The following is a 115,343-nucleotide window of genomic DNA, read 5'->3' as shown; positions in this document are numbered from 1 at the left end:
GAAGCGGCAGACAATTGTGTAGCGTTGTCCTGAACATTTTTAAGTAGTACAGATAAATTCTGTTTTAACGCATTTACTGCTGTGGCAAGTGTACCAATTTCATCTTTTGAGTCATGTTCAAGATGAGCAATCGTTAAGTCACCGGATGCTAATGTATCTGCTGCGTCTATCACTTTAAGAAGCGGTTGAGTGATGGAGCGTTTTACAAAATACATAAAATATAAGCCAACAATTGCACTTAAAACAAGTAAGACAATGGAAATTGTAATGGCTCGTGCAACTGTTTGGACAACACTGCTTTTAACCTTTCCAAGCTGTTCATCATGATAATCTAATAAATCACTAGTTAGAAAGTAGATTTTATCACTGATTTTCGAAACTTCTCCATTCATGTATGATAATGCCAAATCCGTATTTCCATTATTGAATGCTTGTATAGTTTTATCAGAGCTTGTTAGTAAATCTTTCTGTAATTCAGTTACTTCCTTCATAATATTTTTTGTGTAATCGGAACGAACAATGCCTGAAAGTTCCTTAATCGTTTCGGGCAATAATTTTTCATAATAATCTAATGTTTCTTTTGTCTCTTTATCCTTATTACTTAGAATATATGAGTTTAAAAATAGCCCTTGTGAGGCAAGCTGCTGTTGTATTTTCTCTGTTAATCGGATTTGCACGATTCTGTGATCAAGTACCTCTATTGTATCTCCCTCAACTGACTTAAATTGAAAAAATGCAATAATACTTGATAATAAGAGTAAACAAGTGAGTGTAATAAAGCCTATATTTAGTTTTTTTCGGACGGACATGTTCGTTCCTACCTTCTTTTATGTATTAGAGAATCAATGGTCTGAATTTACTATAACTTGATATTTTTACAAGGTCAATACTTGATAAATACTCAAAAGTAGGTAGTTTGTTTTCCTTTTCCTGGTATATGCAGAGGGCCATTTTTCCTTTTGATATAATTTCGAAATTTCTTACAACATGTTTCTTTTTCTCTGAATTGATTGACAATTATCGGGGTTTGGCATAGAATAAGGCTAACTTTTTTGTTCGGTACAAGGTAGGTGATCTCGGGAGCGAGGTCAGCCTTAGAACAGATGAGCTGAGTTTAGTTGAGAATAGCTGAGAAATTGTTGAATAAGAGTAGTAGCATAGGTGTGCAATTTAGAGAGTCAGTGGATGGTGCAAACTGATTTGTAGCTTATGTGAATGGACTTATGAGAGTCGCTAATTATCTTCATTACGCCAAGGCGAAATGGATAAAAGCGAACGGATTCCCCACGTTATAGGGGGTGCTTTGACTTAGTCGTATTTTACTGACGAGGGCACATAAGGGAGAGCAAATATGCTCTAATATGAGGTGGCAACGCGGTCATGATCGTCCTCTGCAATTAGGAAAAATCCTTTTTGCAGAGGACTTTTTTTGTTGTTTTTAATTTGCAAGGGGATGAATGCTTCGCTTATGCATAGAAAGCAATTGCCACTGACCCTTCGCTTTCGTGTAAATAACATCTGCCGCTACGTGGCACTGCGCTTTGCAACTAAACCTTTATAAGAGTCTTACTGGAGAAATTTAAAAAAGGAGCTTGGTCATTATGCTATCAACGAGTTCAAGAACAAAAATGAAAACCATTAATGCTGATTCTTTAACACCGATTTTAATTTTTAGACGCCTACAAGGAAATCATAAATTTTTACTTGAGAGTTCAGCACAGCATGAGGGAGCAGGACGTTTTTCTTTTATCGGCGCTAATCCAAGGAAAACGTATAAAGGCTTTGGAGATGAGATTCAGGAATATTCATATAAGACCGGAAACACATATACACATAAGGGCGACATGTTTGTTTTATTGAAAAGATTAATGCCACGTATATCCAATACGACACAATTCCCGTTTTCAGGTGGAGCTGTTGGCTATGTTGGTCATGGTGCCACAACGATATTATCAACTGCTCAGGATAAAGTGCAACTACCAGATGTGCACTTCCATGTGTATGAGACAGTCATTGTGTTTGATCATGTAACAGATGAGGTTACTTTGATTCATACGAATATTGATGCAGAAAAAAAAGAACCAAATTTAGAAGAGTTAGCAGAGCAACTTCTAAAAGGCAGAGAGGAAGAGGATACAACTTGTAACTATGAGCCTTTTGAATCGACTACGAATGAACAATTTGCAGATTCTCTTACATCCATCAAAGCTACTTTAGATGAAGATATTACAAAAGTCGTTTTATCAAAGTGTTTTTTAGCAAATTTACAAGGGGATGCTTTCGCTTTATATCGTCAATTGCGTAAAAAGCATCCTGCTCCTTATATGTATTATGTAGAGTTTGAGGATCATGTTGTTTTAGGAACATCTCCTGAAAGCCTAATTCGAGTAAAAGGTGACCGTGTGATTGCGACACCAATAGAGGGGACGTTGCCTAGAGGTTCCACAAAAAGTGAAGATTTAGAACATGAACGAAAGCTATATGAAAACACAAATATTAGAAAGTCACATGCTGTACTTGTTTCTGCCTTGCAACAAGAGCTACAGTCTGTATGTTTCCGAGATTCCATTCAAGTCATTGAGGCGATGAGAATTGAGCGCTCGAAGTACGCGTTACACATGACATCGAGAGTCGAGGGGCAAATATTACCGATGCTTCATGCACTTGATGTATTAGCTGCGACGTTACCACCTTTTGCATCAACTGATATTCCAAAGAATCAGGCAAAGGACTATTTAGAAAAAGCTAGTCAAACTGCTGGGATATTTGGAGGAGCCCTTGGATTTATCGGTTTTAACGGTCATCTTGATTTTGCTTTAACAGGGAAATCCATTGTCATAGAAAATGAAACGATGCATATGCAATCAACTGTAACGGTAACGAAATACACAAACGTCAAAGAAGTATTCAAACAAGTAGAAGAGGACGAACAGGAATTTTGGCTGCTACTTGAAAAAGAAGGAGGTCAACACTAATGGAAGGTATTCGTCAAAAAGTACAACAACGAGAGCATTTAATGTATGAGGAAATGCTACAGGCAGCAATATGGATGTTCCAAGATGACACACCAAAGGAAGAAATCGCAAGCTTTTTAACGGCACTATCTGTCAAAGGTGAAACAGCACATGAAGTAGCGGCACTAGCTACCATTATGCGTTCGTTTGCGCTAAACGTGCCAGCAAAAGAAGGAATCTATATGGATAATTGCGGTACTGGTGGCGATGGTCTTAATACATTTAATATAAGTACGGCTTGCGCCTTTGTATTAGCGGGGGCAGGTGTCAAAATGGCGAAGCACGGCAATCGCAAAATTTCTTCGGCATCAGGAAGCTCTGATGTTTTGGAAGCACTCGGTATTCATACGAATATTTCCATTGAACAAACTGTTGAGCTGTTAGAGAAAGAAGGAATAGCCTTTTTATATGCTCCAAATGTCCATCCAAAATTAAAGCGAATCGGCGAAGTACGTCGGGCACTAGGTAAGCCAACTATATTTAATCTTGTCGGTCCACTTACGAATCCAGTGCCTTTATCGACGCAATTTACAGGCATTAATCGTCCTAATTTTGTCATGGAGTATGCTTCCGTATTACAAATGCTTGGGCGTGAACGTGCAATGGTCGTTTCTGGGCCACTAGGATTAGATGAGGCGTCATTAGCTGGCCAAAATACTTTTGTCTTAGTAGATAAAGGAGACTTAATTCCTTTTTCTTTAACTCCAGAGGATGCGGGTCTTAGTTATGCACCAATAGAGGCCATTCGTGGAGGCAATGCAGATGAAAATGCTGCTATTATGCGAAATTTATTAGCTGGTAAACAAGGTGCTTACTTTGACACAGTTTTATTGAATGCTGGTATTGGATTGTTCAGTTATGGAATTGCTGAAACAGTAAAAGAAGGTGTAGAAATAGCGAAGGATAGTATTTTTAGCGGGCGTGCCCTTCAAAAATTAGAGGCAGTCGTTACTTTTAGTGAGCATATTAAAGGAGTGGAAATCCAACAATGAATATCTTAAATAAAATTCTCGAACAAAAAAAGATAGAAGTTAGTGCTTTACTGGAACAGCCCGACCCATTAGCGAATTTTACAGAAAAACCGCGTCCTTCATTATTTGAGCAATTACGAAAAGCTGAAACATTACAGGTAATTTCAGAAATGAAGCGTGCATCTCCCTCAAAGGGGCTAATCGCAGAAGGGGCAAATCCAGTGGCACAAGCAAAAAGTTACGCAGAAGCAGGAGCAACAGCCATTTCTGTTTTAACGGATAAAGAGTTTTTTAAAGGCTCCTTTGATGATTTATCCGCAGTTGCAAATGCTGTTCAGACGCCACTTCTTTGTAAGGATTTTATGATTGATCGTGTGCAAATCCGATTTGCAAAGGCATCAGGTGCATCTATCATTTTGCTAATTGTAGCCGCGTTAACAGATGAAGCATTACGTGACCTGTATAGCTATGCAACAGGCTTGAATTTAGAGGTATTAGTTGAGGTGCATGATCTTGAGGAGCTTGAACGAGCTATTGCAGTTGGTGCCAAGCTGATTGGCGTCAATAACCGTGATTTACGTACCTTTGAGGTGAGCCTAGAACGCACACGTGAAATTGCTGAAGTTTTTCCGTTCGAAGAAGAGAAAGTATTAATAAGTGAAAGTGGGATTTGGACACAAGAAGACGCTAAAGTGGTAGCAGCCATGGGAGCTAGTGGTGTTCTTGTAGGTGAGTCATTAATGCGTAGTGGTGATATAGGTACTGCTCTAAAAAGTCTACAGGTCAATAAGGTGGGGGCATCTGTATGACGAAAGTGAAAATTTGTGGACTGAAGGAACAACAGCATGTGCAGGCAGCGGTAAAGGCAGGAGCGGATGCAATTGGTTTTGTCTTTGCACCAAGTAAACGACGAGTGACGATTGAACAGGCACAGCAATTAGCCAAGCATGTGCCAGAGAGCGTTTTGAAAATTGGTGTTTTTGTCAATCCAAGCGCAACGGAATTACGCACAGCGGTAGAAAGCGTGCCATTAGATTATGTGCAATACCACGGGGAAGAATCTCCGGAGTTTATTCGTCAGCAAGGTTATCCAGCCATTAAAGCTTTGTCCGTAAGAGGTATTGAAGATGTTCAGGTTGCTGCTAACTATGATGTGGACTATTACTTATTTGATGCACCAGGGACTGATTTTAAAGGTGGCAGTGGTCACACGTTTGATTGGACCCTCCTAGAGATGGTGGGGATTCCGCGAGAAAAGTTAATTTTAGCAGGTGGTTTGCAAGCTGAAAATATTGAAGGAGCAGTATCACTTGTGTCGCCGTTTATGGTAGATGTATCGAGTGGTGTAGAGACAAACGGTGTAAAAGATATAGCAAAAATAAACGTATTTTTACATGCAGTGAAGAAGGGGAGAGAATAATGGCGAATTCAATTGCAAATAGTGTACCGACAAAGGAAGGGCGTTATGGGAAATTTGGTGGACAATTTGTTCCGGAAACATTAATGACAGCTTTGTTGGAATTAGAGACGGCCTATGATGGGGCAATGAATGATCAAACATTTACTGAGGAACTGGAATATTATTTACAACAATATGTAGGTCGCGAGACGCCATTATATTACGCAGAAAATTTAACAAAAGAGCTAGGCGGCGCGAAGATTTATTTAAAGCGTGAAGATTTAAATCACACTGGAGCCCATAAGATTAATAATGCGATTGGTCAAGCGCTTCTTGCAAAACGAATGGGTAAAAAGAAAATTGTGGCTGAAACAGGTGCAGGGCAGCATGGGGTGGCAACGGCAACGGCATGCGCATTATTGAATCTTGAATGTGTTGTATTTATGGGTGCAGAGGACATAAAACGCCAACAGTTGAATGTCTTTCGCATGGAGCTACTCGGGACAAAAGTAGAGTCTGTAGAAACAGGTTCAAAAACATTAAAGGATGCTGTCAATGCAGCACTGCGCTACTGGGTGACAAATGTTGAAGATACTCATTATATTTTAGGCTCAGCTTTAGGACCACATCCATTTCCGAAAATCGTAAGGGATTTCCAGCGTGTAATTGGTGTTGAAACTAGAGAACAGATTTTAGCTAAGGAAGGACGTTTACCAGATGCAGTCGTTGCTTGCATAGGCGGTGGTAGTAATGCAATCGGTATGTTTCATCCTTTTGTCGACGACGAAACTGTGGCGCTATACGGAGTAGAGGCTGCAGGCAGTGGCATTGAGACAGGAAAGCATGCGGCAGCAATTGCTGGTGGACAGCTAGGAGTGTTACACGGTGCATACATGTATTTATTACAAGATGAAAATGGCTTTGTGCAAGAGGCGCATTCTATTTCAGCTGGTCTAGATTATCCAGGGAAGGGTCCGGAGCATTGTTATTTACATGATATTGGGCGTGTTACATTTGATTCGATTACAGATAGTGAAGCACTTGAGGGCTTGCAGTTACTGTGTAGAACGGAAGGTATACTACCTGCACTAGAAAGCTCTCATGCCATTGCTTATACAGCAAAACTTGCAAAAACAATGTCTACAGATGACATCATTGTTGTGTGTTTATCCGGCCGAGGGGATAAAGATGTTCATACTGTACGTAAAGCATTAGGAGGAGATATGTAATGACAACACTACAGCAGGCAATTGAAGAAACGAAAATCGCTGGTAATAAAGCATTTATACCATATATTATGGCTGGCGATGGGGGTCTGGAAACTTTGAAGCCAACGATTTTCAAGCTGCAGCAAATGGGTGTAACGGCCATTGAAGTTGGTATACCATTCACGGATCCTGTAGCGGATGGGCCTACGATAGAGCAAGCAGGTGAACGGGCTTTAGCAGAAGGTGTGACATTACGTAAAGTGCTAGAAGCATTAGCTTCATTTAAAGAAGAAATTCAAGTTCCGTTAGTTGTCATGACGTATTTGAATCCTGTGTTGGCCTTTGGATTAGAAGCTTTTGCGAAGGCTTGTGAGGCGGGGGGCGTTAAAGGGTTAATCGTTCCCGATGTACCACTTGAGGAAAGTGGCGTCTTACGTGACACATTAAATTCTCATGGTATCGACATCGTCCAGCTAGTATCGTTAACAAGTCCTCCAGAGCGAATTGCACGTATCGCGACTGCCAGTCAAGGCTTTGTCTATGCTGTAACAGTCAATGGAATCACAGGGGCCCGTACAAGCTTTGCAAATGACTTAAATGATCATTTTGCTCGCTTACGTGAAGCAAGCGAAATACCAGTATTAGCTGGCTTTGGAATTTCAACGCCCGAGCAAGTGGTAAGCATGGGGGCACTTAGTGATGGTGTAATCGTTGGCAGTGCGATAGTGACAGCATTGCATGAAGGGAATTTGGAGAAAATTGAGGCATTAGTGTCTGCTTCAAAAGGTGAGTTTCAGAAGTCTACTCTTTAATGGAGTAGGCTTTTTTCTTTTGAGACTGGTATCCGAGGATTTGACGGTACTATCCACGACTTTGGCTGTTCTATCCAGGATTTCGGCTGTACTATCCATGAATCTGCCGGTACTATCCACGATTTCGGCTGTACTATCCATGACTTTGACGGTACTATCCACGATTTCGGCTGTTCTATCCATGAATCTGCCGGTACTATCCACGATTTCGGCTGTACTATCCATGACTTTGCCGGTACTATCCATGATTTCGGCTGTACTATCCATGACTTTGCCGGTACTATCCATGATTTCGGCTGTTTTATCCATGAATCTGCCAGTACTATCCACGATTTCGGCTGTTCTATCCATGAATCTGCCGGTACTATCCACGACTTTGGCTGTTCTATCCATGATTTCGGCTGTTCTATCCACGACTTTGGCTGTTCTATCCATGATTTCGGCTGTTCTATCCATGAATCTGCCGGTACTATCCACGATTTCGGCTGTTCTATCCATGAATCTGCCGGTACTATCCACGATTTCGGCTGTACTATCTATGACTTTGCCGGTACTATCCATGATTTCGGCTGTTTTATCCATGAATCTGCCAGTACTATCCACGATTTCGGCTGTTCTATCCATGAATCTGCCGGTACTATCCACGACTTTGGCTGTTCTATCCATGAATCTGCCGGTACTATCCACGACTTCGGCTGTTCTATCCATGAATCTGCCGGTACTATCCACGATTTTGGCTGTTCTATCCATGAATCTGCCGGTACTATCCACGAATTTGACTTTTCTATCCGTCACTCTGATTTCTTTCCATCACTTGGCTGGTTCTATCCTACGGGTACTTTAGCAAAACCGAAGGATTGAATTGACGATTTGATGGATAAAACTATCATTCTGATGGATAGTGCGGATAGGCTAGATTTTCGGTATAATAGCTTTCGTGAGGAAGTGAAAAGATGATTCTATCGAAAAAGAGATGGCAGGTAGAGCGCCCAGACGCTAAACTTGTCCAAACATTACAAAATGACCTACAACTTTCTGCAATTGCGGCGAAAATTTTAGCAGCACGAGGCTGCGAAACAACTGCTGATGCAGAGAGCTTATTAAATATGACAGAAGCAAGTATTCATGACCCGTTTTTAATGCATGGTATGGCAGAAGCTGTAGCACGTATTGAGCAAGCGCTTGAAAACGGAGAGAAAATCCTAGTATATGGCGATTACGACGCGGATGGTGTCACTAGCACGACAGTAATGCTTAATGTGTTGTTTGATCTCGGTGCCGATGTATCGTTTAAAATACCGAATCGTTTTATTCATGGCTATGGGCCGAATGAAGCACTATTTCGTGAAGCACATGACGAGGGCGTTCAGCTAATTATTACAGTTGATAATGGTATTTCAGGCATTGAACCGATTCGTATCGCGAAGGAACTAGGTATGGATGTTATCGTTACAGATCACCATGAACCGGGCGATGAATTACCGGCAGCAGATATTATTTTACATCCACGTATACCAGAAGGACATTATCCATTTGGCGAGCTTGCGGGTGTGGGTGTAGCCTTTAAGCTAGCTCATGCTCTATATGGAGAACTGCCAACGCATCTAATTGAATATGTTGCTGTTGGAACGGTAGCGGATTTAGTACCCTTAGTAGATGAAAACCGCTACCTAGTAAAACGAGGAATAGAAGAAATGCGCCGTTCACTCAGCCCTTGGGTACAAGCAATGTGTGAAGTAGCCAGTGCAGAGCAAACTAAAATTAACGAAGAAACAATCGGTTTTTACTTTGGACCGCGCTTAAACGCAGTTGGTCGTCTAGGAGAAGCGGCGCCAGGTGTAGAGCTATTAATGGCTGAAGATAATGCTAAGGCAATAGCATTAGCGAAACAGCTTAATACGTGTAATAGTGAGCGCAAAGATATTGTAAAGAGTATTACAGATGAGGCGATTGCTCTCATTGAATCAGATAAAAAGGTCGGAGAGTCACTCGTTTTAGTTATTACTGGTGAAGGCTGGAATGCTGGAGTAGTAGGAATTGTCGCATCTCGTCTTGTGGAGCTTTATTATCGTCCAACAATTGTACTTTCATTAGACCATGAAAAAGGAACAGCTAAAGGCTCAGCTCGTAGTATTGAGGGCTTCCATTTATATAATGAACTAGCTAAGAATAGAGATATATTACCCCATTTTGGTGGGCATCCTATGGCAGCGGGGATGACATTATCTATTGAGCATGTGGATGAATTAAGATCACGCTTAGATGCTCAAGCAAAAGCATGTTTATCAGAAGAACAATTAACACCTGTACTCAATATTGATATCCCATTAAAAATGGATGAAATTTCAGCAGATGCGATTGAAGAAATTTCAACGCTTGGTCCATATGGTACGGATTTTCCGAAGCCTGTTTATGTGCTCGAAGATGTAGAAATATCCTCCATGCGAAAAATTGGAGCAGCAGAAAACCATATAAAAATGGAATTGACGGATGGCTATGAAAAATTGGATAGTGTCGGTTTCAATAAAGGACATTTACACGACGAGTTAACATATGGAATAAAAGTATCATTTACTGGGGATTTACAAATTAACGAATGGCAAGGGCGTAAAAAAGCACAATTTATGATAGAGGATGTCCAAACGACAGAATGGCAATTATTTGATATTCGTGGTATTCGCCAAACATCACGCTGGTTAAATACGGTCCCAAAAGAGGAGGCAACATTCATCGCCTTCCGTCCCGAGACGATTACCTATTACGAGTCGCTAATTGGTGTACCAATTCTAGCAGTGGACCCTACGCTTTCGAATGTAGAACAAAGCAATTATATCGTGCTACTGGATTTGCCACAAAATGTTCAAATGTTAGAAAATGTCTTACAAAAAACAGCGCCTTCTCGTATATATGCACACTTTTATATGCCTGATTCTCAGTATTTCAATGGATTGCCTACACGTGAGCAATTCTCCTGGTATTATAAGTTTTTGAAAAATCGTCCTGCTTTCCCATTAAATATGCATTTAGCTGAATTAGCTAAGCATACAGGTTGGCCGTTAGATGCATTAAAATTTATGACACAGGTGTTTTTTGAGCTTGATTTTGTTAAAATGGAGAGTGGACTGACGACTGTCAACGTGAATGCACCGAAAAAGGCACTTACAGAGGCACCGTCTTACAAACAGCGTTCAGAACAGATTGAAATGGAGCAGAAGCTAGTATATGCCCCTTATATAGAATTAAAACAATGGTTTGATGAACGATTAAATTAATATACGAATAAGTTTCGTAGGAGGAACAATAATATGGATTTAAAGCAATACGTAACAACGGTTGAAAACTGGCCGAAAGAGGGCATCAGCTTCAAAGATATTACAACAATTATGGATAACGGTCCTGCATACAAATATGCAACAGATCAAATCGTAAGTTACGCAAAAGAATTAGGTGCTGAAATTATAGTAGGTCCTGAGGCTCGAGGCTTCATTATCGGATGTCCAGTTGCTTATGCGCTTGAAATTGGTTTTGCGCCTGTTCGTAAACCAGGAAAATTACCACGTGAAGTTATTAGTGCTGACTACGGTCTTGAGTACGGTAAAGATACGCTAACAATGCACAAAGATGCGATTAAACCAGGTCAAAAAGTATTAATCTGTGATGATTTACTTGCGACTGGCGGTACAGTTGAAGCGACAGTACGTTTAATTGAACAATTAGGTGGTCAAGTTGTTGGCTGTGCATTCCTTATCGAGTTAACAGAGCTAAACGGACGTGCAAAACTTGGCGACATTAACATAAAAACACTTATTCAATATTAATAAATGATGGATTCTTGCTAAATGAATTGCTTGATTGGAATTCATTGGCATAATAGTTCTTCAACAGAATGAAAAGCGTCACATTTTTGTGGCGTTTTTTTATTTATAAAGATATGAGGAAATATCGAATAAAGATATTTTAAATTCATTATTAAGGGAGAGTTAGCTTTGTCATATTATGTAATTGATGCTTTTACAAAAACACAATTTGGCGGTAATCCAGCAGGTGTAGTTTGATTCATGAAAATTTAGACGAAGAGTTTATGCAGAAATTTGCTGCAGAAGTTAGATTTTCAGAAACAGCATTTATTAAAAAATAGACAATAAAAATTTTGACATAAAGTTTTTTACACCGACTGCACAGGTTGAACTCTGTGGACATGCTACAATTGCATCCTTCAAGGCATTATTAGACAGTGGTGCTATTGAAGATAATGATACATAAATTATGAAAACACTCGCCGGCACACTTGTTGTTGAAGTGAATCAATCATTTATCATGATGGAGCAAGCTAAATCTCAGTTAGGAAAAATATTCGATGATTATGATAGTTTTCTAACCTTTTCAAAATTGATAAAAGCCAAATAGGAGATATAAATGTCAATCTAGTGCCTCAAGCTGCAAGTACGGGTCTTTGGGATATAATGCTTCCAATAAAAACAAAGGATGATTTGTATGCTTTAAATCCTGATTTTAAAGCACTTGCTGAATATACAAAGATTAATAAAGTGGTGGGCGTTCATGCATTTACGCTCGACACAGAAGAAGGGATAGCAGAGAGTAGGAACTTTTGCCCACTCTACGGTATTGATGAGGAAGCCGCAACAGGTACTTCAAATGGGGCATTAACTTATTATCTTTTTCATAACGACATACTAAATGAATTTGATCAAGAGTACTCGTTCCTTCAAGGGCATAGTATGGGCAGACCTTCTAATATTCTTACAAAATTAATAAATAAAAATAATCCAAGAGTTATGGTAGGAGGGCAAGCAATTATCTTGTCAAAAGGGGAATTATGCTAGGAATGACTTCTCATCATATAAACGAACAGAATAGATTTATAACATCGCAGCGATTGTATATTTGCAATTACTGTCGCGGTTTTTTACATATTTGCACTATAAATTCAAATAACATAGCAGAAGATGTATTCTATGTGAATAAGTTGATTGGAGTGAAGGCTAGGCGACTCCTCGGGGATCAACGTCACAGATGAGACCCTGGAGCGAGCAACGCGAGTGAAGCGGCTCATCGGACGCCCCCAGGAAAGCGCCTAGCCGGAACGGAAATCAACCCTTCGTTTTTCCGAAGAGCTGTACTTAATTGACACCTTGATTTAATTGACATAATCAACATGCAGAATCCATTCTGATCAATCATTTCAAAATGGATTCTTTTGTTTAGGTCCGTTTATTTATTCTTCATCATAAGATTGAATTATTTTTTGCATAGTTTTCAATGTTTCATAAAAATCATTGTATTTTTCTAAGCCAATATCATTGATAATTCTTTCTTGGATATCTTGCCAAATGGGAGCTGCATCGTTTAATTTTTCAACCCCTTTATCAGTTAGTGTAATGACCTTTGCTCGAGCATCTTGCGGATCTCTTGTTAAATCTACATAGCCATTTTGCTTTAACAAGTTAATATTGCGTGTAATGGTTGTTTGATCGAGCAGCAAAATTTCACCTAGTCGACTGATGGAAACTGATTGGTGATGATCGATATTTGCTAGCATTGAGTATTGTGTAACTTTTAAGCCAGTGGGCTGTAATAATTTATCATACAATTGTGTCACGACTCTTGTTTTTTTTCGAAGGTTTGCACATACACATATTTGTGTGTAATCTATATTCTTCATTGCTCCTTACTCCTTTTCTAGTTGGTTCAATATTATAGTAGCCTTATTGATTTATTTCGTTAAGTTGGAAAATGTTTCTTGACAGTAATAAAGGCGATTACTAAGATTATATATGTATATACATGTTTTTAAAAGGCATTTACCCCAGAAATATATGCATATACATATATTGAGATCTTTTTCATTAAAGAGTATTTAAAAAAATCTTTCAAGAAATGAAGGTGTCAAGATGAAGCGTATTCATTATAGCTGGTTTATTTTAGTCGTAACCTTTTTCTCAATTATTGTTGCAGGGATTACAATGTCATCATCAGGGGTATTTATAGACTCCTTTGAAAAAGAATTTAATTGGGATCGATCTTTAATTGCTTTAGCTTTTGCAGTGAGTCTATTTATATATGGTTTTTCGGGACCGTTTATGGCGGCATTACTAGAAATAGTGGGTTTAAAGAAAATGATGCTAGGTGCGATGGCTACATTATTCATAGGCATGTTGCTTACGCTTTTCATGACTCAATCATGGCAGTTGATCATTGTATGGGGCGGTATTATTGGTTTAGGAGCAAGTCTTTTTTTAACGGTGTTAAGTCCTTATGTAGCGAATCATTGGTTTGTGAAAAGTAGAGGGTTGGCAGTAGGGATTTTAACGGCGAGTACTGCAACAGGGCAGTTAATTCTCCTCCCAATATTGGCGATTATTATTGAGCATTATTCTTGGCGATGGGCGATTGGATTAATTCTCATTCTAAGTATTATTATGTTCATCACTATTTCTATATTTATTAAAAATAAACCACAGGATATTGGAATTTTTCCTTATGGAATGGAAGAAGATTTAGATGTGCAACAAGAGAATCATAAAAAAAATCCGATTAGTATTGCTTTTAATGGTTTATTTGAGGCAATAAAGAAGAAAGAATTTTGGTTATTAGCGGGAAGTTTTTTTATTTGTGGACTTTCAACTAGTGGGTTAGTTGGTACTCATTTTGTTTCATACTGTATTAGCTTTGGAGTCCCTTTAGTAACCGCTGCATCCTTTCTTTCTTTTATGGGAGTGTTTAATCTTGTAGGCACTACTTTATCAGGGTGGCTGTCTGATCGTTTTGATAATCGATGGTTATTGTTTTGGTATTATCTTTTAAGAGGAACGTCTCTGCTTTTACTCCCGTATGCATTAATGCAAGAGTCGCTCACTTTACTGACAATCTTTACAATATTTTATGGATTAGATTGGATTGCTACAGTACCTCCAACGATTAGTATTTCTAGACAAATTTTTGGTGCAAATAAAAGTGGCATTATTTATGGGTGGATTTTCGCATCACATCAAGCAGGAGCAGCAGTTGCTGCTTATGGTGGAGGCCTCATCTATAAGTTTTTCAATTCATATACTTGGGCCTTTTTCATTGCAGGAATGTTCTGTGCATTGGCAGGTTTATTTGTCATCATCGTGAAAAAGCAAACACCTCATCATGCCAATACTTAATAACTAGCTACTCGCTTTGCTTATAGCGCGATTTTTGTGACATCGAGCCGTCTCTTTCGCTTTTGTTGTCGCTGTCGCTACGTTACACTACGCTTTCGCGCAAAAAACACTTGTCGCTGCCGCTACGCTTTCGCGCAAAAAAGTCTGTTGCTGGAGTTTTGTTTTATCACGATAAATTAGAGTGACATGGCAGATAATACATACTAAGTGAAATGGTTGATTTGCAGCAGAAGAGCCATATTTTATTCAATAGGACATTTTAGTTTCATTGAAGCAATAGTGTAAACAACGACAAAGTTGAAGCCAATAACATAAGGCTTCAACTTTTTTGTTTAAATTTTTTTTGACATCAATCAAACAAAAGTTTATAATGTAAACAAATATAACAAAAGGTGATGCTATGAATGAAAGAGAACAGGCGGTCCTTGCATTAATTCGCCAGAATCCGTTTATGTCTCAACAAGAGATGGCCGATAAGATGAATCTATCTCGACCAGTCCTTGCTAATTTAGTGTCGAGCTTAACGAAGCAGGGAAAAATTGTAGGTCGTGCGTATATTTTGCCTGAGGAAAATGAAATCATTTGTATCGGTGGAGCCAATCTTGACCGAAAATTTCATGTAAAGGGGAATGTCCAGTTCGGTACATCCAATCCTGCAAGCTCTTCATTTAGTGTAGGTGGTGTTGGACGAAACATTGCTGAAAACTTAGGCAGATTAAATCATCAAGTTACATTGCTAACTACTGCCGGCAAAGATGCTGATTGGCAAGTTATCCAAGAAGCTTCAGAGCCATTTATGAATTTACGTTATGTGGAACAGTTACCTGATGCTTCGACTGGTTCCTATACTGCGGTTATGGATGAGCAGGGCGAGCTAGCATTAGCGGTAGCAAATATGGAAGTATATGATCTTTTATTGCCGAGTTTGCTAAAAAAACATGAGGCAATGCTGATGAATGCGGGCTGCTTTATTATGGACTTAAACTGTCCAAAGGAAACAGTGGCTTACATACAGCAGGTTGCAATTGCCCGTGACATTCCGTTTGTCATCGTACCGGTATCTTCGCCAAAAATGAATCGATTACCCGATACGTTGCAAGGTGTAACATGGTTTATTTGTAACACTGATGAAGCAGAGACGATTGTTGGTCATAAAATCGAAAACTCTGCTCATTATGAAAAGGCTTTACAGCAACTTCTTAAATTAGGTGCTGAACAGGTAATTATTACTGCGGGTAGCAAGGGTGTGTATGCAGCTTCCACTACAACGAAGCCAAGTCATTACGCAGCTAAAGCTATAGAAAAAATTGAAGATGTAACAGGTGCAGGAGACGCCTTTGTCAGTGCTGTAATTCATAGTTGGCTTACAGGGCAATCCTTTGCAACATGTATTGATGCAGGCTTAACGAATGCCAAAAATACACTTGCATCCCCATATACAGTAAGACCTGAGCTATCAGTTGATTTGTTAAACAGTGAAATGGAGGAATAACACATGAAAGAATTCATCGTATTATCAGAAGAAGTAAAAGCAGGACAAGCAAAAGGTTTACCAATCGTAGCATTAGAATCAACAATTATTTCTCACGGAATGCCATATCCACAAAATGTACAAACAGCACGTGAAGTGGAACAAATTGTTCGTGATAATGGTGGAGTACCAGCAACTATTGCATTAATCGATGGTAAAATTAAAATTGGTTTATCAGATGAAGAACTTGAAATGTTCGGTAATGCACAAGGTGTAGCAAAAGCATCTCGTCGTGACTTAGGCTATCTTTTAGCAACAAAAAAATTAGGAGCGACAACTGTAGCTGCAACAATGATTTGTGCGGAGCTAGCTGGTATTGAAATTTTTGTAACTGGCGGTATCGGCGGGGTACACCGTGGTGCTGAAACAACAATGGATATTTCAGCAGATTTAGAAGAATTAGCACAAACAAATGTTGCGGTAATTTGTGCGGGTGCTAAGTCTATTTTAGATATTGGTTTAACTTTAGAATATCTAGAAACAAAAGGTGTACCAGTTGTTGGATATGGTACAGATGAGCTACCAGCATTCTATACACGTCAAAGCGGTTTTGATGTAAACTTCAAGATTGATACACCAGAGGAAGTGGCAGAAATGCTACGTGCAAAATGGCAATTAGGTTTAAAAGGCGGAGCTGTCATTGCTAACCCAATTCCAGAGTCTGAAGCGCTTGAGCATTCATTCATAACAGAAATCATTGAAAAAGCTCTAGTAGAAGCAGAAGAAAACGGTATTCAAGGTAAAAACGTGACACCATTCTTACTTGGAAAAGTTAAAGAATTAACAGAAGGCAAAAGCCTTGATGCCAATATTGCATTAGTAAAAAATAATGCAGTAGTTGGTACAAAAATTGCTGTAGCGTATAATAAATAAGCTAACAACTATGATACGAGAAGAGAGACTCTTTGCGAATATTACTTTCGCAAAGAGTCTTTTTATTCATTTCAGAGAATATTTTTTCCATTTTTCACATTGTTCACGAGAATAACTAAACAAAATGACACAGTTACTTTACAATAGCCCATAATATTTTATACAATTAAGTTTATATCTAATCTGAAAAATTTGACGAGCAAGGTGGACATGTTATGGCGAAAGAGCAAATTTTGACTCCCGAGGACGTTTTTGAGTTAGTCAAATCCTACATGAATGATGAAAATGTAGCATTCGTGAAAAAAGCATATGAATTAGCAAGGGATGCCCATATTGAGCAATTCCGAAGCTCGGGTGAACCGTATATTATTCACCCTGTGCAAGTAGCTGGTATTTTAGCTGAGTTACAAATGGATCCTGAAACAGTTGCGGCTGGTTTTTTACATGATGTTGTCGAGGATACGGATTTTACGCGTGACGATTTAGTTCGTGAATTCGGCGAAGAGGTTGCGATGCTTGTAGACGGTGTAACAAAGCTAGGGAAAATTAAATATTTATCTAAAGAAGCGCAACAAGCAGAAAACCATCGAAAAATGTTTGTAGCTATGGCGCAGGATATTCGTGTCATTTTAATTAAACTGGCAGACCGCCTACATAATATGCGCACGTTAAAGCATTTACCAGCAGAAAAACAACGCCGTATTTCTAAAGAAACGCTTGAAATTTTTGCACCACTTGCGCATCGTCTTGGGATTTCGACTGTTAAATGGGAGCTTGAGGATACAGCACTTCGTTATTTAAATCCACAGCAATATTATCGCATTGTCAGTCTTATGAAGAAAAAACGTGATGAGCGTGAGGCATATTTAGACAATGTAATGGCTGAGATGAAGTCACAGCTTACAGATGTTGAAATTGAAGCGGATGTTTATGGTCGCCCAAAACATATTTACAGTATTTATCGTAAGATGGTGTTCCAAAAGAAACAGTTCAACGAGATTTATGATTTATTAGCCATTCGTGTACTTGTCGATAGTATTAAAGATTGCTATGCCGTACTTGGGATTGTGCATACATTATGGAAGCCAATGCCTGGACGTTTTAAAGATTATATTGCGATGCCAAAACAAAACCTATATCAATCACTGCATACAACAGTAATTGGTCCTTATGGTGACCCATTAGAAGTTCAAATTCGTACGAAGGAAATGCATAAAATTGCCGAGTACGGGATTGCAGCACATTGGGCATATAAGGAAGGTAAAAAAGTTGATAATGTAAAACAAAATGTCGACCAAAAATTAACGTGGTTCCGAGAAATTTTGGAATTCCAAAACGAATCTTCTAATGCTGAAGAATTTATGGAATCTTTAAAATTTGATTTGTTTTCTGATATGGTTTATGTATTTACACCAGAAGGAGATGTCATTGAATTACCAGCAGGCTCTGTACCTATCGACTTCGCATATCGTGTGCATTCAGAAGTTGGGAATCGTACAATTGGCGCGAAAATTAATGGCAAAATGGTACCACTTGATACACCTTTGAAAACGGGAGATATTATTGAAATTTTAACTTCTAAGCAATCATTTGGTCCGAGTCGTGATTGGTTGAAAATAGCCCAATCCTCACAGGCGAAAAATAAAATAAAGCAATTTTTCAAACGTCATCTTCGTGAAGAAAATATCATCAAAGGTAAAGAGATGATAGAAAAGGAAATCCGTGCACAAGGTTTTGACGTAAAAGAAACAATGTCAGCGGAAAATTTGAAGCGTGTATGTGAAAAATTCAACTATACAAATGAAGACGATTTATATGCAGCTGTCGGCATGAATGGAATTACAGCTCAGCAAGTTGTTAATCGTCTAGCGGAAAAACGTCGCAAAGAGCGTGAACAGGAAGAAGCGCTTGAGAAAATTGAACAAAAAATGAAAAACCCTATTCCACAAAAACGTACAGAATCGGGTGTTATTGTAAAAGATATAGACAATATGCTTATTCGACTTTCACGTTGCTGTACGCCAGTTCCTGGAGATGAAATTGTAGGCTTCATAACGAAAGGAAGAGGTGTTTCAGTGCACCGTGCAGACTGTCCAAATATTCAAGTTGATGATGAGCAGGAGCGCTTAATAGAAGTTGAATGGGAACATGGACTTACTCCAGAGAAAAAAGAATACCCTGTTGATATTGAAGTTTCAGCCTTCGATAGACCAGGAATTTTAAATGAAATCATGCAAATTGTTAGCGAAACAAAAACGAATATTTTAGCAGTGAGTGGTCGTGCAGATCGTGATAAAATGGCAACGATTCATTTAACGATTTCGATTTCAAATATTTCTCATTTGCATAAAGTAGTGGAACGTATTAAGCAAACACCTGATATATATTCAGTGCAACGTGTGATTAACTAAGTGGGATGGTTGGGAAGTAGCCACTTTATTATGTACTGGAAGTGGATCTTCTGATGCATTTAAAGCGAGAATTGAGGTTTTAAAGAATGAAAGTAGTTTTACAACGTAGTAAAGCAGCCTCTGTTACGGTTGACGGAAAAGTAACGGGAGCTATTGATAGCGGGTATGTTCTTCTGGTTGGTATTACACACGGGGATACACAAGAGGATGTTGAATATTTAGCGAAAAAAGTAGCAAATCTCCGCCTTTGGGAAGATGCTGACGGAAAAATGAATCATTCCATTTTAGAGCATGGAGGGGCTATTCTATCCGTCTCACAATTTACATTGTATGGGGATGCAAAAAAGGGGAATCGTCCAAGTTTTACAAGTGCAGCAAGGCCAGAAGTTGCGGAACCGTTATGGGAGGCTTTTAATAATGCCTTACGTGAACACGGTTTACATGTGGAAACAGGAATATTTGGTGCAATGATGGATGTTGCACTGACAAATGATGGCCCTATTACAATACTTCTTGAGTCCAAATAAATGGTACATTTCCTATGATTCCTTCATACATTAATTAGTATGTTTAGTTTTGTAGGAAGGAAGTGTATTAAAGATGACGCAGGTAGGCAGCATATCAAATCCATATTTATACGAAACTCTTAACATGATGATTGGCCAGGCAATTGTAGTGCAAACTAAGAAAAATATTCAGCAAGGAAAATTAATCTCTGTATTACCCGACGATATTGTTTTAGAGGTTAGCAGTACGCCGTTTTTTATTAGTATGAAGGAAATTGTATGGGTTACGCTAGCGACAATGAAAAAATAAGAACATAAAGGACCTCTATACTTATGTAATGTAAGTTGGAGACCTTTTACGTTTTAGCGTGGTAAAACAGCGAGTACTGAAATCTAAGATCTGTTTGTATGAATATGTATCGTTTGTAACATAGACTGTAAACATCATAACTTTCCATCGATTTAGGACTACTATAATGAAAGAGTTATTTATAACAGTCTCATAATTGATTGATAATAATAAAAAAGCTGCAAGGGAAGTATAATGCTTATTTCCTTTGCAGCTTATTTATGTATGTATCCCACATTAACGCTCGATTGGTGAAGACTATTAATAAGTGGGGGTGAAGAAAGTGCCTGCTGATTCAAATTTAACTTCTTTCAGCAAGTGCCCAAACATCTGTACCTGTCGCTTACGCTTTCGGTACATAAAACATCCGCTGAAATAGAGGAACTCAGTCTAAGAACGCCACGTCCTGTGGCAATTTATCTGTGCGAAAGCGAAGCGACAGCAACACGGTTTTATCTGTGCGAAAGCGAAGCGACAGCAACACGGTTTTATCTGTGCGAAAGCGAAGCGACAGCAACAACACACGACTGAGTGACCAACATCATGCTGCTGACGCTGCGTTAGCACTATGCTTTCGCACAAAAAACATTTGTTGGCCCAAAGCTTCCGGCGGATGTCACGGAATCGGAAAAGAGTTCTTAAAGGATATTAGGCTAACTGACCTGCACCGTGCATGCCTAAGCACAAATCCGATTCCGGACGCAATTATGTCGAGGCATAATTGATCTTTATTGATTTTCGTTAAAGTAATTTAAAATGCCTTGGTAGATGCCGAGAGTAGCTTGTTCACGGAATTTAGCGGTTGTAATAGCACGTTCCTCACTACCATTACTTAAGTAGCCCAGTTCAATGAGGGCAGCTTGTTGACGATTTTCTCGTAGAACTAAATAATTTCCTTGTTGGGTACCACGATTCTTTAAATCGATTTTATTTGACAGTCCATTATTTATTGCCTCTGCAAGACCTTGTTGATTACTGTTCATATAATATGAGGTGAAGCCATTAACGGAGCTATCGTCTGTTGCATCATAATGAATACTGATAAAAGCATCTGCCTCATACTGGTGCGCAATTGATACGCGTTTACGGAGTGCAACATATTCATCTGATTCTCTTGTCATGACAACATTTGCTCCAGCAGCACTCAACTTTGAAGCAAGAAGAGATGCTGTTTTCAATGTAACTTCCTTCTCATTTGTTCCACGTTGTCCGGTAGTGCCGTGGTCATTTCCACCATGTCCAGCATCTACGACAATAGTTAGCCCATTTAAAGTGCCTTTCTTGCGTGGTACAGATTTATCTTTTTTAATAGCAGTAGTGGCTTTACTTGACGAAGTAGTAGTAACGACCCAGTTCGCCACAAATGCAGTTTTGTCATCTACTTGTATTTCATAAAAATCATTTTTAGCGCCTACAATAGGGTATGTTTCACCAGCATCTACACGTTCAACAACATCAGCAACTGTTGTTGCATCTGTACGTAAGTTTGTCCCGTTATAAATGATTGTCACAGATTCAAGCTCTGAGGAAGAAGAAGCAGATTTCGATGTCGTTTTTTCTATATTTGAAAAAGTACCATAAAAGCTATAAACCCAACCTGCTTTATTATCGCTATATTGAATTTGTACCCAGTTATGCTCTTGAGCCAGCACTTTAAAGGCTTGTCCATTTGAAGCTGTTCCTATTTTTTTAGCATTTAAGTCGGGTTTTTGGCGCACATTAAGTGCATCCACTAAAACTGTAAATGTAGTATCCTTGTTGATTTTTTTTGTAGATACTTCAACTTTAGGCTCATCAGCCTCAGCCTTAACCTTTTTTTCGGGTAGGTCATTGATTGTAACATAGTCAGTAGATACCCACCCTACTAGTCCGTTCCAATCTATTTTTGCCCATTCGCCATTTTTTTCAATAAGTTTTGCTTGGCTGCCTATTGATAATTGTCCAAGAACTGCTGAAGATATGTCAGGCTCAGTACGAATATTTAGACGATCGACTTGTGAAATCAACGTTTTATCAATCGTTTGTTTATCGTTTATTGAAGCTGTTAGCCAAGATGCAACCCAGCCTTCGTAATCGCCTGCTTTTACTTGAATCCAGTCGCCTTCACGACTAACAGAAGTTAGCGAATCACCCTCATCTAATGTCGTAATGATTGGATAAGACAGTCCAGGTCCCTCACGTAAATGAAGAGTCGTTCCAGTTACTTTTAAATCACTGGTGTTGGCTAGTGCTGTTTTAACATTCTTCATATTTGGAATCGCAATTATTAGCACTAGTACGAAGATGATACTAATATTTAAAAGTTTTGTCCTCATCAGATTCCTCCTATCCTTGACCTATTTTACCATGCTTTAGTAATAGAATTCGTGGGAAAAAGGTAATGGAATTTGTTATTTTCACGAATGTATTGTAAAAAAAATAAAAACAGTTGACATTGCCTTTTGTAGTGACTAACATAAAGGGTAATCAAAAAATGATTAACCGCTTATGACCAAGCAAGTAGCATATACCTCTATTGGAGAAGAGAGGGAAAGACCTAGGCTGAAATCTTTCCTACAAAAATGTATACTGTGAACAACACTTGAGAGGCTTTTTTCTGAAAAGTAATGCTTAGTAGGAAAAAACGGAATCGGCCGTTATCCGATTTGGAGGAGGACGCATGTATTTGATGCGTCAACTAGGGTGGAACCGCGGAAGCTTGTACAGCTCTCGTCCCTTGCATTATGCAAGGAGGCGAGAGCTTTTTTATTGGACAAAAAATGAGAAAAGTCCAGAAGACAGCTTGCTCATAAGCAATTTACAAAGGAGGTTTTTCTATGAGTTTTAAAGTGCCACGAGGGACACAAGATATTTTGCCTGGTGAATCAGAAAAATGGCAAAAGATAGAAACGGTTATCCGTGATATCTGTCGTGTCTATCGCTACAATGAAATTCGTACACCAATTTTTGAGCAAACAGATTTATTTGCACGTGGTGTCGGTGAAACAACAGATGTTGTTCAAAAGGAAATGTATACATTTGAAGATCGCGGTGGCCGTTCGTTAACATTACGTCCGGAGAATACAGCTGGTGTAGTTCGTGCTTATGTTGAGCATAAAATGTTTGGTGCACCGGATCAACCAGTAAAGCTTTCATATTTAGGACCAATGTTCCGTTATGAACGTCAACAAGCAGGGCGCTACCGTCAATTTGTTCAATTTGGAGTAGAAGCAATTGGTTCAGCTGATCCAGCTATTGATGCGGAAGTAATTGCACTTGCAATGGATGTCTATGAATCAGCAGGTTTAAAGGATTTAAAATTAGTCATTAATTCTCTTGGCGACAAAGAAACACGTGATACACACCGTACAGCACTGTTACAACACTTCGAACCACATATTCATGAGTTTTGTTCAGACTGTCAAAATCGTTTGCAAAAAAATCCACTGCGTATTTTAGACTGTAAGGTAGACCGCGAGCATCCATTAATGGAATCTGCACCTGCATTAACTGATTTCCTTACTGAGGAGTCAGCAGCATATTTCGCTCAAGTTAAAACGTACTTAGATACACTGGGTATATCGTATGAGATCGATCCTAATCTTGTAAGAGGTCTTGATTATTACAATCATACGACTTTTGAAATTATGTCAACGGCTTCTGGATTTGGATCCATTACTACACTTTGTGGTGGGGGTCGCTATAATGGCCTTGTGCAAGAAATTGGTGGTCCGGATGTACCAGGTATCGGATTCGCATTAAGTATCGAGCGTTTGTTGCTTGCACTTGAAGCTGAGGGTGTTGAATTAGACACAGCATCAGGACTCGATGTCTATATAATTGCTATGGGCGAAGAAGCGAAGCTAAAAACTGTAGAATTAACAAGTACCTTCCGTGCTAAAGGCATTTCTACGGAGATAGATTATTTAGATCGTAAAATGAAAGCTCAAATGAAATCAGCAGACCGTTTAGGTGCGAAATATACGATTGTTTTAGGTGAAACAGAGCTTGAAGAGCAAGTAGCTACTGTTAAACATATGGAATCAGGTGAACAACAAAAAGTAGAGTTCTCAGAATTAGTGAACTACCTATTAAAACAATAAACGAATCTGTGAAAACATAAATCGTTTATCTGTCCAAATGATTCAAATATCTACGTCATTTGGACAGATAATTCATCTAATGAACTGCTAATTTTCCTTGGCATCCATTCACTACTTAGTAGGAACTGTATGCTACATAAGTAAAATAAATAGTTCATCACAGAAAGTCGGGATGCGATATTGTGAAAACGGAAATCAACCCTAAGTTATAGTGATGAGCTAAATAAATTTTGGAGGAATTAAATAAATGGCAACAAGAACACATGCTAGTAATGAACTATCAGAAGCATTAAAAGGCGAAAAAGTCGTATTAAAAGGTTGGGTACAACGTCGCCGCGACCTAGGTGGTTTAATTTTCGTTGATTTACGTGACCGTACTGGAATAACACAAGTAGTGTTTAGCCCTGATGTAGCAGAAGCACATGCTTTAGCCGATAAAGTGCGTAGTGAGTACGTAATCGAAGTGGAAGGGACAGTTATTCTTCGTTCAGAAGATCAAATCAACCCAAATGTACTAAATGGTAGAATTGAAGTAGAGGCAACAAAATTAGTCGTTATTAATACGGCAAAAACAACACCATTCCAAATCGAAGATCGCACTGACGTATCAGAAGATTTACGTTTAAAATATCGTTATCTTGACCTGCGTCGTCCTGCTATGTTTGATACATTCAAAATGCGTTCAGACGTTACTCGTACAATTCGAAACTTTTTACAAAACGAAGGCTTCTTAGAAGTAGAAACGCCAATTTTAACAAAATCATCTCCAGAAGGAGCTCGTGACTATTTAGTACCATCACGTGTTCATGAAGGCGAATTCTATGCACTACCACAATCACCACAGCTATTTAAGCAATTATTAATGGTTTCTGGTTTCGAAAAATACTTCCAAATCGCACGTTGTTTCCGTGATGAAGACTTACGTGCTGACCGTCAACCAGAGTTTACACAAGTTGATATTGAAACAAGCTTTTTAACGCAAGAAGAAATTATTGAAATGAACGAACGCTTAATCCAAGCAGTTATGAAAGAAGTAAAAGGCATTGATATCCCTGCTCCATTCCAACGTATGAAATATCAAGATGCTATGGATCGTTACGGCTCAGATAAACCTGATGTACGTTTCGGCTTAGAGCTAGTTGCTTTAAATGATATTTTTGATGGCTGTAATTTCAAAGTGTTTGCTGATACAGTTGCACAAGGCAAAGAAGTAAAGAGTATCAACATTAAAGGTGCGGCAGACAAATACTCTCGTAAAGACATGGACGAGCTAACAAAATTCGTTGGTATCTATGGAGCAAAAGGTCTGGCTTGGTTAAAAGTAACGGAAGAAGGCTTAAACGGACCGATTGCAAAATTCTTTGACGATGCTTTAGCAGCTGCATTAATCGAACGTATGAAAGCAGAAGTGGGCGATATTTTAGTATTCGTTGCTGATAAAGCATCTGTAGTAGCAGCTTCTCTAGGTGCACTGCGTACGAAATTAGGTCAAGATTTAGAATTAATCGACGAATCAGAATTTGCATTCCTATGGATCACAGATTGGCCTTTATTAGAGTACTCTGAAGAAGACGGTCGCTATAAAGCAGCGCACCATCCATTCACACGTCCATTTGACGAAGATATTCCGTTAATGGATACTGATCCTTCAGCAGTTCGAGCACAAGCGTATGATATCGTATTAAACGGTTATGAGCTTGGTGGAGGTTCACTACGTATTTATGAACGTGAATTACAAGAAAAAATGTTTAATTTACTTGGTTTCACAGAAGAAGAAGCAAGAGCTCAATTTGGCTACTTATTAGAAGCATTTGAATATGGTGTACCACCACATGGAGGTCTTGCATTTGGTCTTGACCGCTTCGTAATGCTACTTGCTGGTCGCACTAACTTACGTGACACAATTGCATTCCCGAAAACAGCAAGTGCAAGCTGCTTATTAACAAATGCACCAAGTGAAGTTTCTCTAGAACAATTGAATGAGCTAAATTTAGCAATTAAAACATTTAAAAGATAATTAATACTCCTAAATACCTGGGTTCTCTAGCAAAATTTGTTGAGAATCTAGGTATTTTTTGCGTTTTCTCTAGAATGTAGATTTTTTAAAAGAAAATAGTTTGAATTGTCAGATAAATGTGTTATTATAACTGTAATACGAATCCTGATGTGTTTGTCTAATTGCTAGCTCTACTTAACAGTTTTGACCGAACACATTAGAATCGGGAGCCTTCATTTTGTAGTCGCAAACAAGCCCCATGCGGAGCGGGACGTTTAAAGCTGCAAAGCAGGCACCCCCCTGCGAATTGCGGGTTCAAAACGAATGTTTCTTGGCATAACGGCACAATCGGGATTCGTCATACATAGTAATAACCACAAAGAGGAGCATAAAATTGGCTCCTTTTTTAGTGCAAATAAATGGTTATTCAAAAAGACAACAGCACAAGCAAGACTAATAATAGAACAAATTTGTTTATTGCAGAGGAGAAATAACAATGATCCTTGGCTTAAAAAAGAATGAAGTGAATATTGTGACGTATGATAATGAATGGAAAAATGAATTTATACGAGTTCGTTCCGAGATTATAAAACATACGAAATCACAATTTGATCGTATTCAACATATTGGTAGTACTTCGATTGAGGGGATTCAGGCAAAGCCGGTGATCGATATTCTAATGGGTGTTAATGATATTGATAATATTTCAGAGTCATTTTTAAAAGAAATGAGAAAGGCTGGCTTTTATAGATTGCGTGTAGAAAGACCAGCAGAAATTGTATTTGCAAAGTTTACAGATGATACGTTTGAAGTCAAAACACATTTTCTTCATGTGGTGAATTATCAAGAAGATAAATGGTGTGATTTAGTGTTTTTTAGAGATTATTTAAATGCAAATGAATCAATCAAAAGGCAGTATGAAAAGTTAAAATTAAACTTTCTTAACAGCAATTTAAAGGGGATTGATGAATATACATCGTATAAAGAGCAATTTGTACAATCGATTTTTGATAAAAGAATTGCTTTAGCAGGAGATAAATAAAGCGTCGATATAAATTACTGAGATAGAACAAAGAAATTGAATGATAATTAACGCATTCTCGTCAATTGGAATTACATTTGTAAAAACTATACTTTGTGTATAAGTTGATTGGAGTGGAGGCTGGGCGACTCCTTGGGGATTAGCGTCACAGATGAGACCCTGGAGCGAGCAGGTAGGGGAACGGCACTACGCTTTCGCACAGAATGAAACCCTGTTGCTGTCGCTTCGTTGCACTACGCTTTCGCACAGAATGAAACCCTGTTGCTGTCGCTTCGTTGCACTACGCTTTCGCACAGAATGAAACCCTGTTGCTGTCGCTTCGTTGCACTACGCTTTCGCACAGAAAGAAACCCTTTTGCTGCCGCTGCGTTAGCACTACGCTTTCGCACAAAAAACACTTGTTGTCCCAAGCGGCTCATCGGACGCCCCCAGGAAGCATCAGCAATAAATGTTTTATCTGTGCGAAAGCGAAGCGTCAGCAACAAATGTTTTATCTGTGCGAAAGCGAAGCGACAGCGACAAATGTTTTATCTGTGCGAAAGCGAAGCGACAGCAACAAAGCGCCCAGCCGGAACGGAAATCAACACCAAGTTATGGGGATGAATCCGAAAAATTTAGAAAATATAAAAAATACTTTTTATTTTTGTAAAAGTGTCATATAATTGGTATAGACAACTATACCAAGTTAAATGATAGCTTGGTAACTTCAGCAAAGCTCCTCAAAAAATGATTAGGGGGTGATCTAATGAAGAATACGCTTTTAATTTCCAATGTTACGATAGTCAATCATGATGAAGCACCGTTTCAGGGCGATTTATTCATTAATAATGGTAGGATTATTAAAATAAGTCATAACTTATCTGATCAGGCTGAGCATTATATTGATGGCAAAGATAAAAATTGGTTACTACTACCTGGCTATATTGATATGCACATACATGGCTCTGCTGGGCATGATGTGATGGATGCTACGCAATTAGCATTACATCAAATGGCACGTTCATTAGTACAGGAAGGCGTTACGGGCTTCCTTGCTACTACAATGACACAATCTATAGAAGCAATTGAAAGCGCTTTATCTAATGTTGCTCAATTTGAAAATAATGATGATGAGGCAAGCTTATTAGGTATACATGTAGAGGGACCATATGTATCGGAAAAACGGGCTGGAGCTCAGCCAATAGAATACATTATTTTACCGTCTACTGAGCAATTTGCATCCTGGCAGAACATAAGTAAGCAACGCATTAAACAAGTCACAATTGCACCTGAGGTAGAGGGGGGCTTTACGTTTATTGAATCGTTAAAAGATTTAAATGTTATTGCTTCCATTGGCCATTCTGACGCATCACTTGAGGAGGTGGGGAGGGCAGTATCATTGGGCGTAAGACAGGCTACACATTTATATAACCAAATGCGTCCTTTCCATCATCGTCATCCAGGTGTCGTTGGTGCAGTGCTTTTAGAGGATCAGGTGAAGACTGAAATTATAGCAGATTTCGTGCATAGCCATCCTCAGGCTGTAGAGCTAGCGTATCGTATTAAAGGAGCGAAGGGGATTATCTTAATTACCGATGCGATGCGGGCAAAAGGCTTACATTATGGTGATTATGATTTAGGGGGTCAAACCGTTCATGTTTCTAAGGATGGAGCTCATTTATCTAATGGGGCTTTAGCGGGTAGTGTATTAACAATGGAGCAAGCAGTAAAAAATATGAAAGCAATCACCAATTGCTCATTGCAGGAAATTGTCGCAATGTCTTCTACAAATGCTGCTAAGCAATTACAGCTTCCAACTAATGGTCGTATTGCAGAAGGCTATGATGCAGATTTTGTATTACTAGATGAAAATTTAAATGTACAAAAAACTATTTGTCGGGGTAAAGTTGTATTTGAGAAATGAAAGTAAAGAGGCGATAAGGATGGTGCAATACTTGTTAGATAAAAATTCTCATATACCTATCTATATACAAATAGAAGAAATCATTAAACAACGTATTTATTTAGAAGAATACAAAATCGGTGAAAATATACCTTCTGAGCGAGAGCTTTCTATGCAGTTTGATGTTAGTAGAATGACTGTTCGTCAATCTATCACAAATTTAGTGAATAGCGGATTGCTGTATCGTGAAAAAGGGAGAGGTACATATGTCGCTAATCCAAAATTAGAACAACCGCTAAAAGGATTAACAAGTTTCACAGAGGATATGCGGGCTAGAGGAATGGAACCAAGCAGTAAAGTTTTACGCTTTGAAAAAATTGTGCCACCAGTTGATATTGCTAGAGATTTAATGTTAGAGCCGGGCGAAGAGGTATTCTTCGTTGTACGAATTCGTAGTGCGGATTCAAAGCCAATGGCAATCGAAAGAACGTATATTCCTGTGAAAGTATATCCAGAATTAGATGAAAAGAAAATAATGGGGTCACTGTATGCGTTAATTGAAGCAAAGTTCCATCAAAAAATTGGAAATGCTATTCAGCAAATGGAGGCAGCTATTGTTCCAAAAGAAGATAGTAAATTTTTGCAAATTAATCATACTGCACCTGTGTTAATTATTAAACGTACAAGTTATTTATCTGATGGAGTTCCGTTCGAGCTTGTGCGAAGTACTTATCGAGCTGATCGATACAAATTCATTAGTGAAATTAAAAGGTGATCCTATGGATGCATATTTTCTAGAAATTCAAAAGTTAATGCAGGTCGTGAAGGAGCAAGAATATGCCCAAATAAAAGAAGCCGCACAATTAATTGTCCAAAGGCTACATCGTGGAGGAATTGTCCAATTATTTGGTTGTGGCCATTCTCATCTTTTAGCACAGGACGCATTTTATCGCGCGGGAGGGCTTGTACCTGTACGTCCTATAATTATTGAACCTTTAACTTTACATGCAGGAGCAATGACATCATCTAAAAATGAGAAGGACCCGACTATAATTGAACGGTATGCTGATCATTTTAATCTTCATGAAAATGATGTTTGCATTGTTATTTCTACATCCGGAAGAAATCAAGCACCGATAGATGTGGCTTTTTTAGCGAAAGAAAAAGGGGTACTTGTTATGTCTCTGCAATCTCTTGCTTATTGTGAACAGCCGACACGCCATCAAAGTGGACAGCGCTTAGAGGATGTAGTAGATATAGTTATCGATACGCATATACCAATAGGAGATGGTTTGCTGCATCATAATGAAATACAGTATGCACCATCCTCTACAGTTATCGGTTCATTTATTTTAAATGCATTAATCAGTGAAATCATTGAGAACATGGCTTTATCTGATGAAATATTACCAGTTTTTAAAAGTAATAATGTTGACTCTGATTTGTCTCATAATGAGACTATGATTACCAATTATCAACATCGTATTAACTTTAAATGACATGCGGAGGGATATCGATGAAGAAAATGTTTAAAATAACAACGCCAGAGGGACTACATGCTAGACCAGTAGCATTACTGGTAACAGCTGTAACACCGTTTGAGTGTGACGTTCAGTTAACGTATAAAGAGAAATCGGTTAATTTAAAATCAATTATGGGCGTTATGGCACAAGGAGTAGCACCTGGGAGCATTGTAGAAATTTCAGCAGAGGGACCTGATGCCGAGAAGCTTTTTCAAACAATAACAGAAGTAATGGTTTCAAAAGGAATTGGTGAGGAATGTTAGAAATACAAGGAATCGCCGTTTCCCGAGGTATTGCCTTTGCAAATGCGTATTGTTTAAAGGAACCAGATCTAACTTTTGAAGAAGTTAAGATTACTGATGTACATGCTGAACTAGAAAGATTCAAGGAAGCTATTGCAAAAACGAAAGTGGAACTGCAAGAAATCCATGACATAGCTCAGCAGAAATTTGGTGCTGAAAAGGCGGCCATTTTTGCGGCACATCTATTAGTGCTAGAGGATCCTGAAATGCTAGCGTCTATTGAAGCGAAAATTCAATCAGGGGTGAATGCTGAATTTGCATTAGATGAAGTATCGAATGTGTTCATAGCTTTGTTTGAAGGGTTAGATAACGTCTATATGCAGGAGCGAGTTGCAGATATTCGAGATGTGTCTAAACGAGTGTTAGCCCATTTGTTAGGGGTTGAAATGGTGGATATGAATCGTTTAACCTCTGATGTTATTATCGTTGCTAAAGATTTAACACCGTCCATGACTGCGATGTTAGATACAAAGTATGTAAAGGGGTTTATAACGGATATTGGTGGCAAAACATCTCATTCTGCTATTCTCGCACGAACGTTAGAGATTCCAGCAGTAGTTGGGACGAAAATTGCCACGGAAGGTATTCAACATGGAGCACCAATTATTTTAGATGGGACAGATGGCAAGATTATTGTCAACGCTACATCGGAAGTATCTAGCTTTTATAGGCAGCAACAACGTTTACACAATGAAGAGAATGAAGAATTTCTTCGGTATCGTTCATTACCAAGTTTGAGTGCGGATGGATTTTCAGTAGAAATTGCAGGGAATATAGGAAACCCAGAAGATGCGGATATGGTGATGAATGCTGGTGGAGATGGTATCGGTCTGTTTCGTACGGAGTTTTTATATATGGAACGACAGGAGCTACCTACTGAGGAAGAGCAGTTTCAAGCATATAAAAGCGTACTTGAGAAAATGCAAGGCAAGCCAACGATTGTTCGGACATTAGATATTGGCGGCGATAAAAATTTACCGTATTTAAAGCTTGCTGATGAGATGAACCCTTTTCTTGGCTATCGAGCAATTCGGATTAGTTTAACGCAACAAGAAATGTTTCGTGTACAGATTCGCGCATTACTAAAAGCAAGCGCTTACGGCAATTTAAAAATTATGTTTCCGATGATTGCTACATTGGACGAATTTAAATTGGCGAAGGCTATATTGCTTGAAGAAAAACAAAGTTTGAAAAGTGATGGATATCTTATATCTGAAACGATAGAAGTAGGAATGATGATTGAAATTCCGTCGGCAGCCATCATTGCAGATTTGTTTGCAAAGGAAGTAGATTTTTTCTCAATTGGTACTAATGATTTAATCCAATATACGTTAGCAGCGGATCGCATGAACGAAAATGTTTCTTATTTATATCAACCGTACCATCCTGCTGTTTTAAGACTAATAAAAAATGTCATTGATGCAGGACAGCATCATGGAAAATGGGTAGGTATGTGTGGTGAAATGGCAGCAGATGAAATAGCGTTACCGATTTTACTAGGGTTTGGATTAAATGAGTTTTCCATGAGTGCTTCCTCTATTTTAAAGACGCGTGCACATCTCGCTAAGCTTTCTAAACAGCAGCTAATGCCACATAATGAACGGATTTTACAGCTATCCACAGCCTCAGAGGTCGAGGAATATGTGAAAAGTAATCTATTAAGTTTATCTTAAATTGCACGAATATTCAGTACCAAAAGGAGTGATCCTGCATATGGAAATAAAAATAATCCCACCAAAAGATTATTTACAGGTACATCAATTAAGAGATTATTGTTTTCCTAATAAATATACGGGTGCACGGCGCGATGATTTTCATTATTGGATTGAGCATAGCACAACATTGGGTGCTTACGATGAACATAAAGTAGTTGGACAGCTATTAATATTGCCACTTAATATGACAATTCATGGTGAAAATTATAAGATGGGCGGAATTGGCTTTGTTGCAACGTATCCTGAATATCGACAACAAGGTATTATCAAAAAGCTTATGACAGAGGCACTGAAGAAAATGCAAGAGAATGGACAGAGCATTTCTGTGTTAGCACCTTTCTCCGTATCCTTTTATCGTTACTTTGGCTGGGAATTATTTTTTGAAAAGCTATGTTATACCATTCCACAATTGCTGTTTCCTTCTTTCGGAAAGCAGTTGGACGTAGTAAACCGTATGAGCTTTGAATGGCCAAATCGTGATCTTTTTCAGGCGATTAAGGACTTTCATAATGCACAGGCAATTTTCAATAATGGAAGTATGCTGCGAGATGATGCTTGGTGGAAAAGAATCGAGAGAAGGATGCCTGATAGTCATTTTGCGGCTTATTTTAAGGAGGATAAAATTGCAGGTTATATTCGCTATATCATTCAGGATGGAACATTTGAGATTCATGATTTTATAGCTGAGGATTTACTAGCAGAACAAGCGATTTGGCGTTTTATAACGTCTCATGCGGCGAGTGTAGGTAGCATTAAAGGAGTTACTTCTAACAACCATCAATTTGGCTTCTATTTTAAAGAACCACAGTTTAAAAAAGAAGTCGTTCAGGATGTGATGGTAAGAATAGTAGACGCTTTAAGGTTTATGCAATATTATCCGTGGGTCGATATTAAGGAGCCGTTATATATTCAAATTGAAGATGCATTTTGTAGTTGGAATGAACACGTATATAAAATAAATAAAAGTGGAGACGTCTCGATAATTGAGACAAATTCTAACCTAGAAATGCATATGTTAACATTACCAATTAATCTTTTTTCAGCGATGATGGTTGGCTATCTTTCTGTAAAGGATGCGGTCTTGTATGCAAATAAACAATTGGATGAAGACATTATTGATCGATGGCAGCAAGCGTTACCCTCTAATAAACCAGCATTCTATGAATACTTTTAGTTGATTCTTAAATTTTTAAATTTTTTTGAATTTTTTTCTGGACTATACCAGTTAAATGAATCCATTCAGCAGTCTGTAACAGCGTTATAGCCCAATTTTTAAAGCCTTCTTATAAGGGAGGAAATGGTGTAAAAAGTATATTGTGGTATATACCAATTAATGCTATTCTCATCATAAGAAAGCGATTTCATAGTTAAAAAATCATAAAAATAAAGGTAGTTAGAAAGACGAACTTAATCATGAAAAGGAGTGTTTTTATGAAAAACATTATGCTAGTGTGCGTGGCGGGAATGAGTACTAGTTTACTAGTGTCAAAGATGCAAAAAGCCGCACAAGAACAAAACATTGAGGCAGATATTTATGCGATTGCTGAAAGTGAGGTAGACAAAGTATTAGCAAATAAAATGGCGGATGTGCTGCTATTGGGACCACAAGTTCGTTACTTAAAAGGGACATTTGAAAAAAAATACAAGGACATGAATTTTCAGATTGATGTCATTAATATGGCGGATTACGGCATGATGAATGGCGAAAATGTTTTAAAGCAAGCGTTACAGTTGATTGGTTAAGGGGGCGACGGCAATGGAAGAAACGGTTTTGATGGAATCCATTATGGGGCTGATTGTACACAGTGGTAATACGAAAAGCGAGTGTATGGAGGCTATCCAGCTAGCAAAAAATGGACAGATTCAAGAAGCAAAGGAAAAAATACAGTTAGCTAACGATGCATTGATTGAAGCGCATCATTCTCAGACAGCTCTACTGTCACAAGAGGCAAGGGGAGAAAAAGTAGAGGTGTCAATGTTGTTAATTCACGCGCAGGATCATTTAATGAATGCCATTACGTTTCGTGATTTAGCAACTGAAATGATTGAGTTGTATGAACGAATCAAAGGGGAATAGCATCAAGCCTTGATGTCACAATAAAAAGTAAAGGGAGTGTGTGAAATGTTCCGTTTTTTAGAAGAAAAATTTGTGCCAGTCGCAGCTAGAGTAGGGAATCAGCGTCATTTAGTTGCCATTCGAGATGGATTTATTACAATCATGCCATTGACAATTGTTGGGTCACTTGCGGTTCTTGTTAATAATTTGCCTATCAAATTCTATCAAAATGCGCTCGATGCCATCTGGAAGCATGAAACTTGGACACAGTGGGGCGGCAATGTTTGGGGAGCAACATTTGGAATCATCTCTCTGTTACTAGCCTTTACAATTGCTTACAATCTTGCGAAAAGTTACGATAAGGATGGACTTTCTGCCGGTGTAATCAGCTTTTCAACTTATTTGACGTTCGGTACTTTTGGTGAAGGTGGATTAACAGGGTTAACGACAGGTACAGGTGGTATATTTATTGCCATTATTATTGCGTTGCTGTCAACAGAATTATTTTGTAAATTGACTGGCAATCCTAAGCTACTAATTAAAATGCCGAATGGAGTACCACCGGCTGTTTCAAAATCTTTCGCCGCATTATTACCCGCTATTATTACAATTGGTTTATTTGCTCTAGTTCGTACAATTATTTCGGCAGGCTTTGATATTCCTGATATTGTCGGTTCATTCTACTCAGCCATTCAAGAGCCGTTTATGGGCTTAACGAATTCATGGATTGCGGCTTTACTTTTAGCATTCATTCCTACGTTTTTATGGACATTAGGTGTTCATGGTGCTAACATTATCGAACCATTTATGCAAACGATAAATTTACCAGCTATAGAAGCGAATGTAAAAGCAATTTCATCTGGGGAAATAGCGCCATACATCGTAAATAAACCATTCTTTGATGCCTTCATCAATATGGGTGGTTCCGGTACGACAATAGCACTTATTATTGCCATTTTCATTTTCGCTAGAAAGAATAAGCAATATAATACCGTCGGAAAATTGTCGGCGGCACCAGGGCTTTTTAATATTAATGAACCATTACTTTTCGGTCTTCCAATCGTGTTAAACCCAGTGTTATTTGTACCGTTTATTTTGACACCAATGGTTAACGTAACCATTGCTTTCTTTGCAACGAAGTGGGGCTTTGTGCCAGCAGCTACGGTTTCACCACCATGGACAACGCCACCGATTATTAATGGATTCTTAGCAACGCAATCTTGGCAAGGCGCTGCTCTTAGTGTTGTCTTAATTGTAGTCGCAGTATGTATTTATTTACCGTTCATTTCAATGGCAAACCGCATGGCAAAGCAGAATGAACTACGAGCTGCTGAAGCAGAGTCTCAAAACGAACAGCATGGTAAAGAATTAGAAAATCAAAAAGTAGAAGTGTAATTGTGATCTAACGGAGGTATTTGAATTGAGAAGATTAGGGATTTCACTATATCCTCAGCATAGTACACTAGAAGATATGAAGCGGTATATTCAGCTCGCTCATGACAATGGTTTTGATCGGATATTTACATGTCTTATGTCATTAAATAACGATCAGGAACGACATAAATTACAGCAAATCAATAAATTTGCGCAGCAGCTTGGCTTTGAGATTTCTGCAGATATTGCACCAGCTGTTTTTGAAGATTTAGGCTTAACGTATAAAGATATTGGTTACTTTAAGGAGCATTATCATTTAGCGGCATTGCGCCTAGATATGGGTTTTTCTGGCCAGGAAGAAGCGTTTATGTCTCTCGATGCAAGTAATTTAAAAATAGAATTAAATATTAGTAACGGTACTAAATATGTAGAAAATATATTATCCTATCAACCGAATAAAGATAATATTATTGGCTGTCATAATTTTTATCCGAGACGTTTCACGGGTCTATCACGTCAACATTTTTTACAAACATCTCAACAATTTAAAGCAAATCATATTCGAACGGCAGCTATGATTTCATCGCAGCATGCGATGTTCGGCCCTTGGGAAGAAACCGAGCATGGATTGCCCACTTTAGAAGAACATCGTCATCTGCCAATTACTGTGCAAGCTAAGGATTTATGGCACACTGGTTTAATAGATGATTGTATTATCGGCAATATGTATGCTTCTGAGGAAGAATTACGTGCATTAGGCCAATTAAATCGCCATAAGCTAGAGCTGAAGATTGAGCAGTCCATTGAAACGTCTATTTTAGAAGAAGCAATCCTTTTTAAAGAGCCACATTTTAATCGTGGCGATGTTTCAGAGTATGTTATCCGTAGTACGCAATCCCGTGTTAAATATAAAAATGGTGACTTCCCTGTACATGATAGCCACCTATTAAAATTGGGAGATGTGACAATCGATAATAATTTAGATGTACGTTATAAGGGTGAGCTCCAAATTGTTTTAAAGGAAATCCCGAATGCCGGATCATCAAATGTTGTGGCAAGAGTTGTGGAAGAAGAGCAATTTTTATTAGCACATATTCAGCCTTGGGCATCATTTGGCTTTACGAAATGATTACAGAAGAAGGGATTAAGCCATTAGTTGAAAGTGCTTAATCCCTTTTTTTATGGTTCATCACAAAACGTGTGGTTGATTTCCGTTCCGGCTGGGCGCTTTCCTGGGGGCGTCCGATGAGCCGCTTCGCTTCGCTGCAGGGTCTCATCTGGGACGCTGATCCCCAAGGAGTCGCCCAGCCTCCACTCCAATCAACTTATTTGCAAAGTAGACGTTTTAACAAAAGTCATCCACAACTTTTGATGATGATCCTTTTTTATCTTGATTTACCAATATGTTTTCGGTATCGACAACTACAATTAAGCCAGGGCGAAATTGACTGAGAAGAAAGGAGTAAAGATATGTATGTATTAGCGATTGACGGTGGTGGAACGAAAACGTCAGCAGTGATTTGTGATGAATTGGGCAATGTTTATGCTAAAGTAGTAACGACTCGGAGTAACCCAACAGCTATGGGTATTCAATATTTTAAATCAACGATTCATGATATACTACAAAATTTGCAACAACAAAATCCGCAAGTATTTGCAGCGATAGATAGTTGTTTTGCTGGCATGGCTGGAGTTAAGGAGCTACAGGCAGAAGAGGTTGTAGAATCAATAGTACGTCAATACGTTCCTAAAACAGCACATGTTATTGTTGATAATGATGCTCTAATTGCACTTTATGCAGGCACACTTGGGCAGGCGGGTATTGTGCAAATTGCTGGGACAGGCGCTATTACAATGGGCTACGATCGTGAGCAACATTTTCATAGAGTTGGCGGCTGGGGTTATCTTTTTGATGATGAAGGAAGTGGCTATGATTTAGGTGTTCAAGTGCTGAAGGCTATTTTTCAAAGCTATGATGGGCGAGGAGACCCAACAGCATTGACAGGTGAAGTATTACGTTATTTTTCTGTAGAAAATGTACCACAATTAATAGAGTGTATATATGGAGAAGAACATCCTCGGACAGTGATTGCACCGTTAAGTAAATATGCTTTTGACGCGGCGGAAAAAGGTGATAGGATTGCTATACAGATCATTGAAGATGCCTGCAAGAAATATTATGTGGCGATTAAAGCATGTTACGCTCATATGACTTGGGAAAAAGGGGACGTACCTGTCGTAATGGTGGGTGGCGTTTTTAATAATGAAGCATTTTTTTTACCGGAATTACAGCAATTCGCACAAGCGGACGAGATACCATTGAAATTTATGGCACCAGTCTTACAACCAATCGGCGGGGCAGTAATTGCAGCTTTGAAACAAATAAATGCTCAGTTCGGCTCAGATTTTACGACAACCTTCTCCCGAAATTATGAACAGGAATGAAAGTGATAAGACTAAAGGCAATTGAATAAACGATAATTCAATTGCCTTACTTAAGAACAGTGTGAACATATCGATTTTGATAAACTTATACATACATAAAAAGTATTTTAACTTCATTCAGCGAGTGTCCGAATATCCGTACCTGTCGCTACGCTTTCAGTACAAAAGACATCCGCTAAAGTAGAGAAACTTAGTCTAAGAACGCCATGTACTGTGGTATTACCGAAATGACCGACATCGTGTCTGCCCTTATGCTGGCATAAGCACAAAGTCGATTCCTAAATCAATGATGTCGAGGCCTAATTGATTTAGGAATACTTATAATTTTCACTTGATGAATAACGTGATAAAATGTAAGATAGGTTTGATTTTATCTTAGTATTTAGCTAGGTTTACTAATAAAGTGATTAGTTGGGTGTTTAATACACCGCTGATCGCCAATCGGGCTTTAACGGGCGATGTACATAACTGCCCGTTAAAGCGTGATAAAAATTCAATAGACGGAGAGTGTAAGGATGTTACATCAATTTTCACGTAACGAGCTCGCAATCGGAACAGAGGGACTCGAAAAATTAAAAAATACAACAGTAGCCATTCTTGGTGTAGGCGGTGTAGGTTCATTTGCTGCTGAGGCATGTGCACGAAGTGGTATTGGCCGCATTATTTTAGTAGATAAGGATAATGTTGATATTACGAATGTTAATCGTCAATTAGTTGCCTATCTTTCAACAGTCGGAAAATCTAAGTCAGGTGTCATGAAAGAGCGTATTGCAGATATTAATCCAGAATGTGAAGTAATTGATATGCATATGTTTTACACAGAGGAAACATATGAGGAATTTTTCGCACAGGGCATAGATTATGTCATTGATGCGAGTGACACAGTGATGTATAAAATTCATATTATGAAGGAATGTCTAAAGCGTAATATTCCGATGATATCTAGCATGGGTGCAGCCAATAAAATGGATCCAACACGTTTCAAAATTGCAGATATTTCAAAAACGCACACAGACCCATTGGCTAAAGTAATCCGTACAAAATTACGTAAGGATGGTATTAATAAAGGAGTAACGGTTGTGTTCTCAGATGAGAGTCCTATTGTTGTTCGTCCAGATGTCGTGGAGCATGTCGGAAAACCGGATGCAGCTATTCGTAAAGCGAAAATGCCTCCATCTTCCAATGCCTTTGTACCTTCAGTGGCAGGTTTAATTGCTGCCAGCTGGGTAGTGAATACAATCTTAAAAGATGTGAAAATAACACGTGTACAAGGTTAAAATAACTTTGAAAAATCTGTTATGTCGATAAATATAAAAAGTTAGGCGATAAATTAACAATATTTCTCGATAAAAATAAAAGCGGAACGAAAATCATCCTTACTTATAGTGATGGGCCATTTTATGGAAGTAGCTGTCTCAATTTAAGACAGCTGCTTTTTCTATGTTACAATAGGAACGTTGTGAAAAAGGGGTCTACGATATTTATTAGGATATCTATACAATTTATGATGAAGAGACACATTACGACTCCTTAAACATTTGCCGTAGAACCTATAAAAGGAGACGTTTTATTATGGAGCAAATCTATCAAATGGAATATAGAGGCTTAAATCTATTCGATGAAATTAGCACAGTAGAATTAGCTATTGATGAAGAAGGGCAAACCATTCACATTTTTGATGTTGGACAAGTTGTTAGCCCTATTTTTAATTTTGATGTTTCGGCCAACGAGCTATCAGATGGTTTTTACAAAATGGCAGATATACTTCGACATAAACGAATATTGACAAATCAACAGCCAGGTAATGAACTAACACTTAGCGAGTGGTTAATTACAAATACTGCCTATTTTTATATGCCACAAAAAAGAATAAAAAAATATGCTCAAGGAAGTATTATAGAAATTGTTGATCGAACGAAAGAGCAATCTTTATTTGATGATTATGTACAAAAAATATAATTTTACCAAAACTGTTCGTCTTACGTGCTTAAAATGCTATTAATTCACTAAATTGCCTTATTTTTTTCATGTGCCCACTTCTTTATTTGGTTTATTGCTATAATTTTAATAATTCCAATAGATAATAAAAAAGTTTGTTTGGATGTGCAGGACTGCCTAGGGGAGTAGGAATGACGTTTAGAAAACAAATGACAACATGGGAGAGTGGGAAAATGGAAATTCAAGTAATTCGTGATCATTTAGACATTGTAAAACTTCAAGAGAAAATGAATGATATTGTATTTGACTATTTGGATACATCTAATAATTATCCAAAGGCTATGAGAGAACTAAATCCTTTATATACACAAGCTACAACATTTTATAAAGAGTATTTAGACAATAGAGCGGGTGAATTACCAAGTGCCAATACATATTGGCATTTGTTTATAGATTGCTGTGCAAAGCTGTGCTACTTTTTAGCGGCATCAACGTATTATTCATCCAATGCGTTACAAAAAACACCTGAAAAAGTTGAGCAATTATTAACGATTGCTGCCTATTCTTTACCTAGCATTGACCGGGAAGAGAATGAACAATTATTATCAGCAATTTTTGCACTTTATCGTGAAGTAGTAGGGGATGAAGAGAAAACATCTTCATTACGAAATGCAGTGCTTGAACAAAAAGGCGCAGTCAAACAATGCCTACAACAATTTAAAGTATTTGTTGATAATGAAATTACGAAATAATTTAAGAGTGATTGAATCATTTTTTAAAAATAGTATAGCAAACTAGAATCTGCATACTTTTTGCGATTGGGCCACCAATTCTTACAGCACTTTTTGTGAGGGGGGATTGGGTTTCCAATTCTTAAAGTTTTGCAGATTTTTTTGTTAATGTTAATAGATTATTGAAGTAGATTGTTTAAGTAATATTAAAATTTTGTTGTACGAAAATTTAAAAAGGACTTTTTTCTTAAAAGGAATTTATAAATTTTTGTCGAAATATAGTTAAAAATTGCAAATCTATTTGCAAGATTTATGGCTCAGTATCAATCGCAACGGAAATTAACCATGATGATTAAGGTTTATTCTATGCTGTAAGAATTTATAGTGAGGGGGCCGTTCAATGTTAATAAACGGTATCGAAATCGATTTGGCGAAATTAGAAAAACCGCTTTTATTAGTAAATGAGGGTGAGGAACTTCTATTTCTACAACTTATACAACCAACACTTGAACATGAACTTATCCAATGTCAATTAGCTCTCTCGACAAGAAAAACTATCTCATTAGTAAGGGATTTTTGGTTGGCTATGTACAAAGATCGAGAAAAATTATATATCAACAGTGGACATGCGCTCCTGTATCCAATTCGTTTAATCATATTCGAACTTGTGACACAAGACGATTACTTTAAACGTTTGTCGAAAAAATCCTTTGGAGATGAGCGCTTATCACTTATTTATGCTGTTGTCTTTTTACAATTTGTCTTACAGTGGATAGAGGAACGGTTTAGTGAAAACATGGAAGTTTATGAGGCATTAAAATTATTCTATAGAACTTCAGATGACAATGTAGATGATCAAACCTCTCCATCAAGAGAGCAATCCATTGGTCAAGCAATTGCTGTAAAAGCAATTCGCTCTGAAGTACGGGAGAACTCCCAGGAATTTGCTAGTCTACTCTATCAAACCTACAATTGTCTTCTTTATTTACATGATATCGAAAAGGAAAAAGAGGAGAAAGAAACGACGAGACTGCCATCGATGAGAAATGTGGAAGATACATTGAACCGATTTTACAAAAAACGCTATACAACAAATAAGGCAACCATTATAGGATGATTGTTTAGCAGTCCGTCCTGTTTTTTAGCGAAAGCAATAAGAAAAAATAAGGCGCTTCTTGTTAAAATTGAAGTTTCGATTGAAGTGCCCTATTTTCATGAAAAAACTTTATTATATGTTTTTCAGTAACCTTATTACTTTACATCCTTATGAAAAGATTTAAGCTTTTCGTAGATTCCTGCCATTCGTTTTTCTTCACCCGCAATAACAGGTTTATAAAATTCTGTGCCTACAAGCTCATCCGGTAGATATTGCTGGTCTACCCACCCACCAAATGTTCCGATAGGGCTGTTGTGGGGATATTGATAGCCTACATGACCTAAATCTTTTGCCCCTTCATAGTGAGCATCTCGTAGATGAAGTGGAATATCGCCTGTTTTTCCTGCATGAATGCTGGCAATGGCGGCATCGATAGCACCAATTGCAGAATTGGATTTTGATGCAAGGCACATTTCAATAACAGCACTTGCAAGCGGAATACGCGCCTCGGGTAGCCCTAAACGCTCTGCCGCTTGTACAGCCGCAAGCAGATGCGGTCCTACTTCAGGGTTGGCAAGGCCTATATCTTCATAAGCCATGACAAGTAAGCGTCGACTAACAGCTACTAAATCACCTGTTTCCAATAAATGAGCTAAATAATACAATGCTGCATTCGTATCACTTCCACGAACTGATTTTTGTAATGCAGATAACAAATTATAAAAATGGGATCCTTTTTTATCACCATAAACGCCAATTCTGCCTACAAGATGCTCAATGATATGATCAGCGGCGATTGTTTGACCGTCTACTTCATCACTTGCATAATAAATTGATTCAAGCAAAGTTAATGCCTTCCGTGCATCACCATTAGCTGCTTCAGCAATTTGATCAATTTGCTGATCTGTTAATACAAAGTGATATTTACCTAGCCCGCGCCTTTCATCAGAAAGTGCCTTTTTTATAAGCTCGATAATATTTTCTTTTGTTAAACGTTTTAGTTGATATATTTCTCCGCAGCGTGAGCGGATAGCGGGATTTACGTCATGGTAAGGATTTTCCGTTGTAGCTCCAATTAACACGATTGAGCCGTTTTCAACATGTGGCAACAAAGCATCCTGCTGTAATTTATTAAAACGATGAATCTCATCCAAAAAAAGAAGGACTTTTCCTGAGATTCTAGCTTCCTGTACAATATCCTCGACATCCTTTTTACCAGCACGAGTAGCATTAAGTGCGAAAAAGGGGAGCCTAGAGCTTCCTGCTACAGCATTCGCTATTGACGTTTTGCCGATACCTGGCTCACCATATAGCAGCATGGATGGAATATGTTCATTTTGAATCATTTTATAAAGAGCGGTGTTAGGACCGATAAAATCTTGGTGTCCTACAATTTCATCAAGGGTTAAAGGACGCATACGAAAAGCGAGTGGTTCATTATGCATTAAAAATTCCCCCTTTCAACTGTTTTCAATAATTATTGGTTGCTAAATGTTTTTTGTGCTTATAATGTAGCGTTACATAGTATTTTGCCTAACTATACTAAGGCGTAATTAATAGTATATCATAACCTCCCGAGAGTATTTCCGAGTTCTTCGAGAGGAGATTATGATATACTGTTGGTAGTATTTTTGACTAGACTATTTGAGGGTGATAAAATGAAAATTTCTACAAAGGGCCGTTATGGTCTAACGATTATGATTGAATTAGCAAAGCATTATGGAGAAGGACCAATTCCACTACGCAAAATTGCTGCTGAAAAGGAACTTTCTGAGGCATACTTAGAGCAGCTAGTTTCACCATTACGTAATTCAGGCTTAGTGAAAAGTGTACGCGGTGCATATGGTGGGTATATGCTAGCAAATCCACCAAGTGAAATTTCAGCGGCTAATGTTATTAGCGTGTTAGAGGGTCCAATTCAACCTGTAGAAGGTATTGAAAATGAAGAAGCACCTCAGCGAGAGTTATGGCTCCGCATTCGTGATGCTGTAAAAAATGTATTAGATACAACAACAATTGAGGATTTAGCTCAATATACTGAGGAAAATGTAGCGGAAGGCTATATGTTCTATATTTAAAATTAGGCTAATACCCATCTCCCTACCCTGAGTAAGGGAGATGAGTCTTTAGCGCTTTTCGTACAAAGGAGTTTTCAACATGAATTCATATATTTATCTCGATCATGCAGCGTCATCACCAATGAATGACAAAGTAATAGACGCTATGACTACAGCAATGCAACAGGTTTATGGGAATGCATCAAGTATTCATGGGATAGGTCGAGAGGCACGTAAATATTTAGATAATGCACGTGAAATACTTGCCCAATCAATTGGTGCTCAATCTGGAGAAATTATTATCACAAGTGGCGGAACAGAGGCGGACAATACGGCTATTTTTGGCACTGTCTATGCACGGGCTGCTGAAGGGAAGCATATCATTACCACACAAATTGAACATCACGCGGTGCTACATACTTGTGAAAAGCTTGAGAGAGATGGCTTTGATGTGACATATTTGCCGGTTGATGAGAATGGACGTGTTTCTGTAGAAGATGTGCGAAATGCATTAAGAGAGGATACAATTTTAGTAACGATTATGTACGGCAATAATGAAATTGGTACGATTCAACCGATTGCTGAAATTGGTGACTTGTTACGTGAACACAAGGCTATTTTCCACACAGATGCTGTTCAGGCATATGGTTTAGAGTCAATTAATGTTGCTGATTTACATGTTGATTTACTAAGTGTTTCTGCACATAAAATTAATGGTCCTAAAGGTATTGGTTTCCTATACCAAAAAGCAGGGACACCATTTACTAGTTATGCATTAGGGGGAGCGCACGAGAAAAAACGTCGTGCAGGTACTGAAAATGTGCCTGCAGTGATTGGTTTTGCGACTGCAGTGCAAATTGCAAATGAGTTGCGAGAAGAAAAGCGCGCGCTATACAATCGCTTTAAGCAAATTATGCTGGATGTTTTCACGAAAGAAAATCTAGCATTTCATATGAATGGAGAGTTAGAAAATACGCTTCCACATGTTTTAAATGTAAGTTTTTCTGGTATGGAAGTAGAGTCTTTCCTAGTAAATCTTGATATGGTGGGGATTTGCGTATCAAGTGGTTCTGCGTGTACTGCTGGCTCCATTGATCCATCACACGTTTTAGTTGCGATGTTTGGACAAGAGGCAGAGGAATTACGTAACTCGATCCGCTTTAGCTTCGGTCAAGGTTTAACAGAAACTGATGTACAACATGCGGCTGAAAAAACAGCAGCGATTGTGAAAAGACTAGCGAAAAAATAATTTGCTAGAAAATTAGACATTTAATGGAATTTGAATAAAAGAAAAGGTGACCAATATGAAAGAAACACGTGACCCCTCACAAATTCGTGTTGTAGTCGGCATGTCGGGTGGGGTAGATTCTTCGGTTGCTGCATATTTGCTAAAACAGCAAGGATATGAAGTAATCGGGATATTTATGAAAAACTGGGATGATACAGACGAAAATGGCGTTTGTACAGCTACAGAAGACTATGATGATGTTATTAAAGTATGTAATCAAATAGGGATTCCTTACTATGCTGTGAATTTTGAAAAGCAATATTGGGATAAGGTTTTCACATACTTTTTAGAAGAATATAAAGCAGGACGCACGCCTAATCCTGATGTTATGTGTAATAAAGAAATTAAATTTAAAGCGTTTTTAGAGCATGCGATGGATCTTGGAGCGGATTATTTAGCAACAGGTCACTATGCTCGAGTTGATCGTAGTGGCGATGACGAAGTTAAAATGCTTCGAGGCATTGACAATAATAAAGATCAAACGTATTTCTTAAACCAGTTATCGCAGGAACAATTGTCGCATGTAATGTTTCCAATTGGACATATTGAGAAAAAGGAAGTCCGTAAAATTGCGGAGGAAGCTGGGTTAGCTACAGCGAAGAAAAAGGATTCAACAGGAATTTGCTTTATTGGAGAGCGTAATTTCAAAGAATTCTTAAGTCAATATTTACCAGCTCAACCTGGTAAGATGGAGACGATGGATGGAGTCGTAATGGGCCAGCATGACGGATTAATGTACTATACACTTGGTCAACGTCATGGTCTTGGAATTGGTGGTGACGGTGAACCTTGGTTCGTGTTAGGGAAAGATTTGGAGCGCAATGTGTTATTAGTTGGACAAGGTTTCAATAATGATTCACTATTTTCTACTTCACTGACTGCTGTGAAAATGAACTATACTTCGACAAAAAAATTGCCCGGGAAATTTTCATGCACAGCAAAATTCCGCTATCGTCAAACAGATACACCTGTAGAAGTGGAAATTTTAGAGGATGGACGTACACATATTACGTTTGCTGAGCCAGTACGTGCGATTACACCTGGACAAGCTGTTGTACTATATGACGGTGAAGAATGTTTAGGTGGCGGTACAATCGACGAAGTCTTTAAAAATAATGAAAAACTAACATATGTAGGTTAATTTGCGAAAAGACTGCCTATACTCTTTCCTAAAGCGTATAGAGTTTAGGTAGTTTTTCGCTACATAGAGGTGAAGGAAAACAATGGATTTTAACGAGCAGGGCATTCAAGCGTTTCAGGAAAAGCGCTACGAGGATGCTGCACAACTTTTTACACAAGCAATTGAAGCGGAGCCTGAAAACCCAATTGGTTATGTGAACTTCGGAAATCTCTTAGCGGTCTTAGAGGATACTGAACGTGCAGAGCGTTTTTTTCAAAAAGCAATTACTGTTGATGAAACGGCAGCAACTGCTTATTATGGTTTAGCAAATTTGTATTATAATGCGGAACGATATGCGGAAGCAGCAAAGCTTTATGAGCAAGCACTAAAACACAAGATTGAAGGCGCAGATGTGTATTATATGATGGGCAAATGTTTTGAGCGCATGGAAAATCCGAAGCTTGCACTGCCTTATTTACAACGAGCTTCAGAGCTTGCACCAGAAGATACACAAATTCGTCTAGCATATGCCATCGTACTATGTGCGCTTGAAATGTTCGAAGAAGGCAAAAAGGAATTAGACTATTTGATCGAACAGGATTGGAATAATGCAGATGCACATTATAATTTAGGTGTACTATATGCGGTATCTACTGAGCAAACAACAGATGCTATGTACCATTTAAAACAAGCCTTTACATTACAGCCAGAATACGACCAAGCACGTTATATTTATGATATGATTGCACAGCGATTTAACTAAAATAAATCATATTAGAGAAAGGATGCCAGAATTATTACTTCGGCATCCTTTTATATCGTGAGTTTAGTCTTGATCATCCTTAGAAGAATGATTAAATGGTAGTTGAGTTAGATATTGTGCTAAGTAAGCAATAGGCATTGCATCTAATGACGTCTCTTCTTCATCCGCTTTTAAAATATTTATTTCTTCATTAAGTCGTTTCATTTTCCGATCCAGTTCAGCTGCTTGAATGGCAGCTTCCTTCAATTCCAAACGTATATGTTCAGGTACTTCCTTGTTGTATTTGTAATAGATTTTATGCTCAAGGCTAGCCCAGAAGTCCATTGCGATTGTACGGATTTGAATTTCTGTATAAACACTTTCCACACGATCGGACATAAAAATTGGGATTTTTATAATTAGATGCAAGCTTCGATAGCCATTCTCCTTCGGGGATTTAATATAATCCTTAACATCCACAACTTCAATATCATTTTGCGCCTGTAGCATGGCACTTACTTTATAAATATCCTCTACAAAGGAGCATGTAATTCGCACTCCCGCAATATCACGAATGTTTTCACGAATCACTTCGACAGATGTCTCAAGGTTCTTTTTCTGGATCTTCGATAATATACTTTTTGGTGTTTTTACTCGAGTAGATATATGCTCTATCGGGTTATATTCGTGAATTAACTTAAACTCTTCTTGTAAAATATTTATTTTCGTTTCAATTTCTTGCAAGGCAAACTTATAGGCTAAAAAGAAACGTGTTATTTCTGATTGTAGTTTTTTTAAAGTGATTGCTTCGAGTTCGTTTTTCATTCTTCATAAAATCCTTTCTTTTAGCAAATAACATTAATGAAATTCTCTTATTGTGATCTCATTAAATAATAGCTTAACAAAAATAGCTATTAAATAGAAATATGTGCTCTAATTTATGTGTAGTATACTTGTTTTAATTAAAAAAAGGGGATTTTAGTCCCCTTTTTTTAATTAAACGATAGTTTCAGCATTTAAGTTGCATCGTTTATTAAATTCATCAACGAATATTTGTAAACCAATATAAATGCCGATAAAAGGCTCTGTTTCTTGATCACGTAAGAACACATGTTGTCTTTAAAGATTTTGAAAACTCAAGTAGCATTTGTTCATCATCAAGTTGTATATGCAACGAAAGAGAATAGTCCTTTGTATATATATATTGAAATATTTACCATATGTAATGCGTTCTAAATTTGTTTCTTGAAAAGGAAAAACATAATCCTCATATATTAACTTCACAATACCCCGTCTTTTTTGCAATAATTTACCACGTCTGAATAAGGTAAATCTCCACCAAAGATTGAAAGAGCGCTACCGATTGTAACATGAAGTCTACCATTTGCGATATTTTCAAATTTCTTTAAATCGTCTAAAGAACGAACCCCACCAGCATATGTTGTAGGGATTGTTGTCCAAGTGGCTAAATCATGCACTAAGCTTTCCTGCATACCGCCTTTTTTTCCTTCCACATCAACAGCGTGAATAAGTAGTTCATCACAGAAATTCTCGATAAATGCAATAGACTCAGCATTTACTTCAAAATCACTAAACTTTGTCCATTTATCAGTAACAACAAACCATTTTTCATCACGCATACGGCAGCTTAAATCAATGACAAGATGCTGTTTACCTATAATCTGGACTAATTGTTTTAGTCGATCTAAATTGAGCTTACCATCGTAGAATATAAATGATGTGACAATAACATGGGTAGCTCCCGCATCAATATACTTTTTTGCATTTTCCGTGGTGATGCCGCCACCAACCTGCAACCCTTGAGGATATGCTGCTAATGCTGCTAATGCGGCTTCTTCGTTTCCATCACCTAGCATAATGACGTGACCACCTGTTAATTGATCCTTGGCAAACATTTTTGCATAATAACTAGAGTCGTGATTTGAAATAAAGTTCTCGATAACTTCTTGATCTTTGTGACCTAGTGTGCTGCCAACAATTTGTTTTACTTTGCCATCGTGTAAATCAATGCAAGGTCTAAATTCCAATAGTTTCACAATCCTTCCGTGCGACAAATTCACCTATATCATAGCATGTAAAGGTTGATAAAAACCGTGAATTGTTATTTATCTATACAATTTTAACTTCTTTCAGCAATTATTTCTGTAGCGAAAGCGAAGCGTCAGCTACAAAAGTCTCCCACCTCTATAGGTGGTGAGGTGAATGCGGGTTTAAGTTACTTTTCAGCAGGTGTCCACACATCTGTACCTGTCGCTACGCTTTCGGTACAAAAGACATCCGCTGAAATAATGGAACTCAGTCTAAGAACGCCACGTCCTGTGGCAATTTATCTATGCGAAAGCGAAGCGACAGCAACAAATGTTTTCTGTAGCGAAAGCGAAGCGACAGCTACAATTATGCCGAGGCATAATTGATTAAAATTTAGTGAATTCTCTTTTTAAACGATTTTTCACGGTATGCTATGGTAAAATATAATGATTGAAATGAATACGAAAGGACTAACCGCAAATGGCAGAGAATCTTGATTTATTTGAACTAAATAAATTTTTTATACTCGGACGTCCAATCGTCTCTATCTTCCATAATGCGCAAAATATGTATTCGATAGTTCGTGTAAAAATTCAAGAGACCAACTTACAGTATGAGGATAAGGAAATAATAGTTGTTGGATATTTTCCGCCGTTACAAATGGATGAACAATATCGTTTTACAGGTATATTGAAACAGCATCCAAAATATGGTGTGCAATTTCAAATAGAGACGTTTACAAAAGAAGTGCCAGCAACAGAGCAAGGAATTATTCATTACTTATCGAGTGATTTGTTTGTTGGGATCGGAAAAAAAACTGCTGAAACAATCGTAGAAAAACTCGGGGCGAATGCATTACGTCTTATTTTAGAGGATCCAAATGCGCTTGATGCTGTACCTCGACTATCTACTGAAAAAAAAGAGGTTATCCATCGTACGATTGAACAAAATCTAGGCTTAGAACGAGTGATGATTCAACTTAATGAATGGGGTTTCGGACCGCAGCTCGGCATGAAAATTTACCAAACATACCGAACGGAGGCAGTTGAATTTTTAACTGAAAATCCATACCGCCTTATTGAAGATGTAGAGGGTGTTGGTTTCTTTCGTGCCGACGAGCTAGGTGCAAAATTAGGGATTACTGGCAATCATCCAGACCGTATTAAGGCGGCGATTTTACATACTTTAAATACAGCAGCTTTATCGGACGGGCATGTATATTTAGATGCAGAACATGTTTTACCGCTAGTAAAAGATATGCTTGAGCAAAGCCAACGAGAGGAAATTCCTTTTGAGATCATTTCTAAAGCTTGCATCGAATTGCGTGAGGAAAGTAAAATTTGTGGGGAAGAAACGAGATTATATTTACCATCTCTATATTTCTCAGAAGTCGGAATTGCATCAAAAATATTAGCTTTAATCGAACGTAACACTAAGGCTGAACATTTTAGTAAGGATGAAATACGCAAAGCAATTGGTGAAACAGAGGGGATGCTCAATGTCACATATGCTGAAACACAAGCGAATGCTATTGAACAAGCTTTAAACTCAGCTGTTATGATTTTAACTGGTGGCCCCGGTACAGGTAAAACGACTGTTGTTCGGGGTGTAGTAGAAGTGTATGCAAAGTTACACGGACTATCATTAAACCCGAAGGAATACGCACAAAAAGAAGAGCCCTTTCCGATTATTTTATGTGCTCCAACAGGACGTGCGGCCAAGCGTTTATCAGAATCAACAGAACTTCCAGCAATGACAATTCATCGACTGCTAGGCTTTACTGGTCAGGAGAAAGAGGAAGAAACTGAGCGTGAAGTTACAGGGAAACTCATTATTGTAGACGAAATGTCGATGGTTGATACTTGGCTCGCGCATCAATTATTAAAATCCTTGCATGAGGATGTTCAAGTTGTATTTGTTGGCGATCAAGATCAGCTTCCACCAGTAGGACCAGGACAGGTGTTAAAGGATTTGTTGGCTTCTGGGCAAATACCTACTGTTGAATTAACAGATGTTTATCGACAAGCAGAGGGATCAACGATTATTGAACTTGCTCATCAAATTAAACGTGGTAATATCACAAATGACCTAACGTTAAAAACGTCTGACCGTTCATTTATTAAAGCCTCTTCAGATCAGGTAGCAAATGTTGTCACACAAGTTGTGAAAAGTGCTGTTGCCAAAGGTCAAGAAATTCGTAATATCCAAGTGTTAGCACCAATGTACAAAGGTCCAGCAGGAATAGACAATTTAAATAAAATGATTCAAGATCTTATTAATCCAAACGATACTGGTACTAGAAAAGAGCTCGTCTTTGGCGATGTTACATATCGCATAAAGGATAAAGTCTTACAGCTTGTTAATCAACCAGAGAGCAACGTTTTTAATGGTGATATGGGTGAGGTAATCAGTATTATTAAGGCAAAGGAAACAATAGAGAAACAAGATTTACTTGTTGTGTCATTCGACGGTATTGAAGTAACTTATCAACGTAGTGACCTCAATCAATTGACACTTGCCTACTGCTGTTCAATTCATAAATCGCAAGGCTCTGAGTTCCAAACTGTTATAATGCCGGTGGTACGAGGATATTCTAAAATGCTGCGACGTAATTTGTTATATACAGGTATTACGCGTGCAAAAAATTTCTTGATTTTATGTGGTGAGCCTGATGTGCTAGCAGATGGCTTACAGCGTACGGATGATTTACAGCGCTTTACGTCTCTACGTGCAAGGCTCAATCCAATGGATATTGCAGAGGAAGTTGTAGAAGCAGAAACTGTTCCATTAAAAGAAGATTTACAAAATGAAAAACAATCCATTGATTTCAAGCTAACGGTAGAAACAGAACCATATATTCATCCATTGATTGGAATGGATGGTGTATCGCCGTATGATTATTTAGATGAGTAAATGTTATAAAATTTTATCGTTACCCGACAGAGGACTCTCACTTCAAGGAATGCGAAGGATGTAGCCCAATGAGTAAGTGTGAGATGAATGCAGAGAAAGCATATGCAAATAATACTGTCATCTTAGTGAATGAGGAAGCAACTGTCCTTGATAATCGTTCAATGCTTCTAATCCCATACCAGTAATCAACAAACAACATCTATACAATTCCTAAAAAATGGTCCTGCCATATGCGTAGTAACATAAAAAACCCGATCAATTCGAATTGATCGGGTTTTGTTGTGCAATTTTTTCCTTGTTTTAGCAGGTATCCAAACATGTACCTGTCGCTACGCTTTCGCGCAAAAAAAACATAATTGATTTAATGAATGCCAACTAGATGATGTTTAACTACTTCATATGCTTGGCATACATTTTTAAATTGATCTTTTTCTTTGGCAATCATATCTGAAGCGATAGAAAATAAAAGATTCTCTTCATTATGATCCTCCATTTTATTCATTAACGCAGCTTCCATTTCCGCTACGTACGTTATAATTCGTTTATTCATATATATTCTTTCTCCTTTAATAAAAAGATGGTTTTGTTTTAGTTACGAAGCTATCTTACACCTGCATATACAAAAAATCTAGCAATTCTGTACTAGTCGGAAAGGACATTTTTTTGAATGTGTCACAAAATTGAACTCGTTATAAAAGTGCTAATTGAAACCGTTTTTATCTAAAATAACTGAAAAATCATGCAATGTTGTGGATTTTCAACTGTATTTATAAAGTAGTACAGTTTGGAACTTTTGAGGGTTTGATATAATACAGTTAGCTAAAGTGGAACCTAATATTAGGAAATTTCATATACTGAAAAAGTATAAAAACATTTGTAACGTTTAGGGGTGACTGCATGCCAGTAATTACAGGAAAACAATATATTGATCGTATTGACGCTTTACAAACTTATATTTCGATTGATGGGAAAGTTGTCACAGGGAAGGTGTCGGAGCATCCAGCATTTAAGGGAGTAATGCAGAGTCAGGCAAGGCTTTTTGATTTACAAAATGAAGAGGCGTTGCTTGAAAAGATGACATATGTTTCACCAACAAGTAATAAGCGTGTTGGTATGTCTTTCCTTCAAGCGGTGACAGTCGATGATCTCGTGAAAAGACGTAATGCAATACGAGAGTGGGCGTTATCCAATAATGGCCTTATGGGGAGAAGTCCAGATTACATGAATACGACATTAATGGCTCTAGCATCCATAGCAGAATATTTGAAAGATAAGCCAAATTGTTTCCCACAGCATTTATTAAAATTTTATGAGTATGCTCGTGAGAACGATTTGACGATGACACATACATTTATCGAGCCACAAGTAAACCGTCAAAAGTTTTATTTTGAAGATGAAGATGTTACAATTGCTGCTAAAATTGTAGATAAAACGAGCGAGGGGTTAGTAATTAAAGGTGCGAGATTACTAGCGACACAGGGAGGAATTACAGATGAACTCCTTGTTATATCAACAAATGGTTTTGATGAAGGAAAAGGCTTTGCTTTCTCAATCCCAAGTAATACAAAAGGTTTAAAGTTTTTATGTAGGCAATCATTTGTCGGAGGGGAATCGGTTTTTGATTATCCATTAAGTAGTCGTTACGAGGAAATGGATGCAATCGTTGTGTTTGATAATGTTGTAGTGCCGTGGGAACGCGTCTTTTATTATGAGAATGTTGAAGTTGCCAATAACTTTTTGAACGTAAGTGGTTTTCAAACATATGGTTTACATCAAGTTCTTACACGTCAAATTGCCAAAACAGAATTTGTCTTAGGTGTTGTACAGTCAATTGTAGATACGATAAATATCGGCGGATATCAACATGTGCAGCAAAAAGTCGTCGATATCATCGTGACATTAGAAACGATGAAGGCCTTACTGTTAAAGTCTGAAGTAGAAGCAAAAGGAGATGAATTTGGTTTTATAAGACCTGATCTCCCAACAGTACAAGTAGCTATTCAGATGTTCCCTAAAGTATATCCGACCTTTACAGAAATCATCCAGTTACTTGGTGCAAGCGGATTAATGTCCATTCCAAGTGAAAAAGCATTTACTGCGGATGACGGCGACCTTGAGCATTATTTACAGTCTTTTCAGGATGGGGGAAAGGAGCGCGTCAAAAAATTCCGCCTAGCTTGGGATTTAACGATGAGCAGCTTTGGTACAAGACAAACACTGTACGAGCGCTTTTTCTTTGGAGACTCAGTTCGTTTAGCCGGCGCACTTTATAATTCTTATAATAGGGAAGAATTAGTTAATCGGGTAGAAAACTTTTTGAAAAATAATAATTAGTTTTGAGGAAGTAACTGTTTAAAACTAAATTAACTTCTTTCAGCGGGTGCCCAAAACATCTGTACCTGTCGCTATGCTTTCGGTACAAAAGACATCCGCTGAAATAGAGGAACTCAGTCTAAGAACGCCACGTCCTGTGGCAACGACTGAGTGACCAACATTGTGTTGATGCCGCTGCCGCTGCCGCTGCCGCTTCGCTTTCGCGCAGATAAAACCCTTTTGCTGTCGCTTCGCTATCGCGCAAAAAACATTTGTTGCCCTAAAGCCTCCGGCGGATGTCACGGGATCGGAAAGGAGTTCTTAAAGGATGTTAGTCTAAAATCACCGCATCCATGCGATAACGGCTAACTGACCTGCATCGGTAAAAACGCCACGTCCTGTGGCATTACCGAAATGACCGACATCGTGTCGGCCCTCACGCAGGCCTAAGCACAAAGCTGATTCCGGACGCAATTATGCCGAGGCATAATTGATATAATTACTATAAAAATATCACTATCTTTATAGATAAGTCAGCACATCATCAAAAGTAACGATTCCAAGTAGTTCAAGGTTCTCTGTTACTACAGGGACTGCTAAAAGACCATATTTTCTAATGATTTGGATTACCTCAGATTGGTTTGTATGGGCAGACACTGAAATGATGCCAGAGTTCATAATTTCACCCATTCGACACTCTGGTGGGGAAATTATTAGCTCTCGTAATGATACGACTCCAAGCAATTGTTTATTGGTATCAGTAACGTATAAATAATAAAAAGTTTCTGCATCTACTTCACTATGCTTTAGGCGTTCAAACACATCGATTACTAAATCATCTTTTGCAACTATTACTACGTCTGTTGTCATCAAGGCTCCGACTGATCCTTTTTTGTATTGCAGTAATTGCTTAATATCATCAGCTTCATCTTTTTCCATTCGCTCTAAATAATAATCGGCTTCTTTATATGATAGTAGCCCAAAAAAATCTGTGGCGTCATCTGGAGATAATTCATTTAACATCTCCACTGCATATGGACGGTCAATCTCTATAATACATTTTTTCTGCATGGCTGGTTCTAGCTCGCTAAAAATTTCTCCAAATTCACAAGGAGTTAAAAAAGAATAAATCGTGAAGCGTCTTTCTTCGCTAAGTTCTATAAAAAATGTTGCTTGATCCATAGGGTGTAAATCTAGAAAATCCTTTCGAAAAGAATCTTTTTTTCCAGACTTTAAAGATTGCAACATGTAGTATGTGTACTCTTCTTTATATTTATATTGATGTAGTCTAATCATTATTTAACGCTCCCTTTTATTACAAATTCTCAATTTCGACACTCAGGACGTGATCAATCTTTTTGACATAATAATAAATCTCCGTCGTATATTGGTCTTCTGGTACCGAAAGAATTAAGTCAATTAATTGGTGATCGTTATCAATATCTTTGAGCTTGAAATGCCGAATTTTATACTCAGATTTTTTTGAAGATCCATTTTGCCCTCTATGCTTAATCATTTTAATTAATTCTGTCATACGATAATTCGATTCCACGATAATCTTTAATGAAATTTCCTGTCGGTTAAGTGTTGATAGACCTAATGTTTTAATGAAAAAGGGCACGATGTTGACTGCCACTATCAAAAGGATGACAGCACATGTTGCCTCTATATAAAACCCCGCCCCGATAGAAATTCCAAGGGCAGAAGCTGACCAGATTAGCGCAGCGGAAGTAAGACCAGAAATCACCTCGTTACTTCTTCGTAAAATAACACCAGCACCAATGAAACCAACCCCACTTACAATCTGCGCAGCAAGTCTCATCGGATCCATATTCGGATGATTGGCACCTCCAAATTTTCCGAATGCTTCTATGGAGACAATAGTTAATAAACAGCTGGCAATACAGATGACCATACTAGGTCTCATGCCAAGTTGTTTTTGTTTAATCTGTCTATCAATCCCAATCAATAATCCGAATAGTAAAGCTAGGCTTAACTTGAGTATCATTTCTACTGTCATTATCATCGTCAATCACCTCTTCAGTTTTTTTATAGAATGCCACTAAAATAAAAATAATATAAAAAAGCTCCCGTAAAAAAGGGAGCTTCTTGCTTAGAATGTATCTTGTTCAACGTACACATCAAATAAACCTATCTTGATAAACTTCAATTCGCAAAAAAATTCATAATTGGAGTTTTGAAGAAAGGGACATATGCGGACTGAACGCAAAAACGCTGCCTTTTGCCATATTCGAATTATATAAAAATATGAAATGCCATATCGAATAACTATCCATCACATGTTCCCCCTTTTATAGTCAAATAAAATAAAACCCCCTCTAACGATTTAGAGGGGGTGAAAGCGCACAAAAAAATAAAAAAGTACGTTCTATTCCCCTTAATCGAGTTTTAGCACTATGCACCGTAAAGAAATGACATCATTTCTTAGCCACCTTATGAAAAGCCTTAATTCGGCAATTCCTGTTCTACCCATGGGTATCTTTCGATATTTCTGGGCAGTGGCCTATGTTTACATAGGAGCCTCACCTAACGAGGATTTATTGTTTTCAGGTGAATTGTACTCCGAATAATTTTGGTTGTCAACAACTGTTCCAAAAATTAAAATCTTAAAATGGTATCAGGGAAATAGTGTATTTTCGACGTATCATCACAAAGTGGGAGGATTTCCGTAACGTCTGGGGGGACGATGAGCTGCTTGGGGTGAAATGATATTGGCCACGAAGGCGTACCACAGGAAGGAATGCCCTTAGCCTCATATCCAATCTCCGTTCCAATACAACATATATGCCTAACCATTGTTGATGTGGCTTATTTTTATGCTAACAAAGGACTTCAAATCCAATCTTGGGGAAGTGGTTTTTCGAATTAATAATGAATAAATTTGTATCGATAGCTTCTGTAACAGTTGTTAAGTCTTTGTATGTTTTTTTGTGTTAAAACTGCTGAACAAAAAATCTATTCTTGATTAAAAAGTAAGTGCTTATGAAAGTACATAGAGAATATTTACTAAAGTTTCTTATCAATTTTTCGCTTGAAATAAACAGCTTAAAAGGACAGAGAAATAGTTTAATAGAGAAAAAATTCTTCGTAAACAACCGCAAAAATTTTTGTTGAAGTCTACGCTGTTTATTTCTCGTTTTATAAAGAAATTCGTAATAAAAAAATCTAAAAAACATTTTTTTACTCTTGACAAATTAAAAAATACGGCTTACGATTGCGAAGAAATTAAATAAAACCTCGTTAGGTGAGGCTCCTATACAAACATAGGCCACTGCCCAGAAATATCGAAAGATGCCCATGGGTAGAACAGGAATTGCCGAATTAAGGCTTTTCATAAGGTGGCTAAGAGATAAAATCATCTCTTTACGGTGTATAGTGCTAAAACTCGAGTTAGGGGGAATAAAAGTGCTTTTTGTACTTATTTATTTTTTTATGCGCTTTTTTAAAATCTCCGGGACTCCTGGAGGTTTTTTTATTTTCAAAAAAGAACACTTCGGTGGTGAATAAGTGTTCGCTTTCAGAAAGGAGGGGGTCAAAATGGAGAGTCCGAGTCTGACCGATGGAGATAGTAGGAGTAAAAAACTTAAATCTGTTTTAATTCAACAGATTAGGAGGACGATTCAATGCTTAAAATCTATAAAAGAAGCAAAGAAGGGCTACTGGAAGAACAGCCTAAGATCGTTCAGGGTAGCTGTGTATATCTCACTGAACCATCCGAAGAGGAAATACAGTATGTCGCTAATCGACTTGGAGTACCGAGTGACTTTATTAGTGACTCCCTTGATATTGATGAACGATCACGAATAGAAAAAAGCGGAAATGATTTATTACTGATTGTCAATGTACCCTTAAAAATGCCAAATGGTGAAACTATACCATATAGGACAATTCCAATGGGTATTATTCAAACAAGTGAAGTAATTGTAATAATTTGTCGTGATAATCATCCGATTTTACAGGAATTTAGCAAAATTCTCGATAAGAATTTTAATAACAATATAAACGTATCTTTTATTTTACAATTGTTGCTTGTTTCGGCCCGTTATTGTTTACGATGCCTTGATGATATTAATCAAAAAGTTATTATATCTGAAAAATTAATACAAAAATCAATCAAGAACAGTGAAGTGTATACTTTACTCAATATAAATAAGAGCCTTGTTTATTTCATAAAGGCGTTAAAAGTAAATCTTGTGATGATGAGGAAATTGTCAAGAGTACTAGAAATGAATGAAGAAGCTGAAAAACGGATGCAAGACACTCTTAATGAGATGCAACAAGCTCTTGATACATCAAAAATTTACAACGAAAATTTAGGTAATATGATGGATGCATATTCTGCTGCGATTGAAATTAACCTTAGTGTTGTAGTGAAAGTTTTAACTGCATTTACGATTATCTTAACGTTTCCGACGATGGTCGCAACAATTTATGGAATGAATTTCCCATTGCCGAAGCAAGATGGTGCATATGCATTAGCGGTTCTAATGTCAATCTCTGTAGTCATTAGCTTGTTGACAGGTTGGGTATTTTATAAAAAACGGCTATTTTAGAAGAGAAAGTGAGGAAAAAAGATGCTTACGATATATCAAAGTAATTCAATAGGTCAATTACAACAGGTATCTGATATTGTTCACAACACGTTGCTCTATCTTGTGGATCCGACAGATACTGAAATTTCTCAAATTTCAAATAAACTTAATATTCCGGAAGATTTTATTCGTGACTCCTTAGATATCAATGAGCGACCTCGGATTGAAAAGGATGATTCGTCAAAGGTCATCATTCTCAATTCTCCTATGGCGATGAATGAGGAACGGTTGTACGAAGAAATTCCTTATCGAACGATACCAATCGGCATCATCCATGTAAAAGATCATTTGGTGATTGTCACAAAAAAAGATAATCCATTATGCAGAGACATATTTTCAGGGAAGTATGGTACATTTCAAACGCATATGAAGACTCGAATAACATTGATTCTCTTTGAAGCGATTGCTCTATCGTATCTCGATTTTCTCAAGCGTATAAAAGCACAGGTTGGACGATTACAGCAAGAATTAAAAGAATCGCATAACAATCGAGAGTTGTTCGGTCTGATTCATATTAATAAAAGTTTGGTATATTTTTCGACATCTTTACGAGCTATGCGCAATGTTTTTTTACACCTTTCCAAAGGGCAAGATATAAAACTATATAGTGAAGATGAGGAGATGCTGCATAATGCGTTAGTAGATCTTGAACAAGCAGCGGAAGTAACGGAAATGCGTAGTCTAAGTTTAAGCAATCTAATGGATGCGTACGCGGCAATTACTCATAATAACTTAAATAGCGTTTTGAAAATATTGACTACACTTACGCTTGTCCTAATGATTCCGACCATAATTGGAAGTGTTTTCTCGATGAACGTCCCATTGCCCTATGAAGATCAGCCAATTATGTTTTTAGTAGTTATTGGACTAATGCTAGGGATCAGTGGAGGCCTTGTCTACGTATTTTATAAAACAAAATTTTTACGTTTCTAATATTCTTGTACCGTAGATAGAAAGGGTGTGTACCGAAATGCTTTTCGTATACAAAAGTAATTCCGAAGGTAAATTTGAGCAGACAACAAATATTGGGTATAACAGTTGGCTTCATCTTGAAGCGCCAACATCCAGTGAAATTGAACGTGTAGTGGCAGCTCTTGCCGTTCCAAGCGATTTTTTAACAGATTCACTTGATATCGAAGAACGCCCGCGAATAGAAGAGCGCAACGGAGCGGTCTTGATGGTTATTCATGTCCCGTACGATCAATTAGATGTCGAGAGTTCTTCTCAAGACGTGAAATATCGAACAATTCCTATGGGGATCATTCACACAAAAAATCATATGATTACGATATGTAAAGAAGAGCTACCTTTCATGAAAGATTTGTTGAATGGTGGGATGACTCTTTTTGAGACACATTTGAAAACGCGCAACACTTTAAATATATTAAGTATAACAGCTCGGGCATATATTCATTTTTTAGCTACAATTGAACGGGAAATCACATTAGCAGAAAAAGAACTTGCCAAATCATATCGTAATAGTGAGCTATACACACTACTATACTTGAACGAAAGTCTTATATATATGGTAACATCACTTAAACAGATGAAATTTACGATGCAAAAAATATTACAGGGAAGCAATATCAAATTGGAGCAAGACGATGTAAGTATTTTAGACGACGTACTTATTGAAATAGATCAAGCATATGAAGTGACGGAAATTAATCAATCTAATTTAAATAATATTATGGATGCCTATGGAAACGTAATTCAAAACAATGTTAGTCAAGTACTAAAATTACTTGCTTCATTTACAATTATCTTATCGGTGCCGATGTTAATTGCCAACATTTATGGGATGAATGTGCCTCTACCTTATCAAAATGCATCTAATGCATTTTGGGTAGTAATCGTTGTAATGGTCTTGTTAACAGGACTGTCTACCTTTGTTTTTTACAAAAAAAATTATTTCTCTCGATAGCATAAAAAGTGAGCTTAGTTATGATTAGCAATTATAGTGCGAATTGACAGAAGGGAATATTTTTTTTATAATTCTCGTTAGAAAATTGTAAAAAACGATGATGGAAAAAGTACGTATTTGTGCGTGTAAAAGAAAGGGATTTCTTGGCTGAAAAAATCCTCACAATAGCAAATACCGAAAGCTACTCCAGAGTGCAGTTAATCCCTGCCGTTCACTTACGTTACAAGTGCTAAAGAGGTAAGTATACTTATATACTTACAACTAGGGTGGTACCGCGAGACAAATCACAAGTCCTCGTCCCTTTTTGGGGATGGGGGCTTTTTTATGTTTATCTGCGTGAAAGCTTGCGCTAAGGCAAAATTGATTTGCGGATTCATTTCGTGATTTTACAAAACATAGGGAGGAACTTTTCAAATGAAAGCAGTAGAAATTCGCCGCATGTATTTAGAATTCTTTAAAGAAAAAGGGCATCATCATGAGCCTTCAGCACCACTTGTGCCAATCAATGACCCATCATTACTTTGGATTAACTCAGGTGTTGCAACACTTAAACCATATTTCGATGGTCGAATCATTCCTGAAAATCCACGTATTACAAATGCTCAAAAATCAATTCGTACAAATGATATTGAAAACGTAGGTAAAACGGCTCGACACCATACGTTTTTTGAAATGCTAGGTAACTTCTCAATTGGGGATTACTTCAAAAAAGAAGCTATTCATTTTGCTTGGGAATTCTTAACGGATAAAAAATGGATGGGCTTTGATCCAGAGCTTTTATCTATTACAATCCATCCTGAAGATCAAGAAGCGTATGATGTTTGGCATAACGAAATTGGTATTCCTGAAGATCGTTTAATCCGACTTGAGGGGAACTTCTGGGATATCGGTGAAGGTCCATCTGGTCCTAACTCAGAAATTTTCTATGACCGTGGGGAAGAATATGGTTCAGATGAAAATGATCCAGAAATGTATCCAGGTGGTGAAAATGAACGCTATCTTGAAATTTGGAACTTAGTGTTCTCTCAATTCAACCATAATCCTGATGGCACTTATACACCACTTCCAAAGCAAAATATTGATACTGGTATGGGTCTAGAGCGTATCGTATCAGTTGTTCAAAATGTTCCAACGAACTTTGATACTGATTTATTCATGCCTATTATTGAAAAGATCGAGCAGTTAGCGAATCGCAAATACAAACGTCCAGGTGAAGTAGCGCTAAGTGAAATCTTCGGTTCAGAAGAAGATATCAATACACCATTTAAAGTTATTGCGGACCATATCCGTACAGTGGCGTTTGCCATTGGTGATGGTGCGCTTCCTTCAAATGAAGGTCGTGGTTATGTATTACGTCGTTTATTACGTCGTGCAGTGCGCTATGCAAAACAAATCGGCATTGAAAAGCCATTTATGTTTGAATTAGTACCAACTGTTGGTGAAATTATGAATGATTTCTACCCAGAAGTAACGGAAAAATGCGAGTTTATCCAACGTGTTATTAAAAATGAAGAAATTCGCTTCCATGAAACATTAGACGGTGGTCTTGCTATCTTTAACGAAGTAGTAGAAGCTCAAAAAGCAGCTGGTCATGACTATATTCCAGGTGCAGATGCATTCCGTTTATATGATACTTACGGTTTCCCTATTGAATTAACAGAAGAGTATGCAGAAGAAGTAGGCATGAAGGTAGATCATGAAGGCTTTGAAGCGGCAATGGAAGAACAACGTGAACGCGCACGTGCGGCTCGTCAAGATGTGGATTCTATGCAAGTACAAAACGAAGTGCTAGCAAATTTGACGGTTGCAAGTGAATTTGTAGGCTATGATACATTAACGACAGACTCAGAAATTGCAGCGATAATTGTCAACGGCCAAGTATCAAAGGTAGCATCTGAAGGACAAGAAGCACTAGTTATCTTAGCTAAAACACCATTCTATGCTGAAATGGGTGGTCAAATTGCGGATAGCGGTGTTATTTCTAATGATAGCTTTACGGCCATTGTAAAAGATGTACAAAAAGCTCCGAATGGTCAGCCGCTTCATACTGTACTTGTGAAATCTGGCGAAATGCAAGTTGAAGATGCTGTAACAGCAGTAGTTAACCGTGAAGAACGTAATTTAATTATTAAAAACCATACAGCTACACATATTATGCAACGTGCGCTAAAAGATGTACTTGGCGACCATGTTAGCCAAGCTGGATCATATGTAGGACCTGATCGCTTACGCTTTGACTTCTCTCACTTCGGACAAGTGACAAAAGAGGAATTACAACAAATTGAACGTATTGTAAATGAAAAAGTGTGGGATGATATAGAGGTCGTTATTGAAGAAAAAGGCATCGATGAAGCGAAAGCTATGGGAGCAATGGCGCTATTCGGCGAGAAATATGGCGATATCGTTCGCGTTGTTTCAATTGGTGACTACTCTATTGAGCTTTGCGGTGGTATTCACGTAAAACGTTCATCTGAAATTGGCTTCTTCAAAATTGTTTCAGAAGGTGGTATTGGTGCAGGTACACGTCGTATCGAGGCTGTGACAGGTAAAGTTGCTTATGAAGCAGTAAAAGAGGAAGAAGCTTTATTAAACGAAGCTGCAGCATTATTAAAAGCAAATCCAAAAGATATTGTGACAAAAGTACATGCATTACAAGCTGACTACAAAGATTTACAACGTGAAAATGAGGCATTATCACAAAAAATCGCGAATGCACAAGCAGGTGCAATTGTGGACGCAGCGCAAACTTTTGGGGATGTAACTGTTTTATCTACTAAAGTTGAGGCGAAGGACAATAATCAATTGCGTCAAATGATGGATGACCTGAAAGCAAAAATGCCTAAAGCTGTTATCGTTCTTGGTGCAGTCGATGGCGAAAAGGTTATGCTATGTGCTGGTGTAACAAAAGATTTAGTTGGTGGCAATTACCATGCAGGAAATATCGTAAAAATGGTAGCAGAAGCATGTGGTGGTAAAGGTGGCGGTCGTCCAGATATGGCGATGGCAGGTGCAAAAGATGCATCAAAACTTGATGAAGCACTACTTTATGTGTATGATTATGTTAAATCCATTTAACTTCTTTCAGCGAATGGAAGTTAAAGCCTCCGGCGGATGTCATGGAATCGGAAAAGGAGTTCGCATAGGATGTTAGCCTAAAATCATCGCATCCATGCGATAACGGCTAACTGACCTGCATCGGTAAAAACGCCACGTCCTGTGGCATTACCGAAATGACCGACATCGTGTCGGCCCTCACGCAGGCCTAAACACAAAGCCGATTCCGGACGCAATTATGCCGAGGCATAATTGATAATACGCCAAAACATGTTATAATAAAGAGAAATTGGAGATGAGCTTTTGCACATCTCCTTATTTCTGAAAGCGAGGTGCTGGTCATGAGTTCATTTGATCAAACTATGAAATTTAATTTTCCAGAAGAATCAATGGAACAGGAAGTCAAGCAGGTAATGTTGAAAGTACATTCTTCATTAGAGGAAAAGGGATATAATCCTATCAATCAGATTGTCGGTTATTTACTTTCTGGTGATCCGGCGTATATTCCTCGCCATCAGGATGCTCGTAATTTAATTCGCAAGCTTGAGCGTGACGAAATTCTAGAAGAGCTTGTTAAGTTTTATATTAAAAAGAACAACGAGGACTAGAAATGAGAATTATGGGATTAGACGTTGGGTCAAAAACTGTTGGCGTTGCTGTTAGTGATGCTTTAGGGTGGACTGCCCAAGGTATTGAAACCGTAAAAATTGATGAAGCTAACGGCGAGTTCGGCATTGACCGTATAACCGAGCTAGTGAAGGAGTATGCTATAACAGAATTTGTTGTAGGATACCCGAAAAACATGAATAATACGGTGGGACCGCGTGGTGAGGCTTCTGAAAACTATAAAAAGCTTTTAGAAGAAACATTTTCACTACCGGTCAAGCTTTGGGATGAGCGTTTAACAACGATGGCTGCTGAGCGTATGCTAATCGAAGCAGACGTGAGTCGCAAAAAGCGTAAGCAAGTCATTGATAAAATGGCTGCTGTGATGATTTTACAAGGCTACTTGGATAGCAAAAATTAATTGATGAGGTGACAACTACATGGCACAAGAGCATAACCATGAAGAAGAATTACACGTACAACACATTACAGTGATTGACGAGAACGGAAATGAACAGCTTTGTGAAGTAATTCACGTACATGAATCAGCTGAATTCGGCAAATCATACGTATTTTACTCTATGGTAGGCGCAGAAGAAGATGAGGATGGTTCTGTAGAAATCTTCGTATCTTCATTCGTTCCATCTGAAAATGGTGAAGATGGTGAATTAACACCAATCGAAACTGAAGCAGAGTGGGATATGGTAGAAGACGTATTAAACGCTTTAGAGGATGAAGGCGAAGAGTAATCATCGTTCTTTATAAGTGTGGAACAAGGATGGCACAAAGCACTCCTTGTTCCTTTTTTACTTTAGGAAGAATGGAGCTATGAGGTTGTAAGACGAGTTGGTGAGATTTATATCTTTTTAAGGACTCGCTTCAAAATTTGAACCATAGTTAAAAGGAGGACATTGAATGAACGAGGAAACGCAAGAATTTCTTATAGTAGGGGAAAATGGCAAGGAGCAAAAGTGTCGTGTTGTCTTCACCTTCGATGCAGATGAAAAATCATATGTATTGTTTTCGTTAATCGACGAAGATGGTAATGAAATTCCTGGAGACATTTCTGCTATGACATTTGATTATGATGATAATAATGGAGAAATGACAAATCTACAGCCAGTTGAAACAGATGCAGAATGGGAAATGATTAATGAGGTAGTCCTGACACTTCTAGACGAATTTGAAGAAGAGCCGCAACTATTTACAATTACAGATGAAGATGGGGCAGATCAGGTTTGTGAAGTTATTCATACATTTTCATCAGAACAATTTGGCAAATCCTATGTACTTTATGTTCAGGCAACGGACGAGCCAATTGAGGAACGAGATATTTTTGCTTCTCAATACGTATCTGGAAATGACGGAACGATTGATGAATTATTACCGATTGAAACAGATGAAGAATGGGCATTTGTAGAAGATGTATTAAATGAATTATAAGTAGAACTCTGAGTGGTAAAATGCTACTCAGAGTTTTTTTTATTACATAGCTTGTAGAGCATTAATAGAATATTTCTATCTCATATGTAAAAATATTCTATATGAAAATGAAATTTATGTATTTTCGAGCTAATTTGGTTATTTTTCAAGAAAAAACAGAATTTTCAACTTATTGTTTTATCTGAATTTTTAAATATCTGCAGATAAAACGAGATATCGAGCGTTGACCATCATAAGTAAACAGATAAGATTTGTTTTAAATTAAACCAAGTAAGTTGATTTGAAAAGGAGGAAATTTAATGAGGACGATATGGGGACTACTAGTTGGTGTATTAATAATAGGTTTGCTGGTAGGTTGCACAAACAAAGGAGAAGCGAGCAAAGATGAAACAGTAACGTTAAAGGTGGGGGCAGCCAATGTGCCACATGCGGAAGTACTAGAGTATTTAGCAAAGGATCTTGAAAAAGATGGTGTGAAATTAGACATTACTATTTTAAAAGATGCTGTTCAAACAAATCAGCAAACGGCAGATGGTGAACTAGATTTTAACTATTTTCAACACATTCCCTTTTTAGAACAAACGAATAAAGAAAGCCATTTAGATTTAGTGAGTGTAAAAGGAATTCACATTGAACCATTTGGTGTGTACTCTAAAAAAATTAAAAATATAAATGATTTACCGCAAAATGCAAAGGTTTCCGTCCCAAATGATGTCGTCAATTTTTCTCGAGCTTTACTACTATTTCAAAATAATGGACTAATTGAATTGGATAAAACAAAGGAGAATGATTATACAGTTGAGGATATTACAAAAAACGAAAAAAATATTCAATTTATCGGTGTTGATTCTCAGTTATTAACTCGTTCATTAGATGATGTAGATGCAGCGGCTATTAATACGAACTACGCCTTAGAAGGGGGCTACAACCCTATGAAGGATGCTCTTATTATAGAAGGTCCAGAATCGCCATATGTCAATATTATTGCGACGACAAAAGAAAAACAAAATGATCCAGCGATTCAAAAAGTCGTTAAATGGCTGACAAGTGACAAGGCGCGTACTTTTTTTGAAGATCAGTATAAGGGGGCTGTCGTTCCAGCATTTTAACTTCTTTCAGCAAATGTCTTATGTAGCGTAAGCAAAGCGTCAGCTACAAATGTTTTATGTAACGTAAGTGAAACGGCAGTTACATCCACTGAAAGAAGTTAAAGCCTCCGGCGGATGTCACAGAATCGGAAAGGAGTTCTTTGTGCAAGCACAAAGCCGATTCCGGACGCAATTATGCAGAGGCATAATTGATCTTTTTCTTTTTAAAGTCGAAAGTAGTCAAAATGAAATGCTAAGGAGGTAGACGTGAAATGATTGAATTTATCGAAATGACAAAGGAATTTCAAGTTGGAACAACCGTTGTGACGGCATTAAATAGCATTAATTTAACGATTCAAAAGGGTGATGTTTTTGGTGTTATCGGCTTTAGTGGTGCTGGTAAAAGTACATTAATACGGACAGTAAATTTATTGGAGGAACCAACATCTGGTCGCGTTCTTGTGAATGGCAAAGAGCTGAAAACATTAAGTAAAAAGCAGCTTCGCGAGGAAAAGAAAAATATTGGTATGATTTTTCAACACTTCATCTTCTTCGTTCAAAAACTGTCTTCGAAAATGTTGCGATGCCTTTAGTATTAAGTGGCGTTAAAAAATCAAACATTGAAGGTCAAGTAAGGGAGGTTTTGTCGTTTGTCGGTTTACAGGACAAAGCCGAACGCTATATCGATGAGCTGTCAGGTGGACAAAAGCAGAGAGTAGGCATTGCTCGTGCACTTGTCACAAAGCCAACAATTCTATTGTGTGATGAGGCGACCTCTGCTCTTGACCCGCAAACGACTAAATCTATATTAGAGCTACTAAAGCGAGTCAACATTGAGTATGGCATTACCATTTTAATGATTACACATGAAATGGAAGTCATAAGGGATATTTGCAATCGTGTAGCTGTTATGGAAAACGGAAGAGTTATTGAAACAGGTAATGTACTTGAAATTTTTTCTGCACCGCAAGAAGAGACGACTAAAAACTTTGTACAATCGGTAGTTCGAGATGACATTCCACAATCTGTCTACGAGCAATTAAAAACGATAGATCAGTCTAAAAAGATATATAACCTGAAATTTATAGGTGTAGACGTTGGGCAACCAGTTGTCTCTCAAGTAGCGAAAAAATTTGATGTCGATGTCAATGTACTGTTTGGCAATATTACAGAGCTACAAGGGATTCCCTTTGGCAATTTAATCGTTGAGCTTGTTGGTGCAGACAAAGAAATAGACAAGGCACATCAATTTATTCAAACGAAAGATATTCAAATAGAGGAGGTTATTGCACATGAAGGTGAGCTCGCAAATCATTATCGACGCAGTGCTAGATACGCTGTACATGGTTAGTATTTCGTTATTTTTTGGAGCTATTTTGGGCTTTATTTTAGGGATTACTTTAGTTGTGACGAGAAAAGGGCATATTCTTGAAAATAAAATAATCTTCTCAATTATCAATCCAATCGTCAACACCCTGCGCTCCATTCCGTTTATTATTTTGCTAGTTGCTATCATTCCATTTACACGCTTGCTCGTTGGAACAGCAATAGGGACAACAGCTGCTATTGTACCGCTTGTCTTGCATATAGGGCCATATATATCAAGATTAATAGAAAATTCATTACTGGAAGTGGATGAAGGCATTATTGAAGCAGCGAAGGCAATGGGTGCCTCGCCACTTCAAATTATTCAAAAGTTTTTGCTACCTGAAGCCTTCCCCTCTTTAATATTAAGTGTCACGACTGCAACAATTGGGCTTATTGGAGCGACTGCAATGGCAGGGGCAGTTGGAGGTGGTGGCCTTGGTGATGTAGCCATTACTTACGGCTATCAACGCTTTGACAACGTAACGATTTTAGTAACAGTGGTGATTTTAGTAGTACTAGTACAAATCATTCAAAGTATTGGAAATAGTCTTGAGCGAAAATTACGCAGAGTGTCATAAAGGAGAATTTTAATATGAGGAAACTAAATTATACATTAGGATTAATTGCATCAGCGTGAAGAAACGGCTAATTTCATTAAAGATGTTTCTAATGGCAATTATATTCCTGTGAAAATGCCTGTAGATGAATTAGCTGCATGGAAAGAGTTTTATCTTCATTGACCAACAACAGTATATTGGTCTAATGCCTTCTGACATACTGTTAATCTGTGTAAATGCAAAGCGACAGCGAAATTGATTCATTAAAAAGGAGATGACAAGAAAATGACTAAGAAAAAGGAGTTAAAGCTTGCGTTATATTTAATTGGGGCAGGAATGCATGTGGCAGCTTGGAAACATCCGTCTGCAAAAGTAAATGCAAGCATCGATATTAATGCCTTGCAAAAGACGGCGCAAATTGCTGAAAAGGGCAAGTTTGATATTGCTTTTGTTGCGGATAGTTTAGCGATCAATCATGAATCACATCCACATATTTTAAATCGCCTTGATCCTCTTATACAGATTACAGCTTTGGCAGCTGCGACAACAAAAATTGGGCTCGGGGCAACGGCATCAACCACATATAGTGAGCCATATGTGTTAGCAAGGCAGCTAATGTCCGTAGATCATATTAGTAATGGTAGAGTCGGATGGAATCTAGTGACAACAGCAGATGCTACAGGTGAGACGGCTTTAAACTTCAGTCGTGACAGACATTGGGAGCATGATCATCGCTACGAACGTGCGGAAGAATTTATCGATGTAGTGCAGTCATTATGGGATTCATGGGAGGACGATGCTTTTGTCTACGACCGTGATAATAATATTTTTTATGATCGCAATAAAGTACATGAGACAGCTTTTAAAGGTAAATATTTATCAGTGAAAGGTCCGTTGAATATTGCACGTTCTGTTCAGGGTCAGCCTGTTATTGTGCAGGCTGGTGCTTCAAAACCGGGGCAAACATTAGCAGCACGAACAGCGGAGGTCGTTTTTGTTCATTGGGATGATATTGAGAAATCCAAGGAGCATTATCGCCATTTAAAGGCACAGCTTGCTCCATTTGGGCGCACTGATGATGAGCTACTTGTGTTACAAGGGATATCGCCAATTGTAGGAGATACGGAGGAAGAGGCCATCCGTAAGTATAATGAATTACAGGCGCTGATTGACCCCTATGAGAGCTTAAAATTTGTTTCGGGTTATATGGGAAATGTTGATTTCTCTAAATACTCGTTAGATACACCTGCAATTGAAGTGGATTTTCCTGAGGTCAATAGTATTCAAAGTCATTTCTTTGAGCATTTAGAGATTATCAAAAAAGAAAATTTAAAAGTCGGTGAATTATATGCGCGCCTTTTTGGCCCTGCAAAGCGTGATGCCTTTGTTGGGACACCAACGCAAATCGCCGATGAGATGGAACGTTGGATTACAGAAGAAGCGGCAGATGGCTTTATGTTACAGTTTCCGTTATTACCAAGAGACTTAGAGGATTTTGTGAACAAGGTAGTGCCAATTTTACAAGAGCGTGGTATTTATCGTAAAGAGTATACAGGCTCAACCCTAAGAGAACATTTAGGGCTGAAAAAGCCACAAAATAGATTTACTAAAAGCACGGTGACTCATGGATGAGTGATGTTTTTATTCGAAACGAAAGTGAGCAGCAGCTAGTTCAGTATGCTATTGAATTGGCACAACAAATTGACAAGACAGCTGAAAAATATGATGAGAGTGGAGAATTTCCGTTTGAGCATTTTAAAATTTTAGAGGATGCTGGCTATTTTAAACTAACGGTGCCGAAAAAATATGGCGGTGAGGAAATTTCTCTATATGAAATGTTATTAGTACAGGAACATTTAGCTAAAGGAGATGCTTCTACTGCATTGTCAGTTGGGTGGCACTTATTAACTTTTTTGAACGTTCGTGAGGCGGGGACATGGCCTGAGCCTATATTTGCGGAATTGTGCCATAAAGCAGTTAAAGAAGGTTCTCTCTTAAATATTATAAATAGCGAGCGAGGGAAGGGGAATATTTCTCGTGGAAGTTTACCGGGAACAATTGCGAAAAAAGTGCCTGGAGGCTATATCATTACAGGTGAAAAGGCTTTTGCTTCCTTAGCCCCAATATTAAAACAATTTACGATTATCGCTTATATAGAAGAAGAAAATTTAACTGCTGAATTTTTAATAACCAAAAATGATCAGGTAGAGGTTATTCATACATGGGATGCGATGGGAATGCGTGCAACAGGTAGTCATGATATTATTTTCCATGATACGTTTGTTCCAGAGGATGCATTGCTATACAAACATCGTCCAAAGGAAGTAAATCGTTTTTTAGCTGATGGTCGCGTCTATTCGTTAGAAATTCCAGCTGTTTACTTAGGAGTAGCAGGTGCAGCTAGGGATTATGCAATAGATTTTGCTAAAAATACTTATTCATACAGCTTAGAAAATACAATCGCACACGCAAATCATGTCCAACAAAAAATTGGTGAAATAGAAGTGCTTTATCAAACGGCACGTCGAACATTGTATAGTATCGCAGCGCAAGTTGAACAAAATCCTGCGATAAAGGACCAACTTTCTGAAGATGTTAGTATTGCAAAGTATGTTATTTGTAACAATGCGATTGACATCGTAACAAAAGCAATGCAAGTTGTTGGGGGACGAAGTCTGTCTAAAGCTAGTAAATTACAACGACTATTTCGAGACGTTCAATGTAGCCGTTTTAATCCTCCAGCTGATGATGTAGTGATTGAACAGCTTGCAAAGAGTTTACTAGTCGATGTCAAACAAGAAGCTTTTCAATTATAGATATTGATATCACTTTATTTTGAGATATTTAGTTTTTCAACCGTTAATATTATTGAATCTGCTAACGAACTAGTTGGCAGATTTTTGTTTTGCCGAGGCATAATTGATGTGATCCATTTTTACTGAATTATCTATTTCTGTTTGTCGTGAAAGTTGATTTCTAGTATGATAATGGAGTGATAGGGGGGAAACCCGTGAATAACGGTTCGAAAAAACAAGAAATGTTTTCAAAAATGCAAGAAAGAAAATCCGAGGTAAAAATTGTGAGAAAAATCGTTGCTATTGTAGCAATTGCTTTTGTTCTAATATCAGGGATTGTCGGTTTACTTGGTTATAATTATGTGAAGAGTGCCTTAAAACCAATGGATCCAGATGCGACTAAAACAATTGCAGTTGAAGTACCAATTGGTTCAACTTTAAGCTCTATTTCAACTCTATTAGAGGAAAAAGGGGTTATTAAAGATGCTCGTGTTTTTAAATACTATTCTAAATTTAAAAATGAATCCCAGTTCCAAGCAGGAAACTATGATTTAACACAAGCAATGACATTCGATGAGCTAATCGAAAGTTTAAAAACCGGGAAGGTTTATCGTACGCCAGTCTTTACGATGACAATTCCTGAAGGTTTAACACTTGAACAAATTGGTAATATCGTGGAAAAGAAAACGCCGTACACTCAAAAAGAATTTATGGACTTAGTAACAAGCGATGCGTTTGTACAACAAATGAAGGCTAAATATCCTGAGCTTGTGACGGATGCGGTTTTAGCTGATAATATTCGATATGATTTAGAGGGCTATTTATTCCCTGCAACTTATTCTTATTTTGAAGAAAAACCATCATTGGAATCGATTGTAGACGAGATGGTAGGAGCAATGGACAAGGTTGTGAAAAATTACAACGATGTTTTAACTGAAAAGAAAATCTCAGTACATCAATTATTAACATTTGCTTCATTACTGGAAAGAGAAGCTACTGCCCAAACAGATCGTGAAACGATTGCGAGCGTATTCTATAATCGTATCGATCAAGGGATGCCACTACAAACAGACCCAACTGTTTTATATGCACTAGGTTCCCATAAAGATCGTGTATTATATAAAGATTTAGAAGTAGACAATGCCTATAATACTTACAAAAATAAAGGCTTACCACCAGGTCCTATTGCGGGTGCTGGAAAATCTTCAATTGAAGCAGTGCTTAATCCAAGTAAAACGGACTATCTCTACTTCTTAGCGGATACAAAGGGTATCAACCACTTCTCGAAAACATATGATGAACATTTACAGAAAGTAGATAAATATATAAAAAAAGCAGAGTAAGTACTTTAAATAGAAAAAATAAATAGCAATAATGTGGATAGAAGGAAAGAAAAATAGCTTTCCTTCTATTTTCGTGCTATTATAAATTGTGATTTTTAATCGATCCGCATGGAAAAAATTCAATCAGTCCGTTAATGCGGAATAATATACGTGGTGGCAATTGTTTTGAGCTTATAAAACAATTGCTCATTTTTGTATGACGAAGTACCAAGACATCACGTTTGGTCTTTTTCTTTTTGTTGCTAAATGATGAAGTACAGACAACGAGTCTTGCTCGTTGCGCCTCCGGCGGATGTCACGGAATCGGAATGGAGTTCTTAAAGGATGTTAGCCTAAATCATCGCATCCATGTGATGACGGCTAACTGACCTGCATCGGTAAAAGCGCCACGTCCTGTGGCATTACCGAAATGACCAACATCGTGTTGGCCCTCACGCAGGCCTAAGCACAAAGCTGATTCCGGAAGCAATGTTTATCTGCGCGAAAGCGTAGCGACAGCGGCAATTATGCCGAGGCATAATTGATATGAGGGTGAATTAAAAAATGGAATTATCAGATGCATATATACAATCATTTATTCAACCACGTAATGAATTGCTTTTAGAAATGGAAGCATTTGCGGAGGAGAATCATGTACCGATTATGCAACTTTCAGGCATTGATGCACTAAATCAACTGCTACGTATTCAAAATCCGTCGAAAATTTTAGAGATTGGTACAGCAATTGGTTATTCTGCAATAAGGATGGCAGAGGCTTTACCAAATGTGCAGATCGTTACAATCGAGCGTGATATAGAGCGTGTTACGAGAGCAAAGGCTTATATTGAACGTTCAGCAGTATCAGATCGTATTACGGTCATTGAAGGTGACGCCTTAGAGGTGAACGATGAAGCAATTCAAACGACTTTCGATGCTGTTTTTATCGATGCTGCAAAGGGACAATATCAACGCTTTTTTGAAAAGTATGCGCCTCTTGTAAAATCTGGCGGAGTTCTGTATATCGATAATATGTATATGCATGGCTTATCAGATTTGGATTTAAAAGATGTACCGCGTCGTAAGCGTACAATGATTCGCAATTTAAAAAACTTTACCGAATGGATTATGCAGCACCCTGATTATACAAGTGCATTTTTACCAGTTGGTGATGGTTTATTATTATGTTTGAAGAGGTGACTATTATGAAAAAACCTGAATTGCTTGTTACACCGCAATCAGTGGACCATGTAAAAGCACTTTTACAGGCTGGAGCAGATGCTTTTGTCATTGGTGAACAACAATTTGGTCTGCGCCTAGCAGGAGAATTTTCTGTTAGTGAAGTGGAAGAAGCTACAAAGCTAATTCATGCAGCGGGTAAAAAGGTTTATGTTGCGGTAAATGCGCTATTCCATAATGAAAAATTGGATGCGCTTGCCGAATATTTAAAAGAAATGCAACGTATTGGTGTTGACCGTTTAATTTATGGTGATCCAGCAGTATTAATCATCCGTCGTGAGCAAGGTGTAACAATACCGCTACACTGGAATCCAGAAACGACTGCAACGAACTGGTTTACGGCAAATTATTGGGGAAAACGCGGAGCAACTCGCGCAGTGCTTTCACGTGAACTTTCTTTAGATGAAGTGCTAGAAATTAAAGAAAATACAGAAGTAGAGATTGAGGTTCAGGTACATGGAATGACATGTATGTTCCAATCAAAACGTTCATTACTAGGCCATTATTTCTTATATCAAGATAAAGTAATGGAAATTGAAAATCGTAAGGAAAATCGCAATATGTTCCTTCATGATGATGAACGTAATAATAAATATCCAATTTATGAGGACGCTAACGGTACTCATATTTTCAGTCCAAACGATATGTGCATTATTGATGAGCTTGGCGAATTATTCGAAGGTGGCATTGATGCATTGAAAATTGAGGGTGTTCTTCAAACGCCAGAATATGTGGTCACAGTAACAGAAGCTTATCGTCAAGCAATTGACACATATTTTGACGAATCAGAAGATGCGTATGAAGATATTAAAGATGATTTATTAGCTAAAATTGAAGAAATTCAGCCTACCATCAGACCTCTTGATACTGGCTTTATCTTCAAGGAAACAGTTTACTAGGAGGTGGCAAGAACATGGCATTAGTATTAGAGCAAAATGACAAAATCCGTGAGATCGTAGACGGTAAACGTGTCATTACAAAAAAACCAGAGCTACTTGCCCCTGCAGGTAGTTTAGAAAAATTAAAAGTAGCAGTTCATTATGGAGCGGATGCTGTATTTATCGGTGGACGAGAGTTCGGTCTACGTTCAAACGCAGATAACTTCTCAATTGAAGAAATGCGCGAAGGTGTTGAATTCGCCAAAAAATACGGTGCAAAAATATATGTTACGACAAATATTTTCGCCCACAATGAAAATATGGACGGCTTAGAGCAATATTTACAAGATATTGAATCTGCAGGAGTTACAGGTATTATTGTAGCGGATCCATTAATCATTGAAACATGCCGTACAGCTGCACCAAAGCTTGAAATTCACCTTTCTACACAGCAATCTTTATCGAACTGGAAGGCAGTACAGTATTGGAAAGAAGAAGGCTTACATCGTGTCGTATTAGCACGTGAAGTTGGCGGCGAAGAAATGAAGCTGATGAAAGAAAAAGTCGATATTGAAATTGAGGCTTTCGTTCATGGAGCAATGTGTATCGCCTATTCTGGTCGCTGTGTGCTTTCAAATCATATGACTGCTCGTGACTCTAACCGTGGTGGTTGTTGTCAATCTTGCCGCTGGGACTATGATTTATATGAGGTAGAGGATGGCGAAGAAAAGGCACTTTTCGATGATAATCACGCACCTTTTGCAATGAGTCCGAAAGACTTAAAGCTGATTGAAGCAATTCCGCATATGATTGAGCTTGGTATTGATTCATTAAAAGTAGAAGGTCGTATGAAATCAATTCACTATGTGGCTACAGTTGTTTCAGTGTACCGCAAAGTGATTGACGCTTATTGTGCTGACCCTGAAAATTTCAAAATTAAACGTGAATGGCTAGAGGAACTAGACAAATGTGCTAACCGTGATACTGCTGAAGCATTCTTCCATGATGCCCCTGGCCACGAGGAGCAAATGTTTGGTGTACATGGCCGTAAAACGACTTATGAGTTTGCTGGTTTGATTTTAGAGCATGACCCAGAAACGAAAATTGTTACAATGCAACAACGTAACTATTTTAAACCTGGTGATGAGGTAGAGTTCTTTGGACCAGAAATCGAAAATTTCCGTTTTACAATGGGTGAAATTTGGGATGAGGATGGCAATAGTTTAGATGCTGCACGTCATCCACTACAAATTGTTAAATTTAAATGCGACACACCATTAATGCCACATAATATGATGCGAAAGGAGAATAATTAATGGCAGCAAAGCGTCCAGTCGTCATCGGAATCGCTGGTGGCTCATGCTCGGGAAAGACGAGTGTGACCCGTGCTATTTATGATGTTTTCCGCGATCATTCAGTAGTTGTAATTGAACAAGATTTTTATTATAAAGATCAAAGTCATTTAACGTTTGAGGAGCGTTTAGGTACAAACTATGACCATCCGTTAGCGTTTGATAATGATTTGTTAATTGAACACATAAAAAAATTATTAGTCCGTCAACCAATCGAAAAGCCAGTATATGACTATGTGCAGCATACAAGAGCTGAAGAAGTTATTCATGTAGAGCCTGTAGATGTTATTATACTAGAAGGTATTTTAGTGTTAGAAGATGCAGATTTACGTGATTTAATGGACATTAAATTATTTGTAGATACGGACTCGGATTTACGTATTATTCGTCGTATAATGCGTGATATAAAAGAACGTGGACGTACAACAGATTCTGTAATCGACCAATATTTATCGGCAGTGCGTCCAATGCATAATTTATTTATTGAACCGACGAAACGTTATGCTGATATTATTATTCCTGAAGGCGGGGATAATGAGGTTGCGATTGATTTAATGGTAACTAAGATTAAAACTATCCTTGAAACCGACAACGTATTGTAATAAGATAGAGTGGTATTGACAATATTTACATGCATATCTGTACATATTTCAGAAAGGCATGCATACTATTAGGTCAAAGAGTAATTTGAAACCGTTTAAAAATAATAAAATTCGATTAAGTGAATCCTACTAGGCACTTAATCGAGTTTTATGTTTTTATATTGACGAAAACAAGGAGTGAAGAACTTTGGCAAACGAAAAACAGTACCCAATGACAGCTGAAGGTAAAAGAAAATTAGAAGAAGAATTAGTGAAATTAGAAACGGAAACACGTAAGGAAATCGTAGAACGTATTAAAATCGCTCGTGATTTCGGGGATCTTTCTGAAAATGCTGAGTATGACTCTGCAAAAGAAGAACAAGCCTTTTTAGAAGGTCGAATTTCTACATTAAAATCAATGATTCGTAACGCAGTTATTATTTCTGAGGACGAAACAGACAACAGTGTAGTATCACTAGGGAAAAAGGTTACATTTGTAGAAGTTATTAATGGGAAACCATCAACAGATGAAGAATCGTATACTATTGTTGGTTCGGCTGAGGCAGATCCAATGGAGTTCCGTATTTCAAATGAATCACCAATTGCTAAAGGCTTGCTAGGCCGTGCTGAAGGTGAAGAGGTTGTTGTACAAACACCTGGTGGTGAAATGAAAGTTAAAATTATTTCAATAAAATAATTTTAGTACAAGCAGTTAGCTTATCTTTTTAAAAGAGAGCTAGCTGCTTTTTCTTCATCCGCAAATGTTTTTTGTAACAGCAACAGCAATTACGCCAAGGAGAAGTTGATTCTTGAATCTATATTCTGTGTAAGTTTTTACATCAATGGTAAAAATCTTGTTCATCACCAAAAGTAGTTGATGACTTTTGTTAAAACGTCTACTATGTAAATAAGTTGATTGGAGTGGAGACTGGGCGACTCCTTGGGGATTAGCAATAGAGGAACGAAGGCTAAAACCATCACACTCATCGGACGCCCCCAGGAAGCTTTGCTCTGTGCGAAAGCAAAGCGGCAGCTACAATTGTTTTATCTGCGCGAAAGCGAAGCGTCAGCGGCAAATGTTTTAACTGTGCGACAGCGGCAAAGCGCCCAGTCGGAACGGAAATCAACCATACGTTTTGGTGATGATCCAAAAATCTTTGGAAAATAAGTCGAGATGTCTATATTTTTCTCTATTAAAAAATATATGAGCACAATTATTTTGCAAGTACTGTTGAACTTGATAGAATATTGGCTAGAGAGGGGGAGACTTCATGAGTGAAAAACAAACTCGAAGCAGTCGTCATTTGCAGCCATCTCGTAATAAAAAGCTAGATAAACTATTGAATGTTTTAATTGGTATTGTCGTGATATTAATTATTATAACAGCTACATTTGTGTTTAAATGGCAGGATGATGCAGGAAAGGCTGAGAAAGACGAGCCAAAACAAGAGCAGAAGCACGATAAAGAAGATGTGAAGGAAGAGCCTTCTAAAGAGCAAAATAATGATGGATCAGCTCAAGAGGAAAAACCAGCAAAGGAAAAGCCTACAGAAGAATCTCAAACATCTGAAAAGGACGCTTCTACTGAAACTACTTCAGACAACCCAATTGTTGACAAGGTCATAACAAATAAAAACTGGGAACCTACACCTACAACACAAACAGGTCAGCATGTGTCTTCTTACGATGATAAATCCGTAGACTGGGCTGAAAAGGTAGCAACAGTTGCGGCCGTTACAGGCATCGAAAAGGACAATATGATTATCTGGCGTATGGGAAATAACGGTAGCGCTAATTCGGCTATTGCAACAGTTTCAACGAATGATAAGACAAAAATGTATCGTGTTAGCATGGAATGGGTCGACAACGAAGGCTGGACACCAGTAAAACTCGAGCAACTAAATACATTAAACGGCGCCTATTGACGAAAATAACTAGTTTGATTATTTTTAATAGAGTTGAATAAAGAAGGGAAGTAACAGAGAGATGAAAATTGCAGTAATCGGCGCAATGGAAGAGGAAGTAGAGCTTTTACGAGCATCATTAGAGCATGCAAAAAGCACAACAATCGCAGGCAGCGAGTATACAACAGGAACTTATAAAGGGAAAGAGGTAGTTTTATTAAAAAGTGGTATTGGTAAAGTAAATGCCGCAATGTCAACTACTATTCTATTACATGAATTTAAGCCTGACGTAGTCATTAATACGGGCTCTGCTGGAGGCTATGATGCAACTCTTGAAGTAGGCGCAGTCGTTATTTCCGATGAAGTTCGTCATCATGATGTAGATGTAACGATTTTCGGTTATGAAATGGGTCAGATGGCAGGTATGCCAGCAGCTTATAAATCGGATGCAAAACTTATGAAAGTGGCTGAAGAGGCAGTAGAGGCTGTTGGAGAGCACCAATATGGTATTGGTTTAATCTGCTCAGGTGATGCTTTTATGAATGATCCTGTTCGTGTAGAAGCTGTTCGTCGTCATTTCCCACAAATGAAGGCAGTGGAAATGGAAGCAGCTGCTGTTGCACAAGTATGCTATCAATTTGGTACTCCGTTTGTTGTTATTCGTGCTTTATCAGATATCGCTGGAAAAGAATCGAATATTAGTTTCGATGAGTTTTTACCAGTAGCGGCAAAGCATTCAACACAAATCGTATTAAAAGCTATCGAATCGTTATAAAGTCTAATAATCAGTGAAATAAACTACACAAAATAGTCAAAATGAGAGGCTTTTAGTGTGAGAAAAATCACAGTTTAAAAGTCTCGCTAATGCTAAACTGTTGTTAAATAAATCTCTTCATATTTAGATGGGAGGCATTGATGATGCTATTTTTAACAGTGGGTGTAGTCATTATAACAATGTTACTCGGTACACTTATTTCAGTAGAACTATCAGAGACTGCAGAATTTCATTAAGAGAAAAAGCTTTCTTGCGACATTTAATCGCAAGAGAGCTTTTTTTTGCTTCATTAGTTTGCTAACTTCTAAGAGTTGGCTCATTACTAAAAGTTAGGGAGCATGTTTTGCGACACAGATGAGACCTTGGAGCGAACAGAGAGGTACGAAGGCTAAAAACATCATGTCTTATGATAACACTTTCGTGACCAACATCCTTTTAGCCAAGTGGCTCATCGAACGCCCCAAGGAAGGCGCACAGTAGGAACGCAAATCAACCCCATGTTATGACGAGCAAAGTGTTACTTTTGTAACAAAAAATACAAGATTAATTGCAGAATAATGTAATGGAATTATTGAAATTATATAATTATCAATTTACAATATATTACTCAATAATCTTTTGATCTCGTTTATATAATTGATAGAGCTTAATAAGTGCTCGCTTTTCAATGCGGGATACATAACTACGAGAAATATTTAAACGTGCAGCGATTTCCTTTTGTGTAAGTGCATCTTGCTGGTTTAGTCCATAGCGGAGTGTAACGATTTCGAGTTCGCGATCGTCAAGCATATGCAAGTAATGATATAGTTGTGCAACATGCTCTTTATGTTCAAGTTTTTCTGTTGCACTTTCTTCATCGCATTGTAAAAGATCTCGGATTTGTAGGGCATTACCATCTTTATCTGTACCGATTGGCTCAAATAAGCTAACATCTTTTTGCACTTTTTTCTGTGTACGCAGATGCATTAAAATTTCATTTTCTATACAACGGGCAGCATAAGTGGCAAGACGGGTTTTTTTGTCAGGAGTATAACTTTCTACGGCTTTCATAAGACCAATAGTACCGATGGAAATATAATCATCAAGTTGTTCGTGCTTCGGGTGGAATTTTTTTACAACGTGTGCAACGAGTCTCATATTGCGTTCAATTAGATCAAGACGCGCTTGCTCATCACCGCCTAAAAATCGTTCAATACAAGCAGCTTCCTCTTCTTTTGAAAAGGGTTTATGGAATGTTTGCCCCTTTAAATAGCCAAGTAACGCTGGGATCTCAAGCCATAACTGCAACATAGATGTAAAAATTCCGCTCATTGAATGATTTCATCCTTTCCCCATTTTTCGACAGTATATGTTATGAAACTGTGTTAAATGAAAAAAAGTGCAACAGCAAATGCGCTGTTACACTTTTTTTAACGTGATTGTACTAATCATTAGTAATGCTAATATTGGGAATAGGAAAAGATAAAATGCCGGGTGGAACGTATTAGATGCAAAATACGTTAAAGTTAATATCGTACCTGCCGCTGTAATTGGTAACCCTGTAAAATATCCGTTTGCTTCAGTAATATTGAAGCGAGCCAGTCTCATCGCACCGCAGACAATGTATAATACTGTCATCGTCATGCCGACGAAACCAAAGTCGACTAAGACAACTTTATACATTAATAATGCAGGCGCCACACCAAATGATATAATATCACTCATAGAATCTAATTGTTTACCTAGATCAGACACTTGTCCGAGTGCTCTAGCTACCTTTCCATCATATCGATCAAGAAGGGCTGCAATAAAGATAAACAAGACACTGTAGCTATAGTATTCGTGTAGTGTAGCCATTATGGCCGCGCCGCCGAAGGACATATTACTGATTGTGATAAAGTTTGCTGCTTGCGATTTCATTTTCTTAACCGTGGTATCCACCAACTTGTGATAAAAAAACAAGGGGGATCACTCCTTTGCACTTAAGATATTGTACCATTATACTTCGAAAGCGAAAAAATTGACAGTCTAAATTAATCGATAGGGGTTTTGTTTTATGAAAGAAAAACTATATCAACGCTTGATTGAATTAACAAATGGCAAGCAGTCCTCCCATCTTTTGCAATCTATTGCAAAAGCAAAGTGGAGTAAACGTATTATTCCTAGTTACATGAAGGTATACGACATTAATCTTGAAGAAGTTTCAAAAAAACAACAACAATTTTCATGTTTACATGACTTTTTTACAAGAGAGCTTTTAGAAGATGCACGTCCAATTGAACAAAATCCCACTACTTATGTAAGTCCAGTGGATGCCAAAGTTGAATCATTTGGACGTATCGAATGGGATATGACATTTCATGTAAAAGGTAAGCCTTATGCTTTACATGATTTACTTGGCAATGCAGAACGTGCTTCACAATATGCAGATGGACATTTTATCGTATTTTACTTGAGTCCTGCAGATTATCACCGTATTCATAGCCCGATTGATGGGGAAGTGCTAAGACAATATACACTTGGTCAAAAATCTTATCCTGTTAACCAGCTCGGTCTTACATACGGTAAAAAACCTATTTCACACAATTATCGTTCAGTAACGGAGCTGAAAGTGGCGAATGATCAGCAGATAGCGTTTATTAAAGTTGGTGCTACCTTTGTAAACTCTATCATGCTCACTAATACAACAACTCAGTGGCATAAGGGTGAAGAAGTCGGATATTTTTCATTCGGCTCAACAGTAGTTATGCTATTTGAAAAGGATGCAATAGAATTTAAGGAAAATGTTGTACAAGGAAGCCCAATTCGAATGGGTGAAGCCTTCGCAAATATGCTATAATGGTCGAATAATACTTTTAGATTAGGGGTCGCTATTTTGTATAATTTTTTATTACCAGATGAATTTGTTACGAGTATTTATGAAATTACACCGGAAAAGCTTCAAGACTTAGGCATCAAAGGTATTATTACGGATTTAGATAATACGCTAGTGGAATGGGACCGTGCAGATGCAACGGAAGAGCTTATTATTTGGCTGCGCATTATGAAGGAATCAGGCATTCGTGTTATTATTGCGTCGAATAATAAAGAAGCACGTGTTAAGCAATTTGCTGAGCCTTTAGGTATTCCTTATATTCATAAGGCGAGAAAGCCACTTCGTAATGCCTTTTATAGTGCAATTGTTCAATTAGGGCTACGACCACAGGAAGTAGTAATGGTAGGAGACCAACTACTAACAGATGTAATGGGCGCAAATCGCTTAGGTTTGCATACGGTACTAGTAAAACCAGTTGCACAATCAGATGGGCTCGTAACGAAATTCAACCGATTTATTGAACGTCGTGTGTTCAATAATTTAAAACGAAAAGGAATTAGTACTTGGGAGGAAAAAGAATGAACGAAATGCCAAATTGTATTGGCTGTGGTACAACAATTCAAACAGAAGATAAAACAGCAGTTGGGTATGCACCCCCATCATCATTAGAAAAAGACGTGGTCATTTGCCAACGTTGCTTCCGTTTGAAAAATTATAATGAAATTCAACCAGTTTCATTAACAGATGACGACTTTTTGCGCATATTAAATGGTCTTGGAACACAGCAAGGCTTAATCGTAAAAATTGTTGATATATTTGATTTCAATGGGAGCTGGCTACCAGGACTTCACCGCTTCGTAGGTAATAATCCTGTGTTATTAATCGCGAATAAAGCCGATTTATTACCGAAATCTGTGAAACCGAAAAAAGTGATTAATTGGCTAAAACGTGAAGCAAAGGCTCTTGGTCTACAACCTGTCGATGTACTTTTAGTGAGTGCCCATAAAGGTAACGGGATGGCCGAAGCAATGGAAGCCATTGATGAGTACCGTAATGGACAAAATGTGTACGTTGTAGGTTGTACAAATGTTGGGAAATCCACGTTCATTAATCGCATTATCAAGCAGGCTACTGGTGAAGGTGAGATTATTACAACTTCTCATTTCCCAGGTACCACTTTAGATATGATTGAAATTCCATTAGATGATGGTAGTGCATTATATGATACACCAGGAATTATTAATCACCATCAGATGGCACATCACATTGACTCAAGCGAATTAAAATATATTATGCCTAAAAAAGAAATAAAGCCAAAAGTGTATCAACAAAATGCTGGACAAACATTATTTATCGGCGCCCTTGCTCGTTTTGACTTTATTCAAGGAGATCGTTCGGCATTTACGGTTCACGTGGCAAATGACTTACCAATACATCGAACAAAGCTTGAGAAGGCAGACGCATTGTATGCAGAGCATAAGGGTGAATTGCTGGCACCTCCAACTGCTGAATTTATAGAACAGCTACCGCCATTAGTGCGTCATGAGTTCTCTATCAAAGAAGCGAAAACAGATGTTGTATTCTCTGGCCTTGGATGGATTACTGTACAGCATGCCAATGTAGTTGTAGCAGCTTATGCCCCAAAGGGTGTACAAGTTTCAATTCGCCCATCACTTATTTAGGATGTACAAGTAGAGAAGAGGGATTATGAAATGAAGAAATGGTTTGCGGTTATAGGTGATCCGATTGAGCATTCAAAATCCCCAGCGATGCATAATGCTTGGTTCGAGGAACTGTCGATAGATGCGACGTATATTCCGGTGCATGTATCTACTGAAAATTTGGAGTCAGCAGTTGCTGGCCTGAAAACATTAGGTGCAAGTGGCTGGAATATTACAATCCCACATAAAACAGCGATCATTCCTTATATAGATGAGCTAGATGAGTTTGCCGAAAAAATGGGAGCTGTCAATACGGTTGTCCGAACAAAAGATGGAAAATTAAAGGGATATAATACAGACGGTGTTGGTTTTGTGCGCTCGCTAGAAGAAGCGGTTGGTAAATCACATAAAGACAAGCCGGTTCTTCTAATTGGTGCGGGTGGAGCTGCTCGTGGTATTGCTTTTGCTATGCAGCAGCAAGGTTATACGAATTTAACTATTGCAAACCGCACAGTGGCAAATGCTCAAGCAATTGTCGATGAAATGGGTATAGGTCATGCTATTTCTTTAGCAGAGGCTGAGGAATCATTAGCTGATTTCGGCATTTTAGTGCAAATGACATCGGCTGGACTTGCTACGGGCAATTTTTCAATGCCATTTTCATTAGAACGACTTGCAAAAGGCGCAATTGTGGCCGATATTGTGTATAATCCATTAATGACGCCTTTTTTAAAAGCGGCTGAGGAAAAAGGAGCAACCGTCGTTACGGGACTTGGAATGTTCATTCACCAAGGGGCTATTGCCTTTGAGCATTGGCTTGGTGAATACCCAAATACAAATTCAATGATTGCGCAATTAAAGGCGCAATTAGGAGGAAATTAATTTTTATGTTAACAGGTAAACAAAAACGTTTTTTACGTGCAGAAGCACATCATTTAACACCGATTTTCCAAGTAGGAAAAGGCGGCGTTAATGACGAAATGACAAAGCAAATCCGTGAAGCATTAGAAGTACGAGAGTTGATTAAGGTACGTATTTTAGATAACTGTGAAGAGGACAAGCATGAAGTTGCAGAAGCACTTGCTAAAGGCACTCATGCAGAGCTTGTGCAATTAATTGGACTGACAGTTGTTTTATATAAAGAGTCACGCAATCATAAAAAGATTGCATTACCAAAAGCAACGAAATAAGGTGAGACGATGAAAAAGGTCGGTTTACTGGGAGGTACATTTAATCCACCACATAATGGACATTTAATGATGGCTAATGAAGTATTGCATGCATTAGATCTAGATGAAGTTCGCTTTATGCCTAATGCGTTGCCACCACATAAGTTCGCACGTCATGATGCTAGCGATGAGGAACGCCTTGAAATGGTAAAGCTTGCAATAAGTCCATATCCGTATTTTTCTGTGGAGTCGTATGAGGTGGAGAAGGGTGGCGTATCCTATTCATATAAGACACTTTCTGCGATGTGTATAAGAGAACCTAATGTGAAATTTTACTTTATCATTGGAGGAGACATGATTGATTCGCTTCATTCATGGTACTGTATTGATGAATTAGTGAAGCTTGTGCAATTTGTAGGAGTAAAGCGTCCAGGAACAGAGGCCACTACAGAGTATCCTTTAGTAATGGTGGAAGCTCCCCAAATCGATTTATCGTCCACACTGATTCGTGAACGCCTTGCCACTGGAGGAACGGTTACTTTTTTACTGCCTGAAGCGGTAGAGACGTTCATACGAGAGGAAGGTCTATATGGAACGCGAACAGTACTTGGCGGCGATTAAGCCACGTATGCCTGAGAAGCGCTTTATTCATACCATTGGTGTAATGGAAACAGCCATTGAGCTAGCAACATTATATGGTGAGGATGAAAAAAAGGCTGAGATAGCTGCCATCCTTCACGATATCGCGAAATATGCAGATATCGAATGGATGGAGAAAATCGTCCGTGATGAAAAATTAGATGCTCGCCTTATTGGCTGGGGTAGTGAATTACTGCATGGCCCAGTAGGTGCATATATTGTAGAAAACGAATTTGGCATTTCCGATGAGGACATGTTAAATGCTATTCGTTTTCATACAACAGGACGCGTGGGTATGAGCCGTCTAGAAAAAATTATTTTTGTTGCAGATATGATTGAACCTAATCGTAAATTTGATGGTGTTGATCGTCTACGAAAAAAAGCAAAGAAAAATTTGGATAAAGCGATGAGTGCTTGTGTGCGCCATACATTGGCATTTTTAATTGACACAAAACAACCGGTTTATCCATTATCAATAGAATGTTACAACGATATGATAAAAAGAGAGGAAAGTGAAGGATGACTTCAACTTTATTACAAGCAGCTTACAAGGCAATTGACGACAAACATGGTGAGGATATTGTCGTTTTAAATATGCAAGGAATTTCACTTTTAGCAGATTACTTTATTATTGCTCATGGTAATTCTGATCGCCAAGTGCAAGCAATCGCACGTGAATTACAAGAGATAGCAGAAAAAGAGGGCTATGAAATTCGCCGTATAGAAGGCTTTGATGGAGCACGCTGGGTTCTTGTAGATCTTGGAGATGTAGTAGCGCATGTATTCCATAAGGATGAACGCGCTTATTATAACTTAGAGCGTCTATGGGGCGATGCACCGCAACTAGACATGCCAGAGGCTTAAGTGTGAGTAGTTACGAACGATTTGCACACGTGTATGATGAGCTGCAAACCGATATCCCTTATAATCTTTATGTGGATTGGGTTTCGCAGCATGCACCGAGCAGTCAATTCCCAAATCTTTTAGATATCGGCTGTGGTACAGGTGTGCTTGGCCTGCTGTTTGCGCAGGCAGGTTACAAGGTGAGTGGAATTGACTTATCTGAAAATATGCTCTCAATTGCCGCAGAGCGCTTTGCTGATGCAGGTTTACATGTGCCCCTCTATTGTCTGTCGATGGATGAACTAGAGGGCTTTGAGGCGCTTGACGTTGTAACGATTGCTATTGATTCGCTGAATTATGTAGTGGAAGAAAAAGCGGTTTATTCAACATTAGAACGTATTTATGGTGCTTTACGAGATGGAGGCCAACTGTTTTTTGACGTACATTCATTATTTAAAATGAATGATATATTTTTAGACGGACCGTTTACGTATGACGATGGTGATATTAGCTATGTATGGCATACGGAACCTGGCGATTTTGAACATTCCGTTGTCCATCAAATGACGTTTTATGTACGTGATGCTGAGAGTGATCTGTATGAACGCTTTGACGAGGAGCATAACCAACGCACATTCTCGATTGAGCAATATATGGCATGGCTTCAGGAAATTGGCTTTCAACATGTAGAAGTAACAGCAGATTTTACAGATGAAGGCCCTGAATATGAAAGTGAACGCATTTTTATCCGTGCGGTAAAATAGTAAAACAGCTCGCTGGTAAAACGAACCAGTGAGCTGTTTTTACTTTCCGGTGTTTATTTTGTTTCGCAAATAACCCTTATTTTCAAAAAAAGTTTTTGTTATCTTACAACCCATTTAAAAGGAGCTGAAATTATGTGGCATTTAACATTGCAAGAGAAAAGAGCATATGAAAATGCGATGAGACTATTTATTTACGAATCTGATGAAGAGTGGACAGATTACCTTGCCTATGCAAAAGAAAATGATATTGATCCATATAAGGAAAAGAAGCAGGAATTAGATGAAGTACGCGATAGTTTAATGAACTATTTACCACTGCGATTTCAACCATATGTTTTAGATGGTACGTTGAATACACCGGATGTTCCTCAGCGTGTACGAGAAGATTTTTTAAGATGGAGAAATGAACAGGAACAGCTATTTGAAAATATTCTCGATGCGGCATATGAGGAAAAGCAGAAAACGTTAGCTTATATGAAACCGAAGGAGAGAGAAGTCTTTGAGCAAAGTCTTCATGATGCAACAATAGTTAGTATTCGCCGTAATGCTACTCAAGTAGAATTAACATTTGATATGGCAGGGGGCTTTACTGCAAAATCAATCATTTCTCTAACGTTTAACAATATTTTAAGTGAAGTAGGTCAAGTAGAACTAGAGCAGTTTTATATTTATGATGAGCTCAGAAGAACAGCGAATGGAATGGCACTTCGTGTTATTTTTGATTGCCCAGAGGTAGAATGGACGATTGAAGCAGAGGAGTTAGAAGCTGAATTTTATTATCGTCCAAAAACATATAGTGATTTTGCTGATAGCGGTAATTTTTCTACGTACGTTCAAACATTGCAGCTAGAGCATGGCTTAACCTTTATTACGCCGCAATTTAAAAAACGAGTAGTCGAGATTCAGCAACAAGCACCGTTTTTAATTTTAGAAAATAGTCAACTATATGAAAATGAACATGGAGTTTTTGTAGATACAATACGTGTAGCAGACAAATTAGATGATTGTATTCATTTTTTACATACAGATACATACGAAGACCCGTATGCACATTTTAGTGAGCCAGTACCAATACAGGACTTGGAGGAAGCGGCCCTCGGTAAAGATTTAGAGTTAAAGGTTCGCGCATGGAATACGATGTATGCCAATCCAGTACAGCTCGCGGAGAAGATTAATCATATTTTAATGAAGATGAATCCCGCTCAAGAGGATGAGATGATGCAAAATGTGTTTATTCGCCATTTTAACAATGAGGGAATTTTATCGACTGAGCTTCAAGCGAAATTTAAGGATATCTTAGCAGAATAACGCTTGTAGAAAGTAATGCTGAAAAGACGCTGGGACAAAACTGGTCGAAACCTTAAAAAGTGCGAGAAATCAATTTAGAAACGTTGATTTCTCGCGCTTTTTTGATGTGAAAATTTTCATACGCAAATTATTAATGTGGTCAGATAGTGTTGCATGGGTAGATGTCGATATTTTTCGAAAGTTAGTAGATAAATTAAAAAAGTTGGTAGATAAATCGATAAAGTTGGTCGATAAACAATCAAAAGTTCTCGATAGCATAGTTTTACATCATTATGTCAGCGCATCATAAGCAAAGGGCAGGATGCCTTCGTTTTTGTTTTAATAAACAATTTATCTTTTCAACACATGAATGATAATGTAAGATGAAATTGACTCCATATGATTACCTTTTGCAAAGGAAAGGATGTTATTTGATGATCCAATCTTTTTGGCAAAAGTACAAAAAAAGTATGTTGCTCCCCGGCATACTTGCAATCAGTGGACTTTGTTACTTCTTTTTTTCGAGTTCTGACTCTTCACCTCCCCAAGAAGAGCTCATCGAAACAATCCAACCTATTGAACAACCTGATATGAAAGAATCTGTTGATGAAGCGGTCATACAGCAGGTATTTGTTGATATAAAGGGTGCTATTATGTATCCGGGTGTCTATATGCTACAGACTGACCAGCGAATTGTAGATGCAGTACAGCTTGCAGGTGGCTATACGCAGGATGCTGATACGCAACTCATTAATCATGCGCAAAAAGTTGAGGATGAGATGGTTATTTACATTCCTATAAAGGGTGAAAAGCTAGATGAAATTACGTCATCTATCTTGACGATGCCTACTAGCGGAACATCACAAGATGACAAGGGTATGAAAGATCAAAAAGTCAATTTAAATAAAGCGGATGAGGCGACACTTATGACATTATCAGGTATTGGTCCATCAAAGGCTCAGAGCATTATTTCGTATCGTGAGGAGAATGGTGGCTTTAAAACAATTGATGACTTAAAAAAAGTGAGTGGTATTGGTGAAAAAACGTTTGAGAAGCTGAGGGATTTCATTACAGTTAAGTAATGGCAGGAATATTGAGATATTGACGTTTCTTTTCAAAAAGGGCTACACTATAAAGCATAGTGACTGTTGCAGTAAAGGCACAGTTTGTTAATGGCTCATCACCAAAAGTTGTGGATGAAATTTGATAAGACATATGCCTTGTAAATAAGTTGATTGGAGTGGAGACTGGGCGACTCCTTGGGGATCAGCGATAGAGGAACGAAGGCTAAAATCATCACATCCTGTGATAACGCCTTCGTGACCAACATCGTGTTGGCCCGAGACCCTGCAGCGAAGCGGATGTTTTCTGTGCGAAAGCATAGTGCTAACGTAGCGGCAGCAACGAAGCGGCTCATCGGACGCCCCCAGGAAGCTTTGCTCTGTGCGAAAGCGAAGCGTCAGCAACAAATGTTTTAACTGTGCGAAAGCGAAGCGTCAGCAACAAATGTTTTAACTGTGCGAAAGCGAAGCGTCAGCAACAAATGTTTTAACTGTGCGAAAGCGAAGCGTCAGCAACAAAGCGCCCAGTCGGAACGGAAATCAATCACACGTTATGGTGATGAGCCTTGTTAATTCAATGTAAGTAAATTTTTGGAGGTAGTCATATGGAGCGAATTACTTGGGATCAATTTTTCATGGCGCAAAGCCATTTACTCGCATTACGTAGTACATGTACAAGACTTGCGGTAGGAGCAACTGTCGTTAGGGATAAGCGAATTATTGCAGGTGGCTATAATGGCTCAATTACAGGTGATGAACATTGTATTGAACAAGGCTGCTATGTTGTTGATAACCATTGTGTACGTACAGTGCATGCCGAGATGAATGCACTGCTACAATGTGCTAAATATGGTACGCCTACAAAAGGTGCAGACTTATATGTTACACATTTCCCGTGTTTGCCATGTACGAAATCTATTATTCAAGCAGGTATTGAACGAGTGTATTACGCTACCGATTATAAAAATAACCCTTATGCACAAGAATTATTTGAAAAAGCAGGTGTAGAGGTTGTACACGTTCCGTTTGATGAACGTAAAATTGACTTTTTAAGCGACGAAAAATTAGCCTTGTCCATAGACATGCTAAACGAGCTTCGTGAGAGTGGTATGCCTGCAGAAAAATTGCTCCCATATGAACAGAAGGTGAGTGCATTATTTGGCAAAAAGCTTTAAAGCATAAATGGATATACGTAGCACTAGCTGTACTTGTTGCTTCAATAGCGGCACACAAGTCAGCTTGGCTACTAGCTATTCTTCTGCTTTTCGCGTTATGGCTGAAATTAAAAGGTGAAACACGTTTAATTTCAGCGTTTGTTATCGTCAGTGGATTTCTTTCCTATTTCTTCATCGTTACATTTCAATTGACGGAATCTCCCCCTCTACCGTCAACATTCCAAATAACTTGGTCGAGTGAATATAAAATAAATGGTCAAAAGCTTAGAGGCTTTGTCAAAACTGAAACAGGTGAGAAGTTGTATGTCGTCTATACATTTTCATCAGAAGAAGAGAAAAGCTTTTATGAAACTACATCAATGACAGGTAGGACCTATCTAGTTCAAGGAGAACTTATAGCACCTCTTCCACCTGCACATGCGTATGCATTTTCTATGGAAAAATATTTGATAAGTAAAGGTGCCAGGGGAATATTTGAAGTTTCAAGCTGGACCTTTATAGAAGAGAAAAAATCCATTCGTTCGTTTCTTGCTAAACAGAGACATTCTATGAAAAAACATATTGAAACAACATTCCCGGAGTCACTAGTTGCAGAGGCACAAGCACTTCTAATAGGATTACAGGATCAAGTCGATCATGAGCTTCAAAGAGCCTATCAAAAGCTTGGCATCACACATCTATTTGCTATCTCTGGTTTGCATGTGGCACTTGTCTCATGGTTGTTTTTTGAAGGCCTTCTACGTATAGGCGTACGGAAGGAAATGGCGAACTTAGTTTTACTCATCATTTTACCTATCTATGGGGTGATTGCGGGTGGTGCTCCTTCTGTATGGCGTGCAGTATCTGTCGTAGAATTAATCATGCTGATGCGTTACGCTAGGTGGCAAATATCGATTGATGATGCCCTAGCAATTAGCTTTCTTTGCTTTGTCCTACTTGAACCAGGTGTCATTTATCAGATTGGCTTTCAATTGTCATATTTAGCTACGGTTAGTCTTGTTTATTCAGGTGTTATTTTAAGATTATCCACGAACTGGTTAATCCGTTCATTTTTCATTACATTTGTGTGCCAGCTTCTTGTTTATCCATTATTACTCCATCATTTTTATGAAATTTCTATTTCTTCATTTTTAGCAAATATTATTTTCGTACCACTGTTTTCCTTTGTTATTTTGCCTTTAAATATTGCAATGTTTGTCATAACGATTATATCGATGCCAGTAGCAAAAGCTTTGTTTGTTGGGTACGAGCCGCTTCGAGTTTGGCTTACAAAGTTTATATTATATCTTCAGGAATTGCCGTTTCAGCTGTGGTTGCCAGGGAAGCCTGCTATATGGCTTATTTGCGTGGCTACGATAAGTGTAATAGCGGGTTTCTATTTTATCGAAATAAAACATTATGGTAGATTTGCAGTGGTCGTGTTCATTCCTGCATTATGTATTCATTTTTCGCCGATGTTGTTTAACGAAACTAAGCTTACATTTTTAAATGTTGGTCAGGGTGATTGTACAGTGATTGAATTACCGTTTAGAAGGGCTGTGTATGTTATTGATTCAGGCGGCCTACTTCGCTTTGAGGAGGAAGTATGGAAGGCTTCAGAAAGCCCATATGAGGTCGGGAGACAAGTTGTTGTACCGTTTTTAAAAGGAAAAGGGATACGAGACATTGATATTTTTATCGTCACTCATGCTCATGCGGATCATATGGAGGGAGCTGAAGAGGTTTTGCAAGAGATTAATATGCATGAAATTCACCTCACTCCTGGTTCAATGGATCAGCCTATTATGCGAGATTTACTGATGGAAGCCAAAAAGCAAAAGGTTCCAGTGAAAGAAAAGATGGATGGGACAACTTGGCGCATAGGAAATACTAGCTTTCGTTATTTATGGCCCCGTGACACTCATTATGAGGGAAATGATGATTCAATCGTTTTATATATGCAACAGGGGTCATTTCGAGCCTTGTTAACGGGTGACTTAGAGGAGCATGGTGAACAGGAGCTTATTAAACTTTACAACAAGCAATTAGCAGATATATCATTGTTGAAGGCTGGACACCATGGCAGTAAAACATCAAGTATAGAGCCTTTTGTAGAGCTCTTACGGCCTGAATTAACCATTTTTAGCGCTGGGCTCAATAATCGCTATCGTCATCCACATGATGAGGTTGTAGAGCGTTTTACAAGTCGAAATTTATCTATTTTAACAACTGGAATAGATGGGACGATTGAAGTAAGAATTCGTGGAAATAGTTGGTCTGTGCAAAAGGAAAAAGACCTTGTCCAATGAGCAAGGTCTTTTCCTCGTACATTACATTTAATTATCTAGATGCTACTTCTACTACTATTGCGATGATAAACATAACTGCAAACATTCCGAATGATACACCGAAGCCAACTCCAGAATCGATTGCATCATTGCGGCGGCATTGTATGTTTTTTCCTTCAAATGGATTCATTGTTATCCCTCCAATTCTGTTATTTATTATAAGACATCAATTTCATAAAAGCTATATCGAAAAGGAGAATTTGCCATATGGCAAAGAATCGACACAATTCGGTCAAAGTCACAAAGGAATTCAAATCATGTATACTAGTAGTATTGCTAGATGGAGGGAAAATTATGATTTCAACGGTATGGAATAATATCAAAAAAGGAGAGCTCTCACCAGTGTATTTACTCGTGGGTGAGGAAGGCTATTTTATAGATGAAACAGTTAAACGGTTAAAAGAAGCGATAGGACCCGAAGAAGAGATAGAGATGTCAACATTTGATTTGGAAGAAATGCCAGTGGATGCCGTTATGGATGAAGCAGATACAATTCCTTTTTTCTCTGAGCGAAAGCTTATCATTGCTAAAAACGCATCCTTTTTAAAGGCAACCGAAAAAGGAAAAGAAAAAATTGACCATGATATTAAACGCTTAGAAACATGGCTTGCTAACCCTTCTGATTTTTCAGTAACAGTTTTTATCGCTCCTTATGAGAAATTGGATGAACGTAAAAAAGTGACAAAGATGATGAAGGAGCATGCGTTATTAGTCCAAGCTGAAACACCAAAGGAGCAGGACTTAGCTGTATGGATACAGAGTAGAGTTAAAGCAGAGGGCAATAACATTACACAAAATGCGATTGAGCAGCTTGTCGCAATGGTGGGACCGAATATGCTACAGTTGCAAATGGAAGTTGAGAAGCTAACGCTTTATGTAGGAGATGGTGGTGAAATAACTGCTACGCTAGTCGAGGATTTAGTGGCGAAAACGTTAGAGCAAGATGCCTTTAAAATGTTAAATGCTTATTTTGCGAATGATTCAGTAGGGGCACTGTCTATTTATCACGATTTACTACGTCAAAAGCAAGAACCTATCATGCTTGTTGGTTTGCTTGCATCAAATGTACGTAGTATGTCAAATGTGTTTTATTTATTAAAAAAGGGCTATCATCAACAGCAAATCGCAAAAAATTTAAAAATTCATCCTTATCGTGTCAAGTTGATGGTTGAGCAGCGTAATCGTCCATCTGAGGAAAGCTTATTGAAGGCGTTATATCAGTTAGCAGAGGTTGATTTACAACTGAAATCAACAGGAGGCAATCGTGAACGTTATTTAGAACTCTTTTTACTGCGTCAACTTTAAGGATTGTTTAGAAAAAAACATCTATTGATGAGCTGTCCGAGACAATAGGGGCAGCTCTTTAAAATGAAGTTACGACATGTTGTAATTGATTTTCTTGTAAATTAAAAAGATCAGCTACTCTTAATAGAGTAAACTGATCTTTATAACAATTACGCTTTTTTAGCAAGGCGAGACTTTTTACGAGCCGCCGCGTTTTTGTGGATAAGTCCTTTTGAAGCTGCTTTATCTAAAGATTTGTAAGCTGCTTGTAAAAGTTCTTGTGTGTTTTCAGCTTTAGCAGCAACAGCGTTTTCAGCTTTTTTCACTGTAGTACGCATTGCAGATTTAGCTTGAGTGTTAGCAGCGTTAGCTTTTTCGTTAACTTTTACGCGTTTAATCGCAGATTTAATGTTTGGCATATGTTTCACCTCCTAAAATAGGTACGAGATGATATCTTCTCATTGATTTCTTGTGTCAATACAACAAAAATCATTTTAACAAACGCTTGGACAAATTGCAATAGATAAATGCAAAGAATATTTACTTGACAGTTTGAACAAACTACAGTTGAGGTGAACTGTATGCAAAATTTTAATTGGCAACGTACGGATTTGATTGATGAGTCTGAAGAGGTTGTTTTACATCAAACAAAAGAGCAAAAAGATACGCTTAAAGAGTCGAGTGGTGTTCAAATTGAAGATCGCACTACTGGTCGGGTAAAAATCACTGATGTGCTCGTTGATGCAGAAGGTGAGAAGCAAATTGGAAAGAAGAAAGGGCAGTACATTACTCTTTCTGTACCTACTTTGACGCTAGAAGATCAGGATGGATTTGAGCAGCTTGAGAAAGAATTACTTGTAAATTTTAAAAAGATGCATGAATCCATGTCATGGAAAGAAGATGACAAAATTTTAATTATTGGTTTAGGGAATCGTACAATTACACCAGATGCTATAGGACCGTATCTTATTGATCATTTGCATAGTTTAGATGTAATAGATGAAAAATTCGTTATGTATGCGCCTGGTGTAACGGGGCAAACAGGATACGAGACTGGTGAATTTGTAGCTGCTCTGGCAGAGCGTCTTAAGCCTAAATTAATTATTGTCGTAGACGCACTCGCAACTAGAGCTAGTGATCGCTTATGTAAAACAATTCAATTAACGGATACAGGGATACACCCTGGTTCAGGTGTAGGAAATCAGCGTAAGGAAATTTCATATGAGATGCTTGGCATACCTGTTACCGCAGTTGGTATCCCAACAGTAGTTGATGCACCTGTTCTAATTGCGGATGCTGTAGAGGTAATGCTACGTTCTATAGCTGCACGAGTGGCAGAGCGGAGTAAACCTTCATCAAAATTGTCATTGTCGTCATGGCAACCAGATATAAATAAAGAACTAGATATGTCTTTAGTAGAGCCGATTTTTGGTGAATGGGCTACGTGGTCTAAAGAAGAGCGTCAGCAATTGTTTGCAGAGACTTTCGCAGCCTCGCATACACAGCTGATGGTCACGCCAAAGGAAGCCGATTATTGGGTAGATAAGTATGCAAAAATGGTGTCCACTATGCTTATGAAATGGGCAAATAATCTATAATTTTTTTCGTTCTAAAAGGCACACCCCCTCCATACGATATGTGGAGGAGGGTGTGACTTTGCTAAAAAAACTACAGTGGTCATTTGGTTTATTATTGTTCTTCTTCGTATTACCTGTCATTGCTGGGCAACTTCCGTTCAACAAGCAAGCATCGACTCCGATTAAAGAACCAGAGGATAAACAAGTCGTGTATGCCGCTACTAATTTAGCTGAACAAAGTGCACTGGAGCAGACAAAAGAGGAAACTAAAGAGGAAACAAAAGATCAGACGCAAGATCAGCCACAAGATCAAACACAAAATCCAAATCAAACACAAAATCCATTTAAAGTATTGTTATTATTTACGCATTCACAGGAATCATATCAACCAATGGTAAAAGCTGCTAGCGGGAAAGCCGCCGTTTATGATGAAAAGACAAATATTTATAATTTAAAAGATACTATTTCTAAGCATTTTAGCATGAATGGTATACAAACGGACGTTTTAGATGTTGATGTTATGAAGGAACTAAAACTAAAAGGGAAAACTTTTCCATATGCTTACAGTTTTGTGCGTCCTTATTTAGCAAAACGTTTACAAGAGCAATCCTATGATTTAGTTATTGATTTGCATCGGGATTCTGCCAAGAAAGATGCGACAACTTTAACACATAATAACGAATCATATGCACGGATTGCAATTGTCATCGGTGCAGAGCATAAGAATTATAGATGGAATACTGCTTATGCAGAAAGTCTATCTGCTGCGATGAATGAAATTGTGCCAAAGATTTCTAGAGGTGTTATATCAAAAAGTGGTGACAATGTAGATGGACGTTATAATCAAGATTTAACAAAGGAAATGATATTAATCGAACTAGGTGGAATTGACAATACAGAAGAAGAATTGAATCGTACAATTGCTGTAATAGGAAAAGCTATATCAAAATCCTTCATTACAGGAAAACAAGAATAAGTTAAATTTGGAATTGGCGAAAAGCTGGATTTTTTTATAGCCTTCTTTTTGCCAATTTTCTTTTGAGACGTTGCACTTGGACAAAGTATGGAAATTGTATGATTGTTAGCAAAAATACCAGGAATTTTTTTTAGAAAAAATAGTTGTTAAGCCTTTTAATTATTCATTTCTTGCCTTATAATTTTCGAGTCAGCACATAAAGATTTGACGATGAGTTGTAAAGGTTTTGTAGCGGCATATGCAATAGGCGAAATACGCTTTTAAAGCATCTACCATTTTGGAGATGCTTTTTTGATGGATATAATTAACCTTTATTTTAAAAGGATGAAGGAAACATACATATGAGAAGTTATTTTCGAGTAGTTTGTGATCAAAAATATCATTTTATGTAAACTTTTATTGATACTCATTCGTCATTTATATAAGTGAATGCACCGAATCATTAGTTAAAAGGGGACGATATTGGCTTTATACTAAAATTTACACTATAAAAAGGTTTGTAGATTATCGGAAGAAGAGGAAGGAATATTATGTCAGGCAAGTCAGTCAATCATCGTTATATCCCCGGGTTAGATGGGATTCGAGCTTTAGCAGTACTAGCTGTGATAGCTTATCATTTTAACTTCCAATGGGCCAGTGGAGGGTTCCTAGGAGTTGATATCTTTTTTGTTTTATCAGGTTACTTAATAACCTCTACTATTTTACCTTTAAAAGGAAATCAGTTAACAGTAGGGCTAGGTAAATTTTGGATTGGGCGATTTCGCCGCCTATTACCTGCTGCGTACGTAATGATTATTACTTCATTCGCTTGGGCTACCTTATTTCATAAGGAACTTCTAAATACATTGCGCGGAGATGCAATTTCCTCTATTTTTTATTCAAGTAATTGGTGGTTCATTTTTCATAAGCTCTCTTATTTTGATAGTTTTGGATCCCCTTCACCTATAAAAAATTTATGGTCTTTAGCAATTGAGGAACAATTTTATCTTATTTGGCCAATTCTGTTAATGCTAGGGCTTTATCTTGTTAAAAAACAGAGTAAATTAGCCATTTTTATCTTTATCGGTGCATTATGCTCAGCTGTGTTAATGGGCATACTGTATGAGCCAGGAGCTGATCCTAGCCGTATATATTACGGGACAGATACAAGATCATTTGAATTACTTATAGGCTGCTGGCTAGCTCTCGTTTGGCCGATGAAAAGACTATCTTCTCAAAAACTATCTACTGACCATGTCAATAAACTAAATGCTATAAGTTTGATTGCTTTTAGTATTTTCATTTTATGTATTATTTTTGTAGATGAATATCAAACTTTCTTATATAGAGGAGGCATGTTCCTTTTCTGTTTGAATGCAGCAATATTAATAGCGTGTGTATGCCATCCAATTAGCATTTTAGGAAAATTACTTTCTTTGAAGCCTCTACGTTGGATTGGTTCAAGATCGTATGGAATTTATCTATGGCATTATCCGATAATGGTATTGGGTACTCCAGTCCATGAAATAGGTAATCCTGCATACTGGCGAGTTGCTTTACAGCTAGTTCTTATTTTGATTATTGCAGAATTATCGTATCGTTTTATCGAAATGCCAATAAGGAAAGAAGGATTCCGCTCCTATTATCGACAATATCTTGTATTTAATAAAGATAGATGGGGCAGCTTTTCATTTTCTAGAAAAATTTCTACAGTGCTTGTTCCACTATTCCTTCTAGTATTTTTTACTGGGATGACAGGCGTTGTAGGAGAAGAACAAACGCAATCAAAAGAATCTAAGCCAACAGAAATTAAAATAAATGGAAATGGTGGAGAACAACTTCCGAAGCATAATGATTCTGTAGCGGAAAAAGAAACTACAGAAAGCGATTCTTCAAATGTTGAGAATGACAAAACTGAAACTAGCCCTCAATCGGACAAAGAAGAACCTGAGCAAGGAGAAAATGATACAACTGCTAACCCTAATGAATCCTATAATGGTATTTTAGCAATTGGAGATTCTTTAATGATAGATATTGCTACAAGCTTGCATAATATCTATCCTAACATTACCATTGATGCAAAAATTGGTCGTCAAGTTTCACAAGCTGTCGAACTGGCACCAAATTATGCTAGTTTTAATCAGCCGAATAAAGCAGTTATTATTCAACTTGGCACTAATGGTTTCTTTACGAATGATCAGATCGATGCACTACTTGAAGCTTTCTCAAATGCAGATATTTACTTAGTGAATACTCGGGTACCGCGTTCTTGGGAAGGTAAAGTGAATTATTCATTACAACAAAAAGCTCAAGAGCATGATAATATTACATTGATTGATTGGCATTCGGCTGCTATCAACCATCCAGAATTTTTTGCTCCAGATGGCGTACATTTAGAACAAAAAGGTGTTAATACGTTAACAGACCTTATTCAACAAACAATAAATATATAATTAGTAATAAAATATCCAGAGTGCACGTAAGTGTATCTGGATATTTTTTTTAGGAAAATCTTAAGCACTCTTTCGAGATTTTCATTCTACATTTGCGTCCCAATGTTAATACTGTACTTTATTGTCGGTACATATTTTCATAAAAAAGGAAAGATTAATGATCCTAGTTACAAACCATTTTTAGATGCACAATAAATGACAAAGAAATTAAATAATCCAACTATATATAAATAGTTGTTTGCATCCATTTTTCTGATAAAAAATCAGAATATTAGGATGAGTTAAATGGATACTGAATGTGTGAGGTTTTTAAATTAGAAATAATACATTTGACTGCCCTCGATTCATTCTAGTTTTTGGTTGCTCAACCGAAAGATAGAATATTCGAAATAATTTGACATCGCTATTTATCCTTGATAATATGAAATCGCATACATCACTTACATAAAAACTGGGGGGAGTAAATAAAATGGTGAAAACTCTGTACAAACTAGATTTAAGCAAATCAATGGAAGAACAGGCACATCCTGGTCACAATCGATGGCACCCAGACATACCAGCAGCATTTTCAGTAGATCCAGGCACTTCTTTTAGAATGGAATGTAAAGACTGGACAGATGGACAAATTAAAAATGATGATAGTCCAAATGATATTCGAGATGTGAATCTTGCACGTGTTCATGTGTTGAGTGGACCGGTCTATGTGAACGGCGTTGAACCTGGAGATTTACTTGTCGTAGATATTTTAGATATTGGTACTTTTCAAGATTCGGCGTGGGGGTTTAACGGCATTTTCGCAAGAGAGAATGGAGGAAGTTTCTTAGTTGACGAATTTCCAGAAGCAGCTAAATCAATCTGGGATTTTGAAGGCATTTATACGACTTCGAGACATGTACCTGGTGTGAAGTTTGCTGGGATTATCCACCCTGGCTTAATAGGCGTTGCTCCCTCTATGGAACTTTTGCAAAAATGGAATGAACGAGAAAAAGAACTTATCATGACCAACCCAGACCGGGTTCCAACGTTGGCTAATGCACCGACTCCGGAGAGGGCAGTACTCGGCACATTAAAAGGGGCTGAGTTTGATCGAGTAGCTAAGGACGGAGCTCGAACAGTACCACCAAGGGAAAATGGTGGGAACTGTGATATTAAAAATCTATCTAAAGGGTCGAAAATCTTCTTCCCAGTATTTGTGGAGGGAGCGAAGTTATCGGTAGGAGATCTTCATTTTTCACAAGGGGATGGAGAAATCACATTTTGTGGTGGTATTGAAATGGCAGGATGGATTGATCTTAAGGTGGATGTCATTAAAGGTGGCATGGAAACCTATAAAATTTACGAAAATCCTGTATTCCAACCGGGCCCAGTAGATCCAAACTATAATGATTTCCTCGTTTTCCAAGGGATTTCAGTAGATAATAAGGATGGGAAACAACATTATTTAGATGCTAATCTTGCGTTTCGTCGGGCATGCTTGAATGCCATTGAGTATTTAAAAACGCTGGGTTATACAGGTGAACAAGCCTATATGCTGCTGAGTACAGCACCAGTTGAAAGTCGAATCAATGGCATAGTCGATGTTCCAAATGCTTGTTGTACCATTGCAATCCCTACAAAAATATTCGATAAAAATATTATGCCAAAATGATAGGATAAGGAGGTTTATTCTTGCCTAGTTACACATTTCGTTGCAATGATTGTGGAGATTTTACGTTATTTTTTAAATCAATGGCAGGGAATAAAGACAAATCAACTTGTCCTATTTGCCAATTAGAGTCAAATCGGGTCTATTTTGCACCGAATGTGTATTCACTTTCGAGAGCGCTTAGTTCGCAAATCGAAAAGGGAATGGAACCGCAAATTATGAGTCGAGAAGAATTAGGGACCAATAAGCCAAGGAAAAAGGCGGGCGCAAATCGACCGTGGCAATTCGGGTAAGCACCTGTTGCTTTACTGAATATATTGGATAAAGATACTATTCTATCATTCAGCGAAGGCGCCTACTGTGGTAGGCGAAAATAATAAGACTGACAGTAGTTTTCTGTCTAGTTTATTGCGGGTGGTATCCCCAAGCGTTGTCGGTAGGATTTTTTATCAGATCCCGACAGAAGACTCCCACTCCAAGCGTTAGCTAAATGGCGAGTAGTACAATTCAACGTATATTAATCATCTCTAAACGACAAAAAAGCTGATTGCCCGTTGCAAAATGGCCAATCAGCTTTTGATGTAGTCTTGAAGTGCATTATCAAAGCGCTAAGCAGTTTAACAGCTGGCCTGGACATAACTTAGACATATTTCTGACAAACGGAGGGGCATAACATTCGTTATTTAAAGTAATTTGTTCGATTTCTAATAATAAGCTAGAATCGTAGCATAATCCGCGAATATCTTCATAAATCATCAGTGTATGGATCTCTAACCAATTCCAACAAATTTCTCCTAATATGCCCGTGGATTTGATCATTTTCATCTGTGAGGAAGAGGTTGATTTCTTGATATCTGCCTCGCAAATCTTCTGGAAAATGTTTTTAATTTTTATTATTAATCGGATAAACAATGGCATGTCTTTTTAGAAAATGGTATTTTACGTGATAAATATGTAGATAAATGCGAAAGATGTTCTGTACATATTCCTTGGACAAATATGTACAGTGCTATATTTATAAATAAAGATTAACTTTGTTCTAACTGTAGTTATTTAGAAGATAAAGTTACCTTCCACAATTATCTGTGAAGGGTTATCTAATGTACCTAGAAATGCACTGTGCCAAGCAGTGCTATTTTTTATGTAAGTGAGCTATTCTTATAATTTACCAACAAAAAAGACCGAAGCAATTAACCTCAATCTTTCTTACTCACGCATTCCTGTACACACGCTCGCCGTATTTTATTAGCCCCAATCTAGCCCCAAATAGCCCCGAAATCATGCTGTAATATACATTAACCTGCAAAATCTAAAAATCGCATAAAACACTTACAAGTATTGATGTAACAGGCTTTCTAGACTAGTTGTTGTTGTACTTTGCATATCTTTCATAGTATAATTTATTATAGTTTAATTAGGAGTGGAAAAGATGAACCGAGAAGCACGTTTAAAAAGACAAGAGAATATACGAAATTTCTCTATTATTGCACATATTGACCACGGGAAATCAACGCTTGCTGACCGTATTTTAGAGCAAACGAAATCATTAACATCTCGTGAAATGAAAGCACAGCTCCTTGACTCAATGGATTTAGAGCGTGAGCGAGGCATTACGATTAAATTAAATGCAGTCCAATTAAAGTATGAAGCGAAAGATGGCGAAGTGTATACATTCCATTTAATCGACACACCGGGACACGTCGATTTCACATACGAAGTATCACGTAGTTTAGCTGCTTGTGAGGGCGCAATTTTAGTTGTAGACGCAGCGCAAGGTATTGAAGCGCAAACATTAGCAAATGTTTATTTAGCACTTGATAATGACCTAGAAATTTTACCAGTTATCAATAAAATCGATTTACCAGCTGCGGACCCAGAACGCGTTCGACAAGAAGTTGAAGACGTAATCGGGTTAGATGCTTCTGAAGCGGTTTTAGCTTCTGCTAAAGCCGGTATCGGGATAGAAGATATTTTAGAACAAATTGTGGAGAAAGTACCTGCACCAACTGGGGACCCAGATGCACCGTTACAAGCCCTTATTTTTGACTCTGTTTATGATGCTTACAAAGGTGTTATTATTTCCATTCGAGTTATGAATGGTACAGTAAAACCTGGCGATAAAATTCGTATGATGGCTACTGGAGCAGAATTTGAAGTTATTGAAGTAGGGGTGCATACACCAAAAGTTGTATCACAGACTGAACTAACAGTAGGTGACGTAGGCTATTTAACAGCATCCATTAAAAATGTAGGTGATACTCGTGTGGGGGATACAGTAACATTTGCCAATCGCCCTGCAGGTGAGCCATTAGCAGGTTATCGTCGTTTAAATCCAATGGTATACTGCGGATTATATCCAATCGATACTGCGAAATATAATGACTTACGTGAAGCGTTAGAAAAGTTAGAACTTAATGACTCTGCACTTCAATATGAGCCAGAGACATCACAAGCACTAGGATTTGGTTTCCGCTGTGGCTTCTTAGGGCTTTTACACATGGAAATCATTCAAGAGCGTATTGAGCGTGAGTTTAACATTGATCTAATCACAACAGCGCCTTCTGTAATTTACAATGTTCAAATGACGGATGGATCTACAATTAAGGTTGACAACCCGTCATTTATGCCGGATCCTCAAAAAATTGATCGAGTGGAAGAACCATATGTAAAAGCTACAATTATGGTACCAAACGATTATGTAGGAGCTGTTATGGAGCTTTGTCAATTAAAGCGCGGTAATTTTATGACAATGGATTATATTGATACGACACGTGTCAGCATTATTTATGAAATGCCGTTATCAGAAATCGTTTATGATTTCTTTGATTATTTAAAGTCAAATACGAAGGGCTATGCTTCATTCGACTATGAACTCATTGGTTATCAGACTTCAAAACTAGTGAAGATGGATATCTTATTAAATGGTGAGCAAGTCGATGCACTAAGCTTTATCGTACACCGTGACTTTGCGTACGAGCGCGGTAAAGTAATCGTTGAAAAATTGAAAGAATTAATCCCACGTCAACAATTTGAAGTGCCAATTCAAGCAGCAGTTGGTCAAAAAATTGTGGCTCGTTCAACAATTAAAGCTATGCGTAAAAACGTATTAGCGAAATGTTACGGTGGGGATATTTCTCGTAAACGAAAACTTCTTGATAAACAAAAAGAAGGTAAAAAACGTATGAAACAAGTAGGTTCAGTTGAAGTACCACAGGAAGCATTCATGGCTGTTCTGAAGATGGATGATTCGAAGTAATTCGGTAATGACATGATCAGGGTTTGTAACGTACTTTAATTTATATAAGGGTTAAATGGTGGGGCTCTCCACCAATTCCCCACCATAAAAAAATACGTGAACAATTCTTATATATCTTGAGCGAATGAATCAAAGATGTTTGTAGCATCTCTGGCCATTTTCTTAGTGAGGTGGACATAGCGATCTTCTGTGACGGTTCTGCTATGTCCCAATCTTTTTTGTACAGTTTTAACAGGTATACCAGTATATGTGTGACGCAATGTGTGATAGTTATAATTAATGTTTAATTTTTCACTAATTTTTCTAGTATTATATTTGATGACACTTGGCGTACAATGTTCGCCATTTTCTTTTTTACATACATAATCATGTTCTGGATCCTTTTTATAAAACTCACCGCACTTTAAACGATTTTCAAGTTGTCTTTTTTAGTGCGTCTTAAGCTTTTGGTTAGAGCATTACCAAAGGGGATTGTTCGATAACTAGCCACACTACGCGATTTAAAGATTTGCTTAAGATACCTACGATTATGTTTAATGTTTGATGAGCAAAGCCTTCACGTGTTGTTAAATTAATAAACTGTTGTAAGACATGAGTGGTTAAAGATCTTACTTTATATTTACCTAGGTGAGGCAAGATGTGATTCTTTATTACACCCTCATAATTGAAGTACGTATTCGGTTCTAGTTTAAGGTCAACATATTCCTCCATCCAAAAACTTAAGTCCTGTAATGTAATTTCTTGTGGTATAAATACGGTTCCAGCATTTTCGTACTCTAATATCTTTCTTCGTAATATTGCTTCTGCTTTTGACTATTATTTTCTTGAAATTCTCCAGTCAAAAAAGGTAACTAAACAATTACAACTAGGTGCTAAAAATGGTGAGTATCTAGCATTTTGATGTTCATTCTAAAAAATCCCTTTTTAAAAATCAGAAAAAACTAGTATACACGTCTATATATAGAATTAATCGCTACATATTCTAGCAATATAGAGAGCGCTCTCTAATACTAAAAAAATGAAAAGAGGGAATTTTTTGAGTGATCCATTAGATATTCAAGTTAATCAAGTTGAACCTTGTCCAGTAACATCAACAGAACAAATACCATTAACTACTGCTACTACTCCAGTAGTCGCTACACCGTTAGTGACTCCAACTATTAAAGTTCCAGTCGTACTTGCAGAACCAACACTTCAAATTGCTGTGGAAGCGGATATTACGCTTAGTCCTGCAGCAACTGAAATCAAAAGAGTGAAAAAAAATATATTCTTAAATCAAGTGAAACTAGTACCTGTTGCTTTTGCACGTATTGGCAACACTGACTTTTTTGCGGTAACAAGAGCTAAATTATTTGTAGCAGGAAATATTCGCAAAAATATAGAATATGCTACTGCAGCATGTAACGCTCCACTCCAAGATAGAATTGCCGATGTTCCGTTTTCAGGTTTTACAGACCTTACTTTCCCACAAACACTAGGAGGCCCTACACCGATTTTAGGAATTTCCGAGTTTGCCGAAGCGAACTTCCTTAATGAAACTACGCAAATGGATGCTAGATTGGATAAAGCGTTCTTCCAAAATCTAGTTAAATACAATGAACAACCATTTGGAGAGTTAGTAGCTGCAAACTTCTTTGAACTTGATTTTTCACCGGTGATGGCAGCACCAGAAGGCACTTTCGACACATTACGTGAAAAAATCGTGCTAGAGCTTACTGTAAAAGTACTACAAGTTCAACAAATTCGCCTTGGAGCTGGCACTAATGTTATAACTCCTGTTCTTACAGGTCTTACTCCTCCAGTTAGTCCTTAATAATTTCTAGTTTTTAGAGGAGCAGAACAAATAAAATACGTAGTTCACTGCAACAAAATGTAATCGAAAAAACAACCCTGTAATATTTAATGGGTACTAATAAAAATCAAATATTTGAGTGGGCAGTTGAAAGCTCGGCTAAATCAACTTTCAACTGCCTTTTTGCAATTTAATAACCAAGATGTATTAGACGGTGTGTAATTAAGGGAAGGCTAGAGGGTTGCAAAAGGGCATTTTTCAACAGTTCCTGAAAAATATATTGAACAAATTAAATCTACAGAACGCACAATAAAAAGATTTATTCATCAATTATTAGATCAATCGATTTAAAAGCCTTACATAGATGTTAATAGACAGAGATATTATAAAGACCACTCCAGTGTGTGACGGTGTGCTGCCCACCATATGTAGAGAATAAAGCACGATAAAAGCAAAATATCCATAAATAAAATTTAATGAAAAAACAACCGACAAATCCTTATATATCAGAGAATTGTCGGTTAAATAGAAATATAAAAAGATAAACTTGAATATACATTTCCATAAGAAGCAATCATGGCTGTTCTGAAGATGGATGATTCGAAGTAATTAGGTATATCAAGGGTTGGATAGTATTAGCCTAGTGATATGAATAAGTGTTTTTGGGAAATTGCCACCCGTTTGAAATTTAAATTCATATGGCACATAAAGGTTTTTAGCAAATGAATCAAAGATGTCTACAGCATCTCGAGACATTTTCTCTGTAAGATGGACATAGCGGTCTTCGGTAATAGTTGACCTGCTGTGTCCTAATATTTTGCTAGAAAAACAATAAGTAATCGCTCATAAAACAAAAAGGATTAGATTATACTTACAGCCTTTAGCCTTATAATGGGGAATATCCGAGTCTGCTTAGAGCTAATGCTATTTGATAATATCCCCTACTATTAGGATGAACGCCTCCTGATGATAATAAAACTTTTTCATTCCCCTTAAATACACTATAGATATCAGCTACTTTAACATTCAATTCCCGACCAAAACTACTAATCAATGAATTAAACGCTTTAATCGCCTCATCTGCTATAGGAATATCGAAAAATGGATTGTATAAATTCTGTAACCGTAAAATGTATTTATCTTGTTTGTCTAGATGGTGAATTTTTTCTAATATTTTTGAGATGTTTTTCCCTGATTTTTTTATAGCATGAGAAATACCTTCTCCGTTTTTATTTATTAAAAATTCTTTAGCAGCGTTTATTAAATCATCCCCTCCGGCTGTTATCGTGATGATATTTGCACAATTTACAGCTTTCGTAACAATTGGGGCATTGAGCATAGTTAAAACATCCTCTGTCGTTGCTCCTGACCTAGCATATTTTTGATAAGAGATACGCTTTTTTAAAATTTGCTGGCTTAGACATCTGTAATATTCAACAAATCCAGGGTCTAAAAACGGAGTACCGATACCCACAGTGAGGGAATCGCCAATTGCAAAATAACGTAAATGATTGAAATCCATATTTCACCTCAACTAATTATTTATAGTCGTAAAAGATGAATAATAAGAATAAGGAAACGATGCCTAGACAAAGATAGCAATTGTCATCACAAAGAATCGGTAAAAAATTATATCTTAACTAAATTATGCTGAAACATACACAGATGTATCAATTAACTTATAATATCAACTTTTTTAGAGATTATAAAAACCTTACTTATTTATGATAAGGTTCTCCGCAGTGTTAAGGATTGTTAGGCACAAATTGTTCGAACTATTAATGTCGTTGTGGTTGGTACAGTTAGCTTATAAAGTATAAATTTGAGGAAAGAAACGATTAAAGGGTCACTAGGCTTGAAGCAACCCTTTAAATATATGGTAAAAATTAGTAGTGTTGTATTGATGTGCTAACAGTCTTCTCTATTTATGAAAGTAGCGCCAATAATAATTAGAAGAATGAATAGAACAACAAGCAGCGTAAATGATGAACCGTGGCCACGACTATATCCACCATCACACCCACAGTAACAGTTGTTAAAATTACCCATGTTTCCGTAGTATCCCATAAAAAAACCTCCTTTCTACAATATATAATATGTTGGCTGTAGAGAAGAAGTGGGATATTCATCCATTCAACAATAGGCATTTAAGCAAGCCAGTAATATTTTTGGGATAAGACAATAAAAGAAGGTCACTTGGGATTGGAGTGACCCTTAATACAAAAGGAGGAAAATTGCTTTACATTACTATTACTATGAAGTAAAAGTTATTTAGCATAGTGAATAGCCTGTAAAATATAAAATAAAAACTATAGCAAAATAAGCTAGATAATCTGAAATCGCAGTCACTCCAGCTACTAATATAGGAGTAGATAGTATATTCATCTGTAAAACTTCCACTCCATCCAGTAGGCATGAATTAAATAATCTATAAAAGACCACTCCGAATATGTTGGGGAGTACTCAATTAATTTTGATTCCGGGCTTTGTCTTTAAATAAAACTTTAAGCAATGTAGAAAAAATGTTTATTTGCTTATAAAACCCCTTATAGGATTTTCCTTAGCTAGTTCCATACATTAAGAGCGTTTTGTGCCATTTTACAACAGACATAATGAGATTAGCGTGATGGTCTTCCACAATCTATAAATAATAGATCGGGTACTTTAGATAATTGGCTACTTTGGTAAAGTATCTTTATACTGAGAATAAGTATTTATGAAGAAAGGTTTTGGTTTTGTGATAAAGATACTTCCTGCTAAAGAAATTTACCTAAAAGGTAATAATCACGCTGTATTACTTTTACATTCGTTTACAAGCCATACTAGAGATATGAAGAAGGTTGCTATTGAAATTCATAAAAAAGGTTACACATGCTATGCACCACTTTACCGAGGACATGGGTGTGCTCCAGAACAGTTACTACAATATAACGTAAATGACTGGTGGCAAGATGTTGTGAATACATATCAATTTTTAATTAGCGAGGGATTCCAAAAAATTTCTGTTATAGGTTTGTCTATAGGCGGGATATTTACATTGAAACTTGCAGAGATAGAAAAAATAGAGCGAGCAATTGTATTATCAGTACCGATCGATAGGGAGCCAGAACGAATCAAAAAAAGAATTATAAATTACGCATACAATTACAAAAAAGTAGAGGGGAAGTCTACATTTCAAATTTCTCAAGAAATTGATACGTTTAATCACATGTCCTTAGATACATTAATTGTATTTCAACAATTTATTAAGTCTACCATCCAAAATCTTGATAAAATATCAGTTCCAATTGCAATTTTTTATGGTGAACAAGACGATGAATTGTACTCACATAGCGCTAATGTTATTTATAATAATGTCAATTCATATGTAAAAAAGATTAAAGGTTATAAAGAATCCAAGCATTTAATGACATTAGGTAAAGATCAAGAGGAACTAGTAAATGACATTTTGAAATTTTTTAATTGTTGAAGAAGAATTTATTTGTAATCTCTATAAAAAGACCACTTCAAATGATAGGGTCTGTCTGTATCTATCTATTTAAACTCTCTATCACCAAGCTGTATGTAGAAAATAAAGCTCGACGAAATCAAATTATCACTGAATAAAATTAAATTTTGAAGCTTTTCTGTATTGGTAATTTATCGCATTCAAATAGGGAGTTTGCAGAAAAAGTTCCCGGGAAAGGGGCAAATAAAAGTGGTTATTTGGTGCGTAGATAGGAAAGAATCGATTTTTACAATGTAAACGGAAAAATTCAAACTTAAACTGCTATTAGATTAAATATTTTATTTAATTTCAGTAACGACAAAGGGGTGTATTAATTGAGTGAAATCCCAATAAGATGTACAGGAGTTGCAACAGTTTTATTAAAAAGAATAGAAAATGAATATAAAGTTTTACTCTTAAAAAGAGCTACTGCGGTGCTACGTGATGTATGGTGTTACATTGGAGGTGGGATTGAAAAAGACGAAAGTGCTTGGGAAGCTGCTTTAAGGGAAATAAAAGAGGAAACTGGGATTGAAAAAGTTACATTATATACATCTAATAAATTTGACCAAATATATTCACCGCAAGAAAATTATATTTATATTGCACCCGTATTTGTTGGGTTTGTAGAAGATCAACAAGTTGTTCAATTAAATTATGAACATAGCGACTACCAATGGTTACCGTTTGACAGGGCGATAGAGACTGTGTCTTTGCCTGGAAATGATGAAGTGCTTAGGTCTATTGAAAAACATTTTGTAATGAGAAAACCACCTAAATACTTACGTGTTGGGAAATAAGTTTTATTTTAATAGAATAATAAATTGGAGAAGATATACAAATGCAAAATATAATTCGTATGTTAACACCTGCAGATTTAGAGCAAGCATCAAAGGTTTTTACAAGTGTTTTTAATGCAGCTCCATGGAATGAACCATGGAGTTTACAAACATCTTATAAACGATTGTTAGACATAAGTATGACTCCAGGATACATAGGAATCGGTTATTTTCATTCTAATGGTCAAATGATTGGATTTTTAGCTGGAAATGAAGAGCAATAGGCAGATAGCAAAAGCTTTTACTAAATTTAAATAAGCCAAAAAAGATTACATGATGAGGGACTGTCTTTTGATTTTCCTATTATATCCCAACTTTATGTAGGAATGAGAGCTCGATAAAATCAAATTACCATTGTTTAAGAGGGAGTGGAACTGAAGAGTCTTGGAAATCCACATTCACCACTATAAAAAATCCTCTGCAATGTCTAAAAAAATAACTTTTGCCTCTTTGTTATATATCATTAAAAATGGCTCATCATCAATAATGGAGATGCATTTGTGAAATCTGTGCTATGTAAGTTGATTTTCGTTCCGACTGAACGCTCCCAGGAAAGTGCCCAGTCGGACTCCCAATAACGCTGTTTTTCTTAAAGAAAATGAAAACCCTTATTTCTTTTTTTAATAATTATTTGCGCCGAATTTAACTTGCACATTTGCATCCTCGCACTCTTTTTTTACCAGATAGATAATCTCATTTGCTTGGAATTTTGATACTTCCTTAGCCATCACTGTTACGGAAACGTCTTTTCCTTTTATTCGTACTAAAGCATCGGGAAAGCCTAATGATTTAATTTGCTTCTCAAGTATTGCTTCTGTAGATTCTTCTTTATTGAGAGTATCTATTTTAATAGAGGCATTATTTTTTTCTTCAACAAAATACTCATCTGACGTTATTGTTTGCGTTAATTTTTGACGAAGCTGGTTTCTTTCGTTACTAACTTGAAGGCGAGCTTCTTCAAATAATGAGCTAGGAGAAGATACTTCCTTCGTCACATTCTGTATTGCTGCTTTTTGACCTGTATCTACAGACAAGGTAATATCCTCTTTTGGTTGTTTTGTAGAATCCATCAAATAAAACACTGAAATAACCGCTACTAGAGTTAATAATGCAAGAAACCAAGACGATTTTTTTTGTAAATGCATTCACTTGCCCTCCATCAATAAATTTGGTGAAATACCACTAAGCATCTTTTCAATGTCTGTTTCATGAGAAATTTATAAATGAATAAAACGAAAATATATGCAAGTAACAGTATCGTTTATTATAATGGCAAGAAGTAAGTAATAAATGAGCTTTAACTGGTTATTTTGGACATATTCAAATACTACTCATTTTGATTCCTACCTTTATTTTTAATTATAAATATGCCAGCAGTTATACGAAAACAACTCATTCTGTATGTCCGATTTGTAGAAGCTGCTTTAACATCTTTCAGCAATTATTTTCTGTAGCGAAAGCAAAGTGTCAGCTACAAATGTTTTATGTAACGTAAGTGAAACGGCAGTTACAAATGTTTTATGTAACGTAAGTGAAACGGCAGTTACAAATGTTTTATGTAACGTAAAAATAAAAGAGTACTAGAATATTACGATTCAGTACCCTTTTGTTGATTAATTTTTATATTTAACTATAAGAATAATAAGCCAAATAAAGAAAGGAGTAGAGAAATTCCGAGAACCACCCCAACAACTTTCATATGTCTTTTCCGTCCCATTACAACAATTGCAACATACTCACGAACCATTGCATTGGGCCAATAATAAAATGCTGTTTTTGAGCCGATACCTTGGCTATTTAGACCAGCTTGTCTAGCGTATAGACCAGCACGGAAAAGGTGGAAATTATTCGTTGTAAAGATGCTGTTGTGTGTACCATCTGGTTTTAAAGAATCCATAATTCGTTTCGAAAATAACAGATTTTGATATGTATTTACAGAACGATTTTCTTGCACAGTATGCTCAATAGGAATCCCTTTTTCAACAGCGTATTTTTGCATCGCTTCCGCTTCAGGCAAATTTTCATCGGGACCTTGTCCTCCGGAGAAAATAATTGTTGGTGGTGTGGTAACCGCTGCTTGTTTCTGATAAAAATCAATTGCTTTATTAATTCTACTTGCAAGAAGTGGTGGGACTTTATCGTTAATTAAACCACTGCCTAGTACGATGATAAAATCTTGGTTATACTTTGGTTTATTAAACTGATAGAGGAAATATGCAGATAGAAAGTTTGATAAATGAATCAAGAAATAAAACATTATAAGCGATATTCCACCAAACATAGGTTGAAATATATTAGATAACAAACTGGATGGACTAATAATTGGCATGACAATAAATAATAAAATAATAATAGCTACAATTAAAGTTAATGAATTTGCTAAGCGTCTTCCTTCTCTTTTCATTAAAATTCTTGCATTAAGAAATAGGGCGAACATTAAAGCTACAATTCCAAAAGGTATAATAAAGAAAAGTGCTATTAAAGGAATAATAACTAAAAGCTTTATAATATTGTTTTCAGATGCTAAAGAAACAATCGTACAAAATAAAAGAAATGAACAGAAAAAAATATTAAATAAAAAGCCATTCACTATTTTTCTGGGATCTTTCAAGTAAGAATACAGAAAAATAAAAAATAGGATAAGCGGAATAATCCCAAAATACATAAAAACCCTACACCTCGCCTAGATAGTTTTGATCGTTTTATATTTAAACTCCTATATATTAGCATAGATTTTTGAAATTACATCCTTTTTACGTAATCCTTACATAAACCTTAAAAAATAATGTTAATTACACAAGAAAATTATTGCCTCATCATCAAAAGTTGTGGATGACATTTGTTAAAACGTATGCCATTTATCTTCATTCAGTAGAAGAATCCTATCTCTAAAGGGAGTGAGATGAATTCGTCTTTGCAGTAGGTGTTCAAATGACTACTGAAATAGAGGAACTCAGTCTAAGAACGCCACGTTCTGTGACAATTTATCTGTGCGAAAGCAGAGCGATAGCAGTAATTACGCCATGGCTATGAACTAAATTTTTATGTGTTTGGTGAAATTATGAAATTTAAAAAAGGAAAAACAATTCAAGGAGGGCACTATATTGATAATTATGGAAACAGAAAGGTTAGAAATACGAGAACTAAACGATGATGATATTTCTGTCCTATATTCAATTTTTTCAGATGCTGAAACAATGAAATATTATCCGTCCCCATTTAATTTAGAACAAACAAAAAACTGGATCGAGAAAAATAAACAAAGATATCGAGAAGATGGTTATGGTTTATGGGCTGTATGCTTAAAAGAATCAAATGAAATAATTGGAGATTGTGGACTCGTTAAACAAATAGTTGATGGAAAAACTGAAGTGGAAGTGGGATACCATATTCAGAAAAAATATTGGTCTAAAGGATATGCAACTGAGGCAGCTAAAGGTTGTATGGAGTATGGATTTTCACATTTAGGACAAGAAAAATTAATCAGTATTATAGATCCTAAAAATGGACCATCAATTCGTGTAGCTGAAAAAAATGGTTTAATGAAGGAAAAGGAGTCGTTTATCTTTAATAAAATTCATCATATATATTCAATACAACTTTCAGAAATTTAATTGATGATAATTGTATATTTAGTAAAAATAAGTTGTGATTGTAAAAAGTGAAGACTAAGTGATTACAATTACAGATTTTCCGAACGAGAAAGCCTATGTATGGTGTAGCCCGTCTTTAGACATAGGATGAAAGTGAGGTCAGACAAGAGGTAACTAGTGCTACTTTAAGTGTCTGAAAGGGTGTTATACTTCATCTATAGACTAGTAAAAGTCTATAAAACACGCTCGTTCATTGAAAATTGGATATTGTATAAGGTTCGATAGCCTAATTCATGCTATCGGTAAACCAATATGTGTCGTCACGAAAAAGACGCTAAA

At 37.5% G+C, this 115,343-nt stretch carries 111 protein-coding genes, 1 other RNA gene, 3 pseudogenes, 2 riboswitches and 3 other annotated features (1 of these 120 running past the window's edge); of the genes and pseudogenes, 93 read left to right on the top strand and 22 right to left on the bottom strand.

What is annotated here, in order from left to right; translation table 11 throughout:
• Positions 1–809 carry the 5' end (the start) of a methyl-accepting chemotaxis protein gene (locus AC1DCY_RS13950; RefSeq protein ID WP_477351008.1) on the bottom strand. It extends 880 nt beyond the left edge of the window, so only the first 809 of its 1,689 coding nucleotides appear in the window; its start codon is at positions 807–809; the stop codon falls past the left edge of the window.
• A 321-nt stretch (positions 810–1,130) separates the two neighbouring features.
• Positions 1,131–1,395: a binding site (T-box leader), on the top strand.
• 206 nt (positions 1,396–1,601) lie between these two features.
• Here AC1DCY_RS13950 and AC1DCY_RS13945 point away from each other — a divergent pair.
• The 11 genes from AC1DCY_RS13945 (at position 1,602) to AC1DCY_RS13895 (ending at position 12,248) form a co-directional block, all read left to right on the top strand.
• The gene (locus AC1DCY_RS13945; protein WP_477351006.1) at positions 1,602–2,975 is read left to right on the top strand and encodes a chorismate-binding protein; all 1,374 of its coding nucleotides are present in this window, start codon (positions 1,602–1,604) and stop codon (positions 2,973–2,975) included.
• Positions 2,975–4,006, top strand: a complete 1,032-nt coding sequence (gene trpD, locus AC1DCY_RS13940; RefSeq protein ID WP_477351004.1) for an anthranilate phosphoribosyltransferase — start codon at positions 2,975–2,977, stop codon at positions 4,004–4,006. Before AC1DCY_RS13945 ends, trpD begins: the two co-directional genes overlap by 1 nt.
• On the top strand, positions 4,003–4,794 hold the full coding sequence (trpC, locus tag AC1DCY_RS13935; protein WP_477351002.1) for an indole-3-glycerol phosphate synthase TrpC: 792 nt from the start codon (positions 4,003–4,005) through the stop codon (positions 4,792–4,794). The genes trpD and trpC overlap by 4 nt, the downstream gene beginning before the upstream one ends.
• Positions 4,791–5,405 (top strand): phosphoribosylanthranilate isomerase, encoded by a 615-nt coding sequence (locus AC1DCY_RS13930; RefSeq protein ID WP_477351000.1) that lies wholly within the window; start codon positions 4,791–4,793, stop codon positions 5,403–5,405. Before trpC ends, AC1DCY_RS13930 begins: the two co-directional genes overlap by 4 nt.
• Positions 5,405–6,613, top strand: a complete 1,209-nt coding sequence (gene trpB / locus AC1DCY_RS13925; RefSeq protein ID WP_477350999.1) for a tryptophan synthase subunit beta — start codon at positions 5,405–5,407, stop codon at positions 6,611–6,613. Before AC1DCY_RS13930 ends, trpB begins: the two co-directional genes overlap by 1 nt.
• The gene (gene trpA / locus AC1DCY_RS13920) at positions 6,613–7,404 is read left to right on the top strand and encodes a tryptophan synthase subunit alpha (protein WP_477350997.1); all 792 of its coding nucleotides are present in this window, start codon (positions 6,613–6,615) and stop codon (positions 7,402–7,404) included. Before trpB ends, trpA begins: the two co-directional genes overlap by 1 nt.
• 19 nt (positions 7,405–7,423) lie before the next feature.
• Positions 7,424–8,248 carry a hypothetical protein gene (locus AC1DCY_RS13915; RefSeq protein WP_477350996.1) on the top strand — a complete coding sequence of 275 codons (825 nt, stop codon included), beginning with the start codon at positions 7,424–7,426 and terminating at the stop codon, positions 8,246–8,248.
• Positions 8,249–8,357: 109 nt separating this feature from the next.
• Complete coding sequence (recJ, locus tag AC1DCY_RS13910; RefSeq protein WP_477350994.1) at positions 8,358–10,676, top strand: single-stranded-DNA-specific exonuclease RecJ; 2,319 nt, start codon at positions 8,358–8,360, stop codon at positions 10,674–10,676.
• A 33-nt stretch (positions 10,677–10,709) separates the two neighbouring features.
• Complete coding sequence (locus AC1DCY_RS13905; protein ID WP_053484790.1) at positions 10,710–11,222, top strand: adenine phosphoribosyltransferase; 513 nt, start codon at positions 10,710–10,712, stop codon at positions 11,220–11,222.
• A gap of 316 nt (positions 11,223–11,538) precedes the next feature.
• The gene (locus AC1DCY_RS13900; protein ID WP_477351080.1) at positions 11,539–11,667 is read left to right on the top strand and encodes a PhzF family phenazine biosynthesis protein; all 129 of its coding nucleotides are present in this window, start codon (positions 11,539–11,541) and stop codon (positions 11,665–11,667) included.
• Between the two features lie 125 nt (positions 11,668–11,792).
• Positions 11,793–12,248, top strand: a complete 456-nt coding sequence (locus AC1DCY_RS13895) for a PhzF family phenazine biosynthesis protein (protein ID WP_477351078.1) — start codon at positions 11,793–11,795, stop codon at positions 12,246–12,248.
• Positions 12,249–12,640: 392 nt separating this feature from the next.
• On the opposite strand, the gene AC1DCY_RS13890 is transcribed toward AC1DCY_RS13895, so the two are convergent.
• On the bottom strand, positions 12,641–13,087 hold the full coding sequence (locus AC1DCY_RS13890; RefSeq protein WP_477350992.1) for a MarR family winged helix-turn-helix transcriptional regulator: 447 nt from the start codon (positions 13,085–13,087) through the stop codon (positions 12,641–12,643).
• 229 nt (positions 13,088–13,316) lie between these two features.
• Here AC1DCY_RS13890 and AC1DCY_RS13885 point away from each other — a divergent pair, with 229 nt between their 5' ends.
• The 7 genes from AC1DCY_RS13885 to AC1DCY_RS13855 all read left to right on the top strand — a co-directional run bounded on the left by AC1DCY_RS13885 (position 13,317) and on the right by AC1DCY_RS13855 (position 20,774).
• Complete coding sequence (locus tag AC1DCY_RS13885; protein WP_477350990.1) at positions 13,317–14,573, top strand: MFS transporter; 1,257 nt, start codon at positions 13,317–13,319, stop codon at positions 14,571–14,573.
• Between the two features lie 400 nt (positions 14,574–14,973).
• Positions 14,974–16,065 carry a carbohydrate kinase gene (locus AC1DCY_RS13880; RefSeq protein ID WP_100546084.1) on the top strand — a complete coding sequence of 364 codons (1,092 nt, stop codon included), beginning with the start codon at positions 14,974–14,976 and terminating at the stop codon, positions 16,063–16,065.
• A 3-nt stretch (positions 16,066–16,068) separates the two neighbouring features.
• Positions 16,069–16,977 carry a pseudouridine-5'-phosphate glycosidase gene (locus tag AC1DCY_RS13875; protein WP_477350988.1) on the top strand — a complete coding sequence of 303 codons (909 nt, stop codon included), beginning with the start codon at positions 16,069–16,071 and terminating at the stop codon, positions 16,975–16,977.
• A 215-nt stretch (positions 16,978–17,192) separates the two neighbouring features.
• Positions 17,193–19,388 carry a RelA/SpoT family protein gene (locus tag AC1DCY_RS13870; protein WP_477350987.1) on the top strand — a complete coding sequence of 732 codons (2,196 nt, stop codon included), beginning with the start codon at positions 17,193–17,195 and terminating at the stop codon, positions 19,386–19,388.
• Positions 19,389–19,474: 86 nt separating this feature from the next.
• Positions 19,475–19,915 (top strand): D-aminoacyl-tRNA deacylase, encoded by a 441-nt coding sequence (gene dtd, locus AC1DCY_RS13865; protein WP_477350985.1) that lies wholly within the window; start codon positions 19,475–19,477, stop codon positions 19,913–19,915.
• A 73-nt stretch (positions 19,916–19,988) separates the two neighbouring features.
• Complete coding sequence (locus AC1DCY_RS13860; protein WP_477350983.1) at positions 19,989–20,204, top strand: DUF2642 domain-containing protein; 216 nt, start codon at positions 19,989–19,991, stop codon at positions 20,202–20,204.
• A 447-nt stretch (positions 20,205–20,651) separates the two neighbouring features.
• The gene (locus tag AC1DCY_RS13855) at positions 20,652–20,774 is read left to right on the top strand and encodes a hypothetical protein (RefSeq protein ID WP_477350981.1); all 123 of its coding nucleotides are present in this window, start codon (positions 20,652–20,654) and stop codon (positions 20,772–20,774) included.
• A 197-nt stretch (positions 20,775–20,971) separates the two neighbouring features.
• On the opposite strand, the gene AC1DCY_RS13850 is transcribed toward AC1DCY_RS13855, so the two are convergent.
• Complete coding sequence (locus tag AC1DCY_RS13850; protein ID WP_477350979.1) at positions 20,972–22,558, bottom strand: SH3 domain-containing protein; 1,587 nt, start codon at positions 22,556–22,558, stop codon at positions 20,972–20,974.
• Between the two features lie 163 nt (positions 22,559–22,721).
• Positions 22,722–22,963, top strand: a binding site (T-box leader).
• Positions 22,964–23,059: 96 nt separating this feature from the next.
• On the opposite strand from AC1DCY_RS13850, the gene hisS reads away from it, so the two are divergent.
• The 4 genes from hisS to AC1DCY_RS13830 all read left to right on the top strand — a co-directional run bounded on the left by hisS (position 23,060) and on the right by AC1DCY_RS13830 (position 27,363).
• Positions 23,060–24,325 (top strand): histidine--tRNA ligase, encoded by a 1,266-nt coding sequence (hisS, locus tag AC1DCY_RS13845; RefSeq protein ID WP_477350977.1) that lies wholly within the window; start codon positions 23,060–23,062, stop codon positions 24,323–24,325.
• Between the two features lie 247 nt (positions 24,326–24,572).
• A complete protein-coding gene (aspS, locus tag AC1DCY_RS13840) occupies positions 24,573–26,342 on the top strand; it encodes an aspartate--tRNA ligase (RefSeq protein WP_477350975.1) in 1,770 nt (589 codons plus the stop codon).
• Positions 26,343–26,480: 138 nt separating this feature from the next.
• A non-coding RNA gene (gene ssrS / locus AC1DCY_RS13835) (6S RNA) lies at positions 26,481–26,680 on the top strand.
• Positions 26,681–26,817: 137 nt separating this feature from the next.
• Positions 26,818–27,363: a GrpB family protein gene (locus AC1DCY_RS13830; RefSeq protein WP_477350973.1), complete on the top strand. Its 546-nt coding sequence runs from the start codon at positions 26,818–26,820 to the stop codon at positions 27,361–27,363.
• A 233-nt stretch (positions 27,364–27,596) separates the two neighbouring features.
• Here the strand turns inward: AC1DCY_RS13830 and AC1DCY_RS13825 are convergent, their stop codons facing one another.
• A complete protein-coding gene (locus tag AC1DCY_RS13825) occupies positions 27,597–27,782 on the bottom strand; it encodes a hypothetical protein (RefSeq protein ID WP_477350972.1) in 186 nt (61 codons plus the stop codon).
• A gap of 29 nt (positions 27,783–27,811) precedes the next feature.
• Between AC1DCY_RS13825 and AC1DCY_RS13820 the strand changes: the two genes are divergently transcribed.
• The 16 genes from AC1DCY_RS13820 (at position 27,812) to AC1DCY_RS13745 (ending at position 42,446) form a co-directional block, all read left to right on the top strand.
• Entirely contained in the window at positions 27,812–28,012 is a 201-nt protein-coding gene (locus AC1DCY_RS13820) for a hypothetical protein (protein ID WP_477350970.1), read from the top strand.
• A gap of 96 nt (positions 28,013–28,108) precedes the next feature.
• Entirely contained in the window at positions 28,109–29,266 is a 1,158-nt protein-coding gene (gene nagA, locus AC1DCY_RS13815; RefSeq protein ID WP_477350968.1) for an N-acetylglucosamine-6-phosphate deacetylase, read from the top strand.
• Positions 29,267–29,297: 31 nt separating this feature from the next.
• Positions 29,298–30,020 (top strand): GntR family transcriptional regulator, encoded by a 723-nt coding sequence (locus tag AC1DCY_RS13810; protein ID WP_400933181.1) that lies wholly within the window; start codon positions 29,298–29,300, stop codon positions 30,018–30,020.
• Positions 30,021–30,024: 4 nt separating this feature from the next.
• Positions 30,025–30,744: a sugar isomerase domain-containing protein gene (locus AC1DCY_RS13805; protein ID WP_477351076.1), complete on the top strand. Its 720-nt coding sequence runs from the start codon at positions 30,025–30,027 to the stop codon at positions 30,742–30,744.
• Positions 30,745–30,761: 17 nt separating this feature from the next.
• Positions 30,762–31,031 carry an HPr family phosphocarrier protein gene (locus AC1DCY_RS13800; protein ID WP_477350966.1) on the top strand — a complete coding sequence of 90 codons (270 nt, stop codon included), beginning with the start codon at positions 30,762–30,764 and terminating at the stop codon, positions 31,029–31,031.
• The gene (gene ptsP, locus AC1DCY_RS13795) at positions 31,025–32,743 is read left to right on the top strand and encodes a phosphoenolpyruvate--protein phosphotransferase (protein ID WP_477350964.1); all 1,719 of its coding nucleotides are present in this window, start codon (positions 31,025–31,027) and stop codon (positions 32,741–32,743) included. The genes AC1DCY_RS13800 and ptsP overlap by 7 nt, the downstream gene beginning before the upstream one ends.
• 40 nt (positions 32,744–32,783) lie before the next feature.
• Positions 32,784–33,959, top strand: a complete 1,176-nt coding sequence (locus AC1DCY_RS13790) for a GNAT family N-acetyltransferase (protein WP_477350962.1) — start codon at positions 32,784–32,786, stop codon at positions 33,957–33,959.
• Positions 33,960–34,216: 257 nt separating this feature from the next.
• Entirely contained in the window at positions 34,217–34,528 is a 312-nt protein-coding gene (locus AC1DCY_RS13785) for a PTS sugar transporter subunit IIB (protein ID WP_477350961.1), read from the top strand.
• Positions 34,529–34,541: 13 nt separating this feature from the next.
• Positions 34,542–34,862, top strand: coding sequence for a PTS lactose/cellobiose transporter subunit IIA (locus AC1DCY_RS13780; RefSeq protein WP_477350959.1), 321 nt, complete (start codon positions 34,542–34,544; stop codon positions 34,860–34,862).
• A gap of 45 nt (positions 34,863–34,907) precedes the next feature.
• Entirely contained in the window at positions 34,908–36,236 is a 1,329-nt protein-coding gene (locus AC1DCY_RS13775) for a PTS sugar transporter subunit IIC (protein ID WP_477350957.1), read from the top strand.
• A 25-nt stretch (positions 36,237–36,261) separates the two neighbouring features.
• Positions 36,262–37,344 (top strand): DUF871 domain-containing protein, encoded by a 1,083-nt coding sequence (locus AC1DCY_RS13770; RefSeq protein WP_477350955.1) that lies wholly within the window; start codon positions 36,262–36,264, stop codon positions 37,342–37,344.
• A 341-nt stretch (positions 37,345–37,685) separates the two neighbouring features.
• Entirely contained in the window at positions 37,686–38,660 is a 975-nt protein-coding gene (locus AC1DCY_RS13765) for an N-acetylglucosamine kinase (RefSeq protein ID WP_477350954.1), read from the top strand.
• A 515-nt stretch (positions 38,661–39,175) separates the two neighbouring features.
• On the top strand, positions 39,176–39,937 hold the full coding sequence (locus AC1DCY_RS13760; protein WP_477350952.1) for a tRNA threonylcarbamoyladenosine dehydratase: 762 nt from the start codon (positions 39,176–39,178) through the stop codon (positions 39,935–39,937).
• Between the two features lie 295 nt (positions 39,938–40,232).
• Positions 40,233–40,619: a hypothetical protein gene (locus tag AC1DCY_RS13755; protein WP_477350950.1), complete on the top strand. Its 387-nt coding sequence runs from the start codon at positions 40,233–40,235 to the stop codon at positions 40,617–40,619.
• Between the two features lie 170 nt (positions 40,620–40,789).
• Entirely contained in the window at positions 40,790–41,350 is a 561-nt protein-coding gene (locus AC1DCY_RS13750; protein ID WP_477350948.1) for a hypothetical protein, read from the top strand.
• 379 nt (positions 41,351–41,729) lie between these two features.
• Complete coding sequence (locus AC1DCY_RS13745; RefSeq protein ID WP_477350947.1) at positions 41,730–42,446, top strand: hypothetical protein; 717 nt, start codon at positions 41,730–41,732, stop codon at positions 42,444–42,446.
• 134 nt (positions 42,447–42,580) lie between these two features.
• On the opposite strand, the gene AC1DCY_RS13740 is transcribed toward AC1DCY_RS13745, so the two are convergent.
• Positions 42,581–43,870, bottom strand: a complete 1,290-nt coding sequence (locus AC1DCY_RS13740; RefSeq protein WP_477350945.1) for a replication-associated recombination protein A — start codon at positions 43,868–43,870, stop codon at positions 42,581–42,583.
• 213 nt (positions 43,871–44,083) lie between these two features.
• Between AC1DCY_RS13740 and cymR the strand changes: the two genes are divergently transcribed.
• The 4 genes from cymR to AC1DCY_RS13720 all read left to right on the top strand — a co-directional run bounded on the left by cymR (position 44,084) and on the right by AC1DCY_RS13720 (position 47,653).
• Entirely contained in the window at positions 44,084–44,503 is a 420-nt protein-coding gene (cymR, locus tag AC1DCY_RS13735; protein ID WP_053484768.1) for a cysteine metabolism transcriptional regulator CymR, read from the top strand.
• 79 nt (positions 44,504–44,582) lie between these two features.
• Positions 44,583–45,731, top strand: a complete 1,149-nt coding sequence (locus AC1DCY_RS13730) for a cysteine desulfurase family protein (protein WP_477350942.1) — start codon at positions 44,583–44,585, stop codon at positions 45,729–45,731.
• A 55-nt stretch (positions 45,732–45,786) separates the two neighbouring features.
• On the top strand, positions 45,787–46,911 hold the full coding sequence (mnmA, locus tag AC1DCY_RS13725) for a tRNA 2-thiouridine(34) synthase MnmA (RefSeq protein WP_477350940.1): 1,125 nt from the start codon (positions 45,787–45,789) through the stop codon (positions 46,909–46,911).
• 82 nt (positions 46,912–46,993) lie between these two features.
• A complete protein-coding gene (locus tag AC1DCY_RS13720) occupies positions 46,994–47,653 on the top strand; it encodes a tetratricopeptide repeat protein (protein ID WP_477350938.1) in 660 nt (219 codons plus the stop codon).
• 63 nt (positions 47,654–47,716) lie between these two features.
• On the opposite strand, the gene AC1DCY_RS13715 is transcribed toward AC1DCY_RS13720, so the two are convergent.
• On the bottom strand, positions 47,717–48,457 hold the full coding sequence (locus tag AC1DCY_RS13715; protein ID WP_477350936.1) for a GTP pyrophosphokinase: 741 nt from the start codon (positions 48,455–48,457) through the stop codon (positions 47,717–47,719).
• Between the two features lie 455 nt (positions 48,458–48,912).
• On the bottom strand, positions 48,913–49,680 hold the full coding sequence (hisA, locus tag AC1DCY_RS13710) for a phosphoribosylformimino-5-aminoimidazole carboxamide ribotide isomerase (protein ID WP_477350934.1): 768 nt from the start codon (positions 49,678–49,680) through the stop codon (positions 48,913–48,915).
• A 171-nt stretch (positions 49,681–49,851) separates the two neighbouring features.
• On the opposite strand from hisA, the gene AC1DCY_RS13705 reads away from it, so the two are divergent.
• Both AC1DCY_RS13705 and recD2 read left to right on the top strand, forming a co-directional pair.
• Entirely contained in the window at positions 49,852–50,067 is a 216-nt protein-coding gene (locus AC1DCY_RS13705; protein WP_477350932.1) for a hypothetical protein, read from the top strand.
• A gap of 94 nt (positions 50,068–50,161) precedes the next feature.
• Positions 50,162–52,594 carry an SF1B family DNA helicase RecD2 gene (gene recD2 / locus AC1DCY_RS13700; protein WP_477350930.1) on the top strand — a complete coding sequence of 811 codons (2,433 nt, stop codon included), beginning with the start codon at positions 50,162–50,164 and terminating at the stop codon, positions 52,592–52,594.
• Positions 52,595–52,955: 361 nt separating this feature from the next.
• On the opposite strand, the gene AC1DCY_RS13695 is transcribed toward recD2, so the two are convergent.
• Positions 52,956–53,144, bottom strand: coding sequence for a hypothetical protein (locus AC1DCY_RS13695; protein WP_477350929.1), 189 nt, complete (start codon positions 53,142–53,144; stop codon positions 52,956–52,958).
• A gap of 347 nt (positions 53,145–53,491) precedes the next feature.
• Here AC1DCY_RS13695 and hpaB point away from each other — a divergent pair, with 347 nt between their 5' ends.
• A complete protein-coding gene (gene hpaB / locus AC1DCY_RS13690; RefSeq protein ID WP_477350927.1) occupies positions 53,492–54,928 on the top strand; it encodes a 4-hydroxyphenylacetate 3-monooxygenase, oxygenase component in 1,437 nt (478 codons plus the stop codon).
• A gap of 39 nt (positions 54,929–54,967) precedes the next feature.
• On the opposite strand, the gene AC1DCY_RS13685 is transcribed toward hpaB, so the two are convergent.
• From AC1DCY_RS13685 to AC1DCY_RS13675, 3 genes are all read right to left on the bottom strand, one after another.
• Positions 54,968–55,210 carry a hypothetical protein gene (locus AC1DCY_RS13685; RefSeq protein WP_477350925.1) on the bottom strand — a complete coding sequence of 81 codons (243 nt, stop codon included), beginning with the start codon at positions 55,208–55,210 and terminating at the stop codon, positions 54,968–54,970.
• A 219-nt stretch (positions 55,211–55,429) separates the two neighbouring features.
• Positions 55,430–56,203 (bottom strand): magnesium transporter, encoded by a 774-nt coding sequence (locus tag AC1DCY_RS13680; protein ID WP_477350924.1) that lies wholly within the window; start codon positions 56,201–56,203, stop codon positions 55,430–55,432.
• 19 nt (positions 56,204–56,222) lie between these two features.
• Positions 56,223–56,927, bottom strand: a complete 705-nt coding sequence (locus tag AC1DCY_RS13675; protein ID WP_477350923.1) for an MgtC/SapB family protein — start codon at positions 56,925–56,927, stop codon at positions 56,223–56,225.
• Positions 56,928–57,294: 367 nt separating this feature from the next.
• Positions 57,295–57,469: riboswitch (M-box (ykoK) riboswitch) on the bottom strand.
• Positions 57,470–58,157: 688 nt separating this feature from the next.
• Positions 58,158–58,333: riboswitch (M-box (ykoK) riboswitch) on the top strand.
• A gap of 218 nt (positions 58,334–58,551) precedes the next feature.
• On the opposite strand from AC1DCY_RS13675, the gene AC1DCY_RS13670 reads away from it, so the two are divergent.
• The 22 genes and pseudogenes from AC1DCY_RS13670 (at position 58,552) to mtnN (ending at position 80,403) form a co-directional block, all read left to right on the top strand.
• Positions 58,552–59,481, top strand: coding sequence for a magnesium transporter CorA family protein (locus AC1DCY_RS13670; protein WP_477350921.1), 930 nt, complete (start codon positions 58,552–58,554; stop codon positions 59,479–59,481).
• Between the two features lie 21 nt (positions 59,482–59,502).
• Complete coding sequence (locus AC1DCY_RS13665; RefSeq protein WP_477350919.1) at positions 59,503–60,453, top strand: magnesium transporter CorA family protein; 951 nt, start codon at positions 59,503–59,505, stop codon at positions 60,451–60,453.
• Between the two features lie 37 nt (positions 60,454–60,490).
• Positions 60,491–61,444, top strand: coding sequence for a magnesium transporter CorA family protein (locus AC1DCY_RS13660; protein WP_477350917.1), 954 nt, complete (start codon positions 60,491–60,493; stop codon positions 61,442–61,444).
• Positions 61,445–61,532: 88 nt separating this feature from the next.
• Positions 61,533–61,749, top strand: a binding site (T-box leader).
• 109 nt (positions 61,750–61,858) lie between these two features.
• Positions 61,859–64,519: an alanine--tRNA ligase gene (alaS, locus tag AC1DCY_RS13655; protein WP_477350915.1), complete on the top strand. Its 2,661-nt coding sequence runs from the start codon at positions 61,859–61,861 to the stop codon at positions 64,517–64,519.
• Between the two features lie 320 nt (positions 64,520–64,839).
• The gene (locus AC1DCY_RS13650) at positions 64,840–65,106 is read left to right on the top strand and encodes an IreB family regulatory phosphoprotein (RefSeq protein WP_004226839.1); all 267 of its coding nucleotides are present in this window, start codon (positions 64,840–64,842) and stop codon (positions 65,104–65,106) included.
• 2 nt (positions 65,107–65,108) lie between these two features.
• Positions 65,109–65,525, top strand: a complete 417-nt coding sequence (gene ruvX / locus AC1DCY_RS13645) for a Holliday junction resolvase RuvX (protein ID WP_477350913.1) — start codon at positions 65,109–65,111, stop codon at positions 65,523–65,525.
• A 19-nt stretch (positions 65,526–65,544) separates the two neighbouring features.
• Positions 65,545–65,853, top strand: coding sequence for a DUF1292 domain-containing protein (locus tag AC1DCY_RS13640; RefSeq protein WP_477350911.1), 309 nt, complete (start codon positions 65,545–65,547; stop codon positions 65,851–65,853).
• A gap of 166 nt (positions 65,854–66,019) precedes the next feature.
• A complete protein-coding gene (locus AC1DCY_RS13635) occupies positions 66,020–66,547 on the top strand; it encodes a DUF1292 domain-containing protein (RefSeq protein ID WP_477350909.1) in 528 nt (175 codons plus the stop codon).
• Between the two features lie 299 nt (positions 66,548–66,846).
• A complete protein-coding gene (locus tag AC1DCY_RS13630; RefSeq protein WP_477350907.1) occupies positions 66,847–67,656 on the top strand; it encodes a MetQ/NlpA family ABC transporter substrate-binding protein in 810 nt (269 codons plus the stop codon).
• Positions 67,657–67,907: 251 nt separating this feature from the next.
• Positions 67,908–68,986, top strand: a pseudogene (locus AC1DCY_RS13625) (methionine ABC transporter ATP-binding protein).
• Positions 68,928–69,581, top strand: coding sequence for a methionine ABC transporter permease (locus tag AC1DCY_RS13620; RefSeq protein WP_049667732.1), 654 nt, complete (start codon positions 68,928–68,930; stop codon positions 69,579–69,581). The pseudogene AC1DCY_RS13625 and the gene AC1DCY_RS13620 overlap by 59 nt, the downstream one beginning before the upstream one ends.
• Positions 69,582–69,845: 264 nt before the next feature.
• Positions 69,846–71,192, top strand: a complete 1,347-nt coding sequence (locus AC1DCY_RS13615) for an LLM class flavin-dependent oxidoreductase (RefSeq protein ID WP_477350905.1) — start codon at positions 69,846–69,848, stop codon at positions 71,190–71,192.
• A complete protein-coding gene (locus AC1DCY_RS13610; RefSeq protein ID WP_477350903.1) occupies positions 71,189–72,376 on the top strand; it encodes an acyl-CoA dehydrogenase family protein in 1,188 nt (395 codons plus the stop codon). Before AC1DCY_RS13615 ends, AC1DCY_RS13610 begins: the two co-directional genes overlap by 4 nt.
• A gap of 194 nt (positions 72,377–72,570) precedes the next feature.
• Complete coding sequence (gene mltG, locus AC1DCY_RS13605) at positions 72,571–73,698, top strand: endolytic transglycosylase MltG (RefSeq protein ID WP_477350901.1); 1,128 nt, start codon at positions 72,571–72,573, stop codon at positions 73,696–73,698.
• Between the two features lie 543 nt (positions 73,699–74,241).
• Positions 74,242–74,874, top strand: a complete 633-nt coding sequence (locus AC1DCY_RS13600; RefSeq protein WP_400722688.1) for an O-methyltransferase — start codon at positions 74,242–74,244, stop codon at positions 74,872–74,874.
• Between the two features lie 5 nt (positions 74,875–74,879).
• The gene (locus AC1DCY_RS13595; RefSeq protein WP_477350899.1) at positions 74,880–75,812 is read left to right on the top strand and encodes a peptidase U32 family protein; all 933 of its coding nucleotides are present in this window, start codon (positions 74,880–74,882) and stop codon (positions 75,810–75,812) included.
• Between the two features lie 14 nt (positions 75,813–75,826).
• Entirely contained in the window at positions 75,827–77,107 is a 1,281-nt protein-coding gene (locus AC1DCY_RS13590) for a peptidase U32 family protein (protein WP_477350897.1), read from the top strand.
• On the top strand, positions 77,107–77,745 hold the full coding sequence (udk, locus tag AC1DCY_RS13585; protein WP_477350895.1) for a uridine kinase: 639 nt from the start codon (positions 77,107–77,109) through the stop codon (positions 77,743–77,745). Before AC1DCY_RS13590 ends, udk begins: the two co-directional genes overlap by 1 nt.
• A 187-nt stretch (positions 77,746–77,932) precedes the next feature.
• Complete coding sequence (gene greA, locus AC1DCY_RS13580; protein WP_477350894.1) at positions 77,933–78,421, top strand: transcription elongation factor GreA; 489 nt, start codon at positions 77,933–77,935, stop codon at positions 78,419–78,421.
• Positions 78,422–78,664: 243 nt separating this feature from the next.
• Positions 78,665–78,892, top strand: coding sequence for a hypothetical protein (locus AC1DCY_RS13575; RefSeq protein WP_477350892.1), 228 nt, complete (start codon positions 78,665–78,667; stop codon positions 78,890–78,892).
• A 103-nt stretch (positions 78,893–78,995) separates the two neighbouring features.
• On the top strand, positions 78,996–79,649 hold the full coding sequence (locus AC1DCY_RS13570) for a YrrS family protein (RefSeq protein WP_477350890.1): 654 nt from the start codon (positions 78,996–78,998) through the stop codon (positions 79,647–79,649).
• Positions 79,650–79,710: 61 nt separating this feature from the next.
• On the top strand, positions 79,711–80,403 hold the full coding sequence (gene mtnN / locus AC1DCY_RS13565) for a 5'-methylthioadenosine/S-adenosylhomocysteine nucleosidase (RefSeq protein WP_477350888.1): 693 nt from the start codon (positions 79,711–79,713) through the stop codon (positions 80,401–80,403).
• Positions 80,404–81,006: 603 nt separating this feature from the next.
• On the opposite strand, the gene sigK is transcribed toward mtnN, so the two are convergent.
• Positions 81,007–81,714 (bottom strand): RNA polymerase sporulation sigma factor SigK, encoded by a 708-nt coding sequence (gene sigK / locus AC1DCY_RS13560; RefSeq protein ID WP_370079523.1) that lies wholly within the window; start codon positions 81,712–81,714, stop codon positions 81,007–81,009.
• Between the two features lie 87 nt (positions 81,715–81,801).
• Positions 81,802–82,302 (bottom strand): CDP-diacylglycerol--serine O-phosphatidyltransferase, encoded by a 501-nt coding sequence (gene pssA, locus AC1DCY_RS13555; RefSeq protein WP_400723099.1) that lies wholly within the window; start codon positions 82,300–82,302, stop codon positions 81,802–81,804.
• Between the two features lie 136 nt (positions 82,303–82,438).
• Between pssA and AC1DCY_RS13550 the strand changes: the two genes are divergently transcribed.
• From AC1DCY_RS13550 to AC1DCY_RS13485, 14 genes are all read left to right on the top strand, one after another.
• The gene (locus tag AC1DCY_RS13550; RefSeq protein ID WP_477350885.1) at positions 82,439–83,221 is read left to right on the top strand and encodes a phosphatidylserine decarboxylase; all 783 of its coding nucleotides are present in this window, start codon (positions 82,439–82,441) and stop codon (positions 83,219–83,221) included.
• Between the two features lie 36 nt (positions 83,222–83,257).
• Positions 83,258–83,779, top strand: a complete 522-nt coding sequence (locus tag AC1DCY_RS13545) for a YqeG family HAD IIIA-type phosphatase (protein ID WP_049667747.1) — start codon at positions 83,258–83,260, stop codon at positions 83,777–83,779.
• Positions 83,776–84,879, top strand: a complete 1,104-nt coding sequence (yqeH, locus tag AC1DCY_RS13540) for a ribosome biogenesis GTPase YqeH (protein WP_049667748.1) — start codon at positions 83,776–83,778, stop codon at positions 84,877–84,879. The genes AC1DCY_RS13545 and yqeH overlap by 4 nt, the downstream gene beginning before the upstream one ends.
• A 30-nt stretch (positions 84,880–84,909) precedes the next feature.
• Positions 84,910–85,740 carry a shikimate dehydrogenase gene (gene aroE, locus AC1DCY_RS13535; RefSeq protein WP_477350882.1) on the top strand — a complete coding sequence of 277 codons (831 nt, stop codon included), beginning with the start codon at positions 84,910–84,912 and terminating at the stop codon, positions 85,738–85,740.
• Between the two features lie 5 nt (positions 85,741–85,745).
• Positions 85,746–86,048, top strand: a complete 303-nt coding sequence (gene yhbY, locus AC1DCY_RS13530) for a ribosome assembly RNA-binding protein YhbY (RefSeq protein ID WP_477350880.1) — start codon at positions 85,746–85,748, stop codon at positions 86,046–86,048.
• Between the two features lie 9 nt (positions 86,049–86,057).
• A complete protein-coding gene (locus AC1DCY_RS13525; protein WP_477350878.1) occupies positions 86,058–86,648 on the top strand; it encodes a nicotinate-nucleotide adenylyltransferase in 591 nt (196 codons plus the stop codon).
• The gene (yqeK, locus tag AC1DCY_RS13520) at positions 86,617–87,189 is read left to right on the top strand and encodes a bis(5'-nucleosyl)-tetraphosphatase (symmetrical) YqeK (RefSeq protein WP_477350876.1); all 573 of its coding nucleotides are present in this window, start codon (positions 86,617–86,619) and stop codon (positions 87,187–87,189) included. Before AC1DCY_RS13525 ends, yqeK begins: the two co-directional genes overlap by 32 nt.
• Positions 87,186–87,530 carry a ribosome silencing factor gene (gene rsfS, locus AC1DCY_RS13515; RefSeq protein WP_477350874.1) on the top strand — a complete coding sequence of 115 codons (345 nt, stop codon included), beginning with the start codon at positions 87,186–87,188 and terminating at the stop codon, positions 87,528–87,530. Before yqeK ends, rsfS begins: the two co-directional genes overlap by 4 nt.
• 2 nt (positions 87,531–87,532) lie before the next feature.
• The gene (locus tag AC1DCY_RS13510; RefSeq protein WP_477350872.1) at positions 87,533–88,273 is read left to right on the top strand and encodes a class I SAM-dependent DNA methyltransferase; all 741 of its coding nucleotides are present in this window, start codon (positions 87,533–87,535) and stop codon (positions 88,271–88,273) included.
• A 132-nt stretch (positions 88,274–88,405) separates the two neighbouring features.
• The gene (locus AC1DCY_RS13505) at positions 88,406–89,581 is read left to right on the top strand and encodes a DUF4085 family protein (RefSeq protein WP_477350870.1); all 1,176 of its coding nucleotides are present in this window, start codon (positions 88,406–88,408) and stop codon (positions 89,579–89,581) included.
• A 413-nt stretch (positions 89,582–89,994) separates the two neighbouring features.
• Positions 89,995–90,642 carry a helix-hairpin-helix domain-containing protein gene (locus AC1DCY_RS13500; protein WP_477350868.1) on the top strand — a complete coding sequence of 216 codons (648 nt, stop codon included), beginning with the start codon at positions 89,995–89,997 and terminating at the stop codon, positions 90,640–90,642.
• A 177-nt stretch (positions 90,643–90,819) separates the two neighbouring features.
• The gene (locus AC1DCY_RS13495) at positions 90,820–91,038 is read left to right on the top strand and encodes a hypothetical protein (protein ID WP_477350866.1); all 219 of its coding nucleotides are present in this window, start codon (positions 90,820–90,822) and stop codon (positions 91,036–91,038) included.
• A gap of 188 nt (positions 91,039–91,226) precedes the next feature.
• On the top strand, positions 91,227–91,796 hold the full coding sequence (locus AC1DCY_RS13490; RefSeq protein WP_477350864.1) for a ComE operon protein 2: 570 nt from the start codon (positions 91,227–91,229) through the stop codon (positions 91,794–91,796).
• A 299-nt stretch (positions 91,797–92,095) separates the two neighbouring features.
• The gene (locus tag AC1DCY_RS13485) at positions 92,096–94,084 is read left to right on the top strand and encodes a DNA internalization-related competence protein ComEC/Rec2 (RefSeq protein WP_477350862.1); all 1,989 of its coding nucleotides are present in this window, start codon (positions 92,096–92,098) and stop codon (positions 94,082–94,084) included.
• Positions 94,085–94,115: 31 nt separating this feature from the next.
• On the opposite strand, the gene AC1DCY_RS13480 is transcribed toward AC1DCY_RS13485, so the two are convergent.
• On the bottom strand, positions 94,116–94,253 hold the full coding sequence (locus AC1DCY_RS13480; protein ID WP_082337542.1) for a YqzM family protein: 138 nt from the start codon (positions 94,251–94,253) through the stop codon (positions 94,116–94,118).
• A gap of 164 nt (positions 94,254–94,417) precedes the next feature.
• Here AC1DCY_RS13480 and holA point away from each other — a divergent pair, with 164 nt between their 5' ends.
• Positions 94,418–95,428: a DNA polymerase III subunit delta gene (gene holA, locus AC1DCY_RS13475; protein WP_477351074.1), complete on the top strand. Its 1,011-nt coding sequence runs from the start codon at positions 94,418–94,420 to the stop codon at positions 95,426–95,428.
• Between the two features lie 149 nt (positions 95,429–95,577).
• On the opposite strand, the gene rpsT is transcribed toward holA, so the two are convergent.
• The gene (gene rpsT, locus AC1DCY_RS13470; RefSeq protein WP_049667760.1) at positions 95,578–95,826 is read right to left on the bottom strand and encodes a 30S ribosomal protein S20; all 249 of its coding nucleotides are present in this window, start codon (positions 95,824–95,826) and stop codon (positions 95,578–95,580) included.
• 162 nt (positions 95,827–95,988) lie between these two features.
• Here rpsT and gpr point away from each other — a divergent pair, with 162 nt between their 5' ends.
• From gpr to AC1DCY_RS13445, 5 genes are all read left to right on the top strand, one after another.
• On the top strand, positions 95,989–97,005 hold the full coding sequence (gene gpr, locus AC1DCY_RS13465) for a GPR endopeptidase (protein WP_477350859.1): 1,017 nt from the start codon (positions 95,989–95,991) through the stop codon (positions 97,003–97,005).
• 58 nt (positions 97,006–97,063) lie between these two features.
• Complete coding sequence (spoIIP, locus tag AC1DCY_RS13460) at positions 97,064–97,960, top strand: stage II sporulation protein P (RefSeq protein WP_477350857.1); 897 nt, start codon at positions 97,064–97,066, stop codon at positions 97,958–97,960.
• Between the two features lie 530 nt (positions 97,961–98,490).
• Positions 98,491–100,392 carry an acyltransferase family protein gene (locus tag AC1DCY_RS13455; RefSeq protein WP_477350856.1) on the top strand — a complete coding sequence of 634 codons (1,902 nt, stop codon included), beginning with the start codon at positions 98,491–98,493 and terminating at the stop codon, positions 100,390–100,392.
• A gap of 469 nt (positions 100,393–100,861) precedes the next feature.
• A complete protein-coding gene (fmdA, locus tag AC1DCY_RS13450) occupies positions 100,862–102,040 on the top strand; it encodes a formamidase (protein ID WP_477350854.1) in 1,179 nt (392 codons plus the stop codon).
• Between the two features lie 20 nt (positions 102,041–102,060).
• A complete protein-coding gene (locus AC1DCY_RS13445) occupies positions 102,061–102,330 on the top strand; it encodes an FmdB family zinc ribbon protein (RefSeq protein WP_477350852.1) in 270 nt (89 codons plus the stop codon).
• Between the two features lie 307 nt (positions 102,331–102,637).
• Here AC1DCY_RS13445 and AC1DCY_RS13440 read toward each other — a convergent pair.
• A pseudogene (locus AC1DCY_RS13440) lies at positions 102,638–102,920 on the bottom strand (hypothetical protein); the annotation flags it as partial.
• 546 nt (positions 102,921–103,466) lie between these two features.
• On the opposite strand from AC1DCY_RS13440, the gene lepA reads away from it, so the two are divergent.
• Positions 103,467–105,293: a translation elongation factor 4 gene (lepA, locus tag AC1DCY_RS13435; protein ID WP_477350850.1), complete on the top strand. Its 1,827-nt coding sequence runs from the start codon at positions 103,467–103,469 to the stop codon at positions 105,291–105,293.
• A 107-nt stretch (positions 105,294–105,400) separates the two neighbouring features.
• Here the strand turns inward: lepA and AC1DCY_RS13430 are convergent.
• A pseudogene (locus AC1DCY_RS13430) lies at positions 105,401–105,700 on the bottom strand (tyrosine-type recombinase/integrase); the annotation flags it as partial.
• Between the two features lie 43 nt (positions 105,701–105,743).
• Positions 105,744–106,004, bottom strand: coding sequence for an N-terminal phage integrase SAM-like domain-containing protein (locus AC1DCY_RS13425; RefSeq protein WP_477350848.1), 261 nt, complete (start codon positions 106,002–106,004; stop codon positions 105,744–105,746).
• Between the two features lie 325 nt (positions 106,005–106,329).
• Here AC1DCY_RS13425 and AC1DCY_RS13420 point away from each other — a divergent pair, with 325 nt between their 5' ends.
• On the top strand, positions 106,330–107,106 hold the full coding sequence (locus tag AC1DCY_RS13420; RefSeq protein ID WP_477350847.1) for a CsxC family protein: 777 nt from the start codon (positions 106,330–106,332) through the stop codon (positions 107,104–107,106).
• Between the two features lie 865 nt (positions 107,107–107,971).
• On the opposite strand, the gene AC1DCY_RS13415 is transcribed toward AC1DCY_RS13420, so the two are convergent.
• A complete protein-coding gene (locus AC1DCY_RS13415) occupies positions 107,972–108,607 on the bottom strand; it encodes a GDSL-type esterase/lipase family protein (protein WP_477350845.1) in 636 nt (211 codons plus the stop codon).
• 386 nt (positions 108,608–108,993) lie between these two features.
• Complete coding sequence (locus AC1DCY_RS13410) at positions 108,994–109,152, bottom strand: YjcZ family sporulation protein (protein WP_477350843.1); 159 nt, start codon at positions 109,150–109,152, stop codon at positions 108,994–108,996.
• 649 nt (positions 109,153–109,801) lie between these two features.
• On the opposite strand from AC1DCY_RS13410, the gene AC1DCY_RS13405 reads away from it, so the two are divergent.
• From AC1DCY_RS13405 to AC1DCY_RS13395, 3 genes are all read left to right on the top strand, one after another.
• On the top strand, positions 109,802–110,554 hold the full coding sequence (locus tag AC1DCY_RS13405; protein ID WP_477350841.1) for an alpha/beta hydrolase: 753 nt from the start codon (positions 109,802–109,804) through the stop codon (positions 110,552–110,554).
• A 353-nt stretch (positions 110,555–110,907) separates the two neighbouring features.
• Positions 110,908–111,372 carry an NUDIX hydrolase gene (locus tag AC1DCY_RS13400; RefSeq protein WP_477350839.1) on the top strand — a complete coding sequence of 155 codons (465 nt, stop codon included), beginning with the start codon at positions 110,908–110,910 and terminating at the stop codon, positions 111,370–111,372.
• 41 nt (positions 111,373–111,413) lie between these two features.
• The gene (locus tag AC1DCY_RS13395) at positions 111,414–111,635 is read left to right on the top strand and encodes a hypothetical protein (RefSeq protein ID WP_477350837.1); all 222 of its coding nucleotides are present in this window, start codon (positions 111,414–111,416) and stop codon (positions 111,633–111,635) included.
• Between the two features lie 396 nt (positions 111,636–112,031).
• On the opposite strand, the gene AC1DCY_RS13390 is transcribed toward AC1DCY_RS13395, so the two are convergent.
• Complete coding sequence (locus AC1DCY_RS13390; RefSeq protein ID WP_477350835.1) at positions 112,032–112,556, bottom strand: SpoIIIAH-like family protein; 525 nt, start codon at positions 112,554–112,556, stop codon at positions 112,032–112,034.
• Positions 112,557–113,041: 485 nt separating this feature from the next.
• Positions 113,042–114,076 (bottom strand): YdcF family protein, encoded by a 1,035-nt coding sequence (locus AC1DCY_RS13385; protein WP_477350833.1) that lies wholly within the window; start codon positions 114,074–114,076, stop codon positions 113,042–113,044.
• A 439-nt stretch (positions 114,077–114,515) separates the two neighbouring features.
• Between AC1DCY_RS13385 and AC1DCY_RS13380 the strand changes: the two genes are divergently transcribed.
• Entirely contained in the window at positions 114,516–115,025 is a 510-nt protein-coding gene (locus AC1DCY_RS13380) for a GNAT family N-acetyltransferase (RefSeq protein WP_477350831.1), read from the top strand.
• The last annotated feature ends 318 nt before the right edge of the window (positions 115,026–115,343 follow it).

The sequence above is a fragment of the Lysinibacillus sp. 10T31 genome, from assembly GCF_056394365.1.
Note: the sequence above shows the minus strand (reverse complement) of the source record. Positions and strands in the feature narration are given on the sequence as shown.

Bases quoted from the DNA above. Each gene is read 5' to 3' on its own strand.
- AC1DCY_RS13945 (WP_477351006.1), top strand. From the start codon at position 1,602: ATGCTATCAACGAGTTCAAGAACAAAAATGAAAACCATTAATGCTGAT.
- trpD (WP_477351004.1), top strand. From the start codon at position 2,975: ATGGAAGGTATTCGTCAAAAAGTACAACAACGAGAGCATTTAATGTAT.
- trpC (WP_477351002.1), top strand. From the start codon at position 4,003: ATGAATATCTTAAATAAAATTCTCGAACAAAAAAAGATAGAAGTTAGT.
- AC1DCY_RS13930 (WP_477351000.1), top strand. From the start codon at position 4,791: ATGACGAAAGTGAAAATTTGTGGACTGAAGGAACAACAGCATGTGCAG.
- trpB (WP_477350999.1), top strand. From the start codon at position 5,405: ATGGCGAATTCAATTGCAAATAGTGTACCGACAAAGGAAGGGCGTTAT.
- trpA (WP_477350997.1), top strand. From the start codon at position 6,613: ATGACAACACTACAGCAGGCAATTGAAGAAACGAAAATCGCTGGTAAT.
- recJ (WP_477350994.1), top strand. From the start codon at position 8,358: ATGATTCTATCGAAAAAGAGATGGCAGGTAGAGCGCCCAGACGCTAAA.
- AC1DCY_RS13905 (WP_053484790.1), top strand. From the start codon at position 10,710: ATGGATTTAAAGCAATACGTAACAACGGTTGAAAACTGGCCGAAAGAG.
- AC1DCY_RS13890 (WP_477350992.1), bottom strand. From the start codon at position 13,087: ATGAAGAATATAGATTACACACAAATATGTGTATGTGCAAACCTTCGA.
- AC1DCY_RS13885 (WP_477350990.1), top strand. From the start codon at position 13,317: ATGAAGCGTATTCATTATAGCTGGTTTATTTTAGTCGTAACCTTTTTC.
- AC1DCY_RS13880 (WP_100546084.1), top strand. From the start codon at position 14,974: ATGAATGAAAGAGAACAGGCGGTCCTTGCATTAATTCGCCAGAATCCG.
- AC1DCY_RS13875 (WP_477350988.1), top strand. From the start codon at position 16,069: ATGAAAGAATTCATCGTATTATCAGAAGAAGTAAAAGCAGGACAAGCA.
- AC1DCY_RS13870 (WP_477350987.1), top strand. From the start codon at position 17,193: ATGGCGAAAGAGCAAATTTTGACTCCCGAGGACGTTTTTGAGTTAGTC.
- dtd (WP_477350985.1), top strand. From the start codon at position 19,475: ATGAAAGTAGTTTTACAACGTAGTAAAGCAGCCTCTGTTACGGTTGAC.
- AC1DCY_RS13860 (WP_477350983.1), top strand. From the start codon at position 19,989: ATGACGCAGGTAGGCAGCATATCAAATCCATATTTATACGAAACTCTT.
- AC1DCY_RS13850 (WP_477350979.1), bottom strand. From the start codon at position 22,558: ATGAGGACAAAACTTTTAAATATTAGTATCATCTTCGTACTAGTGCTA.
- hisS (WP_477350977.1), top strand. From the start codon at position 23,060: ATGAGTTTTAAAGTGCCACGAGGGACACAAGATATTTTGCCTGGTGAA.
- aspS (WP_477350975.1), top strand. From the start codon at position 24,573: ATGGCAACAAGAACACATGCTAGTAATGAACTATCAGAAGCATTAAAA.
- AC1DCY_RS13830 (WP_477350973.1), top strand. From the start codon at position 26,818: ATGATCCTTGGCTTAAAAAAGAATGAAGTGAATATTGTGACGTATGAT.
- AC1DCY_RS13825 (WP_477350972.1), bottom strand. From the start codon at position 27,782: ATGAGCCGCTTGGGACAACAAGTGTTTTTTGTGCGAAAGCGTAGTGCT.
- AC1DCY_RS13820 (WP_477350970.1), top strand. From the start codon at position 27,812: ATGTTTTATCTGTGCGAAAGCGAAGCGTCAGCAACAAATGTTTTATCT.
- nagA (WP_477350968.1), top strand. From the start codon at position 28,109: ATGAAGAATACGCTTTTAATTTCCAATGTTACGATAGTCAATCATGAT.
- AC1DCY_RS13805 (WP_477351076.1), top strand. From the start codon at position 30,025: ATGGATGCATATTTTCTAGAAATTCAAAAGTTAATGCAGGTCGTGAAG.
- AC1DCY_RS13800 (WP_477350966.1), top strand. From the start codon at position 30,762: ATGAAGAAAATGTTTAAAATAACAACGCCAGAGGGACTACATGCTAGA.
- ptsP (WP_477350964.1), top strand. From the start codon at position 31,025: ATGTTAGAAATACAAGGAATCGCCGTTTCCCGAGGTATTGCCTTTGCA.
- AC1DCY_RS13790 (WP_477350962.1), top strand. From the start codon at position 32,784: ATGGAAATAAAAATAATCCCACCAAAAGATTATTTACAGGTACATCAA.
- AC1DCY_RS13785 (WP_477350961.1), top strand. From the start codon at position 34,217: ATGAAAAACATTATGCTAGTGTGCGTGGCGGGAATGAGTACTAGTTTA.
- AC1DCY_RS13780 (WP_477350959.1), top strand. From the start codon at position 34,542: ATGGAAGAAACGGTTTTGATGGAATCCATTATGGGGCTGATTGTACAC.
- AC1DCY_RS13775 (WP_477350957.1), top strand. From the start codon at position 34,908: ATGTTCCGTTTTTTAGAAGAAAAATTTGTGCCAGTCGCAGCTAGAGTA.
- AC1DCY_RS13765 (WP_477350954.1), top strand. From the start codon at position 37,686: ATGTATGTATTAGCGATTGACGGTGGTGGAACGAAAACGTCAGCAGTG.
- AC1DCY_RS13760 (WP_477350952.1), top strand. From the start codon at position 39,176: ATGTTACATCAATTTTCACGTAACGAGCTCGCAATCGGAACAGAGGGA.
- AC1DCY_RS13755 (WP_477350950.1), top strand. From the start codon at position 40,233: ATGGAGCAAATCTATCAAATGGAATATAGAGGCTTAAATCTATTCGAT.
- AC1DCY_RS13750 (WP_477350948.1), top strand. From the start codon at position 40,790: ATGACGTTTAGAAAACAAATGACAACATGGGAGAGTGGGAAAATGGAA.
- AC1DCY_RS13745 (WP_477350947.1), top strand. From the start codon at position 41,730: ATGTTAATAAACGGTATCGAAATCGATTTGGCGAAATTAGAAAAACCG.
- AC1DCY_RS13740 (WP_477350945.1), bottom strand. From the start codon at position 43,870: ATGCATAATGAACCACTCGCTTTTCGTATGCGTCCTTTAACCCTTGAT.
- cymR (WP_053484768.1), top strand. From the start codon at position 44,084: ATGAAAATTTCTACAAAGGGCCGTTATGGTCTAACGATTATGATTGAA.
- AC1DCY_RS13730 (WP_477350942.1), top strand. From the start codon at position 44,583: ATGAATTCATATATTTATCTCGATCATGCAGCGTCATCACCAATGAAT.
- mnmA (WP_477350940.1), top strand. From the start codon at position 45,787: ATGAAAGAAACACGTGACCCCTCACAAATTCGTGTTGTAGTCGGCATG.
- AC1DCY_RS13720 (WP_477350938.1), top strand. From the start codon at position 46,994: ATGGATTTTAACGAGCAGGGCATTCAAGCGTTTCAGGAAAAGCGCTAC.
- AC1DCY_RS13715 (WP_477350936.1), bottom strand. From the start codon at position 48,457: ATGAAAAACGAACTCGAAGCAATCACTTTAAAAAAACTACAATCAGAA.
- recD2 (WP_477350930.1), top strand. From the start codon at position 50,162: ATGGCAGAGAATCTTGATTTATTTGAACTAAATAAATTTTTTATACTC.
- AC1DCY_RS13695 (WP_477350929.1), bottom strand. From the start codon at position 53,144: ATGAATAAACGAATTATAACGTACGTAGCGGAAATGGAAGCTGCGTTA.
- hpaB (WP_477350927.1), top strand. From the start codon at position 53,492: ATGCCAGTAATTACAGGAAAACAATATATTGATCGTATTGACGCTTTA.
- AC1DCY_RS13680 (WP_477350924.1), bottom strand. From the start codon at position 56,203: ATGATTAGACTACATCAATATAAATATAAAGAAGAGTACACATACTAC.
- AC1DCY_RS13675 (WP_477350923.1), bottom strand. From the start codon at position 56,927: ATGACAGTAGAAATGATACTCAAGTTAAGCCTAGCTTTACTATTCGGA.
- AC1DCY_RS13670 (WP_477350921.1), top strand. From the start codon at position 58,552: ATGCTTAAAATCTATAAAAGAAGCAAAGAAGGGCTACTGGAAGAACAG.
- AC1DCY_RS13665 (WP_477350919.1), top strand. From the start codon at position 59,503: ATGCTTACGATATATCAAAGTAATTCAATAGGTCAATTACAACAGGTA.
- AC1DCY_RS13660 (WP_477350917.1), top strand. From the start codon at position 60,491: ATGCTTTTCGTATACAAAAGTAATTCCGAAGGTAAATTTGAGCAGACA.
- alaS (WP_477350915.1), top strand. From the start codon at position 61,859: ATGAAAGCAGTAGAAATTCGCCGCATGTATTTAGAATTCTTTAAAGAA.
- AC1DCY_RS13650 (WP_004226839.1), top strand. From the start codon at position 64,840: ATGAGTTCATTTGATCAAACTATGAAATTTAATTTTCCAGAAGAATCA.
- ruvX (WP_477350913.1), top strand. From the start codon at position 65,109: ATGAGAATTATGGGATTAGACGTTGGGTCAAAAACTGTTGGCGTTGCT.
- AC1DCY_RS13640 (WP_477350911.1), top strand. From the start codon at position 65,545: ATGGCACAAGAGCATAACCATGAAGAAGAATTACACGTACAACACATT.
- AC1DCY_RS13635 (WP_477350909.1), top strand. From the start codon at position 66,020: ATGAACGAGGAAACGCAAGAATTTCTTATAGTAGGGGAAAATGGCAAG.
- AC1DCY_RS13630 (WP_477350907.1), top strand. From the start codon at position 66,847: ATGAGGACGATATGGGGACTACTAGTTGGTGTATTAATAATAGGTTTG.
- AC1DCY_RS13620 (WP_049667732.1), top strand. From the start codon at position 68,928: ATGAAGGTGAGCTCGCAAATCATTATCGACGCAGTGCTAGATACGCTG.
- AC1DCY_RS13615 (WP_477350905.1), top strand. From the start codon at position 69,846: ATGACTAAGAAAAAGGAGTTAAAGCTTGCGTTATATTTAATTGGGGCA.
- AC1DCY_RS13610 (WP_477350903.1), top strand. From the start codon at position 71,189: ATGAGTGATGTTTTTATTCGAAACGAAAGTGAGCAGCAGCTAGTTCAG.
- AC1DCY_RS13600 (WP_400722688.1), top strand. From the start codon at position 74,242: ATGGAATTATCAGATGCATATATACAATCATTTATTCAACCACGTAAT.
- AC1DCY_RS13595 (WP_477350899.1), top strand. From the start codon at position 74,880: ATGAAAAAACCTGAATTGCTTGTTACACCGCAATCAGTGGACCATGTA.
- AC1DCY_RS13590 (WP_477350897.1), top strand. From the start codon at position 75,827: ATGGCATTAGTATTAGAGCAAAATGACAAAATCCGTGAGATCGTAGAC.
- udk (WP_477350895.1), top strand. From the start codon at position 77,107: ATGGCAGCAAAGCGTCCAGTCGTCATCGGAATCGCTGGTGGCTCATGC.
- AC1DCY_RS13570 (WP_477350890.1), top strand. From the start codon at position 78,996: ATGAGTGAAAAACAAACTCGAAGCAGTCGTCATTTGCAGCCATCTCGT.
- mtnN (WP_477350888.1), top strand. From the start codon at position 79,711: ATGAAAATTGCAGTAATCGGCGCAATGGAAGAGGAAGTAGAGCTTTTA.
- sigK (WP_370079523.1), bottom strand. From the start codon at position 81,714: ATGAGCGGAATTTTTACATCTATGTTGCAGTTATGGCTTGAGATCCCA.
- pssA (WP_400723099.1), bottom strand. From the start codon at position 82,302: ATGAAATCGCAAGCAGCAAACTTTATCACAATCAGTAATATGTCCTTC.
- AC1DCY_RS13550 (WP_477350885.1), top strand. From the start codon at position 82,439: ATGAAAGAAAAACTATATCAACGCTTGATTGAATTAACAAATGGCAAG.
- yqeH (WP_049667748.1), top strand. From the start codon at position 83,776: ATGAACGAAATGCCAAATTGTATTGGCTGTGGTACAACAATTCAAACA.
- aroE (WP_477350882.1), top strand. From the start codon at position 84,910: ATGAAGAAATGGTTTGCGGTTATAGGTGATCCGATTGAGCATTCAAAA.
- yhbY (WP_477350880.1), top strand. From the start codon at position 85,746: ATGTTAACAGGTAAACAAAAACGTTTTTTACGTGCAGAAGCACATCAT.
- AC1DCY_RS13525 (WP_477350878.1), top strand. From the start codon at position 86,058: ATGAAAAAGGTCGGTTTACTGGGAGGTACATTTAATCCACCACATAAT.
- yqeK (WP_477350876.1), top strand. From the start codon at position 86,617: ATGGAACGCGAACAGTACTTGGCGGCGATTAAGCCACGTATGCCTGAG.
- rsfS (WP_477350874.1), top strand. From the start codon at position 87,186: ATGACTTCAACTTTATTACAAGCAGCTTACAAGGCAATTGACGACAAA.
- AC1DCY_RS13505 (WP_477350870.1), top strand. From the start codon at position 88,406: ATGTGGCATTTAACATTGCAAGAGAAAAGAGCATATGAAAATGCGATG.
- AC1DCY_RS13500 (WP_477350868.1), top strand. From the start codon at position 89,995: ATGATCCAATCTTTTTGGCAAAAGTACAAAAAAAGTATGTTGCTCCCC.
- AC1DCY_RS13490 (WP_477350864.1), top strand. From the start codon at position 91,227: ATGGAGCGAATTACTTGGGATCAATTTTTCATGGCGCAAAGCCATTTA.
- AC1DCY_RS13480 (WP_082337542.1), bottom strand. From the start codon at position 94,253: ATGAATCCATTTGAAGGAAAAAACATACAATGCCGCCGCAATGATGCA.
- holA (WP_477351074.1), top strand. From the start codon at position 94,418: ATGATTTCAACGGTATGGAATAATATCAAAAAAGGAGAGCTCTCACCA.
- rpsT (WP_049667760.1), bottom strand. From the start codon at position 95,826: ATGCCAAACATTAAATCTGCGATTAAACGCGTAAAAGTTAACGAAAAA.
- gpr (WP_477350859.1), top strand. From the start codon at position 95,989: ATGCAAAATTTTAATTGGCAACGTACGGATTTGATTGATGAGTCTGAA.
- AC1DCY_RS13455 (WP_477350856.1), top strand. From the start codon at position 98,491: ATGTCAGGCAAGTCAGTCAATCATCGTTATATCCCCGGGTTAGATGGG.
- fmdA (WP_477350854.1), top strand. From the start codon at position 100,862: ATGGTGAAAACTCTGTACAAACTAGATTTAAGCAAATCAATGGAAGAA.
- lepA (WP_477350850.1), top strand. From the start codon at position 103,467: ATGAACCGAGAAGCACGTTTAAAAAGACAAGAGAATATACGAAATTTC.
- AC1DCY_RS13425 (WP_477350848.1), bottom strand. From the start codon at position 106,004: ATGGAGGAATATGTTGACCTTAAACTAGAACCGAATACGTACTTCAAT.
- AC1DCY_RS13415 (WP_477350845.1), bottom strand. From the start codon at position 108,607: ATGGATTTCAATCATTTACGTTATTTTGCAATTGGCGATTCCCTCACT.
- AC1DCY_RS13410 (WP_477350843.1), bottom strand. From the start codon at position 109,152: ATGGGATACTACGGAAACATGGGTAATTTTAACAACTGTTACTGTGGG.
- AC1DCY_RS13405 (WP_477350841.1), top strand. From the start codon at position 109,802: ATGAAGAAAGGTTTTGGTTTTGTGATAAAGATACTTCCTGCTAAAGAA.
- AC1DCY_RS13395 (WP_477350837.1), top strand. From the start codon at position 111,414: ATGCAAAATATAATTCGTATGTTAACACCTGCAGATTTAGAGCAAGCA.
- AC1DCY_RS13390 (WP_477350835.1), bottom strand. From the start codon at position 112,556: ATGCATTTACAAAAAAAATCGTCTTGGTTTCTTGCATTATTAACTCTA.
- AC1DCY_RS13385 (WP_477350833.1), bottom strand. From the start codon at position 114,076: ATGTATTTTGGGATTATTCCGCTTATCCTATTTTTTATTTTTCTGTAT.